The sequence below is a fragment of the Polynucleobacter rarus genome (assembly GCF_003072505.1).
GTDB lineage: Bacteria > Pseudomonadota > Gammaproteobacteria > Burkholderiales > Burkholderiaceae > Polynucleobacter > Polynucleobacter rarus.
This window is the reverse complement of the sequence record NZ_NTGB01000001.1, coordinates 310,632-425,974: the sequence shown is the minus strand read 5'-3', so window position 1 is coordinate 425,974 and position 115,343 is coordinate 310,632. Positions and strand designations below refer to the sequence as shown.

Here is a 115,343-nt window from a genome sequence, read left to right as displayed (position 1 = left end):
ATGTACCCACGAAAAGGAAAAATCTTATTTGATGGTATCGATATCACTAGAATGCCCTCTTTCGAGAGAAATAAACTAGGCATTGCACTCGTGCCTGAAGGTCGCCATGTCTTTCCATTTCTGACGGTAATGGAAAACTTAGAAATGGGTGGTTACTGTCACAGGAATAATCGCCCCAAAATGAATTCGCTCATTGAGAAAATGGTCGCGATGTTTCCTAAGTTAGGGGTCCGAGCAAAACAAAATGCTGGCACTTTATCAGGTGGTGAGCAACAAATGCTGGTGATCTGTCGCGCCCTCATGTCTGAGCCGAGATTATTGTGTTTAGATGAGCCCTCTTTAGGTCTAGCACCAATTATTGTGCAAGATATTTTTAAAACGATTCGTGAAATTAATGCGAATAATACCAGCGTACTATTAGTTGAACAAAATGCGCACTATGCTTTAGGTACTGCCTCGCGCGCCTATGTTTTACAAACCGGTAAGATTCTCACGAGTGGTAATAGTAAAGATTTAATCAACGATCCAAAAATAAAAGAAGCGTATCTAGGCACAAGTTAAATTAGGAGACAAGTATGGAAAACATTCTTAACAAATATGCCTTAACTGGCAAAGTTGCGGTAGTTACTGGTGCTGGCCAAGGAATTGGTAGAGCTATTTCGATCGCTTTTGCTCAAGCTGGTGCTAAAGTGGCTTGCTTGGATTTGATTGGTGAAAATGCAGCTAGGACTGCGCAGGAAATTACTGCTGAAGGTGGCATTGCGCTTGGTGTGCAGGTTGATGTGAGTGATGAGCCCTCGACTCAGCAAGCGATTTTGAAGGTAATGCAAGCCTATGACGGTATTCATGTCTTATTAAATGGCGCGGCAGCCAAAGACCCAAGTGGTAGTGTGGCTGACTACTCATTAGAAGATTGGAATAAAGCGATTTCTGTGAATTTAACTGGTGCTTTTTTGATGAGTAAAGCGGTGATACCGCATATGGCAGCGGCAAAGAATGGCTCCATTATTCATATCGCTTCTCAATTAGGTCGGGTTGGCACAGCCAATCGTGCGGTGTACTGCGCCATTAAATCTGCTTTAATTAATTTAGCACGTGCCATGGCAATTGATCATGCAGCGCAAGGCATTAGGACGAATACGATTTCACCTGGCGCCGTTGAAACAGAAAGAATGACGCTGCGTTTTGGCACGATGGAAAATGCCCGGAAAGAATTAGGGCCGATGCATCTACTCGGCAGACTCGCTCAGCCTGAAGAAATTGCTCTGGCTGCTCTCTATTTAGCAAGTGATGCTTCCGCCTTTGTAACGGGTTCGGATTTGCTCGTTGATGGCGGTTATGCTGCACAATAAGTTTTCTGACTTATTTGTGAAGTAATGAAAAGATGTCTAGCAAGCACCCATCGATCGCTGCGATACTTCATCAACAGAAAGTTGTCGGTATTTCGGCGATAGAGGCACTTCAAACTCAGCTCAGCTTTATTAATGAGACTAACGCGCAGTTGCATTGTCTCTCGAAACTGATTGAGCCTATTTCTCCAAAGCAAGGCCCTCTTACTGGCCTTGGTCTAATCCATAAAGATATTTTTAATATCAGACACTTTGAGCCAGGCTTTGGACTTGGTAAACCTACTTTGGTAGAGGGTATTCAAAATGCTCGAGCGCTGCAAAAATTAGAAGACGCTGGAGCAATAACGCTGGGTACTGCAGTCATGGCGCCCTACGCCTGTGGTGCTAGCTCACAAAATGCTAATTTTCCCCAATGTATTAATCCCCTGCATGTTGATTATGTCGTAGGCGGCTCATCAAGTGGCTCCGCCGTTGCCGTTGCCTCAGGTATGACGCCGATCTCTCTGGGAACGGACACGACTGGATCCGTCAGAATACCCGCTGCAAGTTGTGGGATCTTCGGCTTAAAAACTACCCGAGGATTGATTTCTAAAGAAGGTGTTGCAGAACTCTCTCCAACCTTGGACTCAGTGGGGATACTTGGCAACCACCTCGCAGATATCGAACTGATTCTTAGACTACTAGCTGAGTCTGCACTGACTTCTGTAGATTCTTTTCAGAAAAAAAACCGGATCGGACTTTGGTTACCACTATTCGTCGACCCCAAACTTCGCCAAGCAATCAAAGCACATCTAGACAATTTTAAATCAGTAGAACTGATCGAGATTAACGAATTTGATCAGTTGAAGTTCTTAACCGATCAAGTGTTAAGTTATGAGGCGAATCAACTCTATGCCACCCATCTAGATCAAGCGTCCTGTCCAAGAACTTTAAAAACGGTATGTAAACAAGGCAAGCTGATTGCTAAGTCAGATTATTTAGAAATCATCAATAACCAATCTCAAATCTCAGCTGCTTTCATCCAAAAGTACTTTACCAACTTTGATGTTGTACTTTTACCTACTTTCACTTGCACGTTACCAAATTGGAATGAGGTAGAGATTGGCCATCCTGATTTTGACAAAGAGAAATTAATCGGACTATTTCATTTAATGGGATTTATTAATTACTTAGGTATTCCGTCTTTATCCATCCCCATTGGGCTGGATCATTTAGGTCGCCCTTTAAGTATTCAGGCAATCGGTGCACCACTCTCTGAATTAAACCTGATTGATTTCGCTAAATCAATTCTGATGCAACCGAAAGGATAAATATGTCACGTCCACGTATGTCAAGTCCACGTATGTCAAGTCCACACATGTCAATTCCATTATTTTATTGGCTCGCTTTATTGATCAGTTTTTATATGAGTGTGTTTTGTGGGCCAGCCATTCAAGCACAAACCACTTATCCACAACGTGCTGTACGTGTTTTAAATCCCTCATCACCAGGTGGTGGTGCGGACGTGATTGGTCGGCTTATTCAACAAGAACTCACCAAATCATTAGGGCAAACTTTTATCGTAGAAAATCGTCCGGGAGCTGCGAACATTATTGCTACTGAGATTGCTTCGAAGGCAGCGCCTGATGGTTATACCCTGCTGCTTGGTACCACGGGTACTTTTGTGACCAATCCTTTGCTCTACGAAAAATTGTCTTATTCAAATAAACAGTTTGAGCCCATCAGTCTCGTTGCTGATGCGCCGTTTATTCTGTCGGTGCACCCTAGTTTGCCGGTCAATAATCTAGCTGAGTTAATTGCTTATGCTAAAGAAAATCCCAATAAGTTATCGGTTGCCTCTTTTGGTAACGGTAGTTCGTCCCATTTGGCGGGTGAGTTATTTCAAATGCTTACCGGCACGAAACTGATTCATGTGCCTTATAAAGGCAGTGCCCCTGGTATGGCAGATTTACTCGCTGGCAATATCTCGATGACCTTTGATAGTGGCTTGTCTTCTATACCAAATATTCAAGCAAAAAAGATTCGACCTATTGCGGTGGCCTCTACTACCCGACTAGCCAACTTACCCGACGTACCTACCTTTGGTGAAGCTGGGCTCAATAACTTTTATGTTGGCTCCTGGTATGGATTTTTTGCGCCAGCAGGAACTCCTGCAGAGATCATGAAAAAGTTAAATCAACAAATTGTTCAAGCTAGTAAGTTGCCTGAAGTCACCCAACGGATTAATAACCTTGGTGCCATCGTAGTGGCAAATTCGGCAGAAGACTTTACAAAACAAATAGCTCGAGAATCTGAAACATGGTCGGTCGTTGTCAAAAAATTAGGCATTAAATTAGATTAAGATATTTTTATTAAAAAGATTATTTCCTTACAGGAGACGGCGGGATGAATACTGCGCATCGGTATTATTTTTTAAATCGAGTGATTAATCTCATTCAACGAAAATTTCAACACACTATTTGCCTTCTAAGCCTAGTTTTCATGTCAAGTTTTGCGATCCAAGCGACTGCGCAAAATGCTGCAGCTGAAAAATGGCCAACCCGTCCCATCAAAATGATTGTGCCATTTGCTGCAGGTGGTCCTTTAGATCTGATGGCTAGAAAAGTAGCTCAGAAACTCGGTGACAATTTAGGTGTTTCTGTGATAGTTGATAATCGTGCCGGTGCCAACGGTATTATCGGCTCCGACGTAGTGGCGAAGTCTGCCACTGACGGTTACACCATGTTATTTATGACGGGTTCTTTTAGTGCCAATCCAGTACTTTATAAAAAACTTCCCTATGATCCTATGAAAGATTTTGCACCCATCACCTTGGTGGCAAGATCTTATGGTTTAGTACTGGTAGTGAATAACGATAGTCCAGCAAACTCTTTAAAAGAAATCATTACCCTGGCTCAAGAAAAGCCAGGTAAGTTAAATTACGCCTCTGGTGGTCAGGGTAATTTAACCCACTTAGCAGCTGCGCTCTTTGAACATTTAACCAATATTCAATTGACTCACATCCCCTACAAAGGCAGTGGTCCAGCAATTGCTGACGTCTTAGCAAAACAAGTCGATATGACTTTTTTATCGACTGTTGCCGCGACGCAGCTCTTTAAAGAAAAACGTCTCAAAGCCATTGCGATCTCGAGTTCTGTACGCTGCCCTGCTTTGCCTAATGTACCGACTTTTAGTGAGTTAGGTGTGAAAGGGATGGAGCCGATCTTTGGCTATTACGGCATGTGGTTCCCAGCGGGAACGGCCAATGACAAAATTGATAAGGTTCAGCAAGCCATTGCTAAATCCATCCAGTCACCCGACATGAAAGAACAGTTAGATGAAATGGGGCTGATTTCGATTGCCTCCACACCGGCTGAGTTTTCTAAATTTATCACTGAAGATATCGCGTATCAAAGTAAGATTTTTAAAATTGCCAAAATTGACCCCCAATAATAGAATCACCATAAAACAAGGAGACCCATATGTTTGAATATTTTCCCAATAATTACACCTGGAGTTTAGCCGTAATGTCCGCCCTCAATCGTGGTGGTCAAATCGCTGAAATCGATGAAGCTTGTCGTTCTTTAAAAGAAGCTGCCGGCATCAAAGCACTCGGCGGTGACGTAGTTGCCCAAAATGCTTGGTTTGAGAGTTGGACAAAAATGGCCGAGCGAGTCGAGCGTTTAGCGCAGGCTGATGAACAGGCAGGTAATCTCTTATCAGCCGGCAGAAAGTATCTACGCTGCGGTTTGTATTTTCAGTTAGCCGAGAGAATGCCAAGTCATAAAGATCCTAGAAGAGTCGTTGCCTATAAAAAAGGGATTGCTGCCTATGAGAAAGGCTTGAAGTTTCGTAAAGAGCCGGTTGAATATGTTCAGGTTCCCTATGAAGGTACCACTCTACCCGCTATCTTCATGAAAGCACCCGGTGCTGAGAAAGCACCTTGTATGGTGCACTTTAACGGCTTGGATTTGACCAAAGAAATTGTTTACTCAGCGATTGCTGATGAGTTTAAACGTCGGGGTGTTTCTGTATTGATTGTCGATCATCCTGGAGTTGGTGCGGCGCTACGTCTACAAAATTTACCGAGTGGGCCGGATACGGAGCGTTCCGCTTCAGCCTGCGTTGATTATCTAGAAACCCGCTCCGATGTGGATATGAATAACATCGGTATCATCGCTCTGAGCTTAGGTGGTTACTATGCACCAAGAGCGGCAGCCTTTGAGCCACGTTTTAAATGTTGCGTAGCGTGGGGTGCGATTTTTGATTATGGCCATGCAGTGGAAAGTCGCTTAAAAGGCAATGGCGAACCCTCTGTGCCAGGCTACGCTGAGCATGTGAACTGGGTATTTGGAACCGACTCGTTTGCCGAGACCTTAAAAATTGTGAAGCAAATGACACTTGAACCGATTGCCCATCAAATTCGGTGCTCACTCTTGGTCGTGCATGGTGAGAACGATCGCCAGATTCCGTTATGGCATGCGGAGAAAACGATTGAAGCTGCTGTGAATAGTCCCGATAAAGAACTAAAGGTATTTAGCTTGTTTGATGGGGGTGCTGAGCACTGTGGGGCTGATAACAGCACCATGGTAGTGGATTATATGACCGACTGGGTAGCACGCCGTTTAGGTGGTAATCCACAAGGGATTTAAGTTTACGTAAGAAAAAAATAAGCATGCCTGAGCAGAAGATGAGCTCAGGCATGCTCAATTAAATCATTACTCTTTTTCAACTCCAGCTTTTTTCATGACTTCACCGATAATTGGCGAGTCACGACGCGATAGTTCAAAGACTTTTTCTGGAGCGCTATATAAAGGTGTCACACCTAATTTCTCAAACGATTCTTTAATCTCGTTACTCACCATAATTTTTCCGAGTGCAAGATTAATCCGGTCAATAATTGGCTTTGAAGTACCCCGCGGCGCAACGATTGACCACCACACTGAAGCGTCAAAATTCGGAAATCCTGCCTCAACCATCGTGGGCACATCGGGTAAAGTATTGGTGCGTTGGGGAGAAGTAACCGCAAGAGCCCGTACTTTATTCGCTTTGATAAAAGGTACAGCTGGTGCCATATCCGAAAAGATCATCTGAATCTGTCCTGCCACCACATCTGCCACAGCAACACCTGTTCCTTTATAAGGAACGTGAACGATATCAACCCCAGCTGCAGTTTTATACATCTCACCACTAATATGCGACTGAATCGCTTTACCACCAGAGCCAAAGTTCAGCACTCCAGGTTGCGCTTTAGCCAGTGCAGTGAGTTCAGCCACATTTTTAGCGGGCACACTAGGATGCACAATTAGAACTTGTCCAGCAATCGCTACTAAAGAGATCGGACTAAAGTCTTTGTACCAATCGAAACTCATTTGTTTATATAAAAACGGATTATTGACTACTGTACTGCTATTGGACAATAACAAGGTATAACCATCTGGTGCGGCTTTAGAGGCCATCTCATGCCCAATATTGCCACTGGCTCCAGGTCGATTTTCAATGATGACCGGTTGACCTAAGTCATCCGATAATTTCTGGGCAAGCATCCGACCAAGTAGATCACTTGTTCCCCCGGGCGGGAATGGTGCAATTAATTTAATGGGGCGAGTTGGATAATTAGACTGGGCATAACTCAGGTTAGATATCGAGCTAATTAGAACCAGAAATAGAGCAGCGAATATGCGAAAAATTGGCGTCATTTTGAACAAAAGTCCCCTAATAGTTTTAATCAATTAATCAAAAATGTACTGAATATATTTTGACCATTTTGTGAAATAAAACAACTAGGGTATGTGCCCATCCATCACTTGGAAAGACTTTTAACTTTCAGAATCAGTATCATCCTCAAGATCTAGGCCAATGAGTTGACCATCCGGCATCGACAAAACCTCAACACCCTTTAAAGCTTTATTGATTTGTCTGGTTCGGGTATCTACAGAATCAAACTGTTTAGAAGCTGCTTCTAATTTTTTCTTTGTAGCATCAATCACTTCACCAAACTTACCAAACTCTGTTTTGACTTTAGATAAAGTTTTCCAGATTTCTGAAGAACGTTCTTCAATTGCTAATGTTTTAAAGCCCATTTGTAAACTATTTAACATTGCCGAGAAAGTCGAAGGTCCTGCTACGGAGACACGATACTCGTTTTGTAAAAACTCAATCAGACCGTTACGTCTAATGATCTCTGCGTACAAGCCTTCAGTGGGTAAAAACAGAATCGCAAAATCCGTCGTATGGGGCGGTTCAATATATTTTTCACGAATTTTTTTCGCTTCTAATTTAATACGCGTCTCAAGGGCTTTACCAGCAGATTCAATCTCAACAATATCAACGCGATCTTGGGCGTCAGATAATCTTAAGTAATCTTCTATCGGGAATTTCGCATCAATCGGCAGCCATACAGGCGCGTCCACATCCCGTCCTGGCAATTTAATTGCAAATTCAACTAAGTCGGCACTGCCAGGCTTTGTACTAATATTTTTCTGATATTGATCTTTAGTTAAGGTCTGTTCAATCAGTGCACCTAACTGGACCTCACCCCAAGTACCGCGCGATTTAACATTCGTGAGAACTCTTCTTAAATCACCTACGCCTGTCGCAAGCGTTTGCATCTCACCGAGTCCACGGTGCACTTGTTCAAGTTGCGCAGAGACTTGTTTGAATGATTCACCAAGACGTTGCTCGAGTGTGGCGTGTAATTTCTCATCCACCGTTTTACGCATTTCTTCTAGTTTTTCTGCATTATTCTTTTGGATTTCATTTAAACGCTGCACTAAGGTTTCACGCATTTCACGACCTGTTTGGGTCAAGTTCTCTGTTACAACAGTGCGTAAAGTTGTAATATCCCGGTTTAAATCCGTTTTTAAGTCCGTTGCAGAATTACGGTTCGTTTCTAGAATTTCACGACCTGTTTGGGCAAGATGCTCGGTTACAGAGGTTCTTAGACTCGTCATATCGCGATTTAATTCGGCCTTTAAATCATTTGCAGAGTTTCGATTGGTATCGAGTAAGGCCATGACGGCGCCATTCAATTGGGTGATTTTGTCTTTCAACAGCTCCATCTCAGCTTGAGCCTCTTTATCACCTTGAGGCGTGAACAGTTTCCACAGGATTAAAACCAGTAAAACCCCAATGATAATGAGTCCAATTTGTAAATAATCCATAAGATCGAAGTTCCGTATTGTTTTAGTAAAACAGTTGTTGCAAAAATGATTAAGTTCAGCGTAACAGTCGCTTAGCTCATTATATGAGCCTAGGGAAGTTTGTAATTGAGTTTGTAATGAGGTGTAGGTAAAGCACTATCGTTAGTGGTGGTTTTAGTAATAATGAATCAATGTAATAATTAATTAATACACTAAAAAAACTTTTAAAGGGATTAATGATGAATGAATTACTCTATGTTGTTCTTTTAGCTGGTGGCTTATTCTGTTTGATTATTCTTTTCACTGGCATTCGCGTGGTCAATCAACAGACTGCCGTGATTATTGAGCGTTTTGGTAAGTATTCTCGAACTTTACATGCTGGCTTAAATGTGATTATTCCGGTGATTGAGCAAGCGATTGCAAAAATTGATTTGCGCGTCACAGAAATCAAATCCGAAGTAGAAGTAAAAACCTCGGACAACATGTTCGTGCGATTACCCATCAACATCATGTTGCAAATTCGTGAGAACGCAGTTGCGAATGCGCATTACAAATTATCGAATCCAAGAGAACAAATTGCGACCTGGGTTCTCAATACCATTCGCGCCACGACTTCTTCGATGAAGCTACAAAATCTTTTTGAAGACCGCGAAAAAATTGCGCGTGAAGTCCAGGAAGAGTTAAAAGAAAAAATGGAAAGTTTTGGTTTCGAAATTATCAGTGTTCTCGTTGACCAACCGATGGTATCGCATGAAGTTCAAGCCTCCTTTAACCGTGTGGTTGCCTCCGAGCGAGAAAAAGAAGCCGCAACTCAAGAGGCAGAAGCAAAACGTATCCGGATCGTTGGTGAAGCACGCGCTGAAGCAGAGTCTCAGCAACTCAGAGCGCAAGGCCTCTCAGAAGCCCGTCGTATTTTAGCTGGATCGATTTCTGAAGCAGTCGAACTTGCCAAACAAAAAGGGATTGCGGAACACGACATCTTGCATCTGCTCATTGAAACCAATCGTTTAGATACCATCAAATACGCTGCAGAACATGGCAAACTCGTGGTCATGGATATTCGTGATGGTGTTAAGCCAAACTTCAACTTATAAATCAATCAAGTCGTTGTCATCAATCAAAAAATATTCCTAAATACCCCAAACAAACATCTGCTCACCTAATTAGCCTGGTGAGCTGATGTTTGTATATTCTTTGCAAGACATTCTTTGGAATTTTGCATTGTTCAAAGTTCAACTTCGTATTAGAATTTATCCAAACAAAATAGTATTTAATACAAAATCGGGGACAAGATGGTTGATGCCAATCTTCAAATCAACTCTGCCACTAATCGGCGTTGTGATTTTTCAAACAATGTTTCTTCATCGAAAGTAATCTGTTCGAAATTGATTGTGATTTTAAATTGATCATTGTTTTTGTTGAAATACTTAAATAACTTCATTCCATCAAGGTAGGCCTATGCAACTGAACTTCGATCACCAACACGTCCTTGTCTCTGGAGGTAGTAAAGGGATTGGTCTGGCCTGTGCTAAAGCATTTTTTAATGAAGGTGCCAAAGTCACTATCATTTCTCGCAGTCAAGAAAATTTAAGTGCTGCCCTATTAGAAATTGCCGGTCAATTAGATCATCCTCGAGTCAAAGCAATCGCAGCCAACTTATCCAACGCCAATGTTGCCTTAACTGCTTTAAATCTTGCTGAGAAGAGTTTTGGTTCGGTCAAAGTTCTTGTTAACTGCTCAGGTGCGGCGAAACGCGTGGGACCTGATGATTTAAACCCACAAGCTTGGCAAGCTTCAATGGATGCCAAGTTTTATCCCTATATTCATTTAATGGATCCAGTCGTCAAACGGATGGCTACGCTTGGTGGTGGCAACATTATTAATGTAATCGGTCATGGCGGTAAGATTGCTAAAGCAGTTCATATTTCAGGTGGTGCTGCGAATGCTGCCTTAATGCTGGCTTCCAATGGTCTTGCTACGGCTTATGCAGGGCAAGGAGTACGAGTGAACGCCATTAACCCTGGTATTACCTTAACAGGTCGCTTAGAAGGTTTAATCGAGGCCCAGTCCAAACAAACGGGTAAATCTAAGGAGCAAGTTTTAGAAGAGTTTACGAGTGATATCCCGATGGGACGACTCGCCAAGCCAGAAGAAATCGCGAATGTAGCATTATTCTTAGCTTCTCCGCTGGCAAGCTACATTACTGCTAATATTATTACGATGGACGGGGCAATGTACCCCTTTATATAAAACTAGGAGACAAGAGTGATTATTTATCGACTGTATACAACTGCAAGTGGTGATTCGGCGATGGAAAAAAGACAGATTCCCTTGTCAGCTGAAAATCGTCCGATTTCAGAAATTTTTCCCGTAAAAGAAATGTTCTTTCGGGAAACCCCTGAAGGGCATGTGCAGATGCATCACAATGCACCGCGTCATCAACTCATTATTATCACTTCAGGAATTCTTGAGATTGAAGTAAGCAGTGGTGAACGTTATATTTTAAAACCTGGTGATTTACTTTTGCCAGATGACTTCACTGGTAAGGGCCATATTACCCGCTCGCTCAGAGATGTTCGAGGTTTTGCCCATATTATTTTGCAGGATGATTTTGATGTGACTCATTGGCCAATTATTAAAGGATGAGCATGACTATTTTTAAAAAATACTTTGTCGGTTCAGTTTGTTTAATCATTGCCCTAGCAGCTTCTGTGAGTCATGCTCAAACCAACAAACCCCTTAAAGTGATTGTGCCGTTTGCGGTTGGTGGAGCTTCTGATACTTACACAAGACTAGTTGTGCAAAAGGTTGCTGAACAGTCTGGAAGAACCATTGTGGTGGAAAATAAAACGGGAGCTGGTGGCAGAATTGCTTTTGATTATGTGGCGCATCAAACCCCTGATGGCTCTATGGCGGTTTTAATTGACGCTACTTATGCAATGCTTCCTGGTTTATTTAATAATCTAACTTGGGATGTGAGTACGGATCTAGTCCCTAGTGCATTTATTACTCAAACCCCATTCGTTATTTTGGTACGCTCAGAGTCTTCTTATATGACTCTCAAAGATTTAGTGAGTGCTGCAAAAGCTAACCCCAATCAGCTCAACTACGGTTCCGCAGGTGTCGGTAGTACGAATCATATTGTGACTGAGCGCTTTAATGCCTCCGCAGGGATCACCCTAACGCATGTGCCATTCAAAGGCATGAGTGAAGCCAATTTTGCCTTACAGTCTGGCAATATTGATTTAATTATTGCAGCATTGCCTACGGCACTAAGTGGTATTCAGTCAGGTAAGTTAAGGCCCTTAGCAGTCAGTTCTGCTAAGCGCTCCGCTTTATTCCCCAGAATACCAACGGCAGAGGAACAAGGTGTGAATGGCTTTGTTACTTCAAATTGGTTTGGTTTTGCCTTTCCAAAAGGAACGCCTAAAGATCAAATTCAGTTACTGAGTGACTCGGTGAATAAAGCATTAGCTGACAATGATGTGAAAGAAAAACTCAGTGCTCAAGGGGCAGAAATTATTAATTTATCTGTAGAGGAGTTTGGGAAGTTTGTGCAGGAAGATACTAAGCGTTGGACGGAGATTACTAGGTCTAAGCAAATTAAAATTAACTAAATAAAGGACTTCAATATCAGTGGAAAGCTGAAGTCCTCAGTTAAATACTCCTAAATCCGGCATGTTTGATAGCATCAATATCAAAAGTAACGCTATATTCACATCCTGCTTTATTTGCGGAGCGCTCTATCAAGCAATCTGAGAAATCCGCTCCTGTCCTAGAATAAAGATGCGTGGCTCGGATAACTGTTTCAGCATTTTCGATAATCAATTCCCTCGTAGCAAGAATCGCTTCCAAAATATTAACTATCTCTATTTTTGTGGACTTATAGCAACTTCGCATTACCCATACCAATTCAACCATGGAGACAAGGGTAATAAACCCTGGGCGCTCTTTTGTAAGAGAATTAATTAGATTTGTTGCAATGGCGGATTGTTTTGGGTCATCTTGAGCTATGTAACGTACTAGAACGTTAGTATCAAGGCCGATCATCGTGCTTTTGATCCCTGAACTGCAATCGCCTTATTCATTTGCTCGATACTGACTGGGGCGGGTGGCTTGCGCAACATACCCTTCAGAGATTGAATTGGGCTGACGGCAGGCACGATCATAAATAGTCCATTCTCCATCTCGACAAATTCAATGCGACTTCCTACGCCAATTCCAAGCGAGTTCCGAACTTTCGCTGGAATGGTGACTTGGCCTTTTGATGTGACGGTTGCTGTGCTCATACCTATCCTTACTTTTTATATTATTCTTACTTCATAGTAAGGAATAAATGCCGTCAAGTCAAAGATTATTTATCTATTAAAAAACGATGAATCGTTGTTGTACAACGCTCTTCAATCAATAAAATAATTTTGGCAATGATTGGGTGATTACAACCCTTCATCTCAGAAGGATCAAATTCAGTTACTGAGTGACTCAGTGAATAAAGCTTTAGCTGACAATGATGTGAAAGAAAAACTCAGCGCGCAAGGGGCAGAAATTATTAATTTATCAGTAGATGAATTTGGAAAGTTTGTGCAAGAGGATACGAAGCGTTGGACGGATATTACTAGATCAAACAAATTAAAATTAATTAATTGATCTGCCTTAAGCCATTCCTGTCCTTAATTCCTTAAGCGATAACTTTACTCTATCGTCATCTATTTGTTCCAGGGATAAATACAAAGAATATGGGTCTATAACAGTGTGAACTTGATCCCATTCTTGGGTATTGGAAATCTTTACCTTTTGCGGTGCATAACGCCAAATCTCCAACTCTAAAGCACCATCAATTTGTTCAGGTACAACTTGAATAGCATCTAACTCTTTTTCTAATTTTCGCCAATCTGATTCCCCAATGGCTCTTACAACATTTGCAGGCTCTCCTAGATCTGTTTGTTTAGCGAGGGCGCTAAGTCCCGCGAGGGGAAATTCAACTATCGACGGATGAGGATTTCGAATCCAAAGACGTTTTCGTATAGGATTTTGCATGAATGGTTTGGTAGCCTCCCATAGCGCATCATCTTGAATCCCAAGTTGCAACAATCCGGATTTTTTATATATATCGATATCTAACCAACTATGCGCTAATAGCTCGTTCTTTATGCGCGTTATCGTCATTAAGCTATAACCCATGGATAACGCAAGTTCTTTAGGATTTGATGTATTAGGTAAATTATTGAGTAGTGCATTGATTACAAAAACTTGTGTTGCGACCTGTAACTTATCTTGAGTCTCAGGTAGTCTAGCTAATTCTCGCTCCTGAAACTGAATACCTAAAAGGGGTAAGTAAGCTTGTTTAAAAGGAATAATAAATGGTGCTCTTTGAGCAATCATCTCTTTACGGACATACCCCTGAATTGATTCTCCAATCCAGATAACGGGAATTCTAGCCACTCTTTCTATCAGTGCCATTTGCTTAATTAAAGCTGATAATGCTTGCGTACCCTCTTTGTTTGTTATCAGAAGTACCTGATTATTAGATAGTTTAGCTTTACGAATTTCATAAGTTTGAAGGATGTATCGCGGCAAGTTAACGGCCCCTTCCCAAGCACCTTCTAACAACAGATCTTGACCTAGAGTCTGTTGCAAATAAGTTCCTACTTGAGTAATTAGAACGTTTAGATTCTTCATCAATCTATTTTAACATTAATTTTTAGCATTAACATAGTATATGTTAATGCTAATTAAACAATGTTAATTATTTGATTTTATTAAATTAAATTTAAGTTTTTAAACGACTAGAAAGATTTTATCCTGTTCATCAAATCGAAATCAAAATGTCTCTTTAAAAAGATTATTTATCTATTAAAAAACGATGAATTGTTGTTGCACATCGCTCTTCAATCAATAAAATAATTTTAGTAATGATTGGATGATTACAACCCTTCTCCTCAAATTGAGTTTGTAATTCTTTTGCTAGATTTGGTAGTTCTTTAGCTATCTCAAGAACCCTTTTCTTTAATAGAGAGGGGCTCAATTGTGCCGCCTCTCCCATTTGCAACCAGTGACGCGCAAACAATTCATCAAATCGATATTTACTACCAATTTTCATTGCCATTTTTTCGTTAAGGTGTGGATAAACTGCGGTTGATAAAACGTCATAAAGAGGAGCTAATTGAGGTCCATTTTGGCCATATAGTAATGAAAAATTCTTGGCGTGAGCATCGTGATTCCCTACCAAGCAATTAAAAATAATGTAATCCAACAACCGCAAAAGATTAGAGGCACTAGGACTTGTTACTTTACGTATTAACGCAAATCCATCTCCAATGCTTGGTCCGCCTTCATTCTGGTATTTAAGCTCTGGTGGAATACCTAATGCTTGACAGAAGTCTTCTTGGTGCAATCTTTTTAATTGCCCACTATGGTCAAGAAAACGATCGTAACGCTCAACTAATAAATAGGTCTTGTTATTTGTGGAGCCAATCTTGGCATTGGCAGTGATGAACTTTAGCTTCTTCGCTAAAGAAAGACAAAATGCTTCGTTATAGACACTGCCGTTAATACCGGATATCTCTGGCTTCAAAATATACGAACTGGGTACATTATTCTTTGGGAGTCCAATCTCAAAGGGACTTGCGGGTCCGTACTTACTTTGCAATTCCGTTCTTTGCACTTCTCTGATAACTACAGGTAATTTTTCTTGAGCTCCAGCAAGTGAAAGCCTAAGTCCAGACTCTCCAGCAAGTAATGGTTTCTTCGATAACGTCTCTAGGACTCCAAATAGCTGGTCCTCATCAAGCCATTCAATTGATTTACTAGAATATTCTTCTAATGGAGGAGTTTGACCAGGCTCCAACAAAATTAATGCTCCAGCACACTCACCACCAATACCGTCCAAGATGGCAAAATCATTTTTACTAGAAACTTTTAAAATTTTTGCGACCGTTAAACGTTTATCTCCTTCAGGTAATAAACCTGCAAAAAAAGGCTTTGTAAGCTTATCTGCAAATGGCTCGGCAATTAACGGTAAGGATTGAGAAAGAGGTATAGCATTCTTTGACTCCAACCATTGCGGTAAATATCGAAAGGATAGTTGTCCCATGTCTTGAGTAAGCACTCCAACGCACTCTCCAAAAAACCAGACATTAAGATCACTTACCATTTATCGATCACCTTCAAGTTCATGACTGATTAGTGGGGTCATACCATCAACACTTAAAACGCCTCCTAAAACATGTAAAACCCTCATGATGTTCTCGAATCGAAGAGTAGGTTTGCCAGCCTCTAACTCGACGATAAACCTTACCCCCACATTAGCAGCTAAAGCTAATTGAGGTTGCGTTAACTTTAAGCGCTTGCGGGTTTCTCGCACCACGCGTCCTAAGTCTACAGAGTTTTGTATTAGTGAGCCCATAAAAATTTCCTTATCGGGAAATATTACTGGAATTTAATGAGTTTTTCAACATAATTTCCCCATCGGGAAATTTAATACGTTATTTCTTAAAAAATGATCAAAAATTCCCGAACGGGAAATAAATTATCAATTTTTTCTCAGATTTTTTTAGGATGACAGTATTCATCCCTAGGTACTTTTGTAGCTTTAGTTCAATTTCTTATTAATCTAGCGATTTGTTGAAGATTAACCACACAAATTATGTCCGTGTATTTACCTGTAAACCTTCTTAAGATAATTTGTACTATTAAATCGAAAAGGGATTCATTATGGCTAAGACCAAACTTTTCAAGAATGGTAATTCACAGGCAGTTCGTATCCCTGCAGAACTTGCTTACAGGTCTTGGGATCTTGATTTGATTATCGAACGTAACGGAGACGAGTTAAGAATACGTCCAGCTCAGAGACGCTTGGGTAATGTGCTGGGCAAATTTGCCAAATTCTCACCAGGTTTCATGTCTCAAGGCCGTGGTGTAAATATTGATGGTGAACGTAAGTCTTGATGATTCGAAGTGAGTTATTGGTCGGAGTAGTTATTCATTCCAACCTAGTTATCGAAAACGAAGACGATAGTCTCTAAATTTGACCCCATAAAAATATATTATTTTGATCAAATTTCTATTTATTACTCAGATTTTTTTGCAAAATAAGTGGTATCACGCCACCAAACTTTAAGAGTTCTAATTCCATCTTGGTATCCACCGCAATATCTGTTTCAAATTGATCAACATTGCCACTTAATCGAGTAATCGTGATGATAACTTTCCCTCTTACTGCAACCTGATCTGGCTGCGCTGGAATACTGACAGTATCACCAGGCATCAGTTGTAAGGTGTTTGGTGTAACTCCAAGTGGAAGAACTAACGGCAATATACCCATACCAATTAAATTCGAACGATGAATACGTTCATAACTGACTGCAATTACCGCCCTCACTCCTAACAAACGTTGCCCCTTCGCTGCCCAGTCACGAGATGAGCCCATCCCGTATCTTTCGCCAGCAATAATGACAACAGAATGATCATCGTTTTTATACTGCACAGCCGCTTCCCAAATCGGCATCACTTTGCTAGATGGGACATGTAAAGTATGTCCGACTGGCAGGTCTAATGCGATATGATTCACTAGAGACTTTGAATAAAATGCTGCGCGCATCATCACTTCCCAGTTTCCTCGCCGCGAAGCAAATACATTGAGATCTCCTCGATCATCGCCTTTACTCACCAAATAGTCAGCAATAAAACTAGTCGGTGGAATGGCGCTCGCCGGAGAAATATGATCTGTTGTAATGTCATCACCCAGCACTAGTAATGGGTATGCCTTGTAACCTCCCAGAAGGCTACCTTCATTCACGCCAGCAAATGGCGGCCTCCTTAAGGTGGTTGAACTTTGCTTCCACGGGAATAAGGCAGATTCACTCACTTGTATCGCCTGCCAAAGTGGATTGTTGGTAGCAACTTCAAAATCGTCTTTGAAATCTTTAGTGTCCAAGCCTTTTAATAGATGCTCTTGAATTTCAGAATCAGTAGGCAGGATATCTTTTAAAAATACGGCATTACCATTGAAATCAGTTCCTAAAGAATCCTGATTGAAATCAATTTGAGCATCGCCAATCAACCCAAAAGCCACTACTAAAGTCGGCGACATGATAAAGCTCAAATCAATTTCTGGATTGACCCTGCCCGGGAAATTACGATTACCGGAGAGAATCGCAACCGCTTTGCATTCTTCCTTTTCTTGTGCAATTCGCATGGAATCGTTTAGTGGTCCAGAGTTCCCAATACAGGAGGTACAGCCATAACCAACAATATCAAAACCAATCGCAGCAAAATCTTCTAGTAAGCCAGCTCGTTGTAAATAAGTGGCTGCCGCTGGAGACCCCGGAGCTAAAGAAGTCTTTACCCAAGCTGGTGGCTTTAAGCCCAAGTGTCTTGCTTTTCTGGCGAGTAATCCTGCAGCAATTAATAATTTGGGATCTGAGGTGTTAGTACAACTCGTAATTGCAGCGATGGCTACCGGAAATTTCGGCATGTGTAATTCTTGACTTAACGGCACAAAATTAATGGTAGAAAGTGCGTTCACAATCTCAGCAGCGTCCATGCGGTCCTGTGGCCTTCGGGGACCCGCAACTGAGGGTACTAAAGTATTCAGGTCAATCTCAATCTGTTTGGTATAAACCGGCTTTGCCTCGGGATCAAACCAAAGACCAAGATGACGACAATACTGTTCGATGAAGGCAAGATGTTTCTCACTTCGACCAGTCATCTTTAGATAATCTAGCGTATGTTGATCGACCGGAAAGTAACCAGTCGTTGCGCCATATTCAGGGGCCATATTAGCCACTACCGCACGATCACCTGCTGATAAAGTACTTACGCCTGGACCAAAGAATTCCACAAAATCACCCGTCACATCCAATTCGCGCAAACGCTGCGTCACCGTCAATGCGAGATCAGTTGAACTCACGCCAGAGGGTAATTTACCGCTTAATTGAACACCGACTACATCTGGAATTTTTAACATGGTTGGTAAGCCAAACATGACCGTTTGGGCTTCCAGTCCGCCAACACCCCAACCTAAGACACCGATACCATTGATCATCGGCGTGTGGCTATCGGTACCAATCATCGTATCCGGAATTGCCCAGGTCACACCATCGCGTATTTGAGTTGTGACAACAGTCGCGAGTTGCTCCAGGTTAATCGTATGCATAATTCCCGTGCCCGGCGGATGAATCTTAACATTCGTGAGTGCCTTCGAAGCCCAACGTAAAAATTGATAGCGCTCTTTATTTCTTCTAATCTCAAGATCAAGATTGAACCGAGCAGCGTCTTTGTTGCCATATTGCTCCACAGCTAAGGAGTGATCGATCGAAATATCAACAGGCAAAGAGGGATTTAATAATTCGGGGTTTAATCCTGCTTCCGATAAAGCGTCCCGCATCGCAGCAATATCAACAAGGGCCGGTGTACTCGTCGTGTCATGCATTAACACACGGTTCGGCTGAAAGGCTATTTCGGCTTCACTAGATTTTTTGGAGAGCCAGTCGAAGATGGCTTGTACGGCAACATCCCTCTCACTACCTTCCATATTGCGCAGTACATTTTCTAGCAGGAGTCGCATGACGACTGGTAATTGGTTGAATTGGTCTCCAAACAACTTTGGTAAATCAATGATGGCTAGCTGCGTTCCATCCTCAATCTCTAGAAATTCTATCTTTGTATTTTTTAATTTTTCCATCAAGGGATTTTGCATATTTTTAAGAAAGATTGCAATACAATCAATAGAAACTATTTATCTCAAGGGACGACTCATGCATTCATTCATCAAACAACTTGCCATTTATACCTGCTTGATTTTCGCCTGCTTAGGCCCCTTGAGTAGTAATGCCCAGGAGTATCCAGCCAAATCCATTACCATCATCGTACCTTTTTCAGTTGGTGGTGGGGTTGATACCGTAGCAAGGCTGCTCGGTGAAAAGCTCAAAGAATCTTTAGGTCAAAGCATTATTGTGGATAACAAACCTGGTGGTAGCGGCATGATTGGTGCTCTCGCTGTAGTGAAAGCAAATCCCGATGGATACACATTACTATTGGGATCTGCTGGCGAAACCGCGATTAATCCATTTGTTTATAAAACGAAAATGCAATACAGTCCATCGAAAGATTTGGCTCCAATTAGTTTAATTACCAAGATTCCGAATGTGTTAATTGTGAACGCCAATTCCCCTTTTAAATCCATTGGTGATATCGTCACTTTTGCCAAGAATAATCCTGGAAAACTGTCCTACTCTTCCAGTGGTGTGGGCAACCCACAGCATTTAAATGGCGAACTACTCGATGAGCTAGCCGGCACAGAAATGATTCATGTACCCTACAAGGGAGCAGCGGGACAAATCATTGATGTGACAAGTGGTAACGTTGATATGACCTTTGTGAGTTACTCAGGAGCAAAGAACTTCATTGAATCAGGCAGAGTTCGAGCAATTGCGTTTACATCAGCAAAACGTCAAGACTTTTCCCCGAATGTGCCAACTATTAATGAATACAAGCCGCTTCAATCCTATGAGCTGGAGAACTGGTTTGGACTTTTTGCACCGGCTAATACGCCTGAGCCTATTTTGCAAAAAATTAATAGTGAGGTGACTAAAGCGTTACGTGATCCCGTATTAGTCAAAAAATTACGAGAGCAAGGTGGCCAACCAGCCCCAATGACGACTCAGCAGTTTAGTGAGTTTCTCAAAAAAGAATCAATCGTGTATGGTCGTGTTGTAGAAAAAGCTAAAATTACTGCGGAGTAACCATTCACCCATTCTCTTAATTAATGATTTTTTAAGCTAACTTTAGCAAAATTTATTAATAGAGTGTGGCTAGGGGACTACTGCATTGCCTTAGCAATATCTATACTCACTTTGTAAAATGCCTTACTTTGTGCTTCGACAAGGGCTTCAAAGCCTTCGTTTGCGACTTGCTCAGTCACTCTTGTTCGACCATTGATTACCGCTGGTTTAGTCAAGATCTTTTTAGATGCAATCTCTTCTTTTTTAATCAATGGCTTAATGGTCCAAACCACATCCAGCACGACACCCTGGCCACGTTGACTTTCTAAACTTTGCACATCCAGAAAGACTTGATAGTTAAATTGGGTTTGTAAACTCTGCGAATAACTCCAAACATGAGGGGTAGATAATTCCTGGGTCAAATTTGAGGCAACTACTCGCTCCACATCATTTTTAAGAGAACCTGCCCAACGATGATTTGAAAATAGTTTTACAGTATTGGCTCCATCTCGTACAACCAGCTCGGGCTGATCAATCAGTGCGGGAAGCGATACAGGCCCCACCATTACTCGTATCTCTTTATTGGCAGTTGGAATGGTGGTGAGCGCAGGTGCACTTAAATGATAATAAGATATCTTTGGACTCGTACTGCAACCGCTAAGAATCCCAATAGTTAATAAAAATGATATCAATAATTTCATGGTTTTTTATCCTCTGCTGGCTTACCAAAAATAAGGGATTGTGGTTGTTTATCAAGCGTATCAGTTAATTTTTTTAATGAGTCTGAAGTTTTAGTGAGTTCACGTAAGGCCAACCTTGCGTCTGTTTGGAGTGGTGAATCATTTTCCATCATCAAATTTGCTTGATTGAGTGAATTTTGTACTTCAACTAAAGTCTTATTTAACTCAGGCAGGGTATTCGCTTGAATTTCATTTAAAAGCTTATCAGTATTTTTTACAACTCTTCCAATTGAGCTTTCTATATCGTCTAAAGCACCCGGAATTACGGGTAACTCAAGAGGATATTTCTTAACATCAAGCGCATAGCTTGGCGCATTGGGGAAAAAATCAATAGCAAGATATTTTTGTCCAGTTATAAAATTGCCGCTTTGTAATTGAGCTCTCAGACCTTTCTTTAAAAATATATTAATCCGATTTAGCTCCTCAGCTCGTGTTTTGGGAAATGGCAAGATTGAACCGTCCAGCTTAGACTTTGCCTGAAGCCTTGCTGCGTATAAAAGAATTTCTACCTGTTGAGTGACCTCAAAAGTTTGAGGGTCAATTGCGGTGCTAATACTAATCACTTCTCCAATATTGACTCCTCTAAAGTCAACTGGAGCCCCCACCGCAAGCCCCCTCACTGATTGCTTGAAATTGAGTACAAAGTGCTCTACATAAGCATCTTGTTTTTTCATGGCCATTTCGCGAGACTTAAATAATGGGAATACTGTATCAGCTACTGCGCGATCTGATGAAGTGCTCTTCGTGTCATTCGCATTAGGTTTTAACGAATCGGCATCACTCTTCATTGAAGGCTCATTATTAGACGTTGTATCTGGTGTTTCAAAAGTAATACCGCCAGCAATGATCGAAACTAAAGATTCTGTTTTGACTTTAAAGCCCGTCGCATCGAGGGATACATCTACGCCACTCACATTCCAAAACCGAGAATCATTGGTTACATATTGGTCATAGGGAGCATTAATAAAAACCCTGATAGAGATACCCTTACCATCTTTATCTAATGCGTAACCGACCACTTGTCCTACGGTTAATCGACGAAAAAATACCGGAGTACCCACTTCGTGAGAGTCTAGAGCTGATGCGCGCAAGACGAACTCTCGACCCGCGGTGTCCTGAGTTTGTATCGGAGGTACATCCAGAGCCACAAAATGCTTGCGCTCTTCATTTGCATGTCCCCGATCTACCAGTATATAAGAACCGCTTAATAAGGTATTTAATCCAGACACCCCATTCGCTGTAATACGCGGTTTAACAATCCAAAATCTTGTATCTGCCTTTAAAAAATCATCGGTATCTTTTTCTAGTTGAATTGTGGCAATCACTTTTTGACGATCATCATCTAAACGAACTGATTTCACCACACCAATATCCATGTCTTTAAATTTGACATGGGTTTTACCTGCTTCTAATCCTTCACCCGATTTAAAGGCTATCGTAATCGTCGGACCTTTATCGATAATTCCTTTGACGACAAGACTTAAACCAATTAATACCGCTAAGATGGGGATCAGCCAAATGAACTGGGGATATTTATTTTTTTTATGCTGTTTGACGTTTGTCAATGGCAAATCTATTGTTTCGTTTTCGAAACTTGTATTAGACATGTTTTTCCTTTGAAAAATTTTCATTATTCTTAGTTTTCTCGATTGAATCCCAGATCAATCTTGGATCAAAACTTTCTGCTGCCAGAATCGTTAAAACCACTACCGCACCAAATGCGATGGCACCATTTCCAACCCGAATCGACATGACACTACCAAATTGCACCAAGGCTGTTAACATCGCAGCCACATAAACATCAATCATCGACCAGCGTCCAACGAATTCCAGAATTCGGTAGAGCTTGGTTCTATTTTTTGGTTGAAAAGTAGAACGTCTTTGTACTGAAATTAATAGATAGGTAAGAGAAACTAATTTTGCCATTGGGATAAACACACTCGCAAAAAACAAAATGAGCGCTAGCGCTTGTGAACCCGAATTCCACAAAAAAATCACACCGCTGATGATGGTATCTTTTTCAGAACCAAATAAAGATCCTGTCTCCATCACAGGCAGCAAGTTCGCTGGAATGATGAAAACATAGGCTGCAATCAAAAATGCCCAAGCACGACTAATACTATTATTTTTTCTAAAATGCAGAGGCGTCTCACAACGACTACAAATCATATCGTGCTCATTTTTTGATGCGCGCGAAACCAACCCACAAGCGTGGCAACTCAGAATCCCATAGGCGGCTGCTGAATTCAAATGGACCTCTGAGATGTGCTTAAGGTTTCTACTTGGTGCCAAAACATCCGCTCATCGAAATTAATGGAGGCAATAATAATGGCAAACATTAGTAAAACAAAAGAAATGAGGGCAATTTCTGGCACTACGAATGCCAAGCCACTCAACTTGCTAATAGTGATCAAAAGTCCCAACATGAAGACCTCAACCATTACCCAAGGCCTGACTTGATGCATCCATCGGTAAACCACTTTCATGCCTGGCAACACGACCCCAAATTTCAATGGTAAAAGTAAATAAATGAGAGCACCAATTTCCATGACTGGTGTCAAAAAAGTGGTGACAAGCACTAATATCGCGACGAGCAACATGTCATCTTTGTACAGAATTTGTACCACACCCAATAAGGTGGTTGAATTATTTAAACCTTGGGAACTGATGGTCACAATCGGATACGTGTTCGATAGAATGAATAAGACGAATGCAGTCAAGGCAAACACCAAACTATACTGAAGTGCATTAGGCTTCGATTTATAAATGCTATACCCACAGCGTGAACACAGTTCCTCATCGCCAGACTCTAATTGGGATTTTTGTTGAATTAAGTCACATTCTTCGCAAATAACCAGTGAATCTAACTGCATAAATTGCCCAAAAAAAATAGCTGTAAGTTTTGAATAATTTGATAACTTTTATTATCAATTCTTTGCATTTTATCAATTAATGATGAATTTAATTACGAAATGCCAATTACTTACAGAGCTTGTCATATTAAACTCCCATCAAATCCCCCCAATAATAGATCTAGCTCAGTCAGAATTTGCCTAGCTTTTTCAACAGTTTCTTTTGAAAAATACGGTTCTTAGTGGAAGCGTTCAGTAATACCTGACTTTGAGTAAGACTATAAATGTCTTGAACTAATACAAGATACACCTGGAACAGTTTTACCTAGAACTGTAAGAACTAGTCCTTCCAAGCAAAGGAATACTTTAGTAAGATTGTTATTCTTGGCTGACCCTTGGCTGACCCTTGGCTGACCCTTGGCTAACCAAATGAGGCCTATTCATACGAAAAATGTACAATCTTCTCTTATATATTTGAAATTTTTCAGATTTAAAATTCAATTTTCTATTACTACTTGGCACCATCCATGTCCACTAGCGCAATCGAAGTCGAAGTTTTTAAGACCAAGGAAGATGATGATTACTTGAGATCACACACTCAAATACTACCGTCTTGTACCGAAAAGTATGTATTGGATTGCGCAACTGGAAATTTTATAACCGCAGTCCAATTACTATCACTATCGACCTTGGTAAATAATAGTGTCTATCAGGAAGTATTTCCATGAGAGCATTGATTTGCGGAATAGGTGGACAAGATGGTGGTTACCTCGCAAAGTTTTTGCTCGGAAAAGGCTATGAGGTGTATGGCACATCCCGGGACATCCATCTGATGTCAAACCGTGGCTTACATCTGCTGAACATTGCCGACCAAGTGATATTACGCTCGATGGCAATCAACGACTTTCGTAGTGTTCTCACAGTGCTGGCAGAAGTAAACCCTGACGAGGTCTATAACCTAGCCGGTCAAAGCTCGGTTGGTCTGTCCTTTGATCAACCTGTTGAAACCATGGAAAGCATTGCTATTGGCACCTTGAATTTACTTGAAGCCATCCGTTTTTTAAAGCCATCAATCCGCTTCTATAGCGCAGGTTCAAGCGAATGCTTTGGCGATACTGGTAATCAACTCGCCGATGAAAATACCGCCTTTAAGCCCCGAAGCCCCTACGCAGTTGCCAAAGCTACTGCCTTTTGGGAGGTAGCGAATTATCGGGAAGCCTACAAACTACACGCTAGTAATGGCATCCTGTTCAACCATGAGTCGCCAATGCGACCCGAGAGATTTGTTACCCAAAAAATTGTCGCAACTGCTTGTCGAATCGCCCGTGGTTCGAACGAGATGCTGACTCTTGGTGACATTAACATTTGCCGAGACTGGGGCTGGGCACCTAATTACGTAGAAGCCATGTGGGCAATGACCCAGCAAGATCATGGTGGAGACTACGTGGTGGCAACGGGACGGACCGTATCCCTCAGCTATTTTATTGAACAGGTATTCACGGAATTAGACCTAGACTGGCGAATGTATGTAAACAGTAACCCGCAACACTTTCGTCCCTCAGATATCCGCCAGAGCTACGCTAATCCAAAACGAGCTCATCAGGTGCTTGGTTGGCACCACACGCTGGAAGTGGATGATGTGGTGAAAGAAATGGTGCGTGCACAATTAAAAGCTGAGTCCAATGCCTCTTCAGTCTGAACCATTAATTGAGCAAGATCTGCGACACTCTACGTGTAAAATTGAGAGCAATTGTTACAGGGTCGACTATAGGCTTATAAATCGTGGATATGGAGACTGTCGATGACATTGAACCTGCTCAAAAGCTTGCTCAAATTAGCGAAGTCACGATTATCTGTAGTTCGCTCGAAAGTCCCCACGATGACTGGGTCCCCTCATCGGCGCTTTTTGTCGGATAAGCCTGTTGCCTATCAGCAAGCGATTGCAGCTGCACAAGCCTATGTTTCTCAATTAGAAGCGGGTGACGTTAGCTGGCTCCACTATAAACCCTTTGACCCTACTCCAGGCAATCCGCAGTACTTCCGGCTGATGTTTGATCTAATGAATATGTTGCAGGCCATGCAAATTACTCCTCGAGGTCGAATTCTTGAGGTCGGTAGCGGTCCAGGTTGGGTTACTGAAATCCTGCTCATGCTGGGTTTCTCGGTCGACTCCTTGGAACCATCTAGCGATTTGATTGACATCGCCAAAGAGCGCTGTACGGCACTTGCCACCCACTATCGACACACCGCCCATTCCAGCGTGAGATTCCATCAGACCACCATTGAAGATATTGATTTCGACCAAGAGAGCTTCGATGCCATCTTGTTTTTTGATGTACTTCACCACGTCGTGGATGAAAAGCTTGCCCTCGAGAAGTGCTTTCGTTTTTTAAAGCAAGATGGTTGCGTAGGGATTGTGGAAGGCGCCTGGCATCCTGATTTTAAGGCTTTGGAGCAGATGTGCCTCGATGAAATGGCTCGGTTTGGTACCGTAGAAAATCCATTTTCCACCGAATACCTCGATCTACTCCTGACTCAAACTGGATTCACTGAAGTACAAAGATACACCTCAGTCAACGGATTTTTCTCTCAAAGTCAGCTTACCCAGCCTCTGCAAAACTTTGTTTTACAACCCTTGAATGGTTCCAATAATGTGACTGCCCGTAAGCCGGGCCAAGGAGAAGTGAGATATCCACCCTGCACCGCTCTGAATCGCAAAACCGATGTGCAGTTGCAGTTGCTTTCAGGGGGCATTGACGCTGAACAGAAGATAGCAATTCTCCAAATTCGCCTCAAGAATAGTGGTGAAACACTACTCAGTCATCGAACGCAAGAAATTGGTCACATCACCTTGGCATTAAGACATGGAACCCCTAGCAATCCTAAGTTTTTGGAATGTAGAGAACGTCATTTATTAACTTCATCTCTTATTCCGGGAGACGAACTTGTCCTAAAATTGGTGTACACGTTGCCAGCAACGACCTCCTCATTTGACAACTGGGAGTTAGACCTTGTCGCCGAATCTTGCTACTGGTTTTCCAGTCGCGGTATCAACTCCTGTCCTATTCCCTTACTCACTAAACTATGACAAGACTAGCATCACTGTGGTCCTACCGGGGCTTTATTTTAAGTAGCGTCAAGCGCGAATTTCAGCACAAATACCAAAGCACTTTACTCGGTCCATCGTGGGCTGTGCTCAACCCTTTAGCGATGATTCTAGTCTATACCCTTATTTTCTCGCAAGTGATGCGCGCCAAGTTGCCTGGTGTCGACACGACCTTTGCTTATAGTATCTACCTTTGCGCAGGAATTTTGACCTGGGGTCTGTTTAATGAAATCGTCACCCGCGGTCAAAACAGCTTTGTGGAAAATGCCAACCTTTTAAAAAAAATCAATTTCCCAAGGTTTTGTCTACCTACCATCGTGGTCCTCAATGCCGTAGTAAATTTTTCCATCATTTTTACTCTATTTACTGCTTTTTTAATTCTGAGTGGTCACTTTCCTGGTTGGCCTTTTTTAGCTCTAGTGCCTTTATTAGCCATCTTGATTTTCTTCGCGATTGGTCTAGGTGTGACCTTGGGCGTTCTGAATGTTTTTTTTCGCGACGTAGGTCAATTTTTTGCAATCTTCTTACAATTCTGGTTTTGGCTCACTCCGATTGTTTACCCTGTAAACGTGTTACCAGCCCTGATCGGAAAGATCGTGATGCTGAATCCACTAGCACCCCTCATGGCAGGCTTTCAAGACATCTTAGTGCTTGGGCAATGGCCCCAGTGGATAACATTAATTTATCCTACTATTCTGGCATTGTTGCTGTGTGTGCAAGGCATGCGATTATTTCGCCGACACGCATCCGACTTGGTGGATGAACTGTAATGGGAATGATTTCAGTTTCTCAGGTTGCTAAAGCTTACAAACAATACCCTAGCCGCCTTGCTCGTCTTGCTGATTGGTTGCTGCCGTCGAGATCCCCAAGACATCAATTGAAATGGATATTACAAGACATAACTTTTAACGTGAATCCGGGAGAAGCATTGGGGATTGTTGGTCTTAATGGTGCGGGTAAAAGTACGCTACTGAAAATCATCACCGGCACCACAAGACCTACGGCTGGGCATGTTCATATCACTGGACGCGTAGCTGCTTTGCTGGAATTAGGACTCGGTTTTCACCCTGACTTCACAGGTCGCCAAAATGTCATGATGGCTGGCCAATTGCTCGGTTACAGCATGCAGGATCTTTCCGAACTGATGCCTCAGATTCAGGCTTTTGCAGAAATTAGCGAGTATTTGGATCAGCCAGTTCGAACCTATAGTAGTGGCATGCAAATGCGCCTAGCTTTCAGCTTGGCGACAGCGCGACGCCCTGATGTGCTCATTGTGGACGAGGCCTTATCGGTTGGCGACGCGTACTTTCAACACAAAAGTTTTGAGCGTATTCGTGAATTTCAAAAGCAGGGTACCACGCTGTTGATAGTCAGCCACGACAAGCAGGCCATCCAATCCATCTGTGACCGGGCTCTGCTATTAAAGGCTGGTCGTATAGTCATGGAAGGAGCACCCGCGGCCGTGATGGATTATTACAATGGGATGCTGTCGGAGCACCAAGAGCAGTCACTGCGCCAAAGCACACCCAATAATGGCCAAGTCAAGACCGTCTCAGGCACAGGCGAAGCAAGCATTGAAGAAATTGAACTCTGTGATTTGGCAGGCCAACCCCTCGACATCGTCTTTGTTGGACAAGCTGTTCGTGCCCGGATTCTCGTCAAGGTGAACGCAACTATAGACAGTCTAGTGCTGGGATTTGGCATCAAGGATCGTCTGGGACAAATGATGTTTGGCACGAACACCTACTACACTAGTCAAGTCCTGCAGCATCCTGAATTTGGCGCCTACTATACTTATGAAGTTGAGTTTGCCGCAAACCTTGGAGTTGGAAGCTATTCGATTCACACGTCATTGGTTCGTAACAACTCCCATATTGAAAAAAATTACCAATGGGTGGATGGGGCCTTGGTGTTCGAGGTGGTCAACAAAGATAAGTACGATTTTGTCGGTTGCAGCTGGAACGAACTGACATTCAACATCAAAAAATCATATCCCATATTAGCAGGCCAAGAGCTTGATAACTCATTGGCAATCACCAAACAGTATGCGCCCCTAAGCCGCAAACTGGTGGTAATCGATGTAGGTTGTCGATGGGGGTTTGCGCAGAAATTCATAGCGGCTAAGGATCTATTCCAAATCTTTGGTTTTGATCCAGACCCAGAAGAATGTGAGCGCCTGAACAAATATTATGAAGATGCTTCAATCCTTTTAAACCCATTGGCATTGGCCCAAACTGCAGGAACACGGACCCTTTTCATTACTCAGGATCCTGCTTGCAGTTCTTTGTTACAACCTGACCCGAACCTCACAGAAAACTACCCAGCCTTAGCCTGTGCGCGCCAAATGTCGACCACGGAAGTTGAAACGACAACCCTAGATATTTGGGCGGAAAAAAACCAAGTGGCAATCGTTGATTACCTCAAGCTCGATACACAGGGCTCTGAATTAGAGATTCTCAAGGGCGCGGTAGATATGCTTAAAACTGTGCGATGCCTAGAAGTAGAGGTTGAATTCAACCCAATTTATTTGGGTCAACCGATTTTTTCAGAGATAGATATTTTTCTCAGAAATCAAGGTTTTATGCTTTGGAAACTCAGTAATCAGGTGCATTACTCTCCCGAGGGGAATCCAAACAGACCTCTAGGTGAAAACCATATTTGTTATGATGATCTTCAGGTGGTCAAACACACTGTGTATGGGGGACAAATTTATTGGGCCAACGCGCACTATGTCAAACAGGATGTTTTGAACACTGCTCCAAGGTCTTCAAAGGAATCAGCTTTAGATATTTTGTTATTTGACACTTTGGGAATGCCCGATGTAGTCGACCATTTACGCCAGAAGACGCAGACGGGAAACTTCGAATGATTATTTCCTACGCTCAAAATTTTGAGGATGTCATGCTTTGGCGTTCACTCAAGCACGTTAAAAACGGTTTCTACATAGATGTTGGTGCCAATGATCCAGTGATCGACTCAGTCACACAATTATTTTATGAACAAGGTTGGAGTGGTATCAATATTGAACCACTGAACTCTCATTGGCAAGCATTACAAAAAGTTAGGTCGCGAGATATCAATTTGCAGTGCGCGGTTGGTAGTTTCGAAGGAGAGATACAGTTTTGGGAATGTGACGTGCGCGGTTGGGCAACTGCTGACGACGAAGTAATTGCCCACCATGAAACCAATGGACATCTGGGGCGTTACACCCAGGTTCGTCAGACCACTTTGAATCAGTTGTGGTTAGAACACGTTCGTTTAGAAGTTCATTTTTTGAAAATTGATGTTGAGGGGGCTGAAAGATCGGTTCTCGAAGGTTTAGACCTGCAGCGCTTTCGTCCTTGGATCTTGCTCCTAGAAGCGACCAGTCCCAATACAACAACTGAGGTTCATTCACAATGGGAACACTTGCTACTCGATACAAATTATCAGTTTGTTTATGCCGATGGTCTTAACCGCTTTTATGTGGCTGCAGAACATCAAGAGCTCATAGCTGCTTTTAAGTATCCGCCCAACTTTTTTGACCATTTTGTGAAAGCACCACATACGGAAGGGAACATTTGGGCACAAACGATCTCAATACCGGCGGATCAAGCTCTAAAGGACTCAACCCAAGCCGAAGAGCGTACTGGCGAAGCTATCAGATTGGCTACAACGGCCAATTTACGAGCTGATCAGGCAGAACTTCAATTGAAAGCAATGCAGGATCATTTAGCCTACCTCGAAACCCGAGTTCAGTTGCTTCTCAACAGCACCTCGTGGCGCGTTACCATTCCATTGCGAGTACTATCCAACATTCTTCAAGGATTGAAATCGATTCGACTACAAGACTTATTAGCAAATTGGACGACAAAAACGGCGCGGTATGTCACTTCTCGCCCTCGGCTAAAAAATATTGCTCGGCAGGTAATCAGTCGATTTCCAGGCATAAGCTCAAGCCTTAAATTGCTCTTAAGTAATACTCCCATCGCACGCCCTGGACAGGAGAGGATTCCCTTGAATCTAGCTCATTTAGCGCCCCGTATTCGCATGTTCTATAACGCTTTATGGAGTAAGTGGAAACGTCTTCAGAGTACCTCAAGTCATTTAGCCATCAGCAGTTCAGACCGAAAACCTCGTTTAGCTTACATCTCGCCCTTACCTCCTGCACGCAGTGGCATTGCCGACTATAGTGCAGAATTACTTCCTGTACTAGCTGAGTTCTACGATATTGAAGTCATCATTGAACAGCCCAACATCTCAGATGAATGGATCACTAACAACTGTAAAATCAGAAATGCAAAGTGGCTTCTAGACAACTCCGATCTCTACGACCGAGTTTTATATCACTTTGGTAACTCTAGCTACCACCAACACATGTTTCACCTGCTGACCAAGGTTCCCGGGATTGTCGTGCTACACGATTTTTACCTTGGCGATGTTCTCAACTACCTTGAGGCTTATGCTATAGATAGTTTCGCTTGTCAGCGTGCCTTGTACAAATCACATGGCTATCTTGCATTAGCTAGTCGCTCAATCCCGCATTTGTTCGCTAAAATTTCTGAACAATATCCAGCGAATTTTGAAGTCCTACAACTTGCGCAAGGAGTGATTGTTCATTCCAATTATTCAAAACAACTTGCCAATCATTGGTATGGCCAGCAGTTAGCAGAACCTTGGACAGTTATTCCTTTACTGCGTGTGCCGAATAGCAAAATAGACCGTAACGCGGCTCGTCAAGTATTAGGGCTTCAACCAAATGATTTTATGGTCTGCAGCTTTGGGATGATGGGTCCTACCAAATTAAACCATCGCCTGCTACAAGCATGGCTCGATTCAGTCTTAGCAGTTGATGAAACCTGTCACTTAGTCTTTGTCGGTGAGATGCCGGTCACGGAGTATGGGGAACAACTGAAACAGGCGGTGCAGGCAAGTGGCTTGCAACACCGCATTCAAATCTCTGGCTGGACCGACCCTACCCGCTATCGCCAATACCTCCAAGCAGCTGATCTTGCCGTACAACTTCGAAAAAATTCACGGGGAGAAACTTCGGCAGCTGTTCTTGACTGTATGAATTATGGAATCCCCACCATCGCAAATGCATATGGCTCCTTGGCCGAGTTACCCAACGACGCAGTGTATTTACTGACCGATGATTTTGACGATACAGAACTTACCCAAGGGATTGAAGCTTTATGGCGTGATCAACACCTGCGACACACCATGGGGCAATTAGGACGTGAATGGATAACTACATCACATGCGCCCGATGTCTGCGCAAATCAATATAGACAAGCGATTGAACGGTATTACACAGCGACTAATCAGCAATTCCAGAACATCACGAAGGCCTTGTTGCCCATCGTTGGAACTTCGCCAACAGAAGCCCAATTCATTCAAATGGCTCAAACTTTATCTCGTCAACTCACACCAACTCACCCAAGTCGCCAACTACTCATTGATGTTTCGGCCACCTGTAAAAACGACCTAAAAACAGGTATTCAACGTGTCGTGCGTGCGCTAGTGTGGTCGTTGATCCAGAAACCACCCGCAGGATACCGCGTCGAACCGGTGTACCTAAACTGCGATACCGGTATCTGGCACTACCGCTATGCACGTGAATGGACTTCACAGGCTTTAGGCGTTAATGGCGGCTGGCTACCAGATGATCCTATCGAGACGATCGATGGGGATCTCCTGCTGATTGCTGACTTTACGTATGGGTTAGCAGTTCAAGCTAATCAGGCTGGTATCTTTTCAGATTTCAAAGAGCGTGGCGTAGGTCTGCACTTTTTTGTCTACGACCTGCTGCCGATTCAAATGCCACATTGTTTTCCACCAGGTGAATTTGGTTTTTCCGAATGGCTGAACACCCTGACCGCGAAGGCAGATAGCGCAATTTGTATTTCCCAAGCGGTCGCCCAAGATTTGCAGAACTGGATGGCCACGGTGGGACCGCAGCGAGAGCGACCCTTAGGTATTAACTGGTTTCATCTAGGTGCCGATCTCGTGAACTCGATCCCCACCAGTGGTTTGGCGCAGAATGCACCCCAAATTCTGCAGGCACTTCAGGCTACGCCTAGTTTTCTGATGGTAGGCACAATAGAACCTCGCAAAGGCTATCTGCAAACTATTGAAGCCTTTAGCCAATTGTGGCAGTCTGGAGTAAATATCAATCTAGTGATTGTCGGGCATGAAGGCTGGACCGGATTACCCAATGACCAGCGCCAGACCATTCCGCAGATCGTGCGTCTGATCCAAATGCATCCGGAACTAGGCAAGAGACTAATGTGGCTGAAAGATGTTAGTGATGAGTACTTGGCAAAGCTCTACAGCCACAGTGCCTGCCTCATTGCTGCCTCAGCAGGCGAAGGATTTGGGTTGCCCTTGATCGAGGCAGCGCAACAAGGACTGCCTATCATCGCGCGGGATCTCCAAGTATTTCGGGAAGTAGCCGGCGAGTACGCTTTCTATTTCGATGGTTTTGATCCAGAAGACCTAGTAAAAGCAATTCAAGCTTGGTTAATATTAAAAGAAGGTAATCAGCACCCCATGTCCCAGTCGATGCCATGGCTCACCTGGGAACAGAGTACAAAACGCGTGATCGAGGTGTTGCAGCATGCAAATAGCATTTAACGCAACGGCATTGCTGAGTCCGCTGACTGGCATCGGTCAGTACAGTTACCACCTAGCTATGGGGCTGATGGCACAACAAAATCTGGAACTTGACTTTTTTTACGGTGCCTTTTGGAGTAAGCAGCTTCGCAGTTCACCGACCAGCACCTTCGCAGCCTCGTTACCATGGTTGCGACGCCATGTGCCCTACTCCTACGAACTGCGGCGTTGGCTTCAGAACACGCAGTTTCGCAGGGGAACTAAACTTAAGCCATTTGATGTGTACCACGAGCCAAATATATTGGCACTTGGGTTTGACGGCCCCACCGTCATTACAGTGCATGATTTGTCGTGGATTCGCCACCCTGAGGCCCACCCAATTGAGCGCGTCAAAGCGATGAATCGCTATTTTGAAACCGGTCTACGGCATGCGAAGGCCCTGATTACAGATTCAGCCTTTGTGAAGCAGGAACTTATCGATGTATTCGGAGTTGCTCCTGACCTCATTACACCAATTGCACTGGGAGTGGATACCCTGTTTAAACCCTTAACGCCATCTCAGACGCTTGCTGTGTTGAGCCGTCACCATCTTCAGCATGGGCACTATTTTTTAGCAGTAGGCACGCTCGAGCCACGCAAAAACCTTGCCCTAGCACTCAAGGCATTCCTGCAATTACCAACTACCATTCAAAAACGAAACCCACTGGTTCTGATTGGTATGAAAGGATGGCATACTAGCGCACTAGAACAACAAATCGCACCATTGATACGCAATGGGCAGGTACGCCAACTAGGTTACTTAGACCGCGCTGAATTGGCGGTTTTGATGGCTGGTGCGCTGACATTGGTGTATCCGTCAATCTATGAGGGGTTTGGTTTACCACCCCTCGAAGCCATGGCCTGCGCCACACCTGTGATTTGCACAAATTCTTCTTCTCTGCCCGAAGTCGTAGGTAATACTGGAGTGTTAGTTGAGGCTCATAACGATCTAGCGCTTGCCAATGCCATGGTGCGCATGGCTGAAGATGAGGAATGGCGAACCGGACTGGCACAGAAAGCTGTCGAACGCGCCGCCTCGTTGACCTGGGCTCACTGTGTGGACAAGACGATGGGCGTGTATCGGACAGTGCTGTCCTGACGCCGAGGAAAAACAGAACTATGCGCGTGCTCCATTTTTTCAAAACCTCTTTCCCTGACTCCATCGGGGGGATTGAACAGGCAATCAATCAGATTGCCCGTGGCTCCCAACTTTTGGGCGTGCAAACCGACGTATTGTCGCTCACTTCCAACCCGTGCCCGGCCACAATCGAAATAGACGGTTACCTGGCACACCGCGTCAAGCTCAATTTTGAGATTGCCTCCAACGGTTTTTCTTACGCCGTATTTGACCGCTTTAAGCAACTAGCAAAGCAAGCAGATGTTATCCACTACCACTATCCTTGGCCATTTATGGATCTGGTGCACTTTGCCACTAGAGTCAAAAAGCCAACTTTAGTGACCTACCACTCAGACATCGTCCGGCAAAACCGATTATTGAAGCTATACCAACCCTTACAGAGGCAGTTTTTGGCTAGTGTTGATAAGATCGTCGCGACATCTTCCAACTACGTTGAATCCAGCAAGGTATTAAAAGAGTATGCGAATAAGGTAAGTGTAATTCCAATTGGCTTAGACAAAACCACCTACCCAAAACCGACGCTAGAAAAACTAAACTATTGGCGCCAAGAAGTAGGCGAGAAATTTTTTCTGTTTGTGGGGGTACTGCGATACTACAAGGGACTCCACATTTTGCTGGAAGCTGCCCAAGGACTGGATTACCCCATTGTCATTGTCGGTGCTGGTCCGACTGAGAACGAGTTGAAGATCCAGGCCAAAGTATTGGGTTTAAAACATATTCATTTTCTAGGGTTCTTACCTGACGAGGACAAAGTTGCACTTTTAACACTTTGTTTTGGCGTCCTCTTTCCGTCCCACTTACGATCTGAGGCGTTCGGAATTGCACTACTTGAAGGTGCCATGTATGGCAAGCCTATGATTTCTAGCGAAATTGGCACGGGCACTACATACATCAATATTGCTAATGATACGGGTTTGGTTATCCCTCCTAGTGACTCAGTCGCATTGAGACATGCTATGCGCTATCTTTGGGAGCATCCACAAGAATCTACCACGATGGGAGTTAGAGCTGCAACGCGTTACAAAAACCATTTCACAGCTGAAAAAATGGTTCGCTCTTATGTGGACTTGTACCAAGACATCATTTCTTGAAATGCAACTGGCACCTCAAATAAACTATCTTCATTAGCTCAAAGTAGGCGATACAAAGTGAATTGAAGATTGGCTCAAGATTTCAGGAATATTGGATGCAATAGTGAGAAGTAAGATTTGAAAAATAATAAAAATCTTCCCTCATTAGATTTTTAAAATGAGCCCACCACCTTTAAGTATTCAGCTTCAATCGCATTAAATACTCCTTCTGGAACTGTTGCTGCAAATTTCTTACGACGGTTAATTGATAGCTTTCCGTCTTGATCCATGCATGCCAAAATTAACGTATTAAGATCTTTGCCACGTATATCGTACTGATTATTGATAGCACTATAGATGAGGTCGTACTTTGCCAAGAACTCAGTCTCTTCTCTTAAGTCTTTTTCTAATGCCTGCTTTGCCATTTCTAGACCAAATTCAACACAAGTGGTGGCATTCCAATAGCGATACAAGGAATCATCAGACTTGAATGTCATTTGATAGTCATCACCATCAATCCAAATAACTTCCCAACGCTTACGAGCAGGTTCGGAAAAGCTTTTTAGAGCAGCTAGGTAAGAATCTTCGTTGCGCTGCATCGCCATGGATACAGGCAATAGTAAGCCATTCTTTAATGAGCCTGATTGACACAAAGCATGATGAAATAGAAAGCGAGATAAGCGTCCATTACCATCCATAAATGGGTGAATGAAAACAAACCCGAATGACACAATCGCAGCTGCAACCAATGGGTCTATCTGCTTTGGTGCAACATTAGCAAAATCTAATAGGCCCTTCATCAACTCATTAACGATTTCCGGTGGCGGAGGTATATACGTTACTCCAGCTGCACCCCGTAAGGGACTACTTAACCAGTTTTGCTCATGCCGGTAAAATACTGCCCTGTCTAGCGGGTTAGTAATAGCAGTATTTTGTAATCCAACTAAGTACTCCTCATCCAATTGAGTGGTCAGATGTGCTTTTTTAAGTAATTCTACAAATGCCTCTGCTCTCGTTGCACTTGGTGTTTCTCGCTCAATCTCAAAAGAGCTTTTGGTCTCGCTCAAATAAGCCCAAGACATTGCTCTATCGGATGCTGTTGGACCAAGTTCTGACAGAAATTCATTTGCCTTTTGCAAGATATTCAATTCAAGGAGACTATTAATGTGTTCAGTTCGTTCCACAGTGACGCAGTAATCCATTGAGCCGAGACCATTGAAATTAACCCGCCATTTAGCATTGCGTTTGCTTGGCCCCGTAATATATTTTTTAGGGTCGAATAAATTAACCATTGATCCTGTAATTGCGGGCGCATTCTTTAACTCTTGCTGATTAAAGGTTTCCCACAAAAAACAAGCTGTACGAATGTAAACACCTGTTGGCGATTCACTAATTGCGGCTAACATTTCCTGTTCCGGGATTTTTCTAAGGGCCTGCGATAGCAACTGAAGATGAATCCCCTCATGCTTTAGTGCAAACAAAAGGTGGCTTAATGGGCTTTGATCTTTGGGAGCAACCTTTGCTGGGATCAATAATGCGCTCGGAGTGGGTGTTACAGTAGTTACCGAGGCAAGGCGTGCTGGTATTCTGGGATCAATAGCACTCAGATTAAGCTGACTTTTTACTTTTGAATAGCCTATTTCGCTCATATTTACCAAAACCCCTACTTTTTCATACGAATAGTTATTTTCTCATACTTTTTCATACGCAATTACACTTTTTCTTACAAATAAGTCTATTGACTAACTTTTTCATACAAATTTCAATATATTTCAATATTTTTAAACAAATATGTACTTTTTCTTACGAAATATCGAGTTGAGAGATTTAAACGTATACCAATCAAGATTGCGGTACGGTCATAGCAATCAGATCAGCGACATTAGCCATTTGTGGAAAGGTTGCTAAAGTCTCAAGTAGTTCATCTGCATTGCAATGGGGTGCACCAAAAGCAACGAGCTCGCGAAACTTATGCTCCAATGCCTTTGGGCTCATGGGTGGTTGTGCCCCGCTACTCGCGCGAGTGATCACATCCCCGCTTTGCAAATGAATAACAACCTTCGCCTCATCGGTATTGAGGCGTTCATCTGCGATGACTCTCATTTTTTCACGGCAGGCGCGCACGACTAAATCATTCGCAGCGTTATCCGTGAAGTAACGTACACCTGCCTCGCCCCTCAAGAGGGCAATGGCAACTGCATGCTGAAGGCTTAGTTTAGCTTCAAGCCCATCAACCGGATGAATCCGATCAGCGCGAAGCTGCGATAGTGGATGAACCGTCACCGTGATTCGTTCAATCTCATCCAAAGCAAAAATTTGGGCATCAGATTTGGTTAGGCAAGCTTCTAGTGTTGGATGCAATAAGAAGCCACATGGATAAGGCTTGAAAGTATTTTGTGATGCAATCCAGTTTTGTCCAAGTCCTGCGCAAAGGCTTTCATCCAAAGCTCGCGTGCCCATGACCTCATTAAAACCGAAACGAGCTTCCAGCACGCGGTCGTTGGCAGTGATGTTATGCCTTGCAAGTTGGGCAGCCATTAAGCCATTGCGCGCTGCGTGGGCAATATTTAAACTCTTCGCCATACTACCCAGACTAGCAACCAAGCCACCTGACTGTGTGGCGGCATGACCTATTGCCCAAGCCATTTGCTCCGGCGAGAGTCCCATGAGACGACCTACAGCAATCGCCGCTCCAAAGACACCGCAAGTAGCAGTGATATGCCAGCCCCGCTCATAGTGACCAGGTGAGACTGCCAGACCGATGCGGCACTCCACTTCCATCCCCAATAAAAAAGCGTGCAAAAAATCTGTGCCACTCACGATTGTCTGACTAGACCAAGCCACCAAAGCCGATGCAACTGTACCTGCAGGATGAATACCTGTCGGCCAATGGGTATCATCGAAGTCAAGGATGTTTGAATTAAAAGCGTGTATCAAAGCAGCATTTGCCGGGTCGAGCTTTTCAGAACGGCCAATCAGTTGTGCATCACCTTGACCAAAAGGTGCGAGAGCTCGGATTAGTCGGTCTGATTCGTGACTGTTTGCACCACCGAGCGCGCAGGCGAGCCAATTCATCCATGATGAGGCAACCGCCTTTTGTGTGGATTCGTCAATCTCAGTCCACTGCGAATCTACCACCCACTGGGCTAGCACATGCGTTGGTGAAGAAGTATCCAACAGCTTCATGCAAGGGTTTGTAACTGAAGGGGTAGGATGCTGATACTCATTCTCAGTTTGGAACGATACCGGCTTTTTTAACTACTGGGCCCCAGCGGTCAAGTTCTTGCCGCACATAACTTGCTGCTTGCTCAGGTGTTCCGCCTAAAGCCTCTGTTCCCTGTGACGCAAAGCGCTCTTGAATCTCGCTCGATTTCAGTGCCTGGTTTACTTCGCGGTTTAAACGGGCAATGATATCGGGTGGTGTTCCAGCCGGCGCCATCAAGCCGTACCAAAGTGCGACATTAACAGAAGGATAACCTAACTCAGCAAATGTTGGCGTGTTCGGTAATAGTGGATTACGGCGTGGGCTGGCTGCAGCAAGGGCTCGGATTTTTCCGGTTGTGATGTACGGAATCAAGGACGGTGCGCCATCAAACATGACTTGTACCTGTCCACCGACAAGGTCAGCCACAGCGGGACCACTGCCACGATAGGGTGCGTGAATCAAGGCGGTTGAGGTCGCTGCAGTAAACAACTCCCCAGCCATATGCGGTGCCCCACCATTACCCGACGAGGCAAAAGCCATTTTACTTGGCGACTGCTTAGCAAGAGTGACAAACTCAGGTAAGGTTTGTGCTTTTATATCGGCGTTAATCGTCATGATCAGAGGTAGGCTCGCCAACATGGTGATGGGAGTAAACGATGTGATGGGATCGTAAGGCAACTTGGTCATTAAATGGGGACCAATGCCGTGGGTAGTAATTGAGCTTTGTAACAAGGTATAACCATCGGGAGCTGACTTGGCAACGAAATCGCTAGCTACGACACCGCTCGCGCCCGCTTTGTTTTCCACGATAACGGTTTGCCCCATTGAAGTCGATAACTTTGATGCGAGTAGTCTAGCAATGAAATCAGCAGCTCCCCCGGGCGGTACTGTCACAATGAGTTTAATTGGGCGATTGGGGTATGGGCCGGCGTCTTGCGCCTGAGACCAAGGAGCTATCAAAGCGCATAGTAATACACAGGCAAATTTGGTTAGTTTTGACGACATTAAAAATCTTTCAATTAAAGAACTTTAAGGAGAAAATGCGTGGAAAAAAACCAGATCATAGGTTATAGCTATTTGATGGGCTTAGGTCTCAGTATTAGGACGTAGGCATCAAAAAATTCCGGTTTTTTCTCCTGAATATTTGTTTAAAAAAAATCTACGTTAAATTACATATTACTAGAGTTGACTCTATAAGATGGACAGTTTTTCACTAACATCGATTTCGCCAATACCAAAATAGGGGGAACAGTCAATTAACACGGTCAACATTACTGAATCGTTTTCCGTCCTGTGTTTTGACCATTTTGGTTGTAATAATTGATCGTATTACCGTTTTGTACCGCTCTGCCGGTACTTTGCCCATTCTGGTTATAAAAATTGGTCGTATTACCGTTTTGTTCAGCGCGGCCTTCGCTTTGTCCATTCTGGTTGTAAAAATTAGTAGTATTGCCATTCTGCACAGCCCTACCCTGACTTTGACCATTTTGGTTGTAAAAATTCGTTGAGCCACCATTTTCTTCAGCTCGACCCTGACTTTGGCCATTCTGATTGTAGAAGTTGGTTGTGTTGCCATTCTGCGCAGAACGGCCTTCGCTTTGGCCATTTTGGTTGTAGTAATAACTATTGTTTTGAGCGCTTGCGATGGCGGTCAATCCTAGTAATGTTAATGTGATTAAAGCTCTTTTCATTGGACAACTCCGTTCTTTTAATATTAAAGATTCAAGAATGTATGACCGATCAACTTTACTTTAGCAAAATAACTAAGATGTGCCTAGTTAGAGTATTCAATTTATCCAAGCTAAAGCATATTGATATGGCATTACCCAGCTTAATTGAAACGCAAACCCTAACCATTAAATAAATGGGTAAGCAAACCAAAAAGGATGAGATTATTTCTCTTTACCTTATAGTACCGATGTTAAGTATTGTGCGGTTGATGTGGAGCAATTCATAGTGTTTGATAAATGGCCATCCCCAGATTATGGTGAAGAGCCAGAATCTTAAAAAGCCAAAAGCCCCACTATTGGCGTACCTTCTGCATGACATTCTTTATTTAAAACAATACCTTAAACTACTGTAATCAGTAAATGAGGTTCAAAACCCAATTTTCTAAAACAGGGGAAAAGGGGCAATTTATACTCTATCGAATATTCATATTTCTCCCTCAAATCTAAAAACTTATCAAGCCAGCACTAATTCAATGAAAAACATTGCAATACTAGAAACCGAATCTACCCTGACTGACCGCTACCAAACTACCGTGCCCAAGTCTGTTCGTCAGGCCTTAAAGTTAGGTAAGCACGATAAGTTGCACTACTCCATTTTGGATAACGGAGATGTGCTCCTCAGCCGGGGGCAAAAAACTGAGACTGATGATCCAGCTCTAGATCAATTCTTAAGTTTTTTATCGAATGATATCGCCACACACCCCGAGCGCATTCAAGCATTGGACGGAACCTGGGTCAATCGCTTACAGACCTTGGTTGGTACCGTAAAGCTTGACTTAGATGCATCACGACCAGATGATGAGGTTTAATCATTTCTTCTCAACGAACACCGCTTTTTATTTCAGGTTGGACTATCTTTGCACATCCTTTATTTCTAGAAGATCGGTCGATGAAGCAAGAACCCACCGAGATGACTTTCGATGCTCTATTAGCTTAAGCGTGGTAGGAATCCCCTTCCCATAGAGAGGGGAGGATGTCAAAGAAAATTTACCTCTTTCGGAGTGGTACCAATAATTAGTTGGGGTCATTCATGCGAACGGAGTCACTTTTACAATAAAGACAGACTGCACTGTCTTTAGGTTTACACCAAACATCAACAATTTGACCGCGTTTTAACTATTCGCTGGAAATATCAGGTAGACCTAGGATAGAATCAAGACAGGACATTGGTATTACCTTTATTAAAAAAGTTCTTAAAAAAAACTGGTGTAGTTAATACTTGTGTCCGCTCATAATGAAGTACAAACTAAATTATAAAAGTAGGAGACAAAATGATTCTATTAAAAAAAATAACTAACTTAATTGTTAGTTGCCTTGCAATACTTCCTCTGTGCTTTTCCTTGATGTTTTTGCAAAGCCTGCAAGCACAAACGAAGGAAGAGTTACTTAGCCCTAAAAAAAATCAAATTACTACCTATGGGATGGGATATTCTCAGCAACGGTATAGCGATTTAAAACAAATTGACCGAAAAAACATAAAAACCTTAAGTCCAACCTGGGCTTATAGTATGGAAAATTTATCAGGGGAGCAATCTCAGCCCTTGGTTTATGACGGCGTTTTATACGTGACAAATGCGAAATGGACAATGGCGGTGGACATTGAAACAGGTCGTCAAGTATGGAGAACTCAAGAAGATTTTGATCCTGCTGCATTGAGAGTAGTTTGTTGTGGAGTTTCGAATAAGGGTGCTGCGATTTATGATGGCAAACTCTTTAGAATGACGATTGATGCACATGTCAAAGCCATGGATTTAAAAACTGGGAAAGTACTTTGGAAGAAAAAATTTGCTGAATGGCAAGACGGTTTTTCAGGAATTGCAGCCCCACTAATTGCCAACGGTGTTTTGATTTCAGGAACCTCTGGTGCTGAATTTGGTGTAAGAGGATTTTTAGATGGATGGGATCCTCAAACGGGACAACATTTATGGCGTCGATATACGACTCCTGCCCCTGGAGAAAAAGGTTCAGAAACTTGGCCTCAAGGAAGCGATGCTTATAAGCGTGGTGGAGCAACTCCATGGATCACAGGTTCTTATGACCCTGAAACAGATTTAACTTATTGGGGAACAGGAAATGGCGGGGCTTGGAATCCTATCGATCGTCCTGGGGATAACTTATATATTGCTTCAGTCATTGCAGTTCGTCCAGGCACCGGTGAAATTGTTTGGCACTATCAATTCACTCCTGGAGACCCTTTTGATTTCGATGCAGTCAATGAGAATATTCTTGCAGACATTAAAGTCAATGGTAAGTTAAGAAAGGTGTTGATCCATGCAGATAAAAATGCATTTCTGTATGTACTCGATCGGGTGACAGGAGAGTTGTTAGCTGCCAATGAATTTGCTAAGCAAAACTGGGCAAAAAATATTGATTTGAAAACAGGTCGACCTGTACCAACAGATTTACTAGATCGCATTAAGGCCGGTGAAGAGGTAGAATTTTGGCCTGGCCCCAGAGGTGGTAAAAATTGGGTACCAATGGCATTTAACCCGAAAACTGGACTAGTCTATTTAAACGGAGCCAATCAACCACGTATCTTTAAATTCGCCAAGCTAGACGAGTACAAAGTGGGTCAACGTTATCAAGGTGTTCAAACTAGCGTTCCACCACAAAACCCGAATGAACCCAATGGCTTTTATATGGCATTGGATCCTTTAACGGCCAAGCCTAAATGGAAAATACCATTGATGGATTACATGCAATGGGGCGGTATGTTAGTGACGGATGGTGGCTTACTTTTTTCTGGAAAACAAACAGGTGAATTTGTTGCATTTGACGCAGAAAATGGCAAAAAGCTTTGGGAATTCCAAACTGGATCTGGAATTAATGCACCCGCGATTACCTACGAGCACAAAGGTAGACAATATGTCACAGTCTTATCTGGTCGTGGGGGTGGAGCGCCAAACACCCCAACCGAATTACGAGAAAAAATTCCTTTAAGTGGCATGATGTGGACGTTTAGCCTGCCTAAAAAGTAACTAGATGTTGAAGTGCGGGAGAAGCGGATTAAAGTATTTAGTTAATCCGCTATTTTTTGTGCTTTACTATTCGACAATCTGAAGGAAATCAGGCTCAAGCATTGATTTGATAGCTCTCAGCATGAGCTATCGGACGTACCGAGCGTTCGTTTTTTTCCATCTTCACTAGCCCATACCAGGACATAGTTTTCAGAGTGCGAGACAAATTACCCTGCTTACGCCCGGTTATCTCCGCTAGCTCACTGATAGAAGCTGGTCGAGCAGTTCGAATCACTTCCAGGAGCGCGCGATTCTCATCGCTCAAGACTTGGGATAAAGATCGCATTGAAGTGAACCATATTTTGGGGTCTGATGCCTTTGGCTTAATCTCGCCTTTGGCAATAGCCAAAACCCTCTCTCGGATTTTCTCCTGAGAAGCAATACCAATTTTTATGACCTTCATTTTTCCCTCACCTCCTTCAAAACCGAATCGACCTCGGTAAAAAAATCTGACAACAATTGATTCGCGTCCTTGAATTGATAAGGCACGCCTTTGTCGGCAACATGCCGATTGTTCTATATCTTCCGGCTCTCTGGAAAGCCTTATTGGCGATGGGAGCAGTCTACACCTACTTTGTCTCAGGAACATCCACTGCTAACAAGGAAATTTGAAGGGTAATTGTATGAAAATTCGATTAACTTTAAATCAAACTTACTGAAACCTCTTTAATTAGCTAAGACAGTTTAAAACCTCTTATTCTCGAACAGGGAAAAAGTGGGAATTAACATTGCCTTGAATTTTACAAACTCCACCATCTTTCCCTAAAGCTTATTGATTTTACATCTTCATCCAACTAACTAAACTTCAAGATTTGAAGAATGCATCTAAACTTTATCAGATTTTTTAACTAGAGAATCAACTCAAATTCCACTAAAATACAAGTATGTTAACTAAGTCTTCCAGTGAATCTCAAGTTCGCCAATACAACGTCTCAAATGCCTTAGCTTCCGCTCGCATTGAAGGTGTAATTCCAACCAAGCAATTAGAAAAGAATCTTACTGATTACGTTTCAGGAAAAAAGAGTATTACAGAACTGATAGAAGAAACCAAACAAAGATTTTTCACGAGGTAAAGGCGATTAAGCATCTTGCTTCTGCTACTAAGAATAATAATCCCTTAAAAAGGTGTATCCATTAGTGAAGGACATTAGCTCCGATAACTTTCATCAATCGGGAAAACTCATCACGAATCGTTATCATTGCTCAAATACGATTTATTGTGTGCGAAAACGGGTATGCTAGGATTTTTTTGGATACGATCAACGGATTTGCTGAACTCTTCCAAGGTAATGTAATGTCCAGTTTCTTTGTAATGAGCAAATGAAGACTCTGCTGCTGCGATGAAGCGTTGGCGAGATAATTTGTTTTTTATATATTTAAGGACTGCATCTTTCATAGAATATTTTCGCTTTAAAAAACCCACCTCTTACACTAAACTGATCTAAAACTGCGAGTTCAAGAAGTCTCATAACAAAACAAAAATTAGATTAATTTACTTTGGATTTACCAACTATAAACGCAGTCACTAATCCTACCAAAGTAGCTCCACCAATTACTGATGCTACTACCTGAAAACCATTAATTGCACAATAAACAGAGGATCCTAGTCCACACATTGCGATAAGGAGAGCAAATAACAAACCGCATATTCTCTCAACAAAGGTAAAAGTATGAATTCTTTTAGTTTCTGTTCTTCTAAACTCAGATTCGAGTTGAGTTTGCTCAAAGATCCAATCGACTCTATCTGGAGCTATTTCTTTTAACTTTGCGAGTTGCTCAACTGGTATTAGGGGGCATCTGTAGTTGTTGATTGAACTAGGACATCACCACTTTTATTTTTTTGAGCTCTTGTGTGGTTACTTGCCATAGTTTTATAATTCTTTTTCAGCAGTTTTTCTCATGTCTTTACCAACTTCCCCCATACTTAGATAAATTTGGGAAAAATCATTATATGAGTCTCCCCTTTTAGGAATTTCATATTGTCTGAATGGATAAACAGTACCATCGATCCTAAATGATGAAAAAAACTTTAAAAATCCTGTCATAGTTTTCCTCTTTTTAAACAGTTTATTTTTCACTATTAGAGTATTAAATTGAAAACATCTTAACTTTGCTAACAGTAATAATTTACTTAACGCCTATTACTTTAAAAAATCATATCTCATCATCTTTTTAAGGCTAGGATAAAGACCCCTCTGATAATAATTCTTTATTTCTTAGGTCTCATACATAACCAAGCGGTTATAGGGAAATCTTTATCAAATTTAGACTTATTTAAGCTAATCAGATCCAAACGATGCAGGAACATGCACATGATCTAGCAAATCAAATACCACAACCTCACCCTTCGAAATTAATCAAAACGACTCTCCATCAAGTGACGATCCACCCAAATAGCCTTTACTGACATTGCCCCTGAAAAATTTTGATCGTCAAATGAGTGAAATACTATGTAAGCCCACCTGATCATAAGACATCAATTTCAGGGGGTGGGGGTACCGTAGGGTCAGAGTTTGGCGAAATTGTATGGGGTACCGTACCCCTACTTCTTTAGCCAATCGATTAGTAATTCAACTTCCCGATCAGAGATACCAGTATTAGGATTACATCGAATCAAGTTCTTACATCCCTCTGGAAACTCTATCCATGAATCATCAAGAGCCCTCCATTCAGCGAGGTGTTTATCTCGACCATACAGATAACCAACAATCTCATGATATCTAGAGTATTTACCAATGTAGGCTTCACCAGTAACTCCAGTAATGTATGGTTGAATTGCATCAGGGAGCCGTAATTTAATCTCTGCAAGATCTACATGAAATCGCCAACTTGATGAAATAACGATATTACATTGATGCTTCGAAAAGACTTCCTCTAGTAAATAAACTTTTGAGAACAATGACGAACCATGGGTAGTTGGGTGTAAAACACCATCAAAGTCGAGGAAGAGAAATCTGTCAGAACTCATTTGATCTATATTAAATTAATTAATACAAATCAGCTCAAACATGGGTTGAAATAGGGGTATGAAATACATAAGTTAAGTAACTTATTGATTAATAAGTAGTTAAATTAATATACTGGCGGTGGGTGCAGTCATAGCCCATCTTGTCTCAGCAAAGTATCCTACTAACAGGGAAATTTGCAGGGTATTTTGATATTAATTTGGATAGTTTTCAATCAAACTGACTTAAAAACCTTTAATCTACTGAGAGGATTAAAAAAACCATAATTTTGGAATAGGGAAAAACAGGGATTATGAATATTAACTCAATGCTAATAACTGACCCTCTAACTTTTGAATTGCTAAAATTAAATTCTTAAAGCTTGTTGATCTTTGATTTGTTACTTCTAGAAATGGGCCAATTGCTCTAGAACCGCTTACCTTTTGATATTGATTTTTTGTAATTTTCATAAGTTCATTACCAGGACTATGAATATCATCTGGATTCCTATATTTTGCTTTATTTTGATATTTAACTAAGCCTTCGATACCCAAACCTGACTCCACTGAAGCTAAATCTCCAAAGTAAAAACTTTCGAGCTCACGGCAAGCAATCCTAATAAGAGTCAAACTATCTTTTCCAGATTGTTCACATTTCTTCATCAAACTACTTTTTATTGTTGTTGGATCTGGTGCTGAGTCCTGATCCCTCATCACAATGAATCTCGCGTAGGTATTCATATAAAATCTGATTCTATTAACCATTTGTTTCTCAAGATCCTGTTTGCCCTCAAATACAATGAATCTTGGAGAAATACTTTTATGGAGAACCTTAGGTAAAAGTCCTTCAAGCATAGCTTTAGCTGACTCCTCTTCAAGCAGAAAAACTAATTCTTTTCTCGAAGTCATTCTGGATCAACCCCATCAAAAAACCCCTGCTTCCACAAGTATCCCATCTTGTCACCTTCTGACATGTAAAGTGCTATTTGCTCATTATCTTTTGCTCGCCTAATTTCAGTATTCCCGTTAACCTTTACCAACCAACAAACCTCATTCAAATTTATTGCATTCAAGAAATCCGGAGAATGAGTAGATACAAGTACCTGACCACCGCGATTAGAGTACTGTCTAAATTCTTCTGCCAACTCCAACATCAGTTTAGGATAAAGTTGATTTTCTGGTTCCTCAACGCAGAGCAAGGGATGTGGCTTGGGATCATGTAACAAGACAAGATATGCAAACATCTTTATTGTTCCGTCCGAAACATATCTATCTAAAAATGGGGTTTTAAAAGATCCATCCTGAAATCGTAATGTTAAATAACCGTCATCTTGAAGTTTTGGTTCAACTCCACTTACTCCTGGGACACGCCTTGCCATAATCTCAAGAATTTTCTGAAAAGTTTCTGGATGCTGCTCAAACAAACGTTGTGCAACAAGAGGTAAATTATCTCCCGTTTCCGATAAGTGATCGGCCTCACCAATTGCTTCTTTTCTGCCTCTGGCAGCACTAATATGAAAATCAGACACATGCCATGAATCTATTAACTGCCTAAATGCGTTAGCAGCTTTAAAACGTTCAAACTGACCTAAACCTTTAATTGCAAGTGTATCTGGTGAAACTTTTTGCGTCTCTCTCTTAAGATCCTCATCTGCTTTCTGAAAGTCCTCTTCATTTGTAATGGCATAGCCCTCTCCATTAGAGAAATCCAAAAAATGATATGGCTTACCACTTGCCCCCCTTTTATAACGTAAGATTTCTCTTCGAACATATGGGGCTCCTGACTTTTCGGCAATTTCTAAAGAATAAGTGACTAATCGGCTAACACCAACAATATCCATTCTGTATTTAATTTCAATCAAAATACTGTCGCCGTTACTTTCTCTACTTAAAACTTCCTTGAATCTTCCACGACTATCAAGTGCATGTCTCACATTACTGGTAAGGCAGTCATGTAAAAAACCAAAAACATCGAATAACGTAGTCTTACCGACCCCATTAGCCCCAACGACGACTAAAAACGTAGGAATATCTTTCAGAGATGCATCACGAAATGCCTTAAAGTTTTTAAGGCGAATTGAATCAATTCTAATATTGTTTCCTAAATCTTTTCGCATACTGGATTTGCCTGTCTTAATAGATATTTGCTCTCAGAGTTTTATTTTATAGCCAAATTAACAATTCACCCCATCTAGAGCAAAAATCAAAACGACAGTATGATCTTGCCCCTGAAAAACGTACCTCTTAACTATATGAAAAAATGATATAAATATAGTGATGGAGGTGTCAAATGGTGGTGAAACGAACAAGGGCTAGATATACCCTAGAGTTTAAGATGGAAGCTGTCAGGCTAGTTAGAAATGGCCAGTCATCAGCGGATGTTGCTAAGATTCTTGGTGTTCCCAAAGGATCATTAGAAAATTGGATTCGCTGGGATGAACAAGGGCAGCTGACGGGTGGTAAATCCCAGGTAATTAGTGAAGAACAGATGGAGTTAGCGCGACTACGAGCTGAGTTAGCTCGGGTGAAGATGGAGCGTGATATCTTAAAAAAGGCGACAGCGTACTTCGCGAAAGAGTCTTTGTGAAGTACGCTTGGATTGCTCGAAATAAGACACAATGGCCAATTGGCTTGGCTTGCGAGGTGCTGGGTGTGAGTACGAGTGGGTATTTCCAACATCAACGGCGAACAGCTTTGGTGCGACCCAACAAGCTCATGAAACCTAAGAGACTGAGTAATGAGGCGCTGTTGGCTCATATCAAGTCGATTCATGCCGAAGTGAAGCAGGAGTATGGTTGGCCTAGGATCACCAAAGAGCTGCATGCTCGAGGCTTTAAGGTTGGAAAAGAAAGAGTTAGAAAGCTGATGCAGTTGCATGGTATCAAAGCCAAGGGTAAACGTAAGTTTGTGGTGACTACCGACAGCAATCATCGATTTGAGGTGGCCGATAATTTGGTAAGTAGAGAGTTTCATGTTGAGCAGCCCAATCAAGTCTGGACGGGTGATATCACGTATTTACCTACCGATGAAGGTTGGGTATTTTTAGCAGTGGTCATGGACTTATTTAATCGGCAGATTGTTGGTTGGAGTATGAAGCCCAAGATGGAAAGTAACTTAGTAGTAGATGCTTTAAAAATGGCTTGGTTTAGAAGAAGTCCGTCATGTGGATTGATATTCCACTCCGATAGAGGGACGCAGTACTGTAGCGACGATTTCCAAAGAGTAATATCTGCGTTCAACATGAGAAGTTCGATGAGTCGTAAGGGTGATTGCTGGGACAATGCCCCCACTGAAAGTCTTTGGGGTAAATTGAAAGTCGCTCGTATTGATGGAAAGCGGTTTGCAACAAGGCGAGAGATGATGGATGAAGTCATTGACTGGATTAGTTTCTATAATTACAAAAGACTACACTCCACTTTAGGTTATGTAAGTCCAATGGAGTTTGAGAAACGATGGTATGCAACTCAGAAAAAGGTTGCATAATTGAAGCTGTTAAGAAGTACGTTTAACGAGGGCAAGGTCAGTATATTTGCACTTATATTAATAAAAATAAAATTAACATTTAAAAAAACGGGAATGATCCTCAATCAGAGTATTCTAATTATTTAAAAGAATTTGATGTAAAGGCTTAAATAAAACTAGATTTTTTTATCTCAATTTTATCCATATTCAAGAGAGTCAAAAGCAACATTTATATGGTTCTGCAACAAATAACAAGAAAAGTACTAAGCCAAATGACCCGCATATTGAATCAACTCATAATATGATCGAATCGACGCATTCTGAATAGAGTTAGATGGATATGAATTAGGTACCTCCTCTTCAATCTTTTTTGAAATACTATCAGGATAATCATAGATATTTGGTTGTGCTGTATTTGAAGTATCTTTTAATTTCCTTATATCCTGCCAACTCAGCTTATAGTAGGTCAAAAAAACCATTCTTAAATAGACGCTGTTAAAAACAGGAGATTGATTCAAATAAATCGAATCCCGCGGTGTAATAAATTCTTTTTTCTTATCATTAGTAGTGACTTCTCCCCATAATTCAGTTAGCTTATCAGGTAAAACTTCTGATCTTGAAATAAGTTCAAAGAAATCGGGATTTTTTAGCCTTAGAACAACCAAAATAGTGAGCCACAAAATATGTACAGGATATTTAGGGTCGACTGAGACTAGCACAGCGTCAATGATCTCCATTACCTTTCTTTGTGACCGTAAGTCAAGATTAAAACATTCAGATACCCAAGAAAAGGCCATTGGAAAATCACTAGAAATTTTCTGATCTTTAAATCCTCCCATCGGTAAGCCTAAGTATAGATTCTGAGGCACCCCAGAAAAAAACTCATTCATTAAAGCTTGAGCATAAACCTCACCATCGGGTGGAGGGAGTGTGTATTCGGCATTAAAGAATCGCTGTAGATATCCCCTTCCATTAAAACTCGAACCATATAAAGCACCTACTGCATGCGAGAGTTCACTCAAGTTTGTAGCAATTACAAAGCAAACTCCTGGAATATCAAATACATGCTTTAATACTTCTAATAACTCTAGTGAAAAAGATGGTCTGCATCTATCAATTTCATCAACGAAAATAATCAAGGGCAATTTCATCCCACCATCATTTTGCAACAACTCTAAAGCTTCATATATTGATTTTTTAAAACCTATAAATAATGAATTCCTGTTAGCTTGTTGCTTTAGGTCATCCTCAAAATATTTTTCCAGGGCTCGATCTAGCTGCTCTACTGCACCACCCTCAATTTCATCAAAATTAACATCTTCGTAACCTTCACCTTTAACAAGCCCATAAACCTCATCAAAAGCGACACCTGATATTTTTTTAACAACTCCTAATGCAACCACCTTACCAACCGGAAGAATGGCGGATCTAGCGGTACGAATACCCTCTTTGATTTTTTCTTGAATTTTAATTTTTATTTTTTTATCTATGCTTAATTTGTTAATCTGTTTATTCATAGCCTCAGAAAAGGAAGCCATAAAAGCAATTAATGGATCCGTCTGATAATCTGCTTTCCAAGCATCAAAAGTGAATACGGAATGAACACCATCTGCAGTAATTTGCTTAGCCCAATTTTGAATAAAGAATGTTTTTCCAAATCCCCATTTAGCATCTAACGCAATACAGAAGGGATAATACTCATTTTCTCTGGGGTTTACTTTTCTAACTATGTATTTAGTTAAAAAATCAGCATAACGCTTTCTTCCAAGAACATCCCCGCCCCATAAATTTTCATTTAATTCAGGCTCTATTTCTAGCTTCATTTTTTTAGGCATTCCCATCTCCAAAATCTATTTAGTTAACCCAGTAACGATTTAAAGTTTCATATCCCTTACAAGTATCAATTTTCTAACTTTTAAAAGGTCTTTTATATGACTTTTGTAAATATGACATACCTAAACACTTATTCGATTATGGACTAGGCAGAATATGTGCACCAAATGATTTACATAACGTCCAATTATGCGCATGGCCTTTACCTGACTAACTCCGAAAAACCATAAAGGTCGGTAATCCCCCCTCAGGTTAACTGAATTTAGAAGTTGAATTTTCTGTTATTTATGGCATATTAATAACAGGAGGTTGTATGAAGAAATCTAGGTTTAGCGAAAGCCAAATAGTAAGTATCTTGAAAGAGTCTGAAGGCGGCATTCCGATTGCAGATATTTTAAGAACACATGGGATCAGTCAAGGCACCTTTTATAAGTTGCGCTGAAAATACAGTGGCCTAGAGGCGTCTGAGTTGAAGCGGATGAAAGACTTAGAGCAGCAGTTATCTGAATATAAAACGATGATTGCTGAGCTTTCTAGAGATAACCGAGCACTCAAGAATCTTATTGAAAAAAAGCTCTAACGCCAACGGGTAAAAGAGAAGCTGCAGATTACTTAGTTGGCGAAGAAGGTTTACCGGTTCGTGTGGCATGCTCGGCGGTTGGTCTGTCGCGGGCTACGTTTTATAAACGTCCTCAAACGAGCCACGAAAAGGATCAGTCGATTATCGACTGCTTAAATCAAGTAGTTGGTAAAAATGGCCGTTGGGGTTTTGGGCTATGTTTTGCCTATCTTCGTAATCAAGGTGTTACTTGGAACCATAAACGTGTATGGCGTGTTTACTAGGAAATGGGCTTAAACTTACCCAGAAGAACAAAGTAGTTAATACCATTAAATATATAATTTGTAACTGAAGTACCTTAGGATTGAAATCATTTTGCAATGCTGCATTCCAAAATGATTTTTATTTATGTTCAAATAATTATTTCGTCCACTAAAAATTTAGAACCCCTATCACTAAATATCTATTATGCAAAAAGAGTACTTTAATAGGCTAGGCAAAATAACAAAGAATTTATGCCTTGAAATCGAAGAAAAAATTCAAATATCGATCAATGTATCTTTAAAAGATGCTGAAGGAACAAAAACAAATCTTTCTTGTAACATACATGAAAATGGTGCAGATATTCAAACTTTTTCTCCAGAGCATTTTCCTGATGATTCGGTATTTCACGAACTACTACATATTAAAAGAATCCTAGTTGAGAAAATACCCAAACTGGTTTTTAGTCAGCTAGTCGATGAATCTGATCATAAAATTGAAACTGCATTCACTAAACAGGATAATGCATTTGAACACCTTATTATTATTCCTCAAGAAATTTCTACATTCCCAGAAAGGTTGCACTATTGGGAGGGTATTATGGAACGAGAATGGTCAGATATTCATTCAAAAGAAAAAGTAGATCAAAATATAACTCAATTCATTTTGGTTCAATGGGTCTTTTTAAAACAAGTTCTTGCGGAATCTCCCTGCTTAGAATTGGCAAGATCAATAATAAATAAACATGGATTAACTAACCAATCAAATGAGTTCTTTGATGGACTAATACCATTACTAGGAAATAAAGAAAAAGCTATGCTTTTTTGGTTTGAGAAACTTGGGAATCCAAAAAAATTAGCGGCACTGAAATATTTTGATGTACTTACTGGCAACAGTCATGAAGTTCCACTTTGTCAAATGCAATAACGAAAGCATACTTTACATTACGTCCAATTTTGTCTTGATTAAACCATCCAAGTAATTTGAATGATTTTGGGAAACGCTAAGGCATTACGAATAGATTTATTTCAATGACATTGACGATTTTTTATTCTCATTAAAAAGTTTAAAGCCGTAAGCCGAAACAACAACAAAAACTATTGCCATTAAAATTGTCGCTGCTGCATATATTGTAGGATTAATGCCTCTCCTGGCATAACTAAAAATCACTTGAGGCAAAGTTGTAACGCCAGGGCCGGACAAAAATTCTGAAATGACAACATCATCAAATGATAACGTAAATGTCAGTAGCCAAGCTGCAATCAAAGATTGAGAAATGTTAGGTAAGGTTACTAAGAAAAATACTTGATAAGGAAAACATCCTAAATCCATAGCTGCATCCTCTATAGATTTGTCCATTTCTTTCAACCTAGATTGAATAACAACGCTTGCATATGCTACCCCCAGTAAAGTGTGCCCAAGTACTATAGTTAGCTCACCTCTATTTGGCCAACCGAAAATTTTCTGGAATCCAACAAAAAATAATAAAAGAGACATTCCAATAATTACTTCAGGCATTATTAATGGTGCGTTAATCATTGAATTAAAAAAATTTTTACCTAGAAATTTTTGAAACCGAATTAATGAATAGCTAGCAAAAGTCGCAATAATAGTTGCAAGTGTAGCTGAGATTAAAGCAACATTTAATGAAAGAAAAAATCCTTCAACTATTCTTGGATCTTTTGGTAATGCCTCATACCATTTAAATGAAAAACCTGTGAAGATACTATCTTGACGAGAACTATTGAAAGAGAAAACGATTAAAAAAATCAACGGCATATACAAGAAAGTATAAACAATTGCCATCCACAATTTGGAAAAGTGCTTTGTCATATTAAGTATTTTCTTGATTAAAACTCTGAGTTGTTCTTTGGTTATACCAAGCTAGTGGAAAAATTACCACCACAATTATCACTATAGAAAGTGCTGAAGCCCTAGGCCAATTATTACTGCTAAACATCTCATCCCAAACAACGCGGCCAATCATTATATTTTCCGCTCCACCTAGAAGTGATGGGATAACAAATTCTCCTACGCAAGGAATAAAAACCAACATAATACCAGCGATAATTCCTGACTTGCTTAGTGGCACAGTAATTAGCCAAAATGTTTTCCATGCACTAGCGCCCAAATCTTTTGAAGCCTCAATTAGATTCAAATCCATCTTTACTAAATTTGCATACAAGGGCAGAATCATAAAAGGCAAATAAACATAAGACATGCCAATTAACATTGAGACATCTGTGTATAAGATTTGTAAAGGTTCGCTTATGAGTCCAAGACTTATCATTAGATTATTCAAAACACCCTGGTCTGCAAGAATACCCTTCCACGCATAAACTCTTAAGAGAAAAGATGTCCAAAATGGCAACATGACCATCAACAGAAGGATTGGCCTTAATCTCATATTACTTCTAGCAAGAAAATATGCGAAGGGATAACCTATGATAAGAGTTATTAATGTTGTATAGAAAGCATACTTCAAAGAGAGTAAGTATGCTTCTAAATATATTGTTTTGCCCCAAGTAGATCCGTCTTCCCTAAATATTGAAATGAAGTTTTCAATTTTAATATTGAAGCTTATTTGATTATTTCTTAATGAAATGATTTCAGCAAAAGGATTAAGATGTTCCCCCATATCTGTAACACTTATCCTAATCATAATAAGAAAAGGAATTGCAAAAAATAATATTAGCCAAATAAAAGGGATGCTAATTACAACTTTTTTTCCAAAGTTTGGATTCTTTGAAAAAAAATTATGAAAAGTTAAGTTCTTCATTTTAAAACTATGGGGGACTCTATATCCCATTGACAATAAACATCATCACCTTTACTCAATTGAGGTGATACGTCAGAAGAATTGCTTAGTAAGGCTTTAACAAACATAGTAGGATTTATTTTTACTACAAAATTTATTGAATTACCTAAGTATGCAACTTCAGAAATTCTGCCGATCAATGAATTTTTTGAAGGTTCTGTAGTTAATGGTAATAATCTAATCTTCTCTGGGCGAACTGCAATTCTTATTTTTTCAGAAATATTTATAGATTTATTTTTTTTAAATTGTAATAAGTATCCGTTGCTTGAAAAATTAACGATTTCATTTTCAATTGATTGCACTTCTCCATCAAAAATATTGATGTCCCCTACAAAATCAGCAACAAATGAGTTAATTGGTTTTTCATATATCTCTTTGGCTGATCCTACCTGTTCTAACTGACCGTTACTCATAACGGCTATTTGGTCTGCCATGGTCATTGCTTCATCCTGGTCATGTGTCACCATTACACAAGTAACACCTACACTTTTTATAATTCTTTTTAATTCAAACTGTGTTTCTTGTCTTAGTTTTTTATCTAATGCGCCAAGAGGCTCATCCAGTAACAATAAGCTTGGGCTTCTTGCTAAGCTTCTAGCTAAAGCTACTCGTTGCTGCTGTCCGCCGGACAATTGATTTGGTTTCCTTTTTGAGAATTCAGCAAGCTTTACAATGTCCAACATCTCAAATACTCTTTTTTTAATACTTTCCTTATCAAGACCTTGTCTTTTTAGTCCGAAAGCAATATTTTCAAAAACATCCAAGTGAGGGAAAAGAGCATATGATTGAAACATCATATTGATGGGTCTTTCATATGGCTTTAATTCATTAATTACAGAATTATTTAAAGAAATGACTCCAGAACTAGGCGTTTCAAATCCAGCTAACATTCTTAATAACGTAGATTTACCACATCCTGAACTACCTAGTAGAGCGAAAATTTGTCCTTGTGGTATTGTCAAGCTTACATTATTAACAGCTAATGTTTCGCCAAATTTTTTAGTGACATTTTCTAATTTTAAAAAAATATTTTCTTCGTTCATTGTTTTTACTTCATAAAAAAGGGTTGAGATTTCTCAACCCTTAAACTTTAACAAAATTGACCTTAACTACCTTTTTTAAAGGCGGTATAAACCTCTGTCATAGAACTTCTAGCTGCATTACTAATGCTTGTTGGAGGAACCATTTTTGCTAAGACGGCCGGTTCTAGATAAATGGTTTTATTACTTGCCACATCTGGATTTACGAGTGAAATACTTGCCTTGTTGACCGTTGGATAACTTAATTCATTTGTTTGATCAGCTGAAACTTGAGGTTTTAAAAAATAATTCATAAATGCTAGGGCATTTTGTGGATGTTTAGCATCCTTTGGAATCGCTAAATTATCAAAGAAAATCAAACCGCCATTAATAGGTAATAGTGCTTCGATTTCAACCCCATTTTTATTTTCTAAAGCTCTTGATCTTGCGATATTAATATCACCAGCCCAACCCAAAACCACACATGCTTTGCCACCTGCTAGATCATCAATCATGGTGCTAGTGAATATGCGAATATCCTTCCGAACTTTTGCTAACATTTGCCCCGCCTCTTTGTGGTCAACAACATTAGGAGAATATGGGTCTTTTCCAAGGTAATGAAGGGCTGGTGGGATAACCTCTGTTGGAGAATCTAAAAATGCTATCCCACAAGTTTTTAATTTATTTGTATAAGTTGGATTGAAGACTAGGTCCCAAGCATTATCTGGCATTGGAGTATCTCCTAGAGCTTTTTTAACTTTTGCTTTATTAAATCCAACTGTAGTGTAACTCCATGCCCATGGTAGTAAATATTGATTTCCAGGATCTACCTTTTCAAGTTTTGACATCAAATTTTTATCGACATTTGAGTAATTTGGAATTTTAGATTTATCTAATTTTTGAAACAAGTTTTCTTCAATTTGAGATTTTGCAAAAACAGCGCCTGGAACAACGATATCAAATCCAGTATTTCCTGCTATAAGTTTTGCTTGTAAAGCTTCATTTGTTTCGAAATTTTGATAATTTACTTTTATACCTGTCTCTTTTTCAAAATTAGCCAACATGTCTTTAGCTATATAGTCTGGCCAGTTATACACATTTAAAACTTTTTCTTCACTTGGTACTTCGTTAGGAGACCCTGCAGTTGATGCTTGTTCTTTTTTACCACATGACACTAGGCTAATTGTTAAAAGTAGCGTTAATAAAATTCTCTTACTCATCATCTCTCCTAAGTTTGATTAATTTGGTTTAAATCATTTTGAATATCTTTAAAACCTGTTGCTAAAAATCTTAGGATAATTATCCAAGAAATCATACCAAGTACCACCATCTGAAATGGAAAATAATGACCTTCAATTCCCCAAAACATAGCAATATCAGAATTCCAAAGAAAGTGTAATGCAACGGGTATTACAAATAAAGATAAAAATCTAAAATTAAAAATTACACCCCAAATAGTTTTTCTATTTGATTCTCTGTAAGATATCCAAAGGGCCCCTCCAGCCATAGCAGACCATACAATATGAGTAAATGGTGACAAAATACCTCTCATTAAAATAATGTGATTCAATGAAGAAAAACTATTGTCCATAAGTCCTGCTACCAATGCATAACCAGCAGATTCAAAAGCAGCAAAGCCTGTTCCAATTGAAGCTCCATAAAGAATTCCATTCAGAATAAACTTATGTCGATCATTCATTAAATTTTTAGTAAGAATAACAACTACTGCTAATTTTGAAATCTCTTCTATGATTCCAGCAGATGATGGGCCATATATTTTTTGAAGTGGAAAATAATCAAATAACAAAAATGTAACCAAAAATGATATAGCCCCACCAACAAAAATTATTTTCGCGATAGATGCAAAAGAAACATTTTGTGGAGTATTCATTTCAAAAAAGAATGTCAGGACCGCAAAGGGAATTGCAAAACAACCAAAAATAATTAGTGCTGGAAGCGCATAAATAGCCTCCTCTTTGTATATGGTTAGTAAAAGCAATAAAACACAATACCCAAGGAGAGTACTTGCAAGCATGCGAACAAACATCCATGGTTTTGGAAAAATCGACATACTCATGTTAACCTCTGGGGTTGAATTTTTAGTACCTACACACAACCTAATTTCAAATTCCTCCCAACTGTGTGGGGCAAAAGTGCCAGATAAAAAATCTTTCCATGAAAAATTTGATAAATTTGCCAAGCCTAACTGATTTGCTATTAGATCTTTTTTAGATTGATTGTTGTTCATAGTCTAGTTTGACAATTCTTCAATAATAAGTCCTAGTTCTTTGTTTAACTCAGGGCTTAAACTATCTTTACTTACAAATCCAGCATTATCAATAACAATTCTCTCGAGACCAAATATCCAATCTCTTGCAATTAGTGATGTGACTGGTATAGGCTTTTCACTCAAAAAAGTATCGTTATTATTATTTTTGTTAAAAGGCTCGAATACATTACGATAAGAATTAGAAAAGCTCATTTTGGGTCTTTGGCTCAGCGGAAGCTCGCCCATGCCAAACTGATTTATAAAATCACTCAAAGTATTAAACGCAATTATCATTTGCCTATCAACTATTTTTTCCCATGTTGCACCCGCATTATTTTCTGCAGCATCTAATTTAGTAGCTAATTTTTCGAAAAGATTTAATCTTTGAGACGCATTTATTAATTCTTCTATTAACAAACCAAATGTTTTCTCAGTAAAAAAAAGGCTTTTAGCTGTAAAAGAATCGTCCACTAAATCCCTTAATTTCGTAGACCATCTATCTAGGATTTTTTTTGCATATGCACTTGCCCTTGGATGAACGTCTAAAGAATCTTTAATTATTTCTTCGTTAGACTCATTTGCCCAACTTTCAATTGAACTATTTAATAATGAATCTAGATCAACTTCAATATCCTTAGTGGTATTAAATTTATTTGAAGTAAATTTCCCATGGTTTTCAGTTTGCAATCCCGAGTTGACCATGAAATATAAAGTCTTTAATTCTTCTAAAGATAAATTTAATTTATCAAAAATCATCCACAAATCATTTTTTTGAACTAAATGAATAATTTCTTTTTTTATTTGATTTAATATCTCAGTTTTCTTTGCAATCTCTATTTCACCTGATTCATTATAAAAAGGTTTAACTTTTGATATAAAGTTTTCTTTTAAGTTGTTAATTTTCTCTTCTAGATTTTTTTCCCTAAAATCTGGGTTGCAAACCAGGTTAATTCCAGACACAATTCTAGAAATACCTCCATCTTTAGGGAGCATTGCAGCATCCCAAGCTTCAGCTGGATTAGTGAAATGTTCTTGAACATTTTTATCTTCTATAAAAAATAATTTTAATCTTTTTAATCTTTCTTCATCTTCAGAATTTAAGGAAATCTCAGACCCATTTTCGTATTTCATAAAGGTAGATGACTTAATTTCAGGATTCCTTAACCAAAATAAATTCTTGAATGGGTGCTCATCCCACTTTTTTATCCACTCATAATTTTTAAATTTTTCTAATAGAGAACTCTCTATTCTGTTTGCCCACCTTGCTCTTTCGTTAATCTCATTATCTCCACCCTTCAACTTTAACTCCTCATCGAATTTAGTTAGGACAAAAAGAAGGCTTGGTGGCATTTTCGCTCTCTTGTCAGGAGTCTCTCCGATTGAGTCAATTACCCATTGATTAATGAGAGGTGCATAACCTACTTCCTGGGGACCACCTGGCACACAAAGTAAAACCGCTGTCATTTCTTGATCTGCTGTGTAACGTTGAAATAGATAAGCAACTTTACCTCGTAATAACAAGTCTGAAGCTTGATTATTTCTAATCTCTGGATTTGATTCGATTTCTATAATATCTTTAGAATTTAAACTTTTTCTTGATCTTGCACCAGGAAAATCAAGCACGTCTAAATCATCTAAAAAAGGCCACTTTGCATCTGAAATGGTAAGTCTTAACTCTGCTGTTAGGGCTGCAAGAACTGACTTAGAAATTTTGGTCATTGGCTGAGATGTTGAACCAATAATTGGGATTACTTCTAATAGCTCATTAGCTTTATTTAACTTAGACAATTGTTGGGCATCAACCAAGCTAATCTCTCCCCCATCGGACAGAATACTTTCCAAAGGTGCAAGACAAGAATCAGCACCCTTTAAAAATTCAATTTGTTCTGCTAACAAAATGTATAAGTCTGAAAACAATTGAAAATCGCGCCAAATAATTGCAAAAAGTTCTGCTTTATCTTTGATACTTAAATATGGCGCAATAGATAAGGCAACTGGCCAAAATTCCGCTTTCAAATTGGAAACGAAATTACCAAAAATAGCCTCTAGATAAATCTTTAAATCGAGTATCTCTTCCGGAAGGATGGTTGATGGTTCCTTACTTAGATTCCTTGTCCGTAATTTGTCTAATCTAGATGTTATTTGTTCATCTGAAAAAACTTCAAGGTCAACTGATCCTGCATGATCAAAATCTGAAAAAAAACTATTAATAAGAATTTTTAATAGATCAACTTCCGTAAGTAATCTAATTTCAACTGGAAAATTTTTGTTTGAGTAATTGGAAACTTTTTTGGAAAACCTTGTAACTACCCCAGTAGATTCTCTTCCACCACTGGGATTAATTCTCTGTAAAAAATCAATATGTTGATCTGCTAAATTTACTGTTAAGCTTCCTTTAACTCCTTTTGCAAGGGTTGAAACCAAATATGATTTTCCAGCTTGTGATGGGCCAAAAACACCAATACATGGGGATCTTTCTAGGGAAGTCTTTATTTTTTTTGCAAGTAATTTAGTCTTTAGGAAAGAATGATGATTATCAATATGATCTAACTTAATTTTAGAGTTTTCTATTGCTGCTTTATCATTCCATGAGATAGCCTTGTCAGTAGCATCAATAATTCGCGTTGCTAAATTAGTTAAGGGTGTATTTTTTTCCATAGACCTATGCCTCTTTTATGTGTCCGCTATCAAGCCAATAACCTAAATCGTCAGATAATGTTTGTAACTGAATTTTTAGGCTCTTACGGCTTATTGGAACCCCATCTTTGGATGATATTTCGCCAATCTCAAACCTTTCATGATCCCCTTTTCTTATTTGACCTTTATCTCTTTTTAAAGAAACTAATAATGGTGTTTGTGGATGGATTTTTTTTCTTGTCTCTTCATCAGCATAATCTAAAAAATATATCAGGCTTGCGCGCCATCTTTCTAATGGAAGTTGTCTAAAGCCTATCCACATACCTCCTCTAAACTCGAATTTATCCTCCGATAATTCATAATTTGGATCATCTAAATTTACATTGTTATAGAAAATATCAGCGTTGGCTATTTGACCATCTGTAATTTTTCCAATAAATTTAGTGGTTGATTTAAGATTGAGTTTTTCACTGCTGAATAAAAAGTTTGCAATTCCACCTTCAGACAAAGTACACAACATTGCTCCAACAGCCGCAGTTGTTTTTGGATCACCGATTGTTCCATATTCGTGAAATGGATACCAAGTTCCACACCTAAAGCCATGCATTTGTATGATTCTCTCCACAGGCAATGGCATATTTTTCTTTACAGTTGTGATAATCCCCTTGAATCTTGATGGCCTGCCGGTTAAAAGTAGTAAATCACAATTATGTGCATAAACCACTTCGCATAGAGCCTCAAGAACTCTATTAATTTCTGTGCCGTTTTGTATGGTTTGGTCAATTGCATTAAGATCAATTAGAAAGTTGATCTTCATAATGTCAAAACTATGCCCACCAGCAGAGTGAACTGCGTCATTTATATACTTGACGACTTTGGGTGAGATTGAGTTCTGTAAAAATTCTTGAATATTTTTTCTTATCGGCTCAACGTTAGCAATTTTTTCAATATTCTCGTACTCACCTAAGAGATTAAGGCCTATGGGTACCAAAATTTGATTAGTAAATTGTCTTCTTAATGTTTTTACTTGAATATCTTGATTAGCTCTATCCGCTCCAAATAGGTCTTTTGTAATTGCAGTTGGATCACTTATCCCTGAATTGCGTATTTCATTTTCTATTTCAGTTATAACGTGCAACTGAATAACCCTTTTTAAAATATCGTCACCAGCAATTGTGAATCCTTCTCTAAAAATCTGGTTTGGAACGATAGTTACCACACTTCCTTTGCCTTCCAATACGTAATCTGCGATAACTAAATCTGTGGTACCTCCACCAATATCAATAGATGCAACTCTTAATTCATTTTCTTTTCTAATATTGGAATCTCCAAAAAGTCTTTTGTTAGCAGCAAACATAGATGGAGCAGATCCACCAAACTGTGAATTAATTGAAGAATACAACCATACAACTTGGCTACAAGTTGCCTCATCGTATCTGATTACAACTTCAGGAAGATTAGGTTTATTAACATCTAACTTATCACCATCATCATTCAAATATTCAAGAGCTTGCCAAACCAATTTACATGCTTCCAACGCCCTTTTTCTTAATATGGCTTGTTCTTGTAAAGGCATTGCTGGTGGTAAAGTTAAAACAATCTTACTTAAATGTCTAACTAAATCATAATTAGGCATCTTCATTCTCTGAGCATGAGAATTTATCATAACTAAAGATTGAGTTAGTATTTCTGAAATTGCAAAAGTCATTAGAGAACTTCTAGAGTATCTCGGATTTATAACTGGAAAGCGCCCAGGATCGTCAATTTCCATATTACAAAGCGCATCACCTTTTTGATTAATTAGTCTTACAAATATTCCTTCATTTGCGAGAGGTTCAATTAAAGATTGAGGCTGATTAAAACGCCAATCTAAAGGGAATTCTTCTTCATCCCATAAATATCTTTTAGGGCCAGACAAACCTGTTGTTCCCTCAGTTCCTCGTCTTCTAGTGGACAACCTAGATGCTTCAGGACCTACACGAGCAAATGTAGGCCATAAAAATCCATCTTGCCTACCGCTTTCCCTTGATATCGCAGAGGAACCAAACTCGGCTAGATTAAATTCTATACGGCTTTCAAATGGCTCTGAATAGACAAGATGTGGATCACCTAAATCTCGAAGCTGTAATGTATAAGAATTAGAAAGGTTACCCCGTTGAGCAGGATGTTTTTCTAATAAAACTGCGCAAGTTCTTGAGTTACCTAAATCTAAAATTAGACTTGTCTCAATTTGAGACTTTCCAGAGGATTGAGTATTTTCAAGAATTTTTACTCTTGGAAATTTAATCATCTCTGATACAAGGCTAACGAAATGTTTATATTTACCGATAGCTTCAGTTGGCCAATCTAATTTCTGCTCTTCAATCTCTTGGGCACTTAACTTGGGATTATTTTTTTTGATAAAAATATCCCATTCCTTTGTTATCCAAGAATGCACCCACTTTTGAATTAAAAATTCATCCAAAACCGTTATATCACTCAAAGCAGCAAAGATATTGCCATTTTCAATATCTTCATTTTTGGGCGTTAGGTAATCGTTTTCACTAAATGAAAAAGAGTTTAAATTAGTATCAAAAGCTAAAGTAAGTCTATATAAGTTTCCATCCTCATCAGGCTCATTAAGAATCTTTAATCTTGATCTTACCCAATTCGTTGGTCCATTTATAAAACTTCCATCATTTTTTTGCTGGAAAAAAGGAAATGGGACCCAAATGGAATCAAAAAACTTTAAGGTTTCAGATCCTGATGAAAAATATTTGGGGGAACCTAAGTACCTTTCTTTTGAAAGACCATGTTTTGAAAGATTACCTTGATGATCTTGTATTAATAAAATTGGGACTTGCTCATTGTCCGAATCTAAAAAATTTGCCTCTTTTAATTGTTTACTATTTTTACAAAATCCAAAATCTAAAAATTGAATCCCACTGTTTTCTATCAAGGAAACTTGGGCATCAAAATTTTGTAGTTTAACTAGCATATTAATTATTTTCTTTCAAAATCTGCATCACAAGGGCCATTTTCACAGCGGAGAACGCAATTAGCTTTATTACTGTTATCAATTATTTTGCATTGGGCTAAATTTGATTTATATCCCCCGCCAGTTGTGCAAGTTAAAGGGTCCATAGCTACATCAAAAGAATTGTTAGTTTTAATTCCCGCCTTTGCATTGCCAGAACAAACATTTCCACCTTGTTCACGTATCTCAGCTCTTCCGTTTCCGTTTTGATCAAAAGAAAAATAAACTATTATATTTTCACCACTTTTTGCATTGTGTAATTCAGTTACTAACTTCCAGTTTCCGTTGAACACCTTAAGATTTTTTTGCTCTAAATTTTCTTTGTTTAGTTTAGGCACCTCAACGGGTGGTGGAGGAATATAGGGGGCTTGTGGAGGGGCCGTCAAAACAGGTGGATTATTTGCTTCGGATATTTTAGGGGTATTAGTTTGATTATTAGGCTCCCCGGCCCTAGGCCGTTCCTCTACAACTTCTGTCTTTTTATTTTCATTGGAGCCATAAAGAGGGAAGTCCGTATTGCAGGACTTTAGAATCGCAGGAATTCCAAATATAAGTAGTATCAATAAAAAAATCCACCACCCATACTTTTGCCACCAACTTTTTGATTTACTCAATTCGATATTTTCAATTTTATTAGTCTCACCATCAGCAAAGTTTGAATTTTGTTGCAAAAATGATGAGTTATTGGATTCTTTTTGAGTTGATAAAACAGACTGAGGGTTTATATTAGACGGGATTTCTTCTGAAGGAAGAGTTATAGTATTTTTTAAAGCACTGTCTGTAGATAGAACAGTGGGCTTAGGCAGTATTGCATTTAAAGACATATTTGCTTCATTTAAGCTATGTTTTTTAAATCCCCAAAATGTAAGTAAAGGTCTATCCTTTAAAACATAAACCTCGCTAGATCCTGGAAAAATTTGAATGCCTTTTAATAGTTCTCCGTAAATTTTAGATGTTTCATTTGTCGAACTAAGTAACTTGTTACTCAATTCTTTAATTTTCAAAAATTCTTCCTCGAGAATATTCCAAATCAATAACTTTTTTGAATCATTTAATTCATCATAAGTATTGAAAGTCTCATCTTCAGTGGGGACGTACCAGTCAATAATATTATTTCTATCATCACGAACAGGATCTGAAAATATATTAGAAGTTGCTTTACCAAGCTCTTTCTCAAGCAATCGCTTAATTTGAACTGAGGCTCTGTAAATTGAATCACCTCCAACGCCTAAAGGATCGAAATCTGATAATTTGCCAGCTTTTATTCTTATTGTCATTTAAGGTAAATTTAAGCTTGAATTAATAAAATTTAATTAATGGATTTGAGATAGTATCTTAATGGTTTCATCTTTTTCAGACTGATTTAAATAATTATTGCTCCTCAGATAATCTCTCAATCTATTAATGTCTTTATTAACATCAACGTTTAATTGATAAGATTTAAGGTACCAAGTTGCTGCACTTATTGCACTTTCATTAGGAAAAGTCACTTTTACTGTAGCCCTAAGTGAAGGATCAAATATTTCAGCTAAAGCTAAAGTTGATTTAGGGTGAGCCATTTGAGCAGCTTTTTCAAAAAGTAAATAAGCTTCAGCATCATGCCCCTTACCTTTCCATGACATCCCAATTGCATAAACTCTATCCATATCAGATAACTCATAAATTATTTTATTTGCTTCCTGAGTGGTTGGCTCTGGAAAGTTATTATCTGACAAAGTGACTGTTTCTGGAGGATTTGATACTAAGGGTGGTGTATTTTTGTCTGGGTTGAAAACAAAATAAAATGCCCCTAAAACTACAAATAAACCAAAAATTGCAAGAATAATTTTGTTATTTTTTTTCTCGGTTGAAGGTAAGATTTTATTTTGATCATGCTCATGTGGTTTGGCATTTTGAATATTTTGAGTAATATTTCCAGCCATTTCGGAATCATTTGATATGTTTGTTGTATCAAAATTCTCTCTAATTAAATTTTCACTTTTGGGAGATGGATTGTGAGCTACCTCTAATGAGTTTTCATTTTTAATCTTTTCTTCATCTGGTATCGAATGAATAAGACTTTCATTTACATCACTAAACCCTTTTGGAAATGGCCATTCTAGCTCATTATCTTTATCGTTATCATCCAAGCTATTATTTTTTTCATCAGGGTTGTTTAAAGATTTTTCTTCAAAATTAGGTAGTTTGTCTAACTCAAGAATTTTCTTAGTATTTTCACTTGAGGCAGATTTATCTATCTTTACAGATGTAACATTGTCAAGTTTTAATCTGGCTTGAATTTTTTTTATATTACTTGATAAATTTGGTGATTGTCTCAGTCCACCTCTCAAGACACCCTCTATGAAGCTTCTTTGACCAACTCGTCTAACGGTTATTTTGTAATTCAAGTTTCCTAAATTAAGGACAATATTTTTTTCAAGAATAATTAAAACCTCTATTCCCTCAGCAATATTTTCACCTTCAATAAGAAACCAATGCTCAGATGGTTGCCAACCATTGTTTCCTAAAACATTATCACTTGACCCAACACGAGAAATCTCGAATTCAATTTCTCCCTCACCTGCAGGTGCAGGAATTTTAATCACCGCACAACCAGCTGGTGTTTTATTTGAAAATTCTAAGTTACTTTGAAACATCAGAAATTTTTCCAATTGAATTTATTGAAACTGTTTCCAAAGCTTTTCCATATCTTGCTTGGTTTTTGAGGTCAAAGATGGTACAACGATTAATCTTCTCATCACATCTTGGGGTGGAAAAATACCCTGATCACTTAAAAGTGAGGGTTCGATATAAGGTCCAGAATTTATGTTCCCGTTAGCATACCTTACAGTATTAGAAATTTTTCCAATTACTTTAGGTCTCAATATGTAATCAATAAATTTATGAGCCGCATCTACATTTTTAGAGTTTGTGGGAGTAGTCAAAGTATCGAAACCCAAACTACCTCCTTCAACTGGAACTCTATATTGCACTACATTACCCCCACTCTGAGAAGCTTTAGCTTGAAGAGTGTCTCCAGAGAACCCAATTGCAGCACATATTTTTCCTTGAGCAAGTGCAGAAATATATTCATCGCTACTAATGGGTTTCACGTATTTTTTTATGCCCATGAGAATTTTTTCTGACGCCTCGAGAGATGGTGTGTCGTTGTTCCATTTTTTCACACCACCATATAAAGCCGCAAGAGGAATCACGTCTGAGGGAGAGTCAATCACTCGAACTCCACATGCGCTTAATTTACTTGCAACAGACGGATCAAATACTATACCTAATGACTCTAAATTCACGCCAGGTAGGTACTTAGCCACTAATTTTGGATTCGTTGCAATACCAAGAGTAAACCACATATAAGGAATTGAATATTTTGTTCCTGGGTCCCAAGCTTCAAGATAAGCAAGTATCTTGGGGTCAACGTTCGCAAGGTTTTTTAACTTTGATTTATCCAACGGCTTTAGGAGCTTCTGTGAAACTAATGCAGAAATATTGCTTGCCGTAGGAATTGCGACGTCATATGGCTCAGGATTACTTTTAAGCTTAGCTTCCATCTCCTCATTAGAACCATATGTATCATAAATGACTCGGATTTTAGTTTCTCTTTCAAAATCCTCAAGCACACTTGGTTCAATGTAATCTGGCCAATTTAAAACTCTAACTGTACCTAAGATTTGTCCGGGTTGTAGAATAGATGATCTCTTTAAGTTCATCAAAGTTGTTTTTGTAATCATTCCATCAATACTTGTTCTTTGGTTTGCTTGAAATGATTCGACAGAGCTTTGAGTTTGAGCACCAAATGTTCCATCAATAGGTCCAGGATCAAATCCTAGTTTGACTAAATAGCTTTGCGCCTCCCTAATTCCATTAGCATCTAAAAGTTTATCTTCACCTTTAAGATTTCCTTTTTTCCATGCGCCAGAATTCCATGCAACATTTCTTAAAGCTTTTAACAAAGGCTCTGTAACTGAACTACCAGAATTTATATTATGTTCGTAACTAAATGCTCTAATAGCTTCAGCTGTCGCTGATGACATTACTCCAGTTGGAGTATCCTTAAGATATCCCAACCTTGATAATAATCTCTGGGCAATCTCAATTTTTACTGATTGATCCACAGAGGAATTTGCAGTTGAATTTGTTGTGAATGATGGACTTGAAGGTGACTGAGGCGATGAATACAAACCTTGAGCATAAGGAAAGGAGTGCATTAAGGCAAAAATAATTAAAAAAGGTTTTAAAAGACGTAAATTTTTTGTTAAGCAAATAAACATCGTAATTTCCTATTTAAACAGTAAATGTAATAATCTTATAATACCTTAGCAAATTTAAATATCCTCAAATTTAAACTATTTTATTTATTAATGCATCGGTTGTAGGCCGATGTTCCGAATGCATAAGCACTACATTCTAATAATCTTTGTGAAGCCCTTAAAGACTTATCATCCAGCTTTTGGACGCAATGTGCCATTGCGTTACTTCCGGTTGAGTAACCGTATTCGGAACATTTTTGTTGATAAGTTAAAATTCTTTCTTGTGGCGTCATGCAACCCGATAGAATAACTCCTAAAAATAAAATTATATTGATTGATTTCATATACTTATTGATTTTATAGTTATTCACCTTAAATATCTTACTATTCAATTCATAAAAAATTACGCGAAGCTTTTACTTTTAACTTAATTTCGCTAAAAGCGAGATTTTATTGTCATAAAAAAGAAATGATTATGCTTCAAATATCATTAATTTTTGAAGCAAATTTAATACAACACGAATACGATAGAACAAATTTGACTCTTTACTGAATATAAAAATAAAAAGAACCTATCTTTCTAAAAAATAATATAGTTTTAACACTTAGAATAAATTACTAAGGTCTTTATATGAAAAAAATCTGTAGTACTCCCCTAACATAAGGCGTTTTATATGTGGAACCCCGCATTTTGAGAGTAGCAAAATTACCCATAAAATTCACGTTAAACGGAACAAATAACTTACTACAGTCAAATGAAAACATTAACTTGTGCAAAAAGATTTGCTGAGAATAATATGACAAGTGTAAGTATTAATATCTTTTTCATGGTTTAGATTTTCAGGCCTGCAAGGTTTATCTTATTCTAATAGCGTCAACTGACTCATTATCATCTGTATTAATTAACTTATCATCACAAGCAATAATGTCTGAAATAGGCAACCATAAAGCTGAATCAATTGTATCAACACTATCAACCCTCCATACACTTCCGTCTTCCAGAATAATTATTTCTCCATTCGATAAGACTTCTTGAATCCAATGTCCCGATTCGCAACCAGCAATTCGGGGTTGATACCTACCTCTGGAAGGCATTGGTAATTGATTTTTTTCTTGATACTGATATTTCTGTTGGGTAGGAAATTCATTTGCTATGGGTCTATTTTTATTACTTTTTTCACATGAACTCAGACAAATACAAACTATTAAAAAAGCAAACTTAAATTTAAAGGGGGAATTGATGGACGTCATACTCTTACCTTAACGCATTCATCTCTCGATTAACACAGTTTTTCCACAGTGAAGGACCGAATGAATACGGGCAGGATTGAAGAACCCAGGCTTTATTATTCGGGGACAAAGAATCTAAGTTGGGCATTCGTGTTTTTACGGCACTCAACTCCCGTTCCATGCAACTTTTCCACAAAGAAGGACCAAATGAATACGGGCAGGATTGATTTACCCAATTCAAATCTGATTGGCTCACTCCAGAAGCATCTGGCGTAGCAGAGTTTATTGCATTTAATTCTCTATTCATGCAACTTTTCCATAAAGATGGTCCAAAAGAGCGAGGGCATGATTGATTAATCCAATTTTGTTGTTCTGGAGTCAATCTAGAAACCGCATCATCCATAGCATCAGCCCAAACTGACTGCATTGCCATTAGAATCCATACAAGGGCAAAAAATTTATATACAGTCTTCTTCAATATTATTCCTAAAGGGTTTCAAGTTTGAACTATATTTATAAAGTGCTGAAGATGTGAAAAACCCACCACACTCTTCCTTTTTTAGACACTTTCCGCACTCTGGAACGTATTCATTTTTCCAATCACTAATGGATTTACGATATGCGAATTTAACGTCTTCATTAACTAAACAAAGTTGATGGTTATATATAGATACATTCATTCCATAATTTCTAAGTATTTGAGTTGCTTTACTTAACTCGTCCTTGTATTCAATTTGGTCTACCCATAATAAGTCTAAATTTGCACGAGTAAACCCAATTATTTCTAGGCCCATTAAAGCAACATGGTCAACAAACTGTAGATTTCTAACAATAAAGTCCGCTATCGATGATAGCTGAAATGCATTCAATTTATGTATTACTACCCTTATCTCAACCTTTTGATTTAAGCTTTTTAAATTAAGGATGCCACGAATAGTTTCGTTATAAGCATTTTTAGCCTGAACAATATAATCATGCATTACAGGATCATCTGAATAGATTGGTATTCCAATCATCACATCTGGGTGATCTATCTTTGCATAATCTCTAGCAAACTTAATATCTTGAAAACTTCTACCATTACTCAATATATGGAGCGAAGTATTAGGTAGGTAAGATTTTGTTAAGTTAATTAAGTCTAGAAACTTATCACCAAATAACGTTGGTTCACCACCAGTGAACCCAATCTCTAAAGTATCTTGGGGAATTAATTTTATTAAATCAAAAACTTCATCAATAATATAACCATCATCGATATCCTTAGGAGGTTGGGAACACATAAGACAGTAATGATTACACTGCTCTGTTATCAATATTGAATTTTGATTAGATTTTCTTCGGTACAAAACTCTTACATTACTATCTTGTCCTTCAACTCTAACAACATCTCCCTCGTCTAAATGTTGTAAGTCAGTCGAAACGAGGTACTCAATTTCTTTACTTAACTTTGAATTAACCGAGGGCTTTTTCCTTAATATAAATTTGTACCCCTGCGGAGAATCAATGTCTTCTTCTAGGATAAGTCCCACTTTATTTGCTAATACTAAAGGTAACGTCATATTTTTAGTAAGTGGGGTTACATAAGAATCCAACGGATTTCCAGATAATAGTTTGAAACGTCCATTTAACTTAATCATGTCCTATTAGCCCATCTAGTAAATAGATGCATCACAAAATCATCCTCTTCCATTCTTTGAATTAAGTATTTGAATATTGACGTATTTTTTTTACAAAATTCTGACTCTGCCTTTCTAGCCACAAAGTCTTTGTGAAGAGAGTAGTGATATACAGGCTCGGATCCACAGTATTTCTCGAAAGCACACTCATGACATCTTGGCACACTAACTGTAATTGACTCTTCTAAAGGTTTTAAAAGAGCCTCAGAACTAAAAATTTCTTCATAGGAATTGGTGAGTACATTCCCCATTAAAAAAGTATTGTCTCCCATTTCGGCTAACATTCGACTCTCATCCGAGGGATGAACATTACCATCATAGTTATAAACTATTGCAGCTATTCCAATGCCAGATGGGCTCATTAAATCAACATATCCCGTATCTTGACTTGTTAATATCTTCGTTAATATCGTCGACGCATAGTATTCTTGAAATCGGATTCCATTTCGGTTGAGGTCAATAATATATTCAAGTCCCTCTTTATAAAAATCTAACCACTCCTCTGTTTTATATGATGCGTAGGTCTTCGTTTTAATTGCAAACCCATAAGGAGATAAAGCTCGAAGAAAGATTCCATCAAATCCGTACTTTAAATATTCATTGATGATTTCTTTGACTCTTTTAAGACTTGACTCTGTAGTCGTCATTAGAGCTGAAACATTTTGAAACCCAATAACTTCTCTTGCAAGTTCAATTCCTTCAACAGCTTTTTGATAACTGTTTTTCCCTGGTCTTGGTCTATTTTTATTATGTAGGTCTTCCGGACCGTCCAGTGAGGTTGAGATCACTATTTGATACTCTTTACAGAAATTTAAAATTTCCTTATTAATTAGAGCCAAATTTGTTGCTATGACAAAACCTAGATTTTTTTGGTGTTGAACATTTCTTTTAATTGCATCTAAAACTATGGATTTTATGAGCTCAAAATTTAATAGTGGCTCTCCACCTTGAAATTCAATCTTGATCGAGTTGGAAGGACTCTGAAAAACCAAATCAAGTGACTTAAATGCTACAACTTCATCCATATCGTATTTGGATTTATCTTCTGATTGCCTAGATACTTGGCAGTAAGGGCAACTATGTTCACAACGAAGACTTACAACAAAAATATGCAGTGAAGTAAATTCAGGCAATCGAACGTATCTTGTCCTAATTTTTAAAGCCAATAATTCTGGGGCAATGTCATTTCTTGAATCTAATAAAAATTGTTTTGCCCTAAGCCTCAGATAATCTGGATCGGACTCAGTTAATTGATGGTTAACTAGCTTGTCTAAAATATCTCTTTCAACAACTAAGTATTCCCCTGAAAAATTAGAAAGGATATATCGTTGGTCCAGCTTATCAAAGCTAAATGGTAGAAGTTGATAGCTTGAACTTTTATTTGATTGATAAAAGTTAATTGGTTGAAACTTACTCATTCCTTGATGAGGCTAGTTCTGGAAAAAGCATGAGCTAAAATCAAATTTCTTACAGACTCAGTCTCAATACTAATTTTTTCTCGTAAATCTTGATCAAGAACTTCATTTTTAAAATTACTAACCGTTTTATCAATCAACTCCTTTGATTTTTTATCAGAAAAGCTAAGAATACATTTTATATTTGAAGAATCTAAATGAAAATCAACACTAAAAACGTCTGTAAATCGATAAGCTGCCTTTTTGATGACGTCTAATTTATAGGCATCTTTATCAAAATAAACTTCTATGGCGGTCATAAAGGATTATCTTGAAGAGTAATGGGAGCGGTGTGAACTATGGGAACTATGAGAATAATGATATGCAAGCATTTCTCCAATTTCATTAGGTTTTACAACCAGTGAATGTAACTCAGTTCCTTTTGAGTACTTGAACAAGTTACCAGTTAGCTCCTTGGTTGAGGCAATAGATTGGAGATCTTCAGCACTTTTGATTGTCTTAGATTCACCTAATGACGGAGTATTAGGTACATTAGCATTTGCCATAGGCATTGTTGCAATTAATGTGGTCAACGGGACTAAATATTTTTTTATAGACATTTTTCTCTCCAAGATTGATTCTCTAATCATACTATTTTTTTGATAAAAACTGTGCTAAATGACTTCAACAATTGAAACTATCCCGCTTGTAATGATCACTTTTAGATAAAATAATGTTAATCTAATTGCAATTTTTATGTCTAGCTGAATATATTTTTGCTCATTTATCTTTCTAGCTCTACCATTTTTAAAAAAGCATATTTAGATAACACGGTCGATTATTTAAGTAAATTAGTTATTTCAAGGAGTTCATCACTGCTTATCTCCTCTATTATTTTTATCTGCATCTATTAAATTTCGCAGTCTTTAAAAAAAAATAATTTTAAAATGCAGTACTTTTTTCTAAGGGATTTTGAATGAAACAAAAATGGGAACTTAAACAAGAACTTGAACATGAAAAGGGGGATGCAGGGATCTTTAAATTTTTGTTCTTAATGTTACTATTAGGTTTAATATTGGTAATTTTGTTTCAAAGAGAAAACAAGCTTTACTTGGTTATTATTTGCCTTGTAGTTTTAGGATTTTTTGGGGCTGGTTGGAGCGAGTCTTCATCTAGCGCTAGAAAAACACAAGAACAATTAGACGATCTTGACTAATCCTAATCCAGCTAATCAAACAAACTTTAAATCAAACCTCCTACTAGAGTTTGTAAAAAGGTAAACCTCTTCCTTAACTAATCTTCCATCTGAAATAGTTTTTAAACTTTTAAGTCCGTAATACCAATTACTATTTAAGTATTCTTTCCCCTCTTCTAGATAAAGTTCTCGAATCTCACAAGATATTTTATTAAAGTTGAAGTTTTCATCAAAAACACATATTTGCTGAGATTGTTCGTAATACCTATCAAAAACAATTGAAAAACTAAAGTTGTCTAGATTATTGTCAGAATAATCTATTTGGGAATACCAATCTTTATTAACCCCTTCACTAATATATTCTGCGTGTTGTTTCAAAGCCTCGTCATAAGCCTTTTGCAGTATTTCTCTCCATCGATAAACCTCTATGTCATTAATATAAAGTTTCATCAATTCAATATTAAATATTGGTGCTGAACGGATTTGATTATTATTTGCTTGTTGTTTGAATTTATTTAAATCTTGGTTAGATATTCCTATTTTCAAAAATCTTTTAGCTTCATCCAAACTAATTTCAACCAAGGAAAAGCTGATTCTAGGTGTTATAAGCCTGAGATAGTTATTTTTCGGATTAGACTTGGTTTTAGTAAGCATAAAAAATATTTGAGTTTTAGTTAAGTTAATACATTAAAACCAAATCTGTTTAATAAATACAGTTAATCTTGCTGAATTGATGCCAGTTGCCAATCGTTGCGTATGCTAAAAATATAAGTTATGTGGCAAAAAGCGAGGTTTTGGATCCCTTTACGGGTGATATTTCCTAAAAAATGTGAACCATTCGTGCAGATTTAGGTGTAAAAAGGGTGAACGGGTCCCATCGAACGAAATTTAGGGGGTGGGGGGTATTAGGGGGTAGCCCTCTAAAAATATTGATATGCCTCCCCCACTAATCATGTTTGTCTGGTGTTTAACAAACAGAAAATAGAGACAAACAAACGGCTCTTCATCATAAACGGGGGACAAAGGTATTTATTAAACTAGTTTTTTCGAAGAACTTTTTTAATAGAGGTAATACCCATGTCCCAAATAGATTCTATCTTAGGTCTGCCTGATCTTTCAATCGAACAAGTCAAACGTAGTGAACATGTTGAGGTTTGGTGTCGACCGAAGATGCGCCCAGCTTGTATTTATTGTGAACATCATCCTGTAAGGATTAAGTCAACACACCACCGAGTGTTGAAGCACACCCGACAAGGAAACCAATTGATGATTCTGCACTTGGCCCTACCAAAATACCATTGCCCAGAGTGCAATCACTATTTTCGGCATCCTCTACGGGGGATCCGGCCACGCCTGCGAGCGACCGAGTCTTATCGACTGGAGGTCTTTGAAGCCCATGATGGTGGCGTTAGTCAACGTAAACTGACCTTAACCCACAACATCGGCAGTGCGACTGTCGAGCGCTGGTACCAACACCATATTCAACGAAGAGTCTCAGAGCTATCTGGGCGTGACTGCCCTAGGATTCTGGGGATTGATGAACATTTCTTTAGTCGTAAAAAGGGCTTTGCCACGACGTTCGTTGACTTGAAGAACCACAAAGTCTTTGATGTGGTTCTCGGTCGCTCAGAAGCCAGTTTACGCCGCTATTTAAGCCAATTAACGGGCCGCGATCGCGTTCAGTTCGTCGTGATGGATCTCTCCGAAACCTATCGTAAGATCGTCCAACAATACTTTCCTCAAGCCAAGATTGTTGCTGACCGTTTTCATGTCATCCGACTCGTCAATCAGCATTTCTTGCAAGTCTGGAACCAACAAGACCCGGTTGGTCGAAAAAATCGAGGGCTCCTGAGTCTCATGCGTAGACATCACTGGAATCTCAGCCCAGAACAGCAGCTCAATCTCCGTCGATACCTCGAACAATTCCCCATACTCAAAGCACTTTACCAAGCCAAACAAAAGCTCAACTCGCTACTTCTGATCAAAAACGTTCGAGCAAAACATGCCAAAAAGTTCCTGCCACAACTCCTTCAATTACTGGATCAGTTTGAACAAAGTCCAGCGAAAGTCATTGCACACACCATTCGATCTTGGTTAGAACCTATTGTTCGAATGTGGCGGTTTTCTAAATCCAATGGCATTACTGAAGGCTTCCATACTAAAATGGAAATGATTTCTAGAAGAGCTTTTGGTTTTAGAAATTTCCAAAACTACCGACTCAGAGTCTTGGCTTTGTGTGGTTGGAGTGGAGTGATTAATCGTGTTTAATAAATGCTCATCCCCCGATTATGGTGAAGAGCCGCTTTGTGTGGTTGGAGTGGAGTGATTAATCGTGTTTAATAAATGCTCATCCCCCGATTATGGTGAAGAGCCTGAAGAGCCCCTAACCGCACAACCCTATATCACAAGGATTACTGGCGGAGACGGAGGGATTCGAACCCTCGATCCAGTTTTTGACCAGATGCTCCCTTAGCAGGGGAGTGCCTTCGACCACTCGGCCACGTCTCCGAACAACATAAAACTATTACCGATGTACAAGGTACATCTAGTAGCTAAACAAACATCCGTTATTCTAACGGATTTATCAACCTTTATGAAACTTTTAGGCTCAAATCTTCGATTCTTTTACTGGAAAAGCGCTTACTCTAGATCAAACGCCTTATGAAGGGCACGAACCGCAAGTTCCATATACTTCTCGTCAATCAATACTGAAATCTTAATTTCGCTCGTTGAGATCATCTGAATATTGATACCCTCTTCAGAAAGCGTTCTAAACATTTTACTAGCGATACCAACGTGTGAACGCATTCCAACGCCAACCACTGAAACTTTAGATACCTTCGGATCACCAGAAATTTCTCTTGCAGCGATATGTGTTTGAACCGTCGACTTTAATAGTTCCAAAGCTTTTTGATATTCAGCTCTAGGAACCGTAAAAGTAAAATCGGTAAAACCATCAACAGATTGATTTTGGATAATCATGTCCACATCAATATTGGCTTCAGCGATTGGGCCTAAAATTTGATAGGCGATACCTGGCTTATCTGGCACCCCTAAAACCGTAATTTTTGCTTCATCTCTTGCAAAGGCAATACCTGAAATAACTGCAGCTTCCATTTTTGGATCTTCCTCAAAAGTAATCAATGTGCCAGACTTCATTTCAACGTCGAGCGGAATCATTGGGTCAGTCAATGATGAGAGAACGCGTGTTTTTACGCGGTACTTACCAGCAAACTCTACAGACCGAATTTGTAACACTTTCGATCCTAAACTCGCCATTTCCATCATCTCTTCAAAAGTAATTCTGTCTAGGCGACGCGCTTCATCACAGACTCTTGGATCGGTCGTATATACACCGTCCACATCGGTATAAATCAAACATTCTTCGGCGCCCATTGCAGCAGCAATAGCGACTGCTGAGGTATCAGATCCACCACGACCTAAAGTCGTAATGTTGCCTTTTTCATCGACCCCTTGGAAGCCTGTAATCACCACGACTTTACCCAGATTGAGATCAGCTAATACTTTGTCTTTATCAATCGATTTAATTCGTGCTTTGGTATGGGCAGAGTCGGTTTGTATCACAACTTGCCAACCCGCATAACTTACTGAGCCAATCCCTTCTGCTTGTAAGGCTAATGCGAGTAAACCGGAGCTCACCTGCTCTCCAGTACTAGCAATTTGATCTAATTCTCTTGGATCAGGATGTAAGGTAATTTCTTTGGCAAGCCCTAATAAACGATTCGTTTCGCCTGACATTGCTGAAGGAACGACCACGATCTGATGACCGGCTCTTTGCCATTTAGCAACGCGCTTTGCAACGTTTTTAATGCGTTCCGTAGAACCCATTGAAGTGCCGCCGTACTTGTGAACAATTAATGCCATAAATAGTTATTCTCTGTTTGCAAACTACTACAAACAATGCTCAATTTAATAAAAGAAGTATTTTACACCTTGTCACCCAAATCGGGCAGGATTACTAGAGGGTTCTAACAACCGAAACTAATGAATTGCTTGATTAATTAAAATTTTTTTCTATCGGTTCCCAGTGCGCAACCCAACGCGTGCCCATCTCCACACACAGGTCAAGGTTCATGCCAACGCCTGCAACAGCAAGCACCTCTGAGCCGAGCATTAATAAGGGGGCAGTCCGCTGCCATGGTGGCACGGCCATTTCCTGAAAAAGGTTTTTCAATATTTTTCGAGGCGTCTTTGGCGCTACTCTGAGCTTTTCGCCACCTGAGCGCGCGCACTCTTGAATCAAACCATCAGCCAGTGCGCGCTCATAGTCCGCATTCGATAAACCATATCCAACCGTAGGGTCATTGATTACTTCAAAAACCCATTGCCCTTCTAAATCACTATCCACAATCGTTAAATGCTGTCGCCATAAGCGTAGTAATTTACCGTCATGTGCCCAGGATAAGCGCTGATCATTCAAATCTTTTAAACGCTCCATATCCAACCACCAAGCATTCAGACGCTCCTCACTCGGCATTAGAACACCTTGTACGGCCAACCATCTGCGCAGTGCATTACTGGCACGGTCCGTATCTTGAGTGCGCAGTATGAGTAAGGGCTTGATCTTTAAACCTAGCCTCTCGCTAATCTCCTGTAAGTCACTATCGGCTAATTGATCGAGTAAGCGTTGTGCTCGGCTAAAGTGCTGCGCTGAGCGAGCCAAATTGCTGCGAAATTGCGGTTGAATTTCTTCCACTAGCGGCAGAATTTTTTGTCGAATAAAGTTGCGCGTGAACTCTTCATCTTGATTACTAGGATCTTCAATCCACTCTAATTGATAGAACCGGGCGTAGGCTTCGAGTTCTGCACGCGTCAGATGTAAAAAAGGTCGCCAAATCGAAACATTGCCACTCGCAATTTCCTTTTGCATTGGCATCGCAGATAATCCCTGAATACCCGCGCCTCGAAAGAGTTGCAGTAAAACGGTTTCAGCTTGATCATCCTGATGGTGCGCTAGTAGTAAATGCTTAATTTGGTGCGCTTGACACATCTCCACTAAAGCATCATAGCGAACGACTCTTGCTCGAGCTTCAATATTATTTCGAGTATTGACATCTTCTGGCCACGCAATGGAGCGTGAATCAAATTCAATATCGTAGTCTTTAGCAATGCGGGCGCAGTGCGCCACCCAGTCTTTAGAAACATCCTGTAAACCATGGTGGACGTGCAGTGCCATCACATGCTCATGGCCGTAGGCAGCAACCATACTATGGAGAAGTACTGTGGAATCTAAGCCACCACTAAAGGCGACCGCAAGGCGATCACCCGGCTCAACCCTAAAAGAATTAGAGGGCAGTAGTGTCTTTAAATTTGCCATAACTTAAGAATCGTTCATGGCGACGCTCTAGCAATTCTTTTACGGTGAGACCAGTGAGCTGTCTTAAGGAATCCGCCAAAGCGCGTTTTAAAAGTACCATCATGCCGGCATGATCCCGGTGCGCACCACCGACTGGCTCACTCACAATTTTGTCAATGAGTCCTAAAGCTTTAATCCGGTGGGCAGTCAGTGCTAACTGCTCTGCAGCTTCAGGTGCCATCTCTGCTGTTTTCCACAGAATCGAAGCACAACCTTCTGGAGAAATCACTGAATAGGTCGAGTATTGCAACATCAACACCATATCACCCATCGCAATCGCAAGCGCACCACCAGAACCACCCTCACCAATAATGGTCGAGATAATCGGTACTTTTAATTCTGCTTGGGTATACAAGTTGTGTCCAATCGCTTCGGATTGGTTACGCTCTTCCGCATCAATCCCTGGAAAAGCACCCGGCGTATCAACAAAGGTAAACACGGGAATATCAAATTTTTCAGCCAAGCGCATCAGGCGCATCGCCTTACGATAGCCTTCCGGCTTACTCATCCCAAAGTTACGCATAGCACGCTCTTTAGTATCTCGACCCTTTTGGTGACCAATCACCATACAGGCAGAACCATTAAAGCGGGCTAGACCACCAATAATCGATAAGTCATCGGCAAAAGACCGGTCACCATGCAACTCATGAAAGTCTGTAAATAAGTGCTGAACATAGTCAAGCGTATAAGGTCTTTGTGGATGCCTCGCAATTTGCGAAACTTGCCAAGGTGTTAACTTCGAATAGAGATCCTTAGTTAGCTGTTGACTTTTATTAGCAAGTCTAGAAATTTCATCTGAAATATCTACGGCAGATTCATCCTGAACAAAGCGCAATTCTTCAATTTTGCTTTCCAGTTCAGCTACGGACTGTTCGAAATCTAAGAAGGTGTTTTTCATGGGATCATTCTACAACTGTTCTGTGAGCTTGCGAAGTCAAAATCGTCTATTCTTGATTGTTCAAACCATAAATCAAGGACTTATAAGTGTACATTTTCGATAAGAGACGGTTTATTGAGGCAAAGTAAGACTCTAAATTGAAATATTTAGACGCCATTTGCCTATAAGAGGATTCAATAATCTACCGGAGCAGGATCAAGACTTCGCCACATGTACCAAGTTGCCACGGTGCGGTAAGGCGCCCAGTTCGCTGCAACTTCACGCGCTTCGCTACGTGTTACGGCTTCCCCACTAAAATAGTTTTTTGAAATCCCATTTAACAAACCAACATCATCTAGCGGCGCAACATCAGGGCGTTTTAAGTTAAAGATTAAGAACATTTCCGCCGTCCAACGACCAATACCACGAATTGCCGTCAAATCTTTAATAATGGCTTCATCTTCTTGTAAATGCCATTTCACCTTACTCAGGCCTTGGTTTTGAAAATGATCAGCCAAATCCTTAACGTATTCAATTTTTCGAAAAGACAAGCCCGCTGTGCGCATCAACTGCGGGTCTAAATCGATAACGGATTTGGGTGTGACCTTTGGCATTAAGGCTTCAAAACGATTCCAAACCGACTGTGCTGCTGCCACCGAAATTTGTTGGCCGACAATCGACCTTGCCAAGGTTAAAAAGGGATCACCTCGTGAGATGATGCCACGATCCTGCAATTTTGGAATGAGCTTTTTTAAAATACGGTCCTGCTTCATCAGTACCGCACAAGCTTCTTCCCAATAGTCCGGCTGCGCTAAGTCCTCTTTCACGATTATTCTTTACGCCAGATGGTGAGACCACCAGGTTTATCCTCGAGGACAATCCCTTTAGAGAGCAAATCTTTTCTGATTTGATCGGACAACTGGAAGTTCTTATCTTTTTTCGCTTGGGCGCGTGAAGCAATCAATTGCTCAATGTCTTCTGCAGAAATCGACAGCACTCCACCTTGTAAATAGGCTTTAGTCGTTCTCTCGAGTAGCCCCAACTCATTAGCAAGTGTTTTCAGGGTATGCGCCAACTGTAAATAGCGTGCAGAGACTTCCGTTGCAATGAGTCGATCTTTTTCTTTATTGGTTTCAGTAGCTAGATTAAATAGAACGGCAATAGCTTCTGGAGTATTGAAATCATCGTTCATGGCGGCATTAAACTTATCCACAAAGACAGAATCCAGTGATTTTTCTGAACTGTTAGCAGCACTTTCATCAGTCACTGTATCCAGTAAGGAAAGTGCAGTATACAAACGCTCAAGTCCCTGTCTTGACTCATCTAAAGTAGCATCACTGTAATTCACGGGACTACGATAGTGCGCTCTTAAAATAAAAAAACGAATCACTTCTGGATCGTATTCCTTTAAAACATCCCTGAGCGTGAAAAAATTATTCAAGGACTTGGACATCTTTTCATCATTCACACGCACGTGACCGTTATGCATCCAATAATTGACAAACTCTGGATCCTTTGACTGGCCGTTCTCATCAAAAGTCCGAAACACCCCCTCAGATTGGGCGATTTCATTTTCATGATGCGGGAACTGCAAATCAGCTCCACCACCATGGATATCAAAGTGCTGCCCGAGTAAATCACAAGACATGGCAGAGCATTCAATATGCCATCCTGGACGACCTTCACCCCATTTAGAAAGCCACCTAGTATCGGCTGGTTCTTCTGGTTTGGCTGATTTCCACAAGACAAAATCGAGCGGATCTCTCTTATCACCAACAATAATTGCGCGCTCACCTTCTTCTAGCTCATCGAGTGATTTACCAGAAAGCTTGCCATAGCCTGGAAAGTTCCGTACAGAATAAATCACATCACCCGAGTCGGCTTGATACGCCAAATCCTTTTCAATTAACTTGCCAATTAGGCCCTGCATGGAATCAATATAGTCAGTGGCACGCGGCTCAGCATCTGGATCCAAAACCCCAAGTAAGCGCGCATCTTCATGCATCGCATCAATAAATCGTTGCGTTAAAGCCTTAATGGACTCACCATTTTCTAGGGCTCTTTTAATAATCTTATCGTCAATATCCGTGATATTACGCACATACTTGACCTCATAGCCACTGGCTCTGAGCCAACGCACGACCATGTCAAATACCACCATTGCGCGGGCGTGACCCACGTGACAAAAGTCATACACCGTCATGCCACACACATAGATTGAGACTTTCCCCTCATGGATCGGATGAAAATCTTCTTTTTGGCGATGTAAAGTATTGTAAATTTGCAGCATATTTATAGTTAGGCGTTTTGGTTGTAAGTCGGACTTAAAAGTATTTAAAGTTTCTGTATTGTAAAATGGTAACAATCACGGTTAGGTAGTATATTTGAATTTTTATGACTTCAACAATTGATTCCATAGCAAACAAAATGGGATTAATAAAACATCATCAATTGGCAGCAAATTAGGACAATACTATCTCATCGTCATCTTTTAAACGACTATACACTTGAACACATCAAACCAGAAACTCTTGCACTTACCTCTGCTAATTATCGCTGCAGTGTTAATGAGCGCTTGTTCAACGCCACTCAACAGTTTATTTACCCAAGATCCTCTAATTATTGCAAGATCGAGTCCAGTTGTCATGAACCCCGATCATGTGGTGCCTAGCTCACTCGAAGAAGCGACTAATCTGCCACCACAAAACTTAGGGCTTTATTCGCCAACGGGCTTGTCGACTTCGATGACCGCCAATAACACCGGCATGCAGTCCACCCCGATGACGCCTTCTTTAGCAACTCCGTTCATGGTATTGAAGAACGCTGAAATACCGCAATCTTCACAAAGTGCGTTGCCATTAAAAATCAATAATTTGATTAAACAAAAACAATGGGACGCAGCACTCGCAGAAATTGAAGTAGCTGCCAAAAAAAATCCGAAAAATGTCCAATTACTTTTTGTAAAATCGCGCATTTTGATTGAAAAAGGTCAGTTAGAACAGGCACGTTTAACTTTGCTAGAGATGATTGATAAATATCCTGAACTACCGGAACCTTACAATAATTTAGCGGTACTGTATGCCAATGCCGGCAAATTGGAGCTCGCCCGTGAAAATTTAGAAATGTGCCTTAAGCTCTCCCCAAATTACGCTACCGCTTTACAGAATTTAGGCGATGTTTATATCAAGATTGCTGCTCAGTATTATGGTAAGGCCTTTCAGAGTAACCGCCGCCTATCTGAAGCCCAAAGAAAGCAGAAACTAGCAGAGGCCATTGCAGATTAATTAACAGAAAATCGGCAGCGAATCGCTTAGTAAAATCGGTTAGAAAAATGTTTTATAGTAAATTTGAAGTTTGTAATAGTTTGATATTTTAAAAAGGAAAATAATGTCTTCAGTTCAATTCACCACCAATCATGGCAGTTTTACCATTACTCTTAATGAAGAATTAGCGCCAAAAACAAGTGCCAACTTCCTAGAATATGTCAATTCAGGTCATTACAACAACACGATTTTCCATCGTGTAATTAAAGATTTTATGGTGCAAGGCGGCGGTATGGAGCCTGGCATGAAGCAAAAAAAGACCAATCCTGAAATCGAAAACGAAGCGAATAATGGTTTAAAAAATACCCGTGGCACCGTGGCGATGGCAAGAACTAGTGCTCCGCACTCTGCCTCATCCCAGTTTTTCATTAACGTGGTTGATAACGCATTTTTAAACTACTCATCACCTACACCACAAGGTTGGGGATACGCGGTATTTGGTGAAATCACCGACGGTATGGATATTGTCGATGCGATTCGTAAAGTCCCAACTGGTAGCTCTGGATTTCATCAAGATGTACCAAAAGAAGATGTCGTCGTCATCGAAGCTAAAGTGATCTAAATAGCTCTTTATGATTTCTTATGACAACGCGCTGATTATTTCGGATATTCATTTAACGCCGGCGTATCCTTATACGGCTAAGCGTTTTATCGAGTTTTGTGAAAATGAAGCGCGTACGACACAAGCAATCTTTATTATTGGTGATTTGTTTGAATTTTGGGTGGGAGATGATGCACACTTGCATACTCCCTTCCATTTAGATATTGCCAAGCACCTTAAAGCAGTAACCGATAGCGGTGTAGCAGTCTATTTTATGGCAGGTAATCGTGACTTTATGCTAGGAGAGTCATTTAAGCAACTCGCCCACTGGCAAGTCATACCTGATCCATCATTAATTTCCATTGCTGGTGAAAAATGGTTACTCACGCATGGCGACGCCCTTTGTACTGCAGACCCTGCTTACCAGTTTTACCGTAATTTAACGCGGTTAAAGTGGCTACAAAAATTATTTATGAGAGTTCCTATCAGCTATCGCAAAAAAATGGCTGAACGTCTTCGCAGGAGAGCTACGATTAAATATCAACGTAAACAGTACTTTGATCTCGCGCAGGCGAATATCAAAGGAGATGTGACGCTAGAAGCCTGTGCCAAGATGACCAAAGACCTCGGCTGCACAAAACTGATTCATGGTCACACCCACCGCCCTAAATATCATAAAGAGTCTTATGACAATCAGACTTGGCAACGGTGGGTATTGTCCGACTGGGATTTAGACCACCCAGAGATGCTGCCTCATGCCAGCGGATTCCGAATTGATAAAAGCGGGCTTCAAGTAGTCAATCTAATTGCTTGAGCTTGAGCTAAAGATTAAGCCTAATTTTCAATAGATGAATTAATCTAGAATCTGCGCCATTTGGGCAAAGATTCTGGCGTTAGCAGCCATAATTTGACCGGTTTGGAAATGCGTTTCATTGCCTTTATAGTTGCCTACTAAGCCGCCCGCTTCCTGAATAATTAATACCCCTGCTGCCATATCCCAAGGCTTTAAATCTGCCTCAAAAAAGCCATCATAGCGACCCGCTGCTACATAAGCTAAATCCAGAGCAGCAGCACCAGGGCGACGCAGGCCTGCGCAAAGTCTAGTCATTTTTCTGAAGTTTCTAGTGTAGGTATCCAAATCTTGATCATCCCGAAACGGAAAACCAGTACCGATTAAACATTCCGATAATCTTGTTTCATTGGCAACGCGCAAGCGACGATTATTCAGATAGGCGCCAGCACCTTTGGTGGCCGTAAACAGCTCATCACGACTGGGGTCATAAATAACACCTTGCTGCAATACGCCATTTACCGCTAGGGCAATGGAAACAGCAAACTGAGGAAAACCATGAATAAAATTGGTAGTGCCATCAAGGGGATCAATCACCCACACATGATGGTCTTGATCAGGATCATCTTGACGCACAGCATCTTCCCAACTCATTGCGCCTAATTGTTCACCATCCGCTCTGATATAGCCTGTTTCTTCTGCTAAAAAATTGTGGTGAGGGTAAGCCTCACGCAGTACTTCAATCACGGCAGCTTCTGCAGCGCGGTCTACTTCCGTTACATAATCATTTTGTTGCTTACGAGCAACTTGCAGACGTTCAATATTCAGGGCAGCACGACTAATCACCGTGCCAGCATTTCGAGCGGCTTTAATCGCCACATTCATCATTGGATGCATAGAATTCTTTATAGTTAATGAACAACATATTGCGCGAATTGGTAAAGAGCAGGTTGGTTTATATGCCAACTTAATTCAGTATTTTAACCATTATTCCCCCAAAAAGCCATTATTCTGAACTCATTGCTACAATGGTTTAACGATATTTTTCATAAGTCACAGATGAATTCAGTCTATTGGATCTTGCATCAAACCTCTCATAACGGCAATGTCGGTTCAGCCGCTAGAGCCCTTAAAACAATGGGTTTTAGCGAGTTAGTGCTCGTTAATCCCAAAGATCCCCATGCCGCTCAAAGTTTGGATGCCGTCGCTCTCGCTAGTGGGGCAGAAAATGTCTTGCAAAGTGCCGTGTTAGTAAACGATCTGAGTACGGCGTGTCAAAATCTGCCGATTGTGTTTGGTTTAACGGCCCGCGACCGTGAGTTTGGACCGCCTTCGATTACCTTAAAAGAAGCCTGTCAAATTGCTGTTGCAACTCTAGCAAATGGTCAATCCGTCGGGTACTTATTTGGTACAGAGCGCACTGGTCTCGAAAACGAAGACTTACAACACTGCTCGCACCGGGTCTGGATTGATGCTAACCCTGCCTACTCCTCGTTAAATCTTTCACAAGCGGTCATGATCTGCGCTTATGAGCTCAGACAAACGCAAATACAAAGTGGTCTGACCAATGCAACACTACTCAATAGTTCTGAGCGCAGTAGTGAGAAAGCAACCATCGGCGCAGTGAATGCGGCCCTCGATCATCTCAAAGAAGGACTCGAGGCGATTGAGTTTTTAGATCCCAAACATCCCAAAAAACTGATGGAACGATTGCGCGCGATGTTTGACCGAGCTCAATTAGAAAAAGAAGAAATTGATTTAATCAGAGGAATCGCCAAGCAAATGCTCAATCAAAATCAAAAGAAGTAAAATGGGGTATGCCATTCAAAATATTTGAAACTGTTGATTCCATCATTGCCCGTGATCCTGCGGCTAGACACCGTTTAGAAGTTATCACTTGCTACCCCGGTCTGCATGCAATTGCAGCCCACCGGCTCAACCACTTTTTATGGACTATTGGTCTGAAGTGGTTAGCGCGATTTTTAGCTCACATTGCCAGACTCCTAACCGGAATTGAGATTCATCCAGGCGCAAAGATAGGTAAGCGTGTATTTATCGATCATGGTTTTGGTGTCGTGATTGGTGAGACCACTGAAATTGGTGATGATTGCACCATCTATCAAGGCGTGACCTTAGGTGGTACTTCGCTCTATAAAGGCGCCAAACGCCATCCTACGATTGGCTCCAAAGTGGTAATCAGCGCTGGGGCAAAGGTATTAGGTGGTTTTACGATTGGCGATGGCGCTCGGGTTGGTTCTAATGCAGTGGTACTCAAAGAAGTCCCTGCTGGCGCGACAGCGGTTGGTATACCCGCTCGGATTATTAAAGCAGAGTTACCTAGTAGCTCTAATCCGAGTACCCAAGCCCAGTTTTCTGCTTACGGAATTACGCCGGAAGCAGACGATCCGATGTCACTCGCGATGAAGAGTTTGATTGATGTGACATTAGAGTTAGAGGCGAAGGTGCAATTACTGGAGCGGTCGCAAAATACCAAAAATGATTCATCCTCCCCCGAGATCGAAAAAGACATTCATCAGTTGCGCGACTGGTTAAAAGACTAATTACCATGTCGGAGGCATTTGCTGGTCACTCTCCTGCTATGCAACAATTTTTGCGGATCAAATCGCAAAACCCACATGCCCTGCTCTTTTTTCGGATGGGCGATTTTTATGAGTTGTTTTTCGACGATGCGGTGATTGCTTCTCGCATTTTAGGCATTACCCTCACCCAAAGAGGGGCTTCGAATGGCGAGCCCATCAAAATGGCAGGTGTGCCCTACCATTCCGCTGAACAGTATTTAGCGAAATTAATTCAAGCCGGGCAAAGCGTTGCTATTTGCGAACAGATAGGCGATCCTGCGACGAGTAAAGGACCGGTTGAGCGCAAAGTCATGCGCATCTTAACGCCAGGCACCCTCACGGATAAAGCCTTACTTAGCGAGCGACAAGATGCCACCTTAATGGCTTGCTTCGCGCAGCACCAAACAGTCGGGATTGCTTGGTTAACCCTCGCTAGTGGTGACTTAAGAATCACGACCTGCCCACAGACTGACTTTGCCCAACATATTGCTCGGATAGCACCAGCTCAGTGGTTATGTGTGACCGAACAGGCTGAGCTATTGACACATTTAACCCAAGATATTGCTTCGCTAGCTCCCCCCGATCAAGGCTTGGTACCTTCTTGGCTATGGAGTGCACAAGAAGGTCAAGCGCGTCTCACACAGTTGTTAGATTTACCCGATTTACAAGCGATTGGCATTGATCAGGTTGGTGAGCATGCACTAGCATTTACTGCTTTATCCGCCCTACTGTCTTTTGCGGCGCATACCCAAGGCTTAGGTTGGGAAGGTAAGTTACCGCATATACCGACCTGTGTGCTCGAAAACCATCAATCGTTTATTAGCATGGACGCTGCCACCCGGCGTAATTTAGAGTTGACTCAAACCCTTCGGGGTGAGAGTGAGCCAACCTTATTTTCATTATTAGATGCCTGCGAAAACCCGATGGGTTCGCGTTTACTGCGTCACTGTATTCATCACCCTTTGCGTTCCCAAACAGAGACCGCAAAACGACACCAAGCGATTGAAATGTTGCTCGGTGAATATTTCGTGTTGCAAGAAATCCGCAGCTTTCTAAAACAAATTGCAGATATTGAACGTATTGCCAGTCGGATTGCTCTACGATCCATCCGGCCAAGAGATTTGGCTAGCCTGCGTGATACGCTTCAAATACTCCCCAAAGCGCAAGAGTTACTACAAATCTTTGGACAAGAAGGCTCCTACCTTCGTCAACTGACCAGTGATTTAGATACCCCTGCTGCCCTGTCTGATTTATTGACGCGCGCGATCATGCCAGAGCCTGCTGCAATCCTGCGGGAAGGCGGAGTGATTGCTGACGGCTATGATGCCACACTGGATGAGCTACGCTTACTGAGCGCCAATACAGGACAGTTTTTAATTGATTTAGAGGGGCGTGAACGAGCACGTACGGGGATCAATACACTGCGGGTCGAGTTCAATAAAGTACACGGCTTTTTTATAGAAGTCACGCATGGTCAAACCGATAAAGTGCCGCTCGATTATCAACGCCGCCAAACGCTCAAAAATGCGGAACGTTACATCACCCCAGAACTCAAAGCTTTTGAAGATAAAGCCCTCTCCGCAAAAGAAAAAAGTTTTGCTCTGGAGCGCCAATTATTTGATGAGCTCATTGACCAGTTGCAGACTGAAGTTCCCTTGATTCAGAAAATTGCTAAGGCTTTAGCGCAAATTGATTTGCTCTGCTCCTTCGCCGTCAAAGCACATGTTCTAAATTGGGTTAAGCCCGAATTAGTAGAGCCAGCAATGATACAGATCGAAAATGGTCGCCACCCAGTGGTGGAAGCCCAACTCGCTAAAAAATCTTTATCTTTTAGTGGGAACGACTGCGTTTTTAACTCTAGTCGTCGCATGCTCATGATTACGGGACCGAATATGGGTGGTAAATCTACGTATATGCGCCAAGTTGCCTTAATTACCTTAATGGCCTACCTTGGGTCTTATGTACCAGCTAGTAAAGCTGTGCTCGGGCCAATTGATCAAATCTTTACGAGGATTGGTGCTTCGGATGATTTGGCGAGTGGTCGTTCCACCTTCATGGTAGAAATGACTGAAGCAGCGGGTATTTTGCACCGCGCTACGCCTAATAGTTTAGTTTTAATGGATGAAATTGGCCGCGGTACCTCAACCTTTGATGGCCTAGCCCTCGCTTGGTCGATTGCCAAACATTTATTAGAACAAAATCAAAGTTATTGTTTATTTGCTACGCATTATTTGGAGTTAGCTAGCTTACCAAGTAGCTATGCACAGTGTACCAATGTGCACTTATCAGCGATGGAGCAAGGCAAGAACCTTATATTCTTACATCAGGTCAAACCTGGCCATGCCAGCCAAAGTTACGGGTTACAAGTAGCGAGCTTAGCTGGTGTGCCCAAATCAGTGATTTTGCAAGCTAGAAAAAAACTAAGTCAATTAGAAGCAAAGAGTGCGGAGGGTTCGGGCTCGCAAGCGGATTTATTTGCTCAAACGTCTAACCATGCCGATCTAACAGAGCAGACGTCAATAGAGGCTTATTTACCTTCAGAACCCAGTGCGCTTGAAATCGCTATACAAGAGCTTGACCCCGACTCATTAAGTCCCAAGCAGGCCTTAGAGGCTTTGTATCAATTAAAGAATCTGCAGAAGTAATTAAAGTTAGTAATGAATGGTAAGTTGCAAAACCATTCAATCAAATAGTCAACCACAAGTTATTAATGTATTTGTCTAAATTGGTTTGGCTTCTGCGAGGACTTGGGCTCTAAAGCGGTCAGGCAATGCGTTCGGAGTTAGAACATCTACAGGTACACCCAGCAATTGCAATAGCTCATGCCTGATAGCACCAATGTCAAAGTAAGTGGTTTCAGAAGTTGGGTCAATTAAGATGTCAAGATCACTATCTTCGTTATCTTCACCGCGCAGGACTGAATCAAAAACTCGGGCATTACCAGCTCGGTGGCGCTCTACAATAGCGCGAATAGCGATTCTATTTGACTCAAGTGCCTGTGAAGGTTTCATGGCATCCTTGTTAAGGAAATGGAAACTTACCGATTATTAATGCAAAGTTCCAGGACGATCCGACTCAGGTGGCAATAGATCATCTAAGTTCTCGTAATCCTCTTCCTCAAATTGATCTACTTGCAAGCCAATTTGATCATTGGCACGACCGTTTTCAATTTCTTCTGTACTGGCAGGTCGAACATCGGTTACTTGTAGCCAAAACCGCAAAGCTATCCCAGCGAGTGGGTGATTAGCGTCTAAAACCACGCGATCTTCGGCAAGATCAGTAATCGTATATATCAAAGAGTCTAGATCTTCATCATCCGGGTCGGCGAATTCTGCATTCTCGTCTTCCTCTTCATCCGTACTTGGAATCCCTTCAAACTGCATCCCAACTTCCAGAGGTTCTGGAAAGCGATCTCTATTCTCAATTCGGAGCAATTCCGCATCATATTCGCCAAAAGCGTCTTGCGGTTCCAATTGGACCTTGGTTTCAAAACCAATCTCCTGAGACTCTAGCAACTCCTCAATTTTTGGAAAAGTGCCGGCATATCCACCATGGAGATAGACCATTGGATCAGAAGATTCTTCAATAAGATTGTCTTGCGCATCAGTTAGGCGGTATATTAACGATACGACAGTATTTTTTTCAATTTTCATCATTAAAGATATTTTACTTGAAACTAATTTACACTCCCCCAACTCCACCTTTTCCAATGCCCCTTCGTGATCCGTGGGCTTTACTTGGCAATTTAAGTCCAAGTGAATTCATGCGTGATTACTGGCAAAAAAAACCCTTATTAGTGCGCGGTGCAATTCCCGCTTTTGGTATGTCTAAAGGGCTTGAGAGCCCCATTAGCGCAGCTGAACTGAATGATTTAGCCAAGCACGAATTGGTCGAATCTAGAGTCATTCAAAGTCATCCTTGGCGACTCAAGCACGGACCACAATCTGCCAGAGGAATTCCTAAAATTACGGAAAAAAACTGGACGATGCTGATTCAGGGGATGGAAGGCTGGCACCCTGCAGCGGCAAAAGTGTTGTCTTGGTTTCGCTTTATTCCAGATTATCGTCTGGACGATTTAATGATTAGTATTGCCGGTCCTGGTGGTGGAGTTGGTCCTCACCTGGATTCTTACGATGTCTTCTTGATCCAAATGTCAGGTCGCCGTAAGTGGGAGATTCAGAGCAATCCCGATAAACGATTTATCGAAGATTTGCCATTAAAAATACTCGAAAACTTCAACCCCACCGATGAGTGGGTCCTTGAGCCGGGCGATATGCTTTATTTGCCACCACAAGTGGCACACAACGGTGTAGCGCTTGATCCTGGCACACAAACTTGGTCAGTAGGCTTTAGAGCACCTAGTTATCGTGAGCTGATTCAAGAGACGCTGTGGCGTTTAGCCGATCAACTAGAAGATGATCTAAGTCTGTCTGACCTATTAACCGATGCAGGCCAAGTAGCCAGTGATCGCCCTGCCAAAATCCCTTCCCCCGTCATTCAGTCGGTGAAGCACCGTTTTCACGAACTGCCATGGCACGGTCAAGAGTTAGAAGAGTTGCTGGAATTCACTTTAGGCGAAATTTTGAGTGAACCAAAGCCTACGGTAGTCTTCTCACCGCCGTTTGAACCTTTAAGCGAAGCACAGTTCAGAAAAATCATCGTCCAAGAAGGTCTAGTAGTGCACCCACAAACGAGACTCAATATCAGTGGTGACTATTTATTTTGTAATGGTGCCTTACTGACATATTTAGACAAAAAATCAGATGCGTTTGAATCATGGCTACTGTTTGCCCATCAAAGAGGCTTTGCGCCCAAACAGTGTCGCAGATTTTTGTCTTATGCCTCCATGTTTGAACCCGTCTATGAGGGATATTTAGATGGTTGGTTTGAGTTAGGTGCCTATGCTCCAGGTGAGTGAATTTTTAATCCCTTAAAACCAAATTGCCCTTAATTAACGCTTATGACAGTAATGAAATAACTTTTAGCTATAATTCAGATTGGATTAAAATTTAATTCCAACATTAATTACCGGTAATTATTGTATTTTTAAAAAATTTTAAAGGATTATTCAAATGAACAAGTCACTATTATTAGCTACATTATTTGCTTTATCAATCGCTGCTTGCAGCAAAACAGAAAAGCCAGCTGAACCAGCTCCAGCACCTGCTGCTGAAGCTCCAGCTGCTGCTCCTGCAGAAGCTGCTAAAGATGCTGCTGAAGCTGTTAAAGCTGCTGAAGCTCCAGCTGCTGCCCCTGCTGCTAAGTAATTCGTTACTTTGTTTGCAAAAAAAGCCGCTTATGCGGTTTTTTTTTCGTCCATTTGTTTCTGTTTTACTTTAGCTTTTTTAGCTTAGTGTTTTAGCTTCGTGTTTCAGTTTAGATTAGGGAATCTGATCTATCGGAATAATATCAATCGTTTTCTTTGGGATGGGTTTGATAGGCTTAGTCTCCACCACTGCAGCACTTACTTTCGTAGGTTCAACCACTTCTGGAGTTGTTTTGACAGCAGAATATTTCGAGTTAACTGGTTCAACTACAACTTTAGGTGTTGGTAAGGGATCGCTAGTGAACACACGGTAACGGACTGGATCCGGGATATAAACCATGTTTGCGACTTCAGGATCTGGTAAAGGCGGTTTGAGTGGCGTTGGTTTCGTGTTTTTAGCTTTGGCACTGATTGATTTGGGACTATTCGCATCAGGTATAGCAACATCTTGCTTAGCTGATAAGCTTGATTTATTTGGTCGTAGATTAACGGAATCTTTGGACGCTATAGGTGCCATAGGTACTTTAGGCTCTTCTAAAGTAACCATACTTTTATAAGTTCCAGGAGATTCCTTGACAGTGGGTGGTGTAACAATCGTTGAAGCTACTGATGGAGCTGTGCCATATTCTGTCACTTTCCTGTCAAGGTTAAAGTTCTCAACAATATTAAATTTATTCTCACTCGGTTCTTCCTTTTTAAAGACGGCAATCCGAACTGGTGGTTTTGTTGGATCTTCAAAATACTTGGTGATTTGCGTAAAACGATCTAAGTCAAGCGTACCACTCAATTGACCCATTTTAAGAAACGCAATGAGATAATTATATTTGGCTTGGGCGAGGTCACGATTATTGTTAGAAAGTGACTTTTGCGCATTCAATAGATCCACGTTCGCTCTTTCTCCAAATTGAACGCTTTTTTGCATCGCCTTGACTAACTCTGTAGAAGAGTCGACCGCTTGGCTAATAGCTTTAATCTTTTCAATACTTGTTTGGACTATATCGTATTGTTTTTTTAATTCGGTAATCGTTTGATCTCGCGTCGCATCAAAATCTGCCTTCGCTTTTTCATAGGCTGCGTAAGTTTGTGCAATTCTCGCGTCACTTTCACCACCCGTATAAATCGGAACTGTTACTTGGATACCGATGTAGTTTTGATTGTAACCAAGGCCGATAGAAGTTAATGTAGCTGAAGTTTGACTCGAAAGTGTACCAACTAAATTTACCACTGGATATTTACCCGCAACTGCTTTCTCATACTCCCTCAACGCCACTTCAGTTTGGAAAGCTTGAGCCTTAATTTGAGAGCTATTTAACATCGTCACGTCCCGCCGTTCTGTAAAGCTTTTGAATGACATTGGCAAAGCTTGAAACCGACGATCAATTGGGGTTATTTCTTGTATAGTTGCCGGATAACCAATTATATCAACCTGTTTTCGACGAGCGTTTTCTAGGTTATATTCAATATCAATAATTTTTGACATAGAAATTCGATAAGCAGCTAATGACTCTAAAACATCAGTTTTTGAACTTTCGCCGTTAACGAAAAATTTCTCCATGAGTTTTGACTGTTCTAAAAAGGCATCTCGCTCCGTAACTTGAATCCACGAGATTTTATTAATCAGTAGTTTAAAATTTGAATTCAACATCATGTCAGAGTCAATTGAAATCAAGGTTTACATCCAATTTAAAAAATAGTATATTTGTACTATAAATCTATTTAGTTCGAAATTTTAGTACTTTTTTTCAAAAAAAATTAATTAAAAATTTTAGACTTTTTTGTATTTTCATAACATAAAAAGACTGAAAAACATCTACAACTTATCTTGTAAAATCAACGTGATGTCATTGTTTGCTCAGCGCTTAAATCAACTAATTTTCTGAACCTACAACTTCTCTGATTTGATCATTCAAACTAATCATTAAAACGATACTTCCACAAATCCAATCGATGCAAAAGCATTCATCATTAGCAATTTTATCTTAAATTGGAACCATTAAAGCAAAACGCCACTAGCTTAGCAGTGGCGTTTGGTAAAGTTGCTTATAATCTCTTTTGTTTATTGCTGGATTTAGGCACTTTTTAAATGCTCTAAACAAAATACATAGAGTTCCATACGACTTTTGACTCCCACCTTGCCATAGATTGCAGCTAAATGATTTCTTAAGGTATGTTCAGATATGTGTAGTTCACTGGCAATTACCTTGTAGCTCTTATCAGAACTAACAATGATTGCTTCAATGATTTTATGTTCTTTTTTGGTGAGAGACTCTAATTTGAGTTGTTCCTCAGTTTTAACTTTAGGAGAGCTAGCTTTAGCAATTTCTAAAAGAATTCGAGAAGTTGCATTACGGTTGACCCAAATTTCTCCAGCATTGATCCTGTCAATCGCCTTTAACAAGGTTTGAGCTGAATCATTTCTGCCAATAATTCCTCTTGCACCTTTAATAACCACTTGATCGTGTAGTTCACCCTCTTCAGCACCAGAAATAACCAAAATATTAGTCTGAGAAATGTTTAAGATTTGGGCAATGAGTTCAATCGAATCACCTTCCAACATGGCAGAATTAATTAAAACCACATCTGGATTTTTCGTATAAATTTCTTCCAAGGCTTGTTGATGGGTATTAACGACACCCACCAACTCAATATTAGAATCAGTTTTTATGAGATTCTCAATGCCCCAAATCAGTATCTGAAAATCATCAACCATTAATACTTTAATTGCCATTAAATTTTTATGCCTTTTATATTTGACTTAGTGCTTATTATAATGTAACAGAAGTTTCACTAGACAATTCACTAGACAAATATCTAAAGGAACTCGCTTCTTATATTGCCACCTGTTGATCTAAAATCGTTAGGATAGGTTTGGCAACTTCCGGTGTGGTAGCTTTTCCAAGTTCATCAAGCACTATAACTTTAGTAGAAGTGTTATCCACTGATTTCACAATGACTTGATATTTTTTAGCTTTTTTCAACTCGTCTTCTTTTGATGGGCTGAACAAGCTAGAAAACCAACCTTCTTTTTTCACAGGATCAAGATTAGACCTCACATAACGGACATAAAAGATACCCTTTGAGCGATCGCGGTCCTCTACCGAGAAATTAGAACGATCTAAACCTAAACCGACTTCACGCCAAGCACGATCAAAACCTTGAGCGATAACGAGTGTATCGACTTGATCAATTGTTTGTATTCTTGCTACACGGGCTTTACTTGTATCGCTGGCAGTTTTGACTGCTGTTTTTGCCGTTTCATTACTCGCACCAAGATAAACTAACATTCTGGTTAACAACTCTGCCTCTAGTTCAGGATCTGAAGGTCTAGCTGTCCACATTGTCGTATTTTTATCAGCGCCTGTTAACTCTTCTTTGGCCCCTTTGTGAGAGATGTAGATTTCTGTTTCTCCTTTGGGTGATTTTTCTAAACGAGTTCTAAATTTATCCCGCTCACCAGTAGAGTAAATCGTCTCCAAATTCTTACCTAAAAATCGACGGACCATGTCGTCTGGAATATTTGCTCTGTTTTCAGCCCAGTCCGTTTCCATGATGCCAGTGTTAGGCGAGTCAGTTGCTAATAAAAAACCAGTATCTTCCCAAAAGCTTTTGATTTTCGGATAGAGCTCAGCGCTTGACTTTTGTGCGACGATCCAACGACGGTTACCCTCTCGTTCAATCTTAAAGCCAGCTTGTTCAGGCGTTACGGTATTTTTATTGACGACTTCTTTACCCTTAGTCGTGGAGGAGTTGTACTGCGATAAAGTAGCTACGCCATCAGAAACGCCGTATCTTTTATCCATATTCGGCATTGATAAATCTGGTGGAACACTTAAATTAGGCGTTTTCTTTTCACCTTGCGATTTATAGTCAATTGATTCATTGGTGAATGACGTGGTACAAGCAGTGATAGTTAACAAGGCTAAAACTAGTAAGCCAAATTGGGGGTACTTTGTAATACGCATTAAAAATTCTCTTTTCATAGTTTGCGAGTATTAATTATTGATACGATTTCTTTAAAACATGACAAGTTCGATCGAAACTGAGTTTAATCAGCTTTAATTAATCCTACTTGAATTAGTTCGTTTTTAAGATTCTCTCTTAATGAAACAGACATCGGCAATAAAGGCAGACGAATACCTGAATCTATTTTACCCATTTCATGTAACGCCCATTTGACAGGGATTGGATTGGGTTCAACAAACATTAATTGATGTAGTTTTAACAACTTTAAGTGAATAGCTTTAGCCGTTATTAAATCGCCTTGAATCGCCGCTTCACACAATAAAGACATTTCCTTTGGGGCAATATTGGCGGTTACAGAAATATTACCATGACCACCCATCAACATTAAAAAGATGGCAGTTAAATCATCGCCTGAGAAGACCGCGAAATGATCGCTCCCTTGGCGCTTTAAAGCGTTGATTAAATCACAGACTCTTTCTAAATTTCCAGTTGCATCTTTTAAGCCATTGATTCCAGGAACTTGCGCCAATCTTAAAATCGTCGCATTACTCATATCGGCTACAGTTCTGCCAGGCACGTTATACAAAATCACTGGTAAATCGACTTTTTCTGCAATCGTTTTGAAGTGTTGATACATTCCTTCTTGAGTGGGTTTGTTGTAGTAAGGAACTACCTGTAAGGAAGCATCAGCCCCAACGCTTTTCGCAAAAGCAGTCAATTCAATTGCTTCTAAAGTGGAATTTCCGCCAGTTCCTGCAATGACAGGTATGCGCCCAGCAATATGCTCAACTGCTACTTTAATAAGTTCACTATGTTCCTCAACATTGACCGTGGGTGACTCTCCAGAGGTGCCAACAATCACAATACCGTGAGTACCTTGCTCAACATGCCAGTCAAGTAAAGACTTCAGACTTGGCAAATCTAATTTACCATCGGCCAACATTGGCGTGGCGATGGCAACAATACTACCTAAGATAGGTAAATTTGGATAAAGTTCTTTAATATTCATTTTGTAATTGTAGCCCAATGAGGTTTTGCTTTACAGCACAAATCCTTTGAATCATTGCAGGTTTTGGCCTTTCCAAATAACCCTGCTCAAAAGAAACGACCGAATAATCACTCCGTGCTTGCATATATTGCCACAACTCATCCTTTTGTAACAAAAATGCAGGATTGGAAGGCTTACCGAACCGTTCATTACCTAACGCAAAAGTTTCATAAATGATGACACCGCTAGGTAATATTAGGTCGAGTAACTGTTGGATATGCGGACGATAAAGATAGTTTGTCACCATGATGCCATCAATTGGATATGCATCTGGTAGTAACGGAAAATCAGCCTGTTCTAAATCTAGCTCAAGAACGTGTAGGTGATTTTGCAAATGAATAGGTAAGGAGTGCTTCAGCTCTAAGATTGGGCTGGTGTTTAAATCGATTGCAAGGACTTGATAACCTAACTCCAAAGCTAACTTGCTATGACGCCCACTACCACAAGCCAAATCTAGAACAAAACCTTGCTCAGTTTTAGGAATTAAAGAAATAAACCTCTTCACCCAATCTGAAGGAGCAACACTACTATGAGTAATCAAGACCCATCGCCTCGCGCACATCTCGCATCGTTTCTTGTGCAACTTTACGAGCATTATCACAACCATCCGCAATAATTGCCCTTAACAAACTAGGATCATCCAAATACTTTTGAGCTCTTTCTAGCATGGGTTGCTGCTCTACTAAAATACTTTTTATTAAAGGCTCTTTACATTCAATACAACCAATACCCGCACTCTGACAACCACTTTGCACCCAAGCTTTGGTCGTCTCTTCCGAGTAGACTTCGTGCAATTGCCAAACTGGACAATGCTTTGGATTTCCTGGATCGGTTCTTCTTACGCGCGCTGGATCGGTGGGCATCGTCTTCACTTTTTTAGTGATAGACTCTTCGCTTTCCCGCATAGAGATTGTATTTTGATACGATTTAGACATCTTTTGACCATCTAGGCCAGGCATTTTGGATGCTGGCGTTAGTAAGGCCTGTGGTTCAACCAGGATAATTCTTCTGGAACCTTCAAGATAGCCAAACAATCTTTCACGATCACCCATCGATAAACTTTGATCTTCATGCACAATGGCTTTGGCTGTTTCAAGGGCTTCTTGATCGCCCTTCTCCTGAAAAGCAGTTCTAGCTTCTAGATAAAGTTTGGTTCTTTTACCGCTGAGCTTTTTAGCGGCGATCATCGCCTTTTCTTCGAAACCAGCTTCACGTCCGTAGAGATGGTTAAAACGTCTAGCAACTTCACGCGTCATTTCTACGTGAGGGATTTGATCTTCGCCAACGGGAACCTGCTGGGCACGGTACATTAAAATATCGGCCGCTTGTAACAAGGGATAACCTAAAAAGCCATAGGTCTGTAAATCTTTTTCTTTGAGTTTTTCGATCTGATCTTTATAGGTTGGCACCCGCTCTAACCATCCCAAAGGAGTGCCCATCGAGAGGAGTAAGAACAATTCCGCATGTTCAGGCACACGGCTTTGAATAAATAAGGTGCTTTGGGTTGGGTCAACGCCGGCTGCAAGCCAGTCAACTACCATATCCCAAACTGAAGCTTCAATAATCTCTGGACTGTCGTAATGCGTGGTTAAAGCATGCCAATCTGCTACAAAGAAAAAGCAGGGATATTCGGATTGCAAACGAATCCAATTTTTAAGAACCCCGTGATAATGACCAAGGTGCAAGGAGCCCGTCGGGCGCATTCCAGAAATAACGCGTTCAGCAAACATAATTAATTAAAGTTGAATAATGACCAAACTGGTTTTAATGAAGTAGGTAACATTGGAAGTGTACCTAAATCTGTGTGACTCTCATCTGGTGAATGAAAATCAGAACCCCTAGAAGCATAAAATCCATAGCGTAAAGCTACTTTTTCATACTCATGATATTGATAGGGGGCATGACTCCCCGTAACGACCTCAATTCCTTGACCACCAAACTCTTTAAATGATTTATACATCTCATCTTTTTGTAATTCAGTGAGTCGGTACCGTCCAGGATGGGCAATCACGGCCACCCCCCCAGCCGTTGTAATCCAAGTAACAGCCTCTCGTAAAGTAGCCCAAGCATGCTCAACATAACCAGGCTTACCAGGTGTCAAAAATCTGGTAAACACCTCTTCGATATCCTTACAAACCTCTTGATCAACTAAAAACCGCGCAAAATGAGTACGGGATAATAACTCTGGATTGCCACAAAATTGCATCGCCCCTTCGTAAGCATCAGGCACACCGACTTTTGCAAGTTGATCAGCCATTAACTTGCCACGCGCTACTCTGCCGTCCCTTGTTTGCAGTAAGCCGGCCACCAAGCCTTCATGCTCAGGATTAATTCCTAGGCCAACAATATGAATGGTTTGATCCATCCAACTCACCGAGATTTCAACACCGCTAACATACTTCATACCCAGATCAATTGCTGCCTTTTGAGCCCGTGCTTGACCACCAATCACATCGTGATCGGTGAGCGACCAAAGCTCTACGCCATTCGTTTGCGCCCGGATTGCTAAATCTTCCGGAGAAAGAGTGCCATCTGATACTACCGAATGGCAGTGTAAATCGGCATTTGTAATGTTCATTGACTTATTTTAATGGTTTTGCATCAAATCTTGGCAAGAAAATTACCGAACAATGATTTAAAGTTCCATCAGACTATCTAAATAAAGTGCTTTTGTCAGCAGTTTAGAAATTAATTTATCAATTTCAATGAGATAGAACTATGGATTGTTAGTATTCCCCCTAACGGCTAAAGCATTAGGTCAAAGAAGTATCAACAATTCTTCTAGGTGCAGCTAAATACTCTTTGGACTGCATTTCAATAATTCTTGAAACGGTACGATGAAACTCATTAGCCATTTGTCCTTCAACATATAAAGCATGTGCTTCTACTTCTGCGGACATAATTAACTTAATTTTGTGGTCATAAAAGACATCAATCACCCAAGTAAATCGTCTTGCCTCACTCGACATCCTTGGTGTCATCATTGGGATATCACTCAAGATGACCGAATGAAACATTTCGGCAATTTCTAAATAATCATTTTGCGAGCGAGGTCCACCACATAAAGTCTGAAAATCAAACCAAGCAATTCCACCAGCCCTGCGTTTACATGGAATAACGCGATTTTCGATATGCAGCTCCTTTGCTTCATCAGTGTGGGCACCCGCCAAACTATCAAAGGTTTTGACTAACTCAAGATCTACTTCAGGACTCAAAGGATATAAATAAACTTGCACTTGATCCATTAAGACTTTTCTGTAGTCAACTCCAGCGTCTACGTTAACGATGTCGAGCTTTTCTTCTAATAATTGGATGGCAGGTAAAATCCGGTCTCGATGCAGGCCGTCTGGATAAAGCTTATCCGGACGGTAATTGGAAGTCATGATAAATTGCACATTATTCTTGAATAATGCATCCAACAAACGATACAGAATCATCGCATCCGCAATATCACTGACGTGAAACTCATCAAAGCAGATGAGACTATATTTCTGACCTATTTTTTTTCCTAAAATCTCAAGTGGATCGGCATGCCCTCTTAAGTCTTGGAGTTCGCGATGCACTTCCCGCATGAACTCATGGAAATGCAGACGAGTTTTTTTCTGAATTTGGATGGCATCATAAAAGGAGTCCATGATAAAGGACTTTCCACGCCCAACCCCGCCCCAAAAATAAACGCCCTTGGGTGGAGGATTGTTTTGGCTTCTAAACTTAGCAAAAATACCAGAACTCTTTGCTGGAAAGGATTCCCATGCGTCTTGAGCTACCTGCAGACGAGCAATTGCAGCCTCTTGGGCTGCATCGCTCGAATATCCTTTTTTTTCTAAAGACTGGTGATATAAATCTGTAACGCGCATTAATACAACTTTTAGAAATTCAAGGCACGATTATCCGTCGCTGCCAAAGCTGCTTCACGCATCACTTCTGAAAGACTTGGATGAGGATGGCAAACTCTAGCGATATCCTCCGCAGCAGCCTTAAACTCCATCGCAACAACTGCTTCAGCAATTAAGTCTGAAGCTGCTGAGGCAATAATATGCACGCCTAAAATTTCATCTGTCGTCGCATCGGCTAAGATTTTCACAAAACCGTCACTTGCACCCATCCCTAAAGCCCGGCCATTCGCAGCAAATGGGAATTGACCTGGCTTATAAGCACGACCCTCTGCTTTCAATTGTTGTTCTGTTTTACCAACCCAAGCAATTTCTGGAGAAGTATAGATGACCCAAGGAATACAGTTGTAATCGATATGTGGCTTTTGACCAGCCATGACTTCAGCGACTAACACACCTTCGTCTTCTGCTTTGTGTGCAAGCATCGGACCACGAATCACATCACCAATTGCGTACACACCAGCAGCGGCTGTCGCGCAGGTATGATCATCAACTGGAATAAAGCCACGCTCATCCGTTTTTAGACCAATCGCTTCTAGGTTTAAGTTCTCCGTATTCGGCACTCTTCCTACTGAAACGATTAAGCGATCCACCACGAGCGACTGTGCATTACCTTGATCATCGGCATAGCTAATCTTGACATTGTTTTTGCCAGCAACCACGCTCTCAATTTTCACCCCTAAATTAAATTTGAGGCCTTGCTTCGTGAAAAGTTTTTTGGCTTCATTGGCAACACCTGTGTCACACGCGCCCAAGAAGCTTGGCATTGCTTCTAAAATTGTTACATCAGAGCCGAGTCGTCTCCAAACAGAACCGAGCTCAAGACCAATCACACCGGCACCAATAACGCCTAAATTTTTAGGCACCGCATCAAACTGTAAACCACCTTCATTGTCACAAATCAATTTGTTATCAACTTTAATGCCTGGTAGGTGACGCGCTTTTGAACCTGTAGCAATGATGACTTGCTTAGCACTCACAAGACCCGCGTCTTTGCCAGTGATTTCGACTTGATATCGATCACCTTCTTTCGCCTTAAAAGAGGCATAACCTTTGAGCAAAGTAATTTTATTTTTCTTGAACAAATAAGCAACGCCACCAGTCATTTTGGTGACGATATCATTTTTGCGTCCAACCATCTTTGTCACATCAAGGGACAGTTCTTTCACAGAAATACCGTGAGACCCGAGGTGGTGACCAACATTCTCATACTCTTCAGAAGAAGCGAGTAAAGCCTTAGAAGGAATACAACCAACGTTCAAGCAAGTACCGCCCAAGCGTGGTTCACCTTTGGGATCATCATATGCATTTCCTTCTGCACATGCTACTTTAAAACCTAATTGAGCAGCACGAATAGCAGCAATATAGCCACCAGGACCGGCACCAATAACTAAAACGTCAAATTCTTGACTCATATGCAAACTTTCTTAACAGTGATTAAATTTCGAGTAAAAGGCGTGAAGGATCTTCTAACGCTTCTTTCATCGCAACTAAACCGAGTACCGCTTCACGACCATCAATAATGCGGTGATCATAAGACAAGGCCAAGTAATTCATCGGACGGATCACAATTTGACCATCTTCCACGACCGCACGATCCTTGGTTGCATGAATTCCCAAAATCGCTGACTGAGGTGGGTTGATAATCGGTGTTGACAGCATAGAACCAAAAATACCGCCGTTTGAAATAGAGAATGTTCCGCCAGTTAAGTCTTCCAGCGTTAATTTACCGTCGCGTGCTTTGGCACCGTATTCTGAGATTTTTTTCTCAATTTCAGCAAGACTCATCTGATCACAGTTACGCAAAATTGGCACAACCAAACCACGCGGTGAACCAACTGCAATACCGATGTCAAAATAGCCGTGGTACACAATGTCATTGCCATCAACAGAAGCATTAAGGATTGGGTATTTCTTCAAAGCATGTACTGCAGCTTTCACAAAGAAAGACATAAATCCTAACTTTGCTCCATGCTCTTTTTCAAATATATCTTTATATTTGTTACGCATACTAATGACTGGTGCCATATTGACTTCATTAAACGTTGTCAAGATGGCATTCGTTGACTGGGATTCGATCAGGCGCTGTGCAATTCTTGCGCGTAAGCGACTCATTGGAACACGCTCTTCTGGACGATCACCCATCGGTACTTGCACTGCCGGAGCAGAAGCCTGTTTCTGAACAACTGGAGCAACTACGGGTGCAGGCGCTGAACCTGCACCGAGAGCATCCGCTTTCGTGATACGACCATCTTTACCACTGCCAGCAACTTGATTTGCAGCAATGTTTTTCTCAGCCAGAATTTTTGCAGCTGACGGCATCGCAATAGAACCAGATGGTGCAACAACGGCCGTTGGCGCTGCTGCTTGAAGAGCTGGAGAAGCGGCAGTTGGTGCAGATGCAGGCACCGCTTTAGCATCGCTATCAATCTTTGCAATAACTTGATCAGAAACAACTAAACCACCACTTTCAATCAAAATTTCTGACAAGACACCTGCTGATGGAGCTGGTACTTCTAAGACAACTTTATCCGTTTCAATTTCGATCAAGATTTCATCTTGAGCAACCATATCGCCCGGTTTTTTCTTCCACTGTAATAAAGTTGCTTCGGCAACTGACTCAGACAACTGAGGAACTTTTACATCAAACGTAGCCATGCTGATAATCCTTATAGTATTAATTTATATTACTTATTTAGTGATGTTGACGCCTTTGAGTTTGGCGAATGCCGTATCAACTAAAGACTTTTGTTGTTCTTGATGAAGATGTGAATATCCACAAGCTGGAGAAGCTGACGCTGGGCGTCCCGCATAACCAAGCTTTTGACCTTCGCTCATATTTTCAAAAATATTATGTTGAATAAAGAACCATGCTCCTTGGTTCTGAGGCTCATCTTGACACCAAACTAACTCAGTTAAATTTGGATATTTTTTGATCTCAGCTGCAAATGCTTTATGTGGGAATGGATACAACTGTTCCACACGAATAATGGCAACATCTTTAGACTTTTTGGATTCGCGCGCTTTTACCAAATCGTAATATACCTTACCAGAACAAATAATCATCCTTGTAACATTAGCGGCTACTACATCTTTATTTTTTTCTGGAATGACGGTATGGAATTCACCTTTAGTAAATTCAGTAATTTCAGAAGTTGCATCTTTGTTCCTGAGCAAGGACTTCGGCGTCATAATGATCAAAGGCTTACGGAATGGACGAATCATCTGACGGCGTAACAAATGGAAAATTTGTGATGCCGTAGTCGGTTGAACAACTTGCATGTTCATATCCGCACACAACTGCATGAAACGCTCTAATCTAGCTGATGAATGCTCAGGACCTTGACCTTCATAACCATGAGGCAACATCATCACTAAACCATTTACTCGGCCCCACTTTACTTCACCAGAAGCGATAAACTGATCGATTACTACCTGCGCACCATTGGCAAAATCACCAAATTGTGCTTCCCAAATAGTTAGAGTATTAGGCTCTGCAGAAGAATAACCATATTCAAAACCTAACACAGCCTCTTCTGACAAAATCGAATCAATTACAGTAAAGTTAGCTTGTCCTTCGACAACGTGTTGCAAAGGAATATAAGTGCCTGTATCCCACTTTTCGCGATCTTGATCATGGATGACAGAATGGCGATGCGTAAATGTGCCGCGACCACTATCCTCACCGGACAAACGAATTGGATAACCACTAGCAACCAAGGAAGCGAAAGCCATGTGCTCGCCCATTCCCCAATCGACACCAATCTCGCCACGTCCCATCGCACCACGATTACGTAAAACGGTTTCGACTAATGGATGCGCCTTAAAGCCAGCGGGTAAAGTTGTAATTTTTTCAGCTAAACGCTTCCATTCCGTGAGTGGAATGGCAGTTTCTGCGTTATCGGTCCATTTTCGATTTAAAAACGGTGCCCAATCAACTGCGTATTTACCTTTAAAGTTCGTTAATACTGGATCGGATGTTCTTTGACCAGCTTCTAACTCGGCACGGTATTTTTTAACCATGTCATCACCACCACCTGCTGGAATAACACCTTGCGCTTCTAATTTATCAGCGTATAGTTTTCTCGTGCCAGGATGCGCGGCAATTTTTTTATACATCAATGGTTGTGTCATTGACGGCGTGTCTTGTTCATTGTGACCTAACTTACGGAAACAAATGAGATCGATCATGACATCTTTTCTGAACTTAGTACGGTATTCAACCGCCAATTGAGTAGCCAGAACAACTGCTTCAGGATCATCACCATTCACGTGCAAAATTGGTGACTCAATCGTCTTCATAATGTCAGTACAGTACAAAGTAGAGCGTAAGTCGCGTGGATCGGAAGTAGTAAAACCGATTTGGTTATTAATCACTATATGAATCGTACCGCCGGTGTGATAACCACGAACTTCTGAGAGTGCTAAAGTCTCTTGCACAACACCTTGACCAGCAATAGCAGCGTCACCGTGAACTAAGACTGGCAACACTTGGCTACCCGTCGTGTCGCCGCGGCGATCCATCCTTGCTCGAACCGATCCTTCTACCACCGGATTTACGATCTCTAAATGAGAAGGATTAAAAGCTAAGGATAAATGAACGGGACCACCAGCTGTAGAAATATCGCTAGAGAAACCTTGGTGATATTTCACATCGCCCGAAGGTAAATCCTCTGGTGCAGTGTGATCAAATTCGGCAAACAAATCGGTTGGCATTTTCCCTAATGTATTCACTAATACATTTAAACGACCACGATGGGCCATACCAATCACTATCTCTTGCACACCAGCGAGACCAGCCGCGTCCAAAATTTCGTCCATCTGCACAATAAAGCTCTCGCCGCCTTCTAGAGAGAAACGCTTTTGGCCGACATATTTAGTATGTAAATAGCGCTCAAGACCCTCTGCTGCAGTGAGTCGATCCAAAATATTCACTTTTTTCTTTGCGTCAAAATTGGCCTTAGAGCGAATTGACTCTAATTTTTCTTGCCACCATTTTTTAATGTTTTGGTCAGTAATATACATATACTCTGAGCCAATCGAACCACAATAAGTTTGACGTAAATTTTCGAGCAAATCACGCAAAGTCATCTTATCTTTGCCAAAGAATGTATTGCTCGTATTAAATACGATATCCATGTCAGAGTCTTTAAATCCATAAAAAGCAGGATCTAGTTCAGGGATATTAGGACGCTCGGTACGCTTGAGAGGATCTAAGTCTGCCCAACGGGTACCAACATTTCGGTAAGTAGCAATTAATTGCTGAACTGCAACGCGTTTACGGCCCATTTCTGAATCGGCTGAATCGTCAACAGTTCGAATTGGACCTTGCTTAGATCTCTCAGCAAAGGATGCAATTACAGGCGCATGTGCCACGTCTTTTGCATCTGACCCATCAACTGCCGGCAAATGTTGCACGGAGTCAAAATAGGTACGCCAATTATCGGCGACAGAATTGGGATCTAATAAATAAGCTTCGTAAAGCTCTTCTACGTAGGGGGCATTGCCACCAAATAGGTATGAATTACCTTGATAAGACTGCATCATGTTGCTCACCTTTTCCTCGGGTATTCCGAAATGAAGTGGGTTAAAAACCATCTGCAGTTCGGCTCCACCGACTTGCAGATTGCGATAAAAAACTCAACCGCATGAGTATTACTCAACTTAGCATACTCTAAATTGATGAATAAACATTGTGGTTGTGTGAAATTCTAAACTATTTAATCAAACATCGATTGAATTGTCTTTTCAAAATGGTGCGAAGAAGACTTTGGGTACATCATCTTTCATCCAGTATGCTTTTTGCCAATTTGTAGGATAAATCTTACAAATCTTTCAGAAATATCTGATTTATTTAAATTTATCAAATAGTTATATTTAAATTTTCAACCAAAGATAATTAAAGATAAAGATGAATCAATTATTAGATGAAAACCTCAATAAAAAATATATTAGTACCAAACAATCAGCAGTTTTATTAAACGTTTCGCTCGGTACAGTTCAAAAAATGGTCGAATCAGGAGAGTTATTAGCTTGGAAAACCAGAGGTGGTCACAGAAGAATACTAGTCGCATCCCTTCAAGCTTTGTTAAATGAGCGTCAAAAACTATTTGAACATTTATCTAAAAGTGAAAATACTTTATTAAGTTTTCACCGAAATTTAGAGGATCACGAAAATCTATCGTCTATATTATCTAGATTTAAAAAGCCATTTGAACTGAAAACAAGTTTTAATTATCTTGAGGGTTTGATGCTAGCAGTAGAGTTAAAGCCAAATGTAATATTCATTGATAGCCGGCTACCATCCATCGAGAAAACGCTATTAATCTTTTTCTTGAGTCAAAATACTCAGACAGTGAAAATCCCTGTATTAATTAACAAAAAATTTATAGAAATGGATCAGGATTCGAAAGCATTAACTGTTGAAGATAGTGAGTTATTAGCACCTTATCTCTTTAAAAACAAGAAGGTATTACTCACGCCAGACTGTATTTTGAACCACCCTCACCTGATTGCATATGAAGATGATTATTATGAGTCACATCCTGATTTAAATTACACTTATTTCGAAGATCGTATCGCCACAATGGATGCTTAGCATAATTAATTCAATATGGATCAAAAATTTAAGGCCTATTATTAATAGGCCTTAATTTTTGAAGTACGTTCGTAGTATTGATTAAATTAAAAACAAACTTCTATCTTTGCCTGCAATCCAAAGGGGCTCTTTACCTCTTCCCGTCCAGGTTTGACCGTTTTCCGGATTGCGATATTTAGGGGTCACTTTACTTGAGGAATTACCGCCTAACTTCGGCTTACTAGCCCTATTCGGAAAAATATCACTAATATCTAAGTCATATTCTTCAATAATCGATTTTACTTTTTCAATTCCCTCGACTCTATGACGTGTTTTCTCTTCTGTGATTGCTTTTTCGATTTCTTCTTTTTGCTTAATTAATTCTTGAATTTTTGAAGACATAATAATCCTTATTATTTATTTAATTACTTTACAAGCTACCAGCATATTATACGCTAATTATCTATTAACCTAAAAATAAAAGCACTTGTAATTTAAGTCTTTAAATAAACCTCTCTTTACTCGATGTCAATAACAGTTAATTTATTATCAACTACAATATTAACAGTATTAATATTATTTATTAATTAATCAAATACTTATATACTTTAAACAAATTATGTCAAATTCAATAATTGGTTACTTAGCGGCATTTTTAACAACTGTGGCATTTGTTCCGCAAACATATCGAGCACTAAAATCCAAGGATTTGTCGAGTATTTCTTTAAATATGTACTTATTATTTACTTTTGGAGTAGTACTGTGGATTTACTATGGATATTCCACTGAGAGTTGGCCAGTTCTCATTGCAAACGTGATTACTCTGATTCTTTCAAGCATCATTTTAGTGTTGAAGATAAAAGACCAATATTTCTAAAGCCATTTAATGGGTGTAATGTCGATGGAGCGCTCGCCATCGCTAAACATGACTTGACCCTCTTGGATGGTTGCTTGCAGTTGCATGGAGCGTTTTGCCATGGACTCTAGCTCAGCAGAAAGTGCATCTTCAATATAAAAAATTTCTAAGTTACGCAACCTAGTTAACTTGTTTTCAATATTTTTAAACCATACGTGTGAGGCATGTTGGTAAGCATACACAAACGCTTTTTCTGATTTATTGCTTGCTTTGATAATTGCTCGATCGTCCGGTTGACCCACTTCAATCCACACTCGAAACTGATCTGTGTAGTCTTTGATGTAAACATCTGGCTCACCCGCGTCCGATAAACCCGGTCCAAACGCTATCACAGCGTCGCCATTACACATCGCATCGAGTTGATAGGCCTGCAAGGCAAAAGTTAATAGACGAATCATCATCCGTTCATCAGTTTCACTGGGATGCTTGGCAATCGTCAAGGCATGATCAGCATAATAGCCGTGATCAATATCGGCGATGCCAATATTTACTTTATAAACTACGGATTTGATTGCCATCTAGAAAAGATCCTTCACGCCTCAAGGCTTGTTGATTATTTATTAATTCATCCATAAATTGAAAATCATTTTAGTCTTTATTGAGAGCTCAAAAAAATTCTTTTAAAGCAAAGTAAAATGGATTCCTAATGAAAATGATAAAAAAATCAAATCTTCCAACCAAGCTTTGCGTCCATTGCGGCCTCTCGTTCACTTGGCGAAAAAAATGGGAACGCGACTGGGAGTCTGTCAAGTACTGCTCCGATCGTTGCCGTAAAAGTTCAAACTCATGAAAACTTTAAGACTGATTCTTGGCGATCAACTGAATCAACAACATTCTTGGTTTGAAAAAATAAATGCTAATACTCATTATTTATTCGTTGAGATTCGCCAAGAAACTGATTATGTTCTGCACCACGCCCAAAAGGTATTAGGTATTTTTGCAGCAATGCGTCAATTTGCTGAGGAATTAAAAGAACAAGGTCATCACGTTATTTACCTCCCCATTGGTAAAACTCTCTCAAACCATGATCTTACTTTTTGGATTGATCAGGTTCTGAAAGAAAACCAATACGAAAAATTTGCTTACATCGAACCAGATGAATACCGCTTAGACGCGCAGTTAAAAGGGTATGCGCAAAGCTTAACAATCCCCTCAGTGGTTGTGACTGCAGAGCATTTTTTAACGACGCTCTTTGAGGTCGCTGAAGTTTTTCAAGGTCAAAAAAAATGGCTGATGGAAACTTTCTATCGAAAAATGAGAATTAGTTCCAACATCCTCATGGACAGTAATAAAAAGCCATTAGGCGGCAAATGGAATTTTGATGCCGAAAATCGTAAACCCTACAAAGGTCAACCACCAGAGCCAAATGATCATCGGGCTTCGCAAGATCTTTCTGTAATCTGGCAAGAAATTCAAGATGCGCAGATTAAGACTTTTGGTGACCCGTCAGAAAAAGATTATCGCTGGCCAACCAGTCGTGCGCAAGCGCTCAAAGACTTAGATCATTTCATCACATACCGCCTGCCCTACTTTGGTGATTTTCAGGATGCCCTGACCTTACACGCCTGGCGTTTATTCCACTCCTTTTTATCCTTTGCCCTGAATACAAAGATGTTGCATCCAACTGAGGTCATTGAACGTGCCCAAAGTGCTTACGCAGCAGGTCATGCACCACTGACTTCAGTAGAAGGATTTATTCGGCAAATTTTAGGTTGGCGGGAGTACATCAGAGGTATTTATTGGTCACAGATGCCTGGTTATGAAGATAAAAACTACTTAAGTAACACCCAAGACTTACCCCCTTGGTTTTGGACAGGGCAAACCAAAATGCAGTGCCTTTCTGTGACGATAAAACAGTCACTCGAACATGCCTATGCGCATCATATTCAACGCCTCATGATTACGGGTAACTTTGCTCTATTGGCTGGGCTGCATCCAAAACAAGTTCACGAATGGTATCTAGGCATTTATATTGATGCTTTTGAATGGGTAGAGCTACCCAACACGATAGGGATGAGTCAATTTGCAGATGGCGGCTTATTAGCAACCAAGCCTTACGTCTCGAGTGCTGCGTACATCAACAAAATGAGTGATTACTGTAAAACCTGTCACTATGATTGGAAAGCCAAAATCGGTGCTAATGCTTGTCCAATGAATTCCTTATATTGGGACTTTTTTGATAGGCATCAAGATCAATTAGCGAGTAATCCGAGAATTGGGATGTCTTACGTGACTTTAAAGAAAATGGCTCCAGAAGATTTAGCTGCAATCAAATCTCAAGCTAAAATGCTCTTATCCAACATCAACGAACTTTAAACTTTTATGTCCGAACAATTTACTGATTTAATGTCCCTCGACGATACTTTTGAAAGTGAAGTCGTCCGCGTTGAAATAGCCGATAAAAATCTTGCCGTGTATAGCGTGAATGGTGAAATCTATTGCACTGATAACCTGTGTACGCATGGCAATGCGCTGTTATCGGATGGATTTTTAGAGGGCTTTGATATTGAGTGCCCCTTTCATCAAGGCAGATTTGACATTCGTGACGGTCGCGTTACTTGTGAGCCCGCCTCAAAACCAGTGAAATCCTACCCCATTCAGGTCAAAGAAGGTCGAGTATTTGTTGATTTAAGCTGATTTTCAGGTACTTTTTCATGATTTAGGCTACTTAAGTAGGCATTTTTGCCTTAAAAGGTTTAAAATCACGTTTATGAAAAAACCTGAACTTTTAGCTCCCGCTGGCAGCCTTGCCATGTTAAAAACTGCTTTTGAATTCGGCGCTGACGCCGTTTATGCTGGGCAGCCTCGATATTCCTTACGCGTTAGAAATAACGATTTCGGTGACATCAATGTCCTCGCAGAAGGAATTAACCATGCACACGAATTGGGTAAACAATTTTATCTAGTCTCCAATGTCTTGCCTCACGGTGGTAAGGTCAGAACTTTTATTAAAGATATTTCCCCTGTCATCGAATTAAAACCTGATGCTTTGATCATGTCGGACCCAGGCCTCATCATGATGGTTAGAGAAAACTGGCCTGATATGCCAATTCATTTATCGGTTCAATCTAATACTGTAAATGGTGCTGCAGCGCGTTTTTGGCATAAAGTCGGTGTAACCAGAATCATCCTATCTCGCGAATTATCTTTAGATGAAATCGATGCAGTCCGCCAAGACTGTCCAGAAATGGAATTAGAAGTCTTTGTTCATGGTGCTCTGTGTATTGCTTACTCTGGTAGATGTTTATTATCAGGCTACTTTAACCACCGCGACCCTAATCAAGGCGCTTGCACGAATTCTTGTCGTTGGGATTATAAAATTTATCCAGGATCTGAAGATGCGACAGGCGATATTTACTTATTAGAAGAAGGTAATCGTCCCGATGCTTTAATGCCAATTGAAGAAGACATGCACGGCACGTACATTCTGAATTCGAAAGATTTAAGAGCGATTGAGCATATTGAAAAACTCACTGCCATGGGTATTGACTCAGTCAAAATTGAAGGTCGTACAAAGTCTCCTTACTACGTGGCGAGAACTTGCCAATCCTACCGTGCTGCCATTGAAGATGCTGCAGCGGGTAGACCATTTAATCCGGTGCTATTAGGTCATTTAGAAGGCCTTGCCAATCGTGGCTATACGGACGGCTTTTACCAACGTCACCATGACAATGAGTATCAAAACTATTTAAAAGGATTTTCTATTTCTGGCAGAAGTATTTATGTCGGTAATGTATTAGAAGTTGATCCCGTTAAAGGTGTCAAGATTGAAGTCAAAAATCGCTTTGCAGTAGGTGATAAAGTTGAAGTGATTGAGCCAAATGGTAATACGGATTGTGTGATTGAAGAATTGTGGAATCTCAATGGAGAGCCGATTAAAGTTGCTCCTGGTGCTGGCCACACAGTTTATGCCAAGATTCCATGCCAGACGAACGCAGCTTATATTGCTCGTTATATCCAAGGCGATCCACGTTCCAAACTTGAGAAAATTTCGGTTTTAGAAGTTTAAATCGGTTAATTGATGGCTATCTTAGAGAATTTAGGGACAGCCTACAAAGCTCTCGTTATTGGTGCGAATGGTGCTATTGGGAGTGCTTTGGTAAAAGCGATGCAAAGCGACCCTCACTGCACTCTTGTCATGGGTATCTCTAGAAGTAGCGAGATCTCGATTGATATTTCAAACGAAGAGTCGATTCAACACGCCAGCTCTGTTCTCGAATCAAAAGGCCCGTTTGATTTAATTATTTTAGCTACGGGCATTTTGCATCAGGCGCCAATCATCCCGGAAAAAAAACTAGATCAACTCAACCTAGATTACTTACAAAAGGTCTTTGCAATCAATACATTTGGCCCAGCCTTAGTGATTAAACACTTTCACCGCTTATTAAGTAAAAAAAGGTCTCTCTTCGTTTGTATCTCAGCCAAAGTCGGGAGTATCGAAGATAATCGCTTAGGGGGTTGGTACAGTTATCGTGCCTCGAAGGCGGCCTTAAATATGCTCATTAAAACTGCAGGCATAGAAATTCGCCGTACTTACCCAGAAACAACCCTCGTAGCATTACACCCTGGGACCGTTAATAGTCGCCTCTCGCAACCATTTGGTGGGGAAAAAACCGGTCAAGCACCAGAGGACGCCGCCCTTAAAATGTTGCAGGCCCTAGGGCAAGTCCCAACAACTTCACCATCGATCTTTTTGAGCTACGATGGCTCTACTATTCTCTGGTAAATGTTACCAATTCATAAAAGAAAAGCCCATGCAATTTAATCCTGAAATAAAAAACTTTGGGCAGATGTTGGATCAAGTTAATATCCAAACTTACGAAACCAGTCGCAACTATCTGACTGGTTCTGTCACCTATTTATCCCCATATATTAGCCATGGCTTTGAAACCATGCCAAATATCGTAACCCAGTTAAAAAGAAAACATGGCTTAACGCCTCAACATAAACTCTATGCAGAGTTAGGCTGGCGTGAATATTACTATCATGTGTGGGGACATTTGGGGGATGATATTTTGCAAGATATTCGACCACCCCTTCAGGATGTCAACTATCAAGACACAATGCCGGAAGATGTATTGCAAATGAATACCGGACTTGCGCCAATCGATCTAGCGATTAGTGAGCTATATGAGAACGGTTATCTGCATAACCATGCCAGAATGTGGCTCGCTAGTTACCTCATCCATTTCCGAAAAATCCATTGGCGCACCTGCGCCGATTGGATGTATGGCTATTTACTCGACGGTGATTTAGCTTCCAACCATCTTTCTTGGCAATGGGTTGCTAGTACTTTTAGCAATAAGCCTTATTTATTTAATGCTGAGAATGTCGCGAAATTTGCACCGCCTGAGTGGCATTGCTCAGGCTCACTGCTCGATCAATCTTATGACGCCTTAGAAGTCATCGCTCGTTCAAATCAAACCTTTAAAAAGAACAGTCTAAAGCCACTATCTAAGCAAGAAATACCCCTACTACAGTCAAGGCCTAGCGACGCGTTATCAAAAAAGTACTCAGTAATGACTGATTTAAAGCAATTTGAAATGACCAAAAGTAATCAACTTCGTTTGATTCACCCATGGCATTTAAAGGCCAAATCGGACGAAAAATTTCAGTTAGGAATTATCCATCTTACTTTTCATGAAAAATTTCCTTGGTCTGAAAAGCGTTGGGATTTTGTTCTAAATAGAATGTCTCAACTATGTGATGTCATCGTACTAGGTGATTTAGAAGAAATACTCCTGCCTTTTTTTAGTAAACGCTCAACCATGCGTATTGATGTCCAAAATACTTTTAATCCAGAATATGCAATCTTGCTTGACGAACTAACTAAAACTAACGATACGGTGATTCATCCAATTGAGCGCTTCTTGGCAGATCCAGAAACCTTCTGTCCTTCTTTTACTAAGTTTTGGCAAATCGTTACTAAAAAAGAAAAATTTCCTCAACCCT

General features: G+C 40.4%; 106 protein-coding genes, 1 tRNA gene and 1 pseudogene (2 of these 108 cut by a window edge). 46 read left to right on the top strand and 62 right to left on the bottom strand.

Features of this window, described 5'->3' with window-relative positions; genetic code table 11:
* The 6 genes in view from AOC35_RS01910 to AOC35_RS01885 are tightly spaced (at most 44 nt apart) and all read left to right on the top strand, a layout consistent with a single transcriptional unit that may run on beyond the window.
* On the top strand, positions 1–561 hold the 3' portion of the coding sequence (locus AOC35_RS01910; protein WP_245898395.1) for an ABC transporter ATP-binding protein. Its footprint begins 159 nt before the window's first position; only the last 561 of its 720 coding nucleotides appear in the window; its start codon lies off the left edge, out of view; the stop codon is at positions 559–561.
* Positions 562–575: 14 nt separating this feature from the next.
* Positions 576–1,352, top strand: a complete 777-nt coding sequence (locus AOC35_RS01905; protein WP_108645517.1) for an SDR family NAD(P)-dependent oxidoreductase — start codon at positions 576–578, stop codon at positions 1,350–1,352.
* Positions 1,353–1,384: 32 nt separating this feature from the next.
* On the top strand, positions 1,385–2,659 hold the full coding sequence (locus AOC35_RS01900; protein ID WP_108645516.1) for an amidase: 1,275 nt from the start codon (positions 1,385–1,387) through the stop codon (positions 2,657–2,659).
* Between the two features lie 2 nt (positions 2,660–2,661).
* Positions 2,662–3,690: a Bug family tripartite tricarboxylate transporter substrate binding protein gene (locus AOC35_RS01895; protein WP_108645515.1), complete on the top strand. Its 1,029-nt coding sequence runs from the start codon at positions 2,662–2,664 to the stop codon at positions 3,688–3,690.
* A 44-nt stretch (positions 3,691–3,734) separates the two neighbouring features.
* On the top strand, positions 3,735–4,781 hold the full coding sequence (locus tag AOC35_RS01890) for a Bug family tripartite tricarboxylate transporter substrate binding protein (protein WP_108645514.1): 1,047 nt from the start codon (positions 3,735–3,737) through the stop codon (positions 4,779–4,781).
* A 29-nt stretch (positions 4,782–4,810) separates the two neighbouring features.
* Complete coding sequence (locus AOC35_RS01885; protein WP_108645513.1) at positions 4,811–5,980, top strand: alpha/beta hydrolase family protein; 1,170 nt, start codon at positions 4,811–4,813, stop codon at positions 5,978–5,980.
* A 66-nt stretch (positions 5,981–6,046) separates the two neighbouring features.
* Here AOC35_RS01885 and AOC35_RS01880 read toward each other — a convergent pair whose 3' ends face one another.
* Complete coding sequence (locus AOC35_RS01880) at positions 6,047–7,027, bottom strand: Bug family tripartite tricarboxylate transporter substrate binding protein (protein ID WP_108645512.1); 981 nt, start codon at positions 7,025–7,027, stop codon at positions 6,047–6,049.
* A 120-nt stretch (positions 7,028–7,147) separates the two neighbouring features.
* A complete protein-coding gene (locus AOC35_RS01875) occupies positions 7,148–8,491 on the bottom strand; it encodes a DNA recombination protein RmuC (protein ID WP_108645511.1) in 1,344 nt (447 codons plus the stop codon).
* 218 nt (positions 8,492–8,709) lie between these two features.
* On the opposite strand from AOC35_RS01875, the gene AOC35_RS01870 reads away from it, so the two are divergent.
* From AOC35_RS01870 to AOC35_RS01855, 4 genes are all read left to right on the top strand, one after another.
* A complete protein-coding gene (locus tag AOC35_RS01870) occupies positions 8,710–9,564 on the top strand; it encodes an SPFH domain-containing protein (protein ID WP_159077439.1) in 855 nt (284 codons plus the stop codon).
* 364 nt (positions 9,565–9,928) lie between these two features.
* Positions 9,929–10,720, top strand: a complete 792-nt coding sequence (locus AOC35_RS01865) for an SDR family oxidoreductase (protein WP_108645509.1) — start codon at positions 9,929–9,931, stop codon at positions 10,718–10,720.
* 15 nt (positions 10,721–10,735) lie between these two features.
* Entirely contained in the window at positions 10,736–11,116 is a 381-nt protein-coding gene (locus AOC35_RS01860) for a cupin domain-containing protein (RefSeq protein WP_108645508.1), read from the top strand.
* Between the two features lie 2 nt (positions 11,117–11,118).
* Entirely contained in the window at positions 11,119–12,087 is a 969-nt protein-coding gene (locus tag AOC35_RS01855) for a Bug family tripartite tricarboxylate transporter substrate binding protein (RefSeq protein WP_159077438.1), read from the top strand.
* Between the two features lie 40 nt (positions 12,088–12,127).
* Here the strand turns inward: AOC35_RS01855 and AOC35_RS01850 are convergent, their stop codons facing one another.
* Together AOC35_RS01850 and AOC35_RS01845 are read right to left on the bottom strand one after the other, a co-directional pair.
* Positions 12,128–12,520: a type II toxin-antitoxin system VapC family toxin gene (locus AOC35_RS01850; RefSeq protein ID WP_108645506.1), complete on the bottom strand. Its 393-nt coding sequence runs from the start codon at positions 12,518–12,520 to the stop codon at positions 12,128–12,130.
* Positions 12,517–12,759, bottom strand: a complete 243-nt coding sequence (locus AOC35_RS01845; protein ID WP_108645505.1) for an AbrB/MazE/SpoVT family DNA-binding domain-containing protein — start codon at positions 12,757–12,759, stop codon at positions 12,517–12,519. The genes AOC35_RS01850 and AOC35_RS01845 overlap by 4 nt, the downstream gene beginning before the upstream one ends.
* Positions 12,760–12,955: 196 nt before the next feature.
* Between AOC35_RS01845 and AOC35_RS01840 the strand changes: the two genes are divergently transcribed.
* Positions 12,956–13,117, top strand: coding sequence for a hypothetical protein (locus tag AOC35_RS01840; RefSeq protein ID WP_159077437.1), 162 nt, complete (start codon positions 12,956–12,958; stop codon positions 13,115–13,117).
* Positions 13,118–13,123: 6 nt separating this feature from the next.
* Here AOC35_RS01840 and AOC35_RS01835 read toward each other — a convergent pair whose 3' ends face one another.
* The 3 genes from AOC35_RS01835 to AOC35_RS01825 all read right to left on the bottom strand — a co-directional run bounded on the left by AOC35_RS01835 (position 13,124) and on the right by AOC35_RS01825 (position 15,875).
* Positions 13,124–14,149 (bottom strand): hypothetical protein, encoded by a 1,026-nt coding sequence (locus tag AOC35_RS01835; RefSeq protein WP_108645503.1) that lies wholly within the window; start codon positions 14,147–14,149, stop codon positions 13,124–13,126.
* Positions 14,150–14,312: 163 nt separating this feature from the next.
* Positions 14,313–15,623: a type II toxin-antitoxin system HipA family toxin gene (locus tag AOC35_RS01830; protein ID WP_108645502.1), complete on the bottom strand. Its 1,311-nt coding sequence runs from the start codon at positions 15,621–15,623 to the stop codon at positions 14,313–14,315.
* Positions 15,624–15,875, bottom strand: coding sequence for a helix-turn-helix transcriptional regulator (locus tag AOC35_RS01825; protein WP_108645501.1), 252 nt, complete (start codon positions 15,873–15,875; stop codon positions 15,624–15,626).
* A gap of 308 nt (positions 15,876–16,183) precedes the next feature.
* Between AOC35_RS01825 and AOC35_RS01820 the strand changes: the two genes are divergently transcribed.
* Positions 16,184–16,417: an antitoxin gene (locus AOC35_RS01820; RefSeq protein WP_108645500.1), complete on the top strand. Its 234-nt coding sequence runs from the start codon at positions 16,184–16,186 to the stop codon at positions 16,415–16,417.
* Between the two features lie 115 nt (positions 16,418–16,532).
* On the opposite strand, the gene acnA is transcribed toward AOC35_RS01820, so the two are convergent.
* Positions 16,533–19,154, bottom strand: coding sequence for an aconitate hydratase AcnA (acnA, locus tag AOC35_RS01815; RefSeq protein WP_108648667.1), 2,622 nt, complete (start codon positions 19,152–19,154; stop codon positions 16,533–16,535).
* A 73-nt stretch (positions 19,155–19,227) separates the two neighbouring features.
* Between acnA and AOC35_RS01810 the strand changes: the two genes are divergently transcribed.
* Positions 19,228–20,214 carry a Bug family tripartite tricarboxylate transporter substrate binding protein gene (locus AOC35_RS01810; RefSeq protein WP_108645499.1) on the top strand — a complete coding sequence of 329 codons (987 nt, stop codon included), beginning with the start codon at positions 19,228–19,230 and terminating at the stop codon, positions 20,212–20,214.
* 77 nt (positions 20,215–20,291) lie between these two features.
* Here AOC35_RS01810 and AOC35_RS01805 read toward each other — a convergent pair whose 3' ends face one another.
* From AOC35_RS01805 to AOC35_RS01790, 4 genes are read right to left on the bottom strand one after another with little or no spacing between them, the layout of a single operon-like run.
* Positions 20,292–20,894, bottom strand: coding sequence for a PqiC family protein (locus AOC35_RS01805; RefSeq protein ID WP_108645498.1), 603 nt, complete (start codon positions 20,892–20,894; stop codon positions 20,292–20,294).
* Positions 20,891–22,540, bottom strand: coding sequence for a PqiB family protein (locus AOC35_RS01800; protein WP_108645497.1), 1,650 nt, complete (start codon positions 22,538–22,540; stop codon positions 20,891–20,893). Before AOC35_RS01800 ends, AOC35_RS01805 begins: the two co-directional genes overlap by 4 nt.
* Positions 22,533–23,183, bottom strand: a complete 651-nt coding sequence (locus tag AOC35_RS01795; RefSeq protein WP_211307460.1) for a paraquat-inducible protein A — start codon at positions 23,181–23,183, stop codon at positions 22,533–22,535. Before AOC35_RS01795 ends, AOC35_RS01800 begins: the two co-directional genes overlap by 8 nt.
* On the bottom strand, positions 23,180–23,806 hold the full coding sequence (locus AOC35_RS01790) for a paraquat-inducible protein A (RefSeq protein ID WP_108645495.1): 627 nt from the start codon (positions 23,804–23,806) through the stop codon (positions 23,180–23,182). Before AOC35_RS01790 ends, AOC35_RS01795 begins: the two co-directional genes overlap by 4 nt.
* A gap of 703 nt (positions 23,807–24,509) precedes the next feature.
* Between AOC35_RS01790 and AOC35_RS01785 the strand changes: the two genes are divergently transcribed.
* The 7 genes from AOC35_RS01785 (at position 24,510) to AOC35_RS01755 (ending at position 35,753) form a co-directional block, all read left to right on the top strand.
* Positions 24,510–25,484: a GDP-mannose 4,6-dehydratase gene (locus AOC35_RS01785; protein WP_108645494.1), complete on the top strand. Its 975-nt coding sequence runs from the start codon at positions 24,510–24,512 to the stop codon at positions 25,482–25,484.
* Between the two features lie 102 nt (positions 25,485–25,586).
* Positions 25,587–26,873, top strand: a complete 1,287-nt coding sequence (locus tag AOC35_RS01780; protein ID WP_108645493.1) for a methyltransferase domain-containing protein — start codon at positions 25,587–25,589, stop codon at positions 26,871–26,873.
* Complete coding sequence (locus tag AOC35_RS01775) at positions 26,870–27,661, top strand: ABC transporter permease (RefSeq protein WP_108645492.1); 792 nt, start codon at positions 26,870–26,872, stop codon at positions 27,659–27,661. The genes AOC35_RS01780 and AOC35_RS01775 overlap by 4 nt, the downstream gene beginning before the upstream one ends.
* Positions 27,661–29,760, top strand: coding sequence for an FkbM family methyltransferase (locus AOC35_RS15865; protein ID WP_108645491.1), 2,100 nt, complete (start codon positions 27,661–27,663; stop codon positions 29,758–29,760). The genes AOC35_RS01775 and AOC35_RS15865 overlap by 1 nt, the downstream gene beginning before the upstream one ends.
* The gene (locus AOC35_RS01765; RefSeq protein WP_108645490.1) at positions 29,757–33,506 is read left to right on the top strand and encodes an FkbM family methyltransferase; all 3,750 of its coding nucleotides are present in this window, start codon (positions 29,757–29,759) and stop codon (positions 33,504–33,506) included. The genes AOC35_RS15865 and AOC35_RS01765 overlap by 4 nt, the downstream gene beginning before the upstream one ends.
* Positions 33,490–34,623 carry a glycosyltransferase family 4 protein gene (locus tag AOC35_RS01760; protein WP_108645489.1) on the top strand — a complete coding sequence of 378 codons (1,134 nt, stop codon included), beginning with the start codon at positions 33,490–33,492 and terminating at the stop codon, positions 34,621–34,623. The genes AOC35_RS01765 and AOC35_RS01760 overlap by 17 nt, the downstream gene beginning before the upstream one ends.
* On the top strand, positions 34,518–35,753 hold the full coding sequence (locus AOC35_RS01755) for a glycosyltransferase family 4 protein (RefSeq protein WP_342749892.1): 1,236 nt from the start codon (positions 34,518–34,520) through the stop codon (positions 35,751–35,753). The genes AOC35_RS01760 and AOC35_RS01755 overlap by 106 nt, the downstream gene beginning before the upstream one ends.
* Before the next feature lie 152 nt (positions 35,754–35,905).
* Here AOC35_RS01755 and AOC35_RS01750 read toward each other — a convergent pair whose 3' ends face one another.
* The 4 genes from AOC35_RS01750 to AOC35_RS01735 form a co-directional block, all read right to left on the bottom strand.
* Positions 35,906–37,381, bottom strand: coding sequence for a Fic family protein (locus AOC35_RS01750; RefSeq protein ID WP_108645487.1), 1,476 nt, complete (start codon positions 37,379–37,381; stop codon positions 35,906–35,908).
* Positions 37,382–37,574: 193 nt separating this feature from the next.
* Entirely contained in the window at positions 37,575–38,918 is a 1,344-nt protein-coding gene (locus AOC35_RS01745; RefSeq protein ID WP_108645486.1) for an MmgE/PrpD family protein, read from the bottom strand.
* A gap of 43 nt (positions 38,919–38,961) precedes the next feature.
* Positions 38,962–39,942, bottom strand: coding sequence for a Bug family tripartite tricarboxylate transporter substrate binding protein (locus AOC35_RS01740; protein ID WP_108645485.1), 981 nt, complete (start codon positions 39,940–39,942; stop codon positions 38,962–38,964).
* A gap of 266 nt (positions 39,943–40,208) precedes the next feature.
* Complete coding sequence (locus tag AOC35_RS01735) at positions 40,209–40,628, bottom strand: hypothetical protein (RefSeq protein WP_108645484.1); 420 nt, start codon at positions 40,626–40,628, stop codon at positions 40,209–40,211.
* A 512-nt stretch (positions 40,629–41,140) separates the two neighbouring features.
* On the opposite strand from AOC35_RS01735, the gene AOC35_RS01730 reads away from it, so the two are divergent.
* Together AOC35_RS01730 and AOC35_RS01725 are read left to right on the top strand one after the other, a co-directional pair.
* A complete protein-coding gene (locus tag AOC35_RS01730) occupies positions 41,141–41,476 on the top strand; it encodes a type II toxin-antitoxin system PrlF family antitoxin (protein ID WP_108645483.1) in 336 nt (111 codons plus the stop codon).
* Between the two features lie 462 nt (positions 41,477–41,938).
* Positions 41,939–43,645 (top strand): PQQ-dependent dehydrogenase, methanol/ethanol family, encoded by a 1,707-nt coding sequence (locus AOC35_RS01725; RefSeq protein WP_108645482.1) that lies wholly within the window; start codon positions 41,939–41,941, stop codon positions 43,643–43,645.
* Positions 43,646–43,739: 94 nt separating this feature from the next.
* Here the strand turns inward: AOC35_RS01725 and AOC35_RS01720 are convergent, their stop codons facing one another.
* Complete coding sequence (locus tag AOC35_RS01720; RefSeq protein WP_108645481.1) at positions 43,740–44,087, bottom strand: HVO_A0114 family putative DNA-binding protein; 348 nt, start codon at positions 44,085–44,087, stop codon at positions 43,740–43,742.
* Positions 44,088–44,143: 56 nt separating this feature from the next.
* Between AOC35_RS01720 and AOC35_RS15490 the strand changes: the two genes are divergently transcribed.
* Positions 44,144–44,296 carry a hypothetical protein gene (locus AOC35_RS15490; protein ID WP_159077435.1) on the top strand — a complete coding sequence of 51 codons (153 nt, stop codon included), beginning with the start codon at positions 44,144–44,146 and terminating at the stop codon, positions 44,294–44,296.
* Positions 44,297–44,568: 272 nt separating this feature from the next.
* Positions 44,569–44,757 (top strand): antitoxin VbhA family protein, encoded by a 189-nt coding sequence (locus AOC35_RS01715; protein ID WP_108645480.1) that lies wholly within the window; start codon positions 44,569–44,571, stop codon positions 44,755–44,757.
* A gap of 414 nt (positions 44,758–45,171) precedes the next feature.
* Here AOC35_RS01715 and AOC35_RS15485 read toward each other — a convergent pair whose 3' ends face one another.
* The 5 genes from AOC35_RS15485 to AOC35_RS01700 all read right to left on the bottom strand — a co-directional run bounded on the left by AOC35_RS15485 (position 45,172) and on the right by AOC35_RS01700 (position 48,721).
* A complete protein-coding gene (locus tag AOC35_RS15485; protein ID WP_159077434.1) occupies positions 45,172–45,324 on the bottom strand; it encodes a hypothetical protein in 153 nt (50 codons plus the stop codon).
* A gap of 231 nt (positions 45,325–45,555) precedes the next feature.
* Positions 45,556–45,729, bottom strand: a complete 174-nt coding sequence (locus AOC35_RS15480) for a hypothetical protein (protein ID WP_159077433.1) — start codon at positions 45,727–45,729, stop codon at positions 45,556–45,558.
* A 497-nt stretch (positions 45,730–46,226) separates the two neighbouring features.
* Positions 46,227–46,652, bottom strand: coding sequence for an HAD domain-containing protein (locus tag AOC35_RS01710; RefSeq protein WP_108645479.1), 426 nt, complete (start codon positions 46,650–46,652; stop codon positions 46,227–46,229).
* 297 nt (positions 46,653–46,949) lie between these two features.
* Positions 46,950–47,537, bottom strand: coding sequence for a DUF4276 family protein (locus tag AOC35_RS01705; protein ID WP_108645478.1), 588 nt, complete (start codon positions 47,535–47,537; stop codon positions 46,950–46,952).
* Positions 47,534–48,721, bottom strand: a complete 1,188-nt coding sequence (locus AOC35_RS01700; protein WP_108648666.1) for an AAA family ATPase — start codon at positions 48,719–48,721, stop codon at positions 47,534–47,536. Before AOC35_RS01700 ends, AOC35_RS01705 begins: the two co-directional genes overlap by 4 nt.
* Positions 48,722–48,918: 197 nt before the next feature.
* Here AOC35_RS01700 and AOC35_RS01695 point away from each other — a divergent pair.
* Positions 48,919–50,111 (top strand): IS3 family transposase gene (locus AOC35_RS01695; protein ID WP_108645477.1). Its coding sequence is split into 2 segments (ribosomal slippage): positions 48,919–49,186 and positions 49,186–50,111, totalling 1,194 coding nucleotides; the frame shifts between segments, so codons are not numbered across the junction.
* 242 nt (positions 50,112–50,353) lie between these two features.
* On the opposite strand, the gene AOC35_RS01690 is transcribed toward AOC35_RS01695, so the two are convergent.
* The gene (locus AOC35_RS01690) at positions 50,354–51,925 is read right to left on the bottom strand and encodes a KAP family P-loop NTPase fold protein (protein ID WP_159077432.1); all 1,572 of its coding nucleotides are present in this window, start codon (positions 51,923–51,925) and stop codon (positions 50,354–50,356) included.
* Positions 51,926–52,236: 311 nt separating this feature from the next.
* Here AOC35_RS01690 and AOC35_RS01685 point away from each other — a divergent pair, with 311 nt between their 5' ends.
* The 3 genes from AOC35_RS01685 to AOC35_RS01680 all read left to right on the top strand — a co-directional run bounded on the left by AOC35_RS01685 (position 52,237) and on the right by AOC35_RS01680 (position 53,670).
* Entirely contained in the window at positions 52,237–52,365 is a 129-nt protein-coding gene (locus tag AOC35_RS01685) for a transposase (RefSeq protein WP_108645475.1), read from the top strand.
* Positions 52,366–52,565: 200 nt separating this feature from the next.
* Positions 52,566–52,766 carry a hypothetical protein gene (locus AOC35_RS15475; protein WP_159077431.1) on the top strand — a complete coding sequence of 67 codons (201 nt, stop codon included), beginning with the start codon at positions 52,566–52,568 and terminating at the stop codon, positions 52,764–52,766.
* 184 nt (positions 52,767–52,950) lie between these two features.
* Positions 52,951–53,670: a hypothetical protein gene (locus tag AOC35_RS01680; protein WP_108645474.1), complete on the top strand. Its 720-nt coding sequence runs from the start codon at positions 52,951–52,953 to the stop codon at positions 53,668–53,670.
* Positions 53,671–53,766: 96 nt separating this feature from the next.
* On the opposite strand, the gene AOC35_RS01675 is transcribed toward AOC35_RS01680, so the two are convergent.
* The 16 genes from AOC35_RS01675 to hxsA2 form a co-directional block, all read right to left on the bottom strand.
* Positions 53,767–54,576, bottom strand: coding sequence for an ABC transporter permease (locus AOC35_RS01675; RefSeq protein WP_108645473.1), 810 nt, complete (start codon positions 54,574–54,576; stop codon positions 53,767–53,769).
* 1 nt (position 54,577) lies between these two features.
* On the bottom strand, positions 54,578–55,522 hold the full coding sequence (locus tag AOC35_RS01670) for an ABC transporter permease (RefSeq protein WP_108645472.1): 945 nt from the start codon (positions 55,520–55,522) through the stop codon (positions 54,578–54,580).
* A complete protein-coding gene (locus AOC35_RS01665; RefSeq protein ID WP_108645471.1) occupies positions 55,519–56,604 on the bottom strand; it encodes an ABC transporter ATP-binding protein in 1,086 nt (361 codons plus the stop codon). Before AOC35_RS01665 ends, AOC35_RS01670 begins: the two co-directional genes overlap by 4 nt.
* 62 nt (positions 56,605–56,666) lie before the next feature.
* Positions 56,667–57,800, bottom strand: a complete 1,134-nt coding sequence (locus AOC35_RS01660; protein WP_108645470.1) for an extracellular solute-binding protein — start codon at positions 57,798–57,800, stop codon at positions 56,667–56,669.
* An 8-nt stretch (positions 57,801–57,808) separates the two neighbouring features.
* Complete coding sequence (locus AOC35_RS01655; protein WP_108645469.1) at positions 57,809–58,828, bottom strand: PrsW family intramembrane metalloprotease; 1,020 nt, start codon at positions 58,826–58,828, stop codon at positions 57,809–57,811.
* Positions 58,829–58,831: 3 nt separating this feature from the next.
* Complete coding sequence (locus tag AOC35_RS01650; protein WP_108645468.1) at positions 58,832–61,507, bottom strand: virulence factor SrfC family protein; 2,676 nt, start codon at positions 61,505–61,507, stop codon at positions 58,832–58,834.
* A gap of 4 nt (positions 61,508–61,511) precedes the next feature.
* Entirely contained in the window at positions 61,512–64,463 is a 2,952-nt protein-coding gene (locus AOC35_RS01645) for a virulence factor SrfB (protein ID WP_108645467.1), read from the bottom strand.
* 5 nt (positions 64,464–64,468) lie between these two features.
* Positions 64,469–65,779: an SrfA family protein gene (locus AOC35_RS01640; RefSeq protein ID WP_108645466.1), complete on the bottom strand. Its 1,311-nt coding sequence runs from the start codon at positions 65,777–65,779 to the stop codon at positions 64,469–64,471.
* 36 nt (positions 65,780–65,815) lie between these two features.
* Positions 65,816–67,138, bottom strand: coding sequence for a hypothetical protein (locus AOC35_RS01635; protein WP_108645465.1), 1,323 nt, complete (start codon positions 67,136–67,138; stop codon positions 65,816–65,818).
* A 21-nt stretch (positions 67,139–67,159) separates the two neighbouring features.
* Positions 67,160–68,767 carry an extracellular solute-binding protein gene (locus AOC35_RS01630; protein ID WP_108645464.1) on the bottom strand — a complete coding sequence of 536 codons (1,608 nt, stop codon included), beginning with the start codon at positions 68,765–68,767 and terminating at the stop codon, positions 67,160–67,162.
* An 834-nt stretch (positions 68,768–69,601) separates the two neighbouring features.
* On the bottom strand, positions 69,602–69,997 hold the full coding sequence (locus tag AOC35_RS15600; protein ID WP_170107030.1) for a hypothetical protein: 396 nt from the start codon (positions 69,995–69,997) through the stop codon (positions 69,602–69,604).
* Positions 69,998–70,001: 4 nt separating this feature from the next.
* Entirely contained in the window at positions 70,002–70,454 is a 453-nt protein-coding gene (locus AOC35_RS01620) for a hypothetical protein (protein WP_108645463.1), read from the bottom strand.
* Positions 70,435–71,613 carry a His-Xaa-Ser system radical SAM maturase HxsC gene (gene hxsC / locus AOC35_RS01615; protein ID WP_108645462.1) on the bottom strand — a complete coding sequence of 393 codons (1,179 nt, stop codon included), beginning with the start codon at positions 71,611–71,613 and terminating at the stop codon, positions 70,435–70,437. Before hxsC ends, AOC35_RS01620 begins: the two co-directional genes overlap by 20 nt.
* On the bottom strand, positions 71,610–73,070 hold the full coding sequence (gene hxsB, locus AOC35_RS01610; RefSeq protein ID WP_108645461.1) for a His-Xaa-Ser system radical SAM maturase HxsB: 1,461 nt from the start codon (positions 73,068–73,070) through the stop codon (positions 71,610–71,612). The genes hxsC and hxsB overlap by 4 nt, the downstream gene beginning before the upstream one ends.
* Entirely contained in the window at positions 73,067–73,366 is a 300-nt protein-coding gene (hxsD, locus tag AOC35_RS01605) for a His-Xaa-Ser system protein HxsD (RefSeq protein WP_108645460.1), read from the bottom strand. The genes hxsB and hxsD overlap by 4 nt, the downstream gene beginning before the upstream one ends.
* A 6-nt stretch (positions 73,367–73,372) precedes the next feature.
* Positions 73,373–73,666, bottom strand: a complete 294-nt coding sequence (gene hxsA2, locus AOC35_RS01600) for a His-Xaa-Ser repeat protein HxsA2 (RefSeq protein ID WP_108645459.1) — start codon at positions 73,664–73,666, stop codon at positions 73,373–73,375.
* Between the two features lie 356 nt (positions 73,667–74,022).
* Here hxsA2 and AOC35_RS01595 point away from each other — a divergent pair, with 356 nt between their 5' ends.
* On the top strand, positions 74,023–74,262 hold the full coding sequence (locus AOC35_RS01595; protein ID WP_108645458.1) for a hypothetical protein: 240 nt from the start codon (positions 74,023–74,025) through the stop codon (positions 74,260–74,262).
* Positions 74,263–74,277: 15 nt separating this feature from the next.
* On the opposite strand, the gene AOC35_RS01590 is transcribed toward AOC35_RS01595, so the two are convergent.
* Positions 74,278–74,895, bottom strand: coding sequence for a hypothetical protein (locus tag AOC35_RS01590; RefSeq protein ID WP_159077430.1), 618 nt, complete (start codon positions 74,893–74,895; stop codon positions 74,278–74,280).
* Positions 74,896–75,318: 423 nt separating this feature from the next.
* Here AOC35_RS01590 and AOC35_RS01585 point away from each other — a divergent pair, with 423 nt between their 5' ends.
* On the top strand, positions 75,319–76,509 hold the full coding sequence (locus tag AOC35_RS01585) for an ISL3 family transposase (RefSeq protein WP_108645456.1): 1,191 nt from the start codon (positions 75,319–75,321) through the stop codon (positions 76,507–76,509).
* Positions 76,510–76,656: 147 nt separating this feature from the next.
* On the opposite strand, the gene AOC35_RS01580 is transcribed toward AOC35_RS01585, so the two are convergent.
* From AOC35_RS01580 to cysS, 6 genes and pseudogenes are all read right to left on the bottom strand, one after another.
* A tRNA-Ser gene (locus AOC35_RS01580) sits at positions 76,657–76,749 on the bottom strand.
* A gap of 132 nt (positions 76,750–76,881) precedes the next feature.
* Complete coding sequence (locus AOC35_RS01575; protein ID WP_108645455.1) at positions 76,882–78,126, bottom strand: aspartate kinase; 1,245 nt, start codon at positions 78,124–78,126, stop codon at positions 76,882–76,884.
* A gap of 133 nt (positions 78,127–78,259) precedes the next feature.
* Positions 78,260–79,579 carry a tRNA lysidine(34) synthetase TilS gene (gene tilS, locus AOC35_RS01570; protein ID WP_108645454.1) on the bottom strand — a complete coding sequence of 440 codons (1,320 nt, stop codon included), beginning with the start codon at positions 79,577–79,579 and terminating at the stop codon, positions 78,260–78,262.
* Positions 79,548–80,516 carry an acetyl-CoA carboxylase carboxyltransferase subunit alpha gene (locus AOC35_RS01565; protein ID WP_108645453.1) on the bottom strand — a complete coding sequence of 323 codons (969 nt, stop codon included), beginning with the start codon at positions 80,514–80,516 and terminating at the stop codon, positions 79,548–79,550. Before AOC35_RS01565 ends, tilS begins: the two co-directional genes overlap by 32 nt.
* A gap of 173 nt (positions 80,517–80,689) precedes the next feature.
* Positions 80,690–81,313 (bottom strand): annotated as a pseudogene (locus AOC35_RS01560) (DNA-3-methyladenine glycosylase family protein); the annotation flags it as partial.
* A gap of 11 nt (positions 81,314–81,324) precedes the next feature.
* Complete coding sequence (cysS, locus tag AOC35_RS01555; RefSeq protein WP_108645452.1) at positions 81,325–82,785, bottom strand: cysteine--tRNA ligase; 1,461 nt, start codon at positions 82,783–82,785, stop codon at positions 81,325–81,327.
* A gap of 217 nt (positions 82,786–83,002) precedes the next feature.
* On the opposite strand from cysS, the gene AOC35_RS01550 reads away from it, so the two are divergent.
* From AOC35_RS01550 to AOC35_RS01540, 3 genes are all read left to right on the top strand, one after another.
* Positions 83,003–83,779, top strand: coding sequence for a tetratricopeptide repeat protein (locus AOC35_RS01550; RefSeq protein ID WP_159077429.1), 777 nt, complete (start codon positions 83,003–83,005; stop codon positions 83,777–83,779).
* Between the two features lie 103 nt (positions 83,780–83,882).
* Positions 83,883–84,380, top strand: coding sequence for a peptidylprolyl isomerase (locus tag AOC35_RS01545; RefSeq protein ID WP_108645450.1), 498 nt, complete (start codon positions 83,883–83,885; stop codon positions 84,378–84,380).
* 10 nt (positions 84,381–84,390) lie between these two features.
* Positions 84,391–85,173, top strand: a complete 783-nt coding sequence (locus tag AOC35_RS01540) for a UDP-2,3-diacylglucosamine diphosphatase (RefSeq protein ID WP_108645449.1) — start codon at positions 84,391–84,393, stop codon at positions 85,171–85,173.
* Positions 85,174–85,212: 39 nt separating this feature from the next.
* Here AOC35_RS01540 and AOC35_RS01535 read toward each other — a convergent pair whose 3' ends face one another.
* Positions 85,213–86,046 (bottom strand): inositol monophosphatase family protein, encoded by an 834-nt coding sequence (locus tag AOC35_RS01535; protein ID WP_108645448.1) that lies wholly within the window; start codon positions 86,044–86,046, stop codon positions 85,213–85,215.
* Between the two features lie 162 nt (positions 86,047–86,208).
* Here AOC35_RS01535 and AOC35_RS01530 point away from each other — a divergent pair, with 162 nt between their 5' ends.
* The 3 genes from AOC35_RS01530 to mutS are packed head-to-tail and all read left to right on the top strand — an operon-like array spanning position 86,209 to position 90,373.
* Positions 86,209–86,958: an RNA methyltransferase gene (locus tag AOC35_RS01530; protein WP_108645447.1), complete on the top strand. Its 750-nt coding sequence runs from the start codon at positions 86,209–86,211 to the stop codon at positions 86,956–86,958.
* An 8-nt stretch (positions 86,959–86,966) separates the two neighbouring features.
* The gene (gene cysE, locus AOC35_RS01525) at positions 86,967–87,710 is read left to right on the top strand and encodes a serine O-acetyltransferase (protein WP_108645446.1); all 744 of its coding nucleotides are present in this window, start codon (positions 86,967–86,969) and stop codon (positions 87,708–87,710) included.
* Positions 87,711–87,715: 5 nt separating this feature from the next.
* Positions 87,716–90,373 (top strand): DNA mismatch repair protein MutS, encoded by a 2,658-nt coding sequence (gene mutS / locus AOC35_RS01520; protein WP_108645445.1) that lies wholly within the window; start codon positions 87,716–87,718, stop codon positions 90,371–90,373.
* 75 nt (positions 90,374–90,448) lie between these two features.
* On the opposite strand, the gene AOC35_RS01515 is transcribed toward mutS, so the two are convergent.
* Positions 90,449–90,739 carry a nucleotidyltransferase family protein gene (locus AOC35_RS01515; RefSeq protein ID WP_108645444.1) on the bottom strand — a complete coding sequence of 97 codons (291 nt, stop codon included), beginning with the start codon at positions 90,737–90,739 and terminating at the stop codon, positions 90,449–90,451.
* Positions 90,740–90,775: 36 nt separating this feature from the next.
* On the bottom strand, positions 90,776–91,381 hold the full coding sequence (locus AOC35_RS01510; protein WP_108648663.1) for an FKBP-type peptidyl-prolyl cis-trans isomerase: 606 nt from the start codon (positions 91,379–91,381) through the stop codon (positions 90,776–90,778).
* A 17-nt stretch (positions 91,382–91,398) separates the two neighbouring features.
* On the opposite strand from AOC35_RS01510, the gene AOC35_RS01505 reads away from it, so the two are divergent.
* Positions 91,399–92,646, top strand: coding sequence for a cupin domain-containing protein (locus AOC35_RS01505; RefSeq protein ID WP_245898394.1), 1,248 nt, complete (start codon positions 91,399–91,401; stop codon positions 92,644–92,646).
* 154 nt (positions 92,647–92,800) lie between these two features.
* Entirely contained in the window at positions 92,801–92,995 is a 195-nt protein-coding gene (locus tag AOC35_RS01500; protein ID WP_108645442.1) for a hypothetical protein, read from the top strand.
* A 114-nt stretch (positions 92,996–93,109) separates the two neighbouring features.
* Here the strand turns inward: AOC35_RS01500 and AOC35_RS01495 are convergent, their stop codons facing one another.
* The 11 genes from AOC35_RS01495 to AOC35_RS01445 form a co-directional block, all read right to left on the bottom strand.
* Positions 93,110–94,639 (bottom strand): TolC family protein, encoded by a 1,530-nt coding sequence (locus AOC35_RS01495; protein WP_159077428.1) that lies wholly within the window; start codon positions 94,637–94,639, stop codon positions 93,110–93,112.
* Positions 94,640–95,062: 423 nt separating this feature from the next.
* Positions 95,063–95,722, bottom strand: a complete 660-nt coding sequence (locus AOC35_RS01490; RefSeq protein WP_108645440.1) for a response regulator transcription factor — start codon at positions 95,720–95,722, stop codon at positions 95,063–95,065.
* Positions 95,723–95,822: 100 nt separating this feature from the next.
* Positions 95,823–96,974, bottom strand: coding sequence for an outer membrane protein assembly factor BamC (gene bamC, locus AOC35_RS01485; protein WP_108645439.1), 1,152 nt, complete (start codon positions 96,972–96,974; stop codon positions 95,823–95,825).
* A 65-nt stretch (positions 96,975–97,039) separates the two neighbouring features.
* Positions 97,040–97,966, bottom strand: coding sequence for a 4-hydroxy-tetrahydrodipicolinate synthase (dapA, locus tag AOC35_RS01480; protein WP_108645438.1), 927 nt, complete (start codon positions 97,964–97,966; stop codon positions 97,040–97,042).
* Positions 97,956–98,546 (bottom strand): class I SAM-dependent methyltransferase, encoded by a 591-nt coding sequence (locus AOC35_RS01475; RefSeq protein WP_245898393.1) that lies wholly within the window; start codon positions 98,544–98,546, stop codon positions 97,956–97,958. Before AOC35_RS01475 ends, dapA begins: the two co-directional genes overlap by 11 nt.
* Positions 98,533–99,735, bottom strand: coding sequence for a tryptophan--tRNA ligase (locus tag AOC35_RS01470; protein ID WP_108645436.1), 1,203 nt, complete (start codon positions 99,733–99,735; stop codon positions 98,533–98,535). Before AOC35_RS01470 ends, AOC35_RS01475 begins: the two co-directional genes overlap by 14 nt.
* Positions 99,736–99,737: 2 nt before the next feature.
* Positions 99,738–100,583 carry a 3',5'-nucleoside bisphosphate phosphatase gene (locus AOC35_RS01465; protein ID WP_108645435.1) on the bottom strand — a complete coding sequence of 282 codons (846 nt, stop codon included), beginning with the start codon at positions 100,581–100,583 and terminating at the stop codon, positions 99,738–99,740.
* Positions 100,584–100,758: 175 nt separating this feature from the next.
* Positions 100,759–101,862, bottom strand: a complete 1,104-nt coding sequence (zapE, locus tag AOC35_RS01460) for a cell division protein ZapE (RefSeq protein ID WP_108645434.1) — start codon at positions 101,860–101,862, stop codon at positions 100,759–100,761.
* A gap of 11 nt (positions 101,863–101,873) precedes the next feature.
* Positions 101,874–103,313, bottom strand: a complete 1,440-nt coding sequence (gene lpdA / locus AOC35_RS01455; protein ID WP_108645433.1) for a dihydrolipoyl dehydrogenase — start codon at positions 103,311–103,313, stop codon at positions 101,874–101,876.
* Between the two features lie 22 nt (positions 103,314–103,335).
* Complete coding sequence (gene odhB, locus AOC35_RS01450; RefSeq protein WP_108645432.1) at positions 103,336–104,556, bottom strand: 2-oxoglutarate dehydrogenase complex dihydrolipoyllysine-residue succinyltransferase; 1,221 nt, start codon at positions 104,554–104,556, stop codon at positions 103,336–103,338.
* A 33-nt stretch (positions 104,557–104,589) separates the two neighbouring features.
* Positions 104,590–107,445 (bottom strand): 2-oxoglutarate dehydrogenase E1 component, encoded by a 2,856-nt coding sequence (locus AOC35_RS01445; protein WP_211307459.1) that lies wholly within the window; start codon positions 107,443–107,445, stop codon positions 104,590–104,592.
* Between the two features lie 364 nt (positions 107,446–107,809).
* Between AOC35_RS01445 and AOC35_RS01440 the strand changes: the two genes are divergently transcribed.
* Complete coding sequence (locus tag AOC35_RS01440) at positions 107,810–108,496, top strand: helix-turn-helix domain-containing protein (RefSeq protein ID WP_108645430.1); 687 nt, start codon at positions 107,810–107,812, stop codon at positions 108,494–108,496.
* Positions 108,497–108,577: 81 nt separating this feature from the next.
* Here AOC35_RS01440 and AOC35_RS01435 read toward each other — a convergent pair whose 3' ends face one another.
* Positions 108,578–108,877: an H-NS histone family protein gene (locus AOC35_RS01435; protein ID WP_108645429.1), complete on the bottom strand. Its 300-nt coding sequence runs from the start codon at positions 108,875–108,877 to the stop codon at positions 108,578–108,580.
* A gap of 217 nt (positions 108,878–109,094) precedes the next feature.
* On the opposite strand from AOC35_RS01435, the gene AOC35_RS01430 reads away from it, so the two are divergent.
* Complete coding sequence (locus AOC35_RS01430; protein WP_108645428.1) at positions 109,095–109,352, top strand: SemiSWEET transporter; 258 nt, start codon at positions 109,095–109,097, stop codon at positions 109,350–109,352.
* On the opposite strand, the gene AOC35_RS01425 is transcribed toward AOC35_RS01430, so the two are convergent.
* The gene (locus AOC35_RS01425; protein ID WP_108645427.1) at positions 109,349–109,909 is read right to left on the bottom strand and encodes a YaeQ family protein; all 561 of its coding nucleotides are present in this window, start codon (positions 109,907–109,909) and stop codon (positions 109,349–109,351) included. The genes AOC35_RS01430 and AOC35_RS01425 overlap by 4 nt on opposite strands.
* A gap of 128 nt (positions 109,910–110,037) precedes the next feature.
* On the opposite strand from AOC35_RS01425, the gene AOC35_RS01420 reads away from it, so the two are divergent.
* The 6 genes from AOC35_RS01420 to AOC35_RS01395 all read left to right on the top strand — a co-directional run.
* Positions 110,038–110,181 carry a DUF2256 domain-containing protein gene (locus tag AOC35_RS01420; RefSeq protein WP_108645426.1) on the top strand — a complete coding sequence of 48 codons (144 nt, stop codon included), beginning with the start codon at positions 110,038–110,040 and terminating at the stop codon, positions 110,179–110,181.
* Positions 110,178–111,707 carry a cryptochrome/photolyase family protein gene (locus AOC35_RS01415; protein ID WP_108645425.1) on the top strand — a complete coding sequence of 510 codons (1,530 nt, stop codon included), beginning with the start codon at positions 110,178–110,180 and terminating at the stop codon, positions 111,705–111,707. Before AOC35_RS01420 ends, AOC35_RS01415 begins: the two co-directional genes overlap by 4 nt.
* Positions 111,708–111,713: 6 nt before the next feature.
* Complete coding sequence (locus tag AOC35_RS15630; protein ID WP_108645424.1) at positions 111,714–112,028, top strand: non-heme iron oxygenase ferredoxin subunit; 315 nt, start codon at positions 111,714–111,716, stop codon at positions 112,026–112,028.
* Between the two features lie 73 nt (positions 112,029–112,101).
* Positions 112,102–113,400 carry a peptidase U32 family protein gene (locus AOC35_RS01405; RefSeq protein ID WP_108645423.1) on the top strand — a complete coding sequence of 433 codons (1,299 nt, stop codon included), beginning with the start codon at positions 112,102–112,104 and terminating at the stop codon, positions 113,398–113,400.
* Positions 113,401–113,412: 12 nt separating this feature from the next.
* The gene (locus AOC35_RS01400; protein ID WP_108648662.1) at positions 113,413–114,117 is read left to right on the top strand and encodes an SDR family NAD(P)-dependent oxidoreductase; all 705 of its coding nucleotides are present in this window, start codon (positions 113,413–113,415) and stop codon (positions 114,115–114,117) included.
* 28 nt (positions 114,118–114,145) lie between these two features.
* Positions 114,146–115,343, top strand: partial view of an FAD-binding domain-containing protein gene (locus AOC35_RS01395; RefSeq protein ID WP_159077427.1) — the 5' portion only. It continues 2 nt past the right edge of the window; only the first 1,198 of its 1,200 coding nucleotides appear in the window; it begins with the start codon at positions 114,146–114,148; its stop codon straddles the right edge of the window (only 1 of its three bases is visible, at position 115,343).

Excerpts from the sequence above, each read along its gene's own strand:
- AOC35_RS01825 (WP_108645501.1), bottom strand. The coding sequence starts at position 15,875 with ATGGGCTCACTAATACAAAACTCTGTAGACTTAGGACGCGTGGTGCGA.
- AOC35_RS01490 (WP_108645440.1), bottom strand. The coding sequence starts at position 95,722 with ATGGCAATTAAAGTATTAATGGTTGATGATTTTCAGATACTGATTTGG.
- AOC35_RS01855 (WP_159077438.1), top strand. The coding sequence starts at position 11,119 with ATGACTATTTTTAAAAAATACTTTGTCGGTTCAGTTTGTTTAATCATT.
- AOC35_RS01515 (WP_108645444.1), bottom strand. The coding sequence starts at position 90,739 with ATGAAACCTTCACAGGCACTTGAGTCAAATAGAATCGCTATTCGCGCT.
- AOC35_RS01745 (WP_108645486.1), bottom strand. The coding sequence starts at position 38,918 with ATGAAGCTGTTGGATACTTCTTCACCAACGCATGTGCTAGCCCAGTGG.
- AOC35_RS01670 (WP_108645472.1), bottom strand. The coding sequence starts at position 55,522 with ATGAAGAACTTAACTTTTCATAATTTTTTTTCAAAGAATCCAAACTTT.
- AOC35_RS01585 (WP_108645456.1), top strand. The coding sequence starts at position 75,319 with ATGTCCCAAATAGATTCTATCTTAGGTCTGCCTGATCTTTCAATCGAA.
- AOC35_RS15865 (WP_108645491.1), top strand. The coding sequence starts at position 27,661 with ATGGGAATGATTTCAGTTTCTCAGGTTGCTAAAGCTTACAAACAATAC.
- AOC35_RS15600 (WP_170107030.1), bottom strand. The coding sequence starts at position 69,997 with ATGACGTCCATCAATTCCCCCTTTAAATTTAAGTTTGCTTTTTTAATA.
- AOC35_RS01870 (WP_159077439.1), top strand. The coding sequence starts at position 8,710 with ATGAATGAATTACTCTATGTTGTTCTTTTAGCTGGTGGCTTATTCTGT.
- AOC35_RS01400 (WP_108648662.1), top strand. The coding sequence starts at position 113,413 with ATGGCTATCTTAGAGAATTTAGGGACAGCCTACAAAGCTCTCGTTATT.
- AOC35_RS01780 (WP_108645493.1), top strand. The coding sequence starts at position 25,587 with ATGACATTGAACCTGCTCAAAAGCTTGCTCAAATTAGCGAAGTCACGA.
- AOC35_RS01835 (WP_108645503.1), bottom strand. The coding sequence starts at position 14,149 with ATGAAGAATCTAAACGTTCTAATTACTCAAGTAGGAACTTATTTGCAA.
- AOC35_RS01900 (WP_108645516.1), top strand. The coding sequence starts at position 1,385 with ATGTCTAGCAAGCACCCATCGATCGCTGCGATACTTCATCAACAGAAA.
- AOC35_RS01575 (WP_108645455.1), bottom strand. The coding sequence starts at position 78,126 with ATGGCATTAATTGTTCACAAGTACGGCGGCACTTCAATGGGTTCTACG.
- AOC35_RS01890 (WP_108645514.1), top strand. The coding sequence starts at position 3,735 with ATGAATACTGCGCATCGGTATTATTTTTTAAATCGAGTGATTAATCTC.
- AOC35_RS01545 (WP_108645450.1), top strand. The coding sequence starts at position 83,883 with ATGTCTTCAGTTCAATTCACCACCAATCATGGCAGTTTTACCATTACT.
- AOC35_RS01435 (WP_108645429.1), bottom strand. The coding sequence starts at position 108,877 with ATGTCTTCAAAAATTCAAGAATTAATTAAGCAAAAAGAAGAAATCGAA.
- AOC35_RS01500 (WP_108645442.1), top strand. The coding sequence starts at position 92,801 with ATGAACAAGTCACTATTATTAGCTACATTATTTGCTTTATCAATCGCT.
- AOC35_RS01445 (WP_211307459.1), bottom strand. The coding sequence starts at position 107,445 with ATGATGCAGTCTTATCAAGGTAATTCATACCTATTTGGTGGCAATGCC.
- AOC35_RS01740 (WP_108645485.1), bottom strand. The coding sequence starts at position 39,942 with ATGTCGTCAAAACTAACCAAATTTGCCTGTGTATTACTATGCGCTTTG.
- AOC35_RS01790 (WP_108645495.1), bottom strand. The coding sequence starts at position 23,806 with ATGCAGTTAGATTCACTGGTTATTTGCGAAGAATGTGACTTAATTCAA.
- AOC35_RS01880 (WP_108645512.1), bottom strand. The coding sequence starts at position 7,027 with ATGACGCCAATTTTTCGCATATTCGCTGCTCTATTTCTGGTTCTAATT.
- AOC35_RS01865 (WP_108645509.1), top strand. The coding sequence starts at position 9,929 with ATGCAACTGAACTTCGATCACCAACACGTCCTTGTCTCTGGAGGTAGT.
- AOC35_RS01540 (WP_108645449.1), top strand. The coding sequence starts at position 84,391 with ATGATTTCTTATGACAACGCGCTGATTATTTCGGATATTCATTTAACG.
- AOC35_RS01765 (WP_108645490.1), top strand. The coding sequence starts at position 29,757 with ATGATTATTTCCTACGCTCAAAATTTTGAGGATGTCATGCTTTGGCGT.
- AOC35_RS01685 (WP_108645475.1), top strand. The coding sequence starts at position 52,237 with ATGAAGAAATCTAGGTTTAGCGAAAGCCAAATAGTAAGTATCTTGAAA.
- AOC35_RS01680 (WP_108645474.1), top strand. The coding sequence starts at position 52,951 with ATGCAAAAAGAGTACTTTAATAGGCTAGGCAAAATAACAAAGAATTTA.
- hxsC (WP_108645462.1), bottom strand. The coding sequence starts at position 71,613 with ATGATTAAGTTAAATGGACGTTTCAAACTATTATCTGGAAATCCGTTG.
- AOC35_RS01430 (WP_108645428.1), top strand. The coding sequence starts at position 109,095 with ATGTCAAATTCAATAATTGGTTACTTAGCGGCATTTTTAACAACTGTG.
- AOC35_RS01850 (WP_108645506.1), bottom strand. The coding sequence starts at position 12,520 with ATGATCGGCCTTGATACTAACGTTCTAGTACGTTACATAGCTCAAGAT.
- AOC35_RS01750 (WP_108645487.1), bottom strand. The coding sequence starts at position 37,381 with ATGAGCGAAATAGGCTATTCAAAAGTAAAAAGTCAGCTTAATCTGAGT.
- AOC35_RS01635 (WP_108645465.1), bottom strand. The coding sequence starts at position 67,138 with ATGTTTCAAAGTAACTTAGAATTTTCAAATAAAACACCAGCTGGTTGT.
- AOC35_RS01710 (WP_108645479.1), bottom strand. The coding sequence starts at position 46,652 with ATGAGTTCTGACAGATTTCTCTTCCTCGACTTTGATGGTGTTTTACAC.
- cysS (WP_108645452.1), bottom strand. The coding sequence starts at position 82,785 with ATGCTGCAAATTTACAATACTTTACATCGCCAAAAAGAAGATTTTCAT.
- mutS (WP_108645445.1), top strand. The coding sequence starts at position 87,716 with ATGTCGGAGGCATTTGCTGGTCACTCTCCTGCTATGCAACAATTTTTG.
- AOC35_RS01675 (WP_108645473.1), bottom strand. The coding sequence starts at position 54,576 with ATGACAAAGCACTTTTCCAAATTGTGGATGGCAATTGTTTATACTTTC.
- bamC (WP_108645439.1), bottom strand. The coding sequence starts at position 96,974 with ATGAAAAGAGAATTTTTAATGCGTATTACAAAGTACCCCCAATTTGGC.
- acnA (WP_108648667.1), bottom strand. The coding sequence starts at position 19,154 with ATGGAAAAATTAAAAAATACAAAGATAGAATTTCTAGAGATTGAGGAT.
- AOC35_RS01775 (WP_108645492.1), top strand. The coding sequence starts at position 26,870 with ATGACAAGACTAGCATCACTGTGGTCCTACCGGGGCTTTATTTTAAGT.
- AOC35_RS01895 (WP_108645515.1), top strand. The coding sequence starts at position 2,662 with ATGTCACGTCCACGTATGTCAAGTCCACGTATGTCAAGTCCACACATG.
- AOC35_RS01820 (WP_108645500.1), top strand. The coding sequence starts at position 16,184 with ATGGCTAAGACCAAACTTTTCAAGAATGGTAATTCACAGGCAGTTCGT.
- AOC35_RS01875 (WP_108645511.1), bottom strand. The coding sequence starts at position 8,491 with ATGGATTATTTACAAATTGGACTCATTATCATTGGGGTTTTACTGGTT.
- AOC35_RS01650 (WP_108645468.1), bottom strand. The coding sequence starts at position 61,507 with ATGGAAAAAAATACACCCTTAACTAATTTAGCAACGCGAATTATTGAT.
- AOC35_RS01660 (WP_108645470.1), bottom strand. The coding sequence starts at position 57,800 with ATGAGTAAGAGAATTTTATTAACGCTACTTTTAACAATTAGCCTAGTG.
- hxsB (WP_108645461.1), bottom strand. The coding sequence starts at position 73,070 with ATGAGTAAGTTTCAACCAATTAACTTTTATCAATCAAATAAAAGTTCA.
- AOC35_RS01420 (WP_108645426.1), top strand. The coding sequence starts at position 110,038 with ATGAAAATGATAAAAAAATCAAATCTTCCAACCAAGCTTTGCGTCCAT.
- dapA (WP_108645438.1), bottom strand. The coding sequence starts at position 97,966 with ATGAATATTAAAGAACTTTATCCAAATTTACCTATCTTAGGTAGTATT.
- AOC35_RS01800 (WP_108645497.1), bottom strand. The coding sequence starts at position 22,540 with ATGTCTAATACAAGTTTCGAAAACGAAACAATAGATTTGCCATTGACA.
- AOC35_RS01805 (WP_108645498.1), bottom strand. The coding sequence starts at position 20,894 with ATGAAATTATTGATATCATTTTTATTAACTATTGGGATTCTTAGCGGT.
- AOC35_RS15630 (WP_108645424.1), top strand. The coding sequence starts at position 111,714 with ATGTCCGAACAATTTACTGATTTAATGTCCCTCGACGATACTTTTGAA.
- tilS (WP_108645454.1), bottom strand. The coding sequence starts at position 79,579 with ATGGCAAATTTAAAGACACTACTGCCCTCTAATTCTTTTAGGGTTGAG.
- AOC35_RS01425 (WP_108645427.1), bottom strand. The coding sequence starts at position 109,909 with ATGGCAATCAAATCCGTAGTTTATAAAGTAAATATTGGCATCGCCGAT.
- lpdA (WP_108645433.1), bottom strand. The coding sequence starts at position 103,313 with ATGAGTCAAGAATTTGACGTTTTAGTTATTGGTGCCGGTCCTGGTGGC.
- AOC35_RS01630 (WP_108645464.1), bottom strand. The coding sequence starts at position 68,767 with ATGTTTATTTGCTTAACAAAAAATTTACGTCTTTTAAAACCTTTTTTA.
- AOC35_RS01785 (WP_108645494.1), top strand. The coding sequence starts at position 24,510 with ATGAGAGCATTGATTTGCGGAATAGGTGGACAAGATGGTGGTTACCTC.
- AOC35_RS01530 (WP_108645447.1), top strand. The coding sequence starts at position 86,209 with ATGAATTCAGTCTATTGGATCTTGCATCAAACCTCTCATAACGGCAAT.
- AOC35_RS01465 (WP_108645435.1), bottom strand. The coding sequence starts at position 100,583 with ATGAACATTACAAATGCCGATTTACACTGCCATTCGGTAGTATCAGAT.
- AOC35_RS01405 (WP_108645423.1), top strand. The coding sequence starts at position 112,102 with ATGAAAAAACCTGAACTTTTAGCTCCCGCTGGCAGCCTTGCCATGTTA.
- AOC35_RS15480 (WP_159077433.1), bottom strand. The coding sequence starts at position 45,729 with ATGACAGGATTTTTAAAGTTTTTTTCATCATTTAGGATCGATGGTACT.
- AOC35_RS01830 (WP_108645502.1), bottom strand. The coding sequence starts at position 15,623 with ATGGTAAGTGATCTTAATGTCTGGTTTTTTGGAGAGTGCGTTGGAGTG.
- AOC35_RS01845 (WP_108645505.1), bottom strand. The coding sequence starts at position 12,759 with ATGAGCACAGCAACCGTCACATCAAAAGGCCAAGTCACCATTCCAGCG.
- AOC35_RS01810 (WP_108645499.1), top strand. The coding sequence starts at position 19,228 with ATGCATTCATTCATCAAACAACTTGCCATTTATACCTGCTTGATTTTC.
- AOC35_RS01415 (WP_108645425.1), top strand. The coding sequence starts at position 110,178 with ATGAAAACTTTAAGACTGATTCTTGGCGATCAACTGAATCAACAACAT.
- AOC35_RS01440 (WP_108645430.1), top strand. The coding sequence starts at position 107,810 with ATGAATCAATTATTAGATGAAAACCTCAATAAAAAATATATTAGTACC.
- AOC35_RS01510 (WP_108648663.1), bottom strand. The coding sequence starts at position 91,381 with ATGAAAATTGAAAAAAATACTGTCGTATCGTTAATATACCGCCTAACT.
- AOC35_RS01705 (WP_108645478.1), bottom strand. The coding sequence starts at position 47,537 with ATGACTTCGAGAAAAGAATTAGTTTTTCTGCTTGAAGAGGAGTCAGCT.
- AOC35_RS01905 (WP_108645517.1), top strand. The coding sequence starts at position 576 with ATGGAAAACATTCTTAACAAATATGCCTTAACTGGCAAAGTTGCGGTA.
- AOC35_RS01470 (WP_108645436.1), bottom strand. The coding sequence starts at position 99,735 with ATGTTTGCTGAACGCGTTATTTCTGGAATGCGCCCGACGGGCTCCTTG.
- AOC35_RS01535 (WP_108645448.1), bottom strand. The coding sequence starts at position 86,046 with ATGCATCCAATGATGAATGTGGCGATTAAAGCCGCTCGAAATGCTGGC.
- odhB (WP_108645432.1), bottom strand. The coding sequence starts at position 104,556 with ATGGCTACGTTTGATGTAAAAGTTCCTCAGTTGTCTGAGTCAGTTGCC.
- AOC35_RS01495 (WP_159077428.1), bottom strand. The coding sequence starts at position 94,639 with ATGTTGAATTCAAATTTTAAACTACTGATTAATAAAATCTCGTGGATT.
- AOC35_RS01730 (WP_108645483.1), top strand. The coding sequence starts at position 41,141 with ATGAAAAACATTGCAATACTAGAAACCGAATCTACCCTGACTGACCGC.
- AOC35_RS01645 (WP_108645467.1), bottom strand. The coding sequence starts at position 64,463 with ATGCTAGTTAAACTACAAAATTTTGATGCCCAAGTTTCCTTGATAGAA.
- AOC35_RS01715 (WP_108645480.1), top strand. The coding sequence starts at position 44,569 with ATGTTAACTAAGTCTTCCAGTGAATCTCAAGTTCGCCAATACAACGTC.
- AOC35_RS01655 (WP_108645469.1), bottom strand. The coding sequence starts at position 58,828 with ATGAACAACAATCAATCTAAAAAAGATCTAATAGCAAATCAGTTAGGC.
- AOC35_RS01590 (WP_159077430.1), bottom strand. The coding sequence starts at position 74,895 with ATGCTTACTAAAACCAAGTCTAATCCGAAAAATAACTATCTCAGGCTT.
- cysE (WP_108645446.1), top strand. The coding sequence starts at position 86,967 with ATGCCATTCAAAATATTTGAAACTGTTGATTCCATCATTGCCCGTGAT.
- AOC35_RS01665 (WP_108645471.1), bottom strand. The coding sequence starts at position 56,604 with ATGAACGAAGAAAATATTTTTTTAAAATTAGAAAATGTCACTAAAAAA.
- AOC35_RS01885 (WP_108645513.1), top strand. The coding sequence starts at position 4,811 with ATGTTTGAATATTTTCCCAATAATTACACCTGGAGTTTAGCCGTAATG.
- AOC35_RS01720 (WP_108645481.1), bottom strand. The coding sequence starts at position 44,087 with ATGAAGGTCATAAAAATTGGTATTGCTTCTCAGGAGAAAATCCGAGAG.
- AOC35_RS01760 (WP_108645489.1), top strand. The coding sequence starts at position 33,490 with ATGCAAATAGCATTTAACGCAACGGCATTGCTGAGTCCGCTGACTGGC.
- AOC35_RS01565 (WP_108645453.1), bottom strand. The coding sequence starts at position 80,516 with ATGAAAAACACCTTCTTAGATTTCGAACAGTCCGTAGCTGAACTGGAA.
- hxsA2 (WP_108645459.1), bottom strand. The coding sequence starts at position 73,666 with ATGTCTATAAAAAAATATTTAGTCCCGTTGACCACATTAATTGCAACA.
- AOC35_RS01595 (WP_108645458.1), top strand. The coding sequence starts at position 74,023 with ATGAAACAAAAATGGGAACTTAAACAAGAACTTGAACATGAAAAGGGG.
- AOC35_RS01755 (WP_342749892.1), top strand. The coding sequence starts at position 34,518 with ATGGCGAACCGGACTGGCACAGAAAGCTGTCGAACGCGCCGCCTCGTT.
- AOC35_RS01725 (WP_108645482.1), top strand. The coding sequence starts at position 41,939 with ATGATTCTATTAAAAAAAATAACTAACTTAATTGTTAGTTGCCTTGCA.
- AOC35_RS01640 (WP_108645466.1), bottom strand. The coding sequence starts at position 65,779 with ATGACAATAAGAATAAAAGCTGGCAAATTATCAGATTTCGATCCTTTA.
- AOC35_RS01735 (WP_108645484.1), bottom strand. The coding sequence starts at position 40,628 with ATGAAAAGAGCTTTAATCACATTAACATTACTAGGATTGACCGCCATC.
- AOC35_RS01690 (WP_159077432.1), bottom strand. The coding sequence starts at position 51,925 with ATGCCTAAAAAAATGAAGCTAGAAATAGAGCCTGAATTAAATGAAAAT.
- hxsD (WP_108645460.1), bottom strand. The coding sequence starts at position 73,366 with ATGACCGCCATAGAAGTTTATTTTGATAAAGATGCCTATAAATTAGAC.
- zapE (WP_108645434.1), bottom strand. The coding sequence starts at position 101,862 with ATGCGCGTTACAGATTTATATCACCAGTCTTTAGAAAAAAAAGGATAT.